At 37.0% G+C, this 115,343-nt stretch carries 100 protein-coding genes, 2 rRNA genes, 1 other RNA gene, 3 pseudogenes, 2 riboswitches and 1 other annotated feature (2 of these 109 only partly in view); of the genes and pseudogenes, 23 read left to right on the top strand and 83 right to left on the bottom strand.

Annotation, left to right across the window (positions count from 1 at the left end; genetic code table 11):
* The 4 genes from IGJ18_RS10905 to IGJ18_RS10920 form a co-directional block, all read right to left on the bottom strand.
* Window positions 1-520, bottom strand: a 23S ribosomal RNA gene (locus IGJ18_RS10905); it reaches 2,394 nt to the left of the window's first position.
* A gap of 232 nt (window positions 521-752) precedes the next feature.
* A 16S ribosomal RNA gene (locus IGJ18_RS10910) occupies window positions 753-2,312 on the bottom strand.
* Together the 16S and 23S rRNA genes form the textbook arrangement of a ribosomal RNA operon.
* A gap of 690 nt (window positions 2,313-3,002) precedes the next feature.
* Entirely contained in the window at window positions 3,003-3,365 is a 363-nt protein-coding gene (locus tag IGJ18_RS10915; RefSeq protein ID WP_010720718.1) for a hypothetical protein, read from the bottom strand.
* A 73-nt stretch (window positions 3,366-3,438) separates the two neighbouring features.
* Window positions 3,439-3,819, bottom strand: a complete 381-nt coding sequence (locus IGJ18_RS10920; protein WP_010720719.1) for a CvfD/Ygs/GSP13 family RNA-binding post-transcriptional regulator — start codon at window positions 3,817-3,819, stop codon at window positions 3,439-3,441.
* Between the two features lie 91 nt (window positions 3,820-3,910).
* On the opposite strand from IGJ18_RS10920, the gene IGJ18_RS10925 reads away from it, so the two are divergent.
* Complete coding sequence (locus IGJ18_RS10925) at window positions 3,911-5,077, top strand: MalY/PatB family protein (protein WP_010737204.1); 1,167 nt, start codon at window positions 3,911-3,913, stop codon at window positions 5,075-5,077.
* Between the two features lie 141 nt (window positions 5,078-5,218).
* Here IGJ18_RS10925 and IGJ18_RS10930 read toward each other — a convergent pair whose 3' ends face one another.
* On the bottom strand, window positions 5,219-5,803 hold the full coding sequence (locus IGJ18_RS10930; protein ID WP_010720721.1) for a peptidylprolyl isomerase: 585 nt from the start codon (window positions 5,801-5,803) through the stop codon (window positions 5,219-5,221).
* A gap of 327 nt (window positions 5,804-6,130) precedes the next feature.
* On the opposite strand from IGJ18_RS10930, the gene IGJ18_RS10935 reads away from it, so the two are divergent.
* Window positions 6,131-7,129, top strand: a complete 999-nt coding sequence (locus IGJ18_RS10935; RefSeq protein WP_034700569.1) for an NAD(P)/FAD-dependent oxidoreductase — start codon at window positions 6,131-6,133, stop codon at window positions 7,127-7,129.
* 120 nt (window positions 7,130-7,249) lie between these two features.
* Complete coding sequence (locus tag IGJ18_RS10940; RefSeq protein WP_010720723.1) at window positions 7,250-7,759, top strand: phosphatidylglycerophosphatase A family protein; 510 nt, start codon at window positions 7,250-7,252, stop codon at window positions 7,757-7,759.
* A 697-nt stretch (window positions 7,760-8,456) separates the two neighbouring features.
* Here IGJ18_RS10940 and IGJ18_RS10945 read toward each other — a convergent pair.
* The 10 genes and pseudogenes from IGJ18_RS10945 to tadA all read right to left on the bottom strand — a co-directional run bounded on the left by IGJ18_RS10945 (window position 8,457) and on the right by tadA (window position 16,961).
* Window positions 8,457-9,098, bottom strand: coding sequence for a TIGR01906 family membrane protein (locus IGJ18_RS10945; protein WP_034700571.1), 642 nt, complete (start codon window positions 9,096-9,098; stop codon window positions 8,457-8,459).
* Window position 9,099: 1 nt separating this feature from the next.
* The gene (locus tag IGJ18_RS10950; RefSeq protein WP_438843315.1) at window positions 9,100-9,864 is read right to left on the bottom strand and encodes a TIGR01457 family HAD-type hydrolase; all 765 of its coding nucleotides are present in this window, start codon (window positions 9,862-9,864) and stop codon (window positions 9,100-9,102) included.
* Between the two features lie 2 nt (window positions 9,865-9,866).
* Entirely contained in the window at window positions 9,867-10,526 is a 660-nt protein-coding gene (locus tag IGJ18_RS10955; RefSeq protein WP_311817312.1) for a YutD family protein, read from the bottom strand.
* Between the two features lie 36 nt (window positions 10,527-10,562).
* Window positions 10,563-11,948 carry a bifunctional metallophosphatase/5'-nucleotidase gene (locus tag IGJ18_RS10960; protein ID WP_240273616.1) on the bottom strand — a complete coding sequence of 462 codons (1,386 nt, stop codon included), beginning with the start codon at window positions 11,946-11,948 and terminating at the stop codon, window positions 10,563-10,565.
* A 960-nt stretch (window positions 11,949-12,908) separates the two neighbouring features.
* Window positions 12,909-13,877: pseudogene (locus tag IGJ18_RS10965) on the bottom strand (peptidoglycan amidohydrolase family protein); the annotation flags it as partial.
* A gap of 75 nt (window positions 13,878-13,952) precedes the next feature.
* Window positions 13,953-14,360, bottom strand: a pseudogene (locus IGJ18_RS10970) (phage tail tip lysozyme); the annotation flags it as partial.
* A 263-nt stretch (window positions 14,361-14,623) separates the two neighbouring features.
* A complete protein-coding gene (locus IGJ18_RS10975) occupies window positions 14,624-14,995 on the bottom strand; it encodes a phage holin family protein (protein ID WP_053766345.1) in 372 nt (123 codons plus the stop codon).
* Window positions 14,996-15,777: 782 nt separating this feature from the next.
* Window positions 15,778-16,098: a hypothetical protein gene (locus IGJ18_RS10980; protein WP_113821139.1), complete on the bottom strand. Its 321-nt coding sequence runs from the start codon at window positions 16,096-16,098 to the stop codon at window positions 15,778-15,780.
* A 246-nt stretch (window positions 16,099-16,344) separates the two neighbouring features.
* Window positions 16,345-16,429, bottom strand: an RNA gene (ffs, locus tag IGJ18_RS10985) — signal recognition particle sRNA small type.
* Window positions 16,430-16,469: 40 nt separating this feature from the next.
* Window positions 16,470-16,961, bottom strand: a complete 492-nt coding sequence (gene tadA, locus IGJ18_RS10990) for a tRNA adenosine(34) deaminase TadA (RefSeq protein ID WP_010720731.1) — start codon at window positions 16,959-16,961, stop codon at window positions 16,470-16,472.
* A gap of 108 nt (window positions 16,962-17,069) precedes the next feature.
* Here tadA and IGJ18_RS10995 point away from each other — a divergent pair, with 108 nt between their 5' ends.
* Window positions 17,070-17,930, top strand: coding sequence for a helix-turn-helix domain-containing protein (locus IGJ18_RS10995; RefSeq protein WP_094940107.1), 861 nt, complete (start codon window positions 17,070-17,072; stop codon window positions 17,928-17,930).
* Between the two features lie 106 nt (window positions 17,931-18,036).
* Here the strand turns inward: IGJ18_RS10995 and IGJ18_RS11000 are convergent, their stop codons facing one another.
* Window positions 18,037-18,372, bottom strand: coding sequence for a hypothetical protein (locus IGJ18_RS11000; RefSeq protein WP_010737193.1), 336 nt, complete (start codon window positions 18,370-18,372; stop codon window positions 18,037-18,039).
* Between the two features lie 159 nt (window positions 18,373-18,531).
* Complete coding sequence (locus IGJ18_RS11005) at window positions 18,532-19,074, bottom strand: hypothetical protein (protein WP_010720734.1); 543 nt, start codon at window positions 19,072-19,074, stop codon at window positions 18,532-18,534.
* A gap of 444 nt (window positions 19,075-19,518) precedes the next feature.
* On the opposite strand from IGJ18_RS11005, the gene IGJ18_RS11010 reads away from it, so the two are divergent.
* Window positions 19,519-20,982, top strand: a complete 1,464-nt coding sequence (locus tag IGJ18_RS11010; protein ID WP_010737192.1) for a helix-turn-helix domain-containing protein — start codon at window positions 19,519-19,521, stop codon at window positions 20,980-20,982.
* 201 nt (window positions 20,983-21,183) lie between these two features.
* On the opposite strand, the gene IGJ18_RS11015 is transcribed toward IGJ18_RS11010, so the two are convergent.
* The 15 genes and pseudogenes from IGJ18_RS11015 to IGJ18_RS11085 form a co-directional block, all read right to left on the bottom strand.
* On the bottom strand, window positions 21,184-21,891 hold the full coding sequence (locus tag IGJ18_RS11015; protein WP_010720736.1) for a zinc metallopeptidase: 708 nt from the start codon (window positions 21,889-21,891) through the stop codon (window positions 21,184-21,186).
* A gap of 77 nt (window positions 21,892-21,968) precedes the next feature.
* Window positions 21,969-22,301 (bottom strand): zinc ribbon domain-containing protein YjdM, encoded by a 333-nt coding sequence (locus tag IGJ18_RS11020; RefSeq protein WP_010720737.1) that lies wholly within the window; start codon window positions 22,299-22,301, stop codon window positions 21,969-21,971.
* Window positions 22,302-22,441: 140 nt separating this feature from the next.
* Window positions 22,442-23,392: a DHH family phosphoesterase gene (locus IGJ18_RS11025; RefSeq protein ID WP_438843316.1), complete on the bottom strand. Its 951-nt coding sequence runs from the start codon at window positions 23,390-23,392 to the stop codon at window positions 22,442-22,444.
* 14 nt (window positions 23,393-23,406) lie between these two features.
* Window positions 23,407-24,738: a DRTGG domain-containing protein gene (locus IGJ18_RS11030; RefSeq protein WP_438843317.1), complete on the bottom strand. Its 1,332-nt coding sequence runs from the start codon at window positions 24,736-24,738 to the stop codon at window positions 23,407-23,409.
* 9 nt (window positions 24,739-24,747) lie between these two features.
* Window positions 24,748-25,428 (bottom strand): metal-dependent hydrolase, encoded by a 681-nt coding sequence (locus tag IGJ18_RS11035; RefSeq protein WP_010720740.1) that lies wholly within the window; start codon window positions 25,426-25,428, stop codon window positions 24,748-24,750.
* A gap of 153 nt (window positions 25,429-25,581) precedes the next feature.
* Window positions 25,582-26,055, bottom strand: a pseudogene (locus tag IGJ18_RS11040) (YbaK/EbsC family protein).
* A 154-nt stretch (window positions 26,056-26,209) separates the two neighbouring features.
* The gene (locus IGJ18_RS11045; RefSeq protein ID WP_010720742.1) at window positions 26,210-27,889 is read right to left on the bottom strand and encodes a ribonuclease J; all 1,680 of its coding nucleotides are present in this window, start codon (window positions 27,887-27,889) and stop codon (window positions 26,210-26,212) included.
* Between the two features lie 758 nt (window positions 27,890-28,647).
* Complete coding sequence (locus IGJ18_RS11050; RefSeq protein ID WP_010720743.1) at window positions 28,648-28,872, bottom strand: CsbD family protein; 225 nt, start codon at window positions 28,870-28,872, stop codon at window positions 28,648-28,650.
* An 88-nt stretch (window positions 28,873-28,960) separates the two neighbouring features.
* Window positions 28,961-30,145: a beta-aspartyl-peptidase gene (gene iadA, locus IGJ18_RS11055; RefSeq protein ID WP_438843318.1), complete on the bottom strand. Its 1,185-nt coding sequence runs from the start codon at window positions 30,143-30,145 to the stop codon at window positions 28,961-28,963.
* 235 nt (window positions 30,146-30,380) lie between these two features.
* Window positions 30,381-32,120, bottom strand: a complete 1,740-nt coding sequence (gene yfcC / locus IGJ18_RS11060) for a putative basic amino acid antiporter YfcC (protein ID WP_010720745.1) — start codon at window positions 32,118-32,120, stop codon at window positions 30,381-30,383.
* 680 nt (window positions 32,121-32,800) lie between these two features.
* Entirely contained in the window at window positions 32,801-33,400 is a 600-nt protein-coding gene (locus IGJ18_RS11065) for an SIS domain-containing protein (protein WP_010737187.1), read from the bottom strand.
* A gap of 780 nt (window positions 33,401-34,180) precedes the next feature.
* Window positions 34,181-34,537, bottom strand: a complete 357-nt coding sequence (locus IGJ18_RS11070) for a hypothetical protein (protein ID WP_010720747.1) — start codon at window positions 34,535-34,537, stop codon at window positions 34,181-34,183.
* A gap of 169 nt (window positions 34,538-34,706) precedes the next feature.
* Window positions 34,707-35,576, bottom strand: a complete 870-nt coding sequence (galU, locus tag IGJ18_RS11075; protein WP_438843319.1) for a UTP--glucose-1-phosphate uridylyltransferase GalU — start codon at window positions 35,574-35,576, stop codon at window positions 34,707-34,709.
* A gap of 31 nt (window positions 35,577-35,607) precedes the next feature.
* A complete protein-coding gene (locus tag IGJ18_RS11080; protein WP_438843320.1) occupies window positions 35,608-36,627 on the bottom strand; it encodes an NAD(P)H-dependent glycerol-3-phosphate dehydrogenase in 1,020 nt (339 codons plus the stop codon).
* Between the two features lie 561 nt (window positions 36,628-37,188).
* Window positions 37,189-38,922: a fibronectin type III domain-containing protein gene (locus IGJ18_RS11085; RefSeq protein WP_438843321.1), complete on the bottom strand. Its 1,734-nt coding sequence runs from the start codon at window positions 38,920-38,922 to the stop codon at window positions 37,189-37,191.
* Between the two features lie 217 nt (window positions 38,923-39,139).
* On the opposite strand from IGJ18_RS11085, the gene IGJ18_RS11090 reads away from it, so the two are divergent.
* From IGJ18_RS11090 to IGJ18_RS11100, 3 genes are all read left to right on the top strand, one after another.
* Complete coding sequence (locus IGJ18_RS11090; RefSeq protein WP_311817318.1) at window positions 39,140-40,012, top strand: helix-turn-helix domain-containing protein; 873 nt, start codon at window positions 39,140-39,142, stop codon at window positions 40,010-40,012.
* Window positions 40,013-40,145: 133 nt separating this feature from the next.
* Window positions 40,146-40,793: a lytic polysaccharide monooxygenase auxiliary activity family 9 protein gene (locus IGJ18_RS11095; protein WP_438843322.1), complete on the top strand. Its 648-nt coding sequence runs from the start codon at window positions 40,146-40,148 to the stop codon at window positions 40,791-40,793.
* 343 nt (window positions 40,794-41,136) lie between these two features.
* The gene (locus tag IGJ18_RS11100) at window positions 41,137-41,781 is read left to right on the top strand and encodes a lytic polysaccharide monooxygenase (protein ID WP_010720753.1); all 645 of its coding nucleotides are present in this window, start codon (window positions 41,137-41,139) and stop codon (window positions 41,779-41,781) included.
* Between the two features lie 170 nt (window positions 41,782-41,951).
* Here IGJ18_RS11100 and IGJ18_RS11105 read toward each other — a convergent pair whose 3' ends face one another.
* The 7 genes from IGJ18_RS11105 to IGJ18_RS11135 all read right to left on the bottom strand — a co-directional run bounded on the left by IGJ18_RS11105 (window position 41,952) and on the right by IGJ18_RS11135 (window position 49,384).
* Entirely contained in the window at window positions 41,952-42,953 is a 1,002-nt protein-coding gene (locus IGJ18_RS11105) for an SIS domain-containing protein (protein WP_010737180.1), read from the bottom strand.
* Window positions 42,954-42,965: 12 nt separating this feature from the next.
* Entirely contained in the window at window positions 42,966-44,015 is a 1,050-nt protein-coding gene (locus IGJ18_RS11110; protein WP_438843323.1) for an SIS domain-containing protein, read from the bottom strand.
* Window positions 44,016-44,031: 16 nt separating this feature from the next.
* The gene (locus IGJ18_RS11115; RefSeq protein WP_010737178.1) at window positions 44,032-44,853 is read right to left on the bottom strand and encodes a PTS system mannose/fructose/sorbose family transporter subunit IID; all 822 of its coding nucleotides are present in this window, start codon (window positions 44,851-44,853) and stop codon (window positions 44,032-44,034) included.
* On the bottom strand, window positions 44,840-45,619 hold the full coding sequence (locus tag IGJ18_RS11120; protein WP_438843324.1) for a PTS mannose/fructose/sorbose/N-acetylgalactosamine transporter subunit IIC: 780 nt from the start codon (window positions 45,617-45,619) through the stop codon (window positions 44,840-44,842). The genes IGJ18_RS11115 and IGJ18_RS11120 overlap by 14 nt, the downstream gene beginning before the upstream one ends.
* Before the next feature lie 17 nt (window positions 45,620-45,636).
* Window positions 45,637-46,107, bottom strand: coding sequence for a PTS sugar transporter subunit IIB (locus IGJ18_RS11125; protein WP_010720758.1), 471 nt, complete (start codon window positions 46,105-46,107; stop codon window positions 45,637-45,639).
* A gap of 12 nt (window positions 46,108-46,119) precedes the next feature.
* Entirely contained in the window at window positions 46,120-46,539 is a 420-nt protein-coding gene (locus IGJ18_RS11130; protein ID WP_010720759.1) for a PTS sugar transporter subunit IIA, read from the bottom strand.
* 76 nt (window positions 46,540-46,615) lie between these two features.
* Complete coding sequence (locus IGJ18_RS11135) at window positions 46,616-49,384, bottom strand: sigma 54-interacting transcriptional regulator (protein WP_088745473.1); 2,769 nt, start codon at window positions 49,382-49,384, stop codon at window positions 46,616-46,618.
* 374 nt (window positions 49,385-49,758) lie between these two features.
* On the opposite strand from IGJ18_RS11135, the gene IGJ18_RS11140 reads away from it, so the two are divergent.
* Together IGJ18_RS11140 and IGJ18_RS11145 are read left to right on the top strand one after the other, a co-directional pair.
* Window positions 49,759-51,474, top strand: a complete 1,716-nt coding sequence (locus IGJ18_RS11140) for an ABC transporter ATP-binding protein (RefSeq protein ID WP_438843325.1) — start codon at window positions 49,759-49,761, stop codon at window positions 51,472-51,474.
* A 1-nt stretch (window position 51,475) separates the two neighbouring features.
* Window positions 51,476-53,239: an ABC transporter ATP-binding protein gene (locus tag IGJ18_RS11145; RefSeq protein ID WP_088745474.1), complete on the top strand. Its 1,764-nt coding sequence runs from the start codon at window positions 51,476-51,478 to the stop codon at window positions 53,237-53,239.
* A gap of 71 nt (window positions 53,240-53,310) precedes the next feature.
* Here the strand turns inward: IGJ18_RS11145 and IGJ18_RS11150 are convergent, their stop codons facing one another.
* Complete coding sequence (locus IGJ18_RS11150; protein ID WP_010720763.1) at window positions 53,311-53,847, bottom strand: folate family ECF transporter S component; 537 nt, start codon at window positions 53,845-53,847, stop codon at window positions 53,311-53,313.
* A gap of 37 nt (window positions 53,848-53,884) precedes the next feature.
* A riboswitch (THF riboswitch) is annotated at window positions 53,885-53,983 on the bottom strand.
* A gap of 155 nt (window positions 53,984-54,138) precedes the next feature.
* A complete protein-coding gene (gene mgsA, locus IGJ18_RS11155; protein WP_014834468.1) occupies window positions 54,139-54,564 on the bottom strand; it encodes a methylglyoxal synthase in 426 nt (141 codons plus the stop codon).
* A 173-nt stretch (window positions 54,565-54,737) separates the two neighbouring features.
* Here mgsA and IGJ18_RS11160 point away from each other — a divergent pair, with 173 nt between their 5' ends.
* Window positions 54,738-55,847, top strand: coding sequence for an ABC transporter ATP-binding protein (locus IGJ18_RS11160; RefSeq protein ID WP_438843326.1), 1,110 nt, complete (start codon window positions 54,738-54,740; stop codon window positions 55,845-55,847).
* Window positions 55,848-56,018: 171 nt separating this feature from the next.
* On the opposite strand, the gene IGJ18_RS11165 is transcribed toward IGJ18_RS11160, so the two are convergent.
* Both IGJ18_RS11165 and IGJ18_RS11170 read right to left on the bottom strand, forming a co-directional pair.
* Window positions 56,019-56,645, bottom strand: a complete 627-nt coding sequence (locus IGJ18_RS11165) for a hypothetical protein (protein ID WP_438843327.1) — start codon at window positions 56,643-56,645, stop codon at window positions 56,019-56,021.
* A gap of 704 nt (window positions 56,646-57,349) precedes the next feature.
* Window positions 57,350-57,814 (bottom strand): hypothetical protein, encoded by a 465-nt coding sequence (locus IGJ18_RS11170; protein ID WP_034700608.1) that lies wholly within the window; start codon window positions 57,812-57,814, stop codon window positions 57,350-57,352.
* 148 nt (window positions 57,815-57,962) lie between these two features.
* Here IGJ18_RS11170 and IGJ18_RS11175 point away from each other — a divergent pair, with 148 nt between their 5' ends.
* Window positions 57,963-58,085, top strand: coding sequence for a hypothetical protein (locus IGJ18_RS11175; protein WP_438843328.1), 123 nt, complete (start codon window positions 57,963-57,965; stop codon window positions 58,083-58,085).
* 57 nt (window positions 58,086-58,142) lie between these two features.
* On the opposite strand, the gene rsmA is transcribed toward IGJ18_RS11175, so the two are convergent.
* From rsmA to IGJ18_RS11195, 4 genes are all read right to left on the bottom strand, one after another.
* Entirely contained in the window at window positions 58,143-59,033 is an 891-nt protein-coding gene (rsmA, locus tag IGJ18_RS11180; RefSeq protein ID WP_438843329.1) for a 16S rRNA (adenine(1518)-N(6)/adenine(1519)-N(6))-dimethyltransferase RsmA, read from the bottom strand.
* Window positions 59,026-59,592 (bottom strand): ribonuclease M5, encoded by a 567-nt coding sequence (gene rnmV / locus IGJ18_RS11185; protein ID WP_010720769.1) that lies wholly within the window; start codon window positions 59,590-59,592, stop codon window positions 59,026-59,028. The genes rsmA and rnmV overlap by 8 nt, the downstream gene beginning before the upstream one ends.
* Window positions 59,585-60,361, bottom strand: coding sequence for a TatD family hydrolase (locus IGJ18_RS11190; RefSeq protein ID WP_010720770.1), 777 nt, complete (start codon window positions 60,359-60,361; stop codon window positions 59,585-59,587). The genes rnmV and IGJ18_RS11190 overlap by 8 nt, the downstream gene beginning before the upstream one ends.
* Before the next feature lie 162 nt (window positions 60,362-60,523).
* Window positions 60,524-61,843, bottom strand: a complete 1,320-nt coding sequence (locus tag IGJ18_RS11195) for an APC family permease (RefSeq protein WP_161651994.1) — start codon at window positions 61,841-61,843, stop codon at window positions 60,524-60,526.
* Window positions 61,844-62,015: 172 nt separating this feature from the next.
* On the opposite strand from IGJ18_RS11195, the gene IGJ18_RS11200 reads away from it, so the two are divergent.
* Window positions 62,016-62,603: a hypothetical protein gene (locus tag IGJ18_RS11200; RefSeq protein WP_096709994.1), complete on the top strand. Its 588-nt coding sequence runs from the start codon at window positions 62,016-62,018 to the stop codon at window positions 62,601-62,603.
* A 179-nt stretch (window positions 62,604-62,782) separates the two neighbouring features.
* On the opposite strand, the gene ribH is transcribed toward IGJ18_RS11200, so the two are convergent.
* Genes ribH through ribD form a run of 4 tightly spaced genes read right to left on the bottom strand, consistent with a single transcriptional unit; the run spans window position 62,783 to window position 66,113 of the window.
* Entirely contained in the window at window positions 62,783-63,244 is a 462-nt protein-coding gene (ribH, locus tag IGJ18_RS11205) for a 6,7-dimethyl-8-ribityllumazine synthase (protein ID WP_438843330.1), read from the bottom strand.
* Between the two features lie 18 nt (window positions 63,245-63,262).
* Window positions 63,263-64,438, bottom strand: coding sequence for a GTP cyclohydrolase II (gene ribA / locus IGJ18_RS11210; RefSeq protein ID WP_438843331.1), 1,176 nt, complete (start codon window positions 64,436-64,438; stop codon window positions 63,263-63,265).
* Window positions 64,435-65,055 (bottom strand): riboflavin synthase, encoded by a 621-nt coding sequence (gene ribE / locus IGJ18_RS11215; RefSeq protein WP_053766321.1) that lies wholly within the window; start codon window positions 65,053-65,055, stop codon window positions 64,435-64,437. Before ribE ends, ribA begins: the two co-directional genes overlap by 4 nt.
* Window positions 65,040-66,113, bottom strand: a complete 1,074-nt coding sequence (ribD, locus tag IGJ18_RS11220; protein WP_438843332.1) for a bifunctional diaminohydroxyphosphoribosylaminopyrimidine deaminase/5-amino-6-(5-phosphoribosylamino)uracil reductase RibD — start codon at window positions 66,111-66,113, stop codon at window positions 65,040-65,042. Before ribD ends, ribE begins: the two co-directional genes overlap by 16 nt.
* Window positions 66,114-66,222: 109 nt before the next feature.
* Window positions 66,223-66,356: riboswitch (FMN riboswitch) on the bottom strand.
* 344 nt (window positions 66,357-66,700) lie between these two features.
* Here ribD and IGJ18_RS11225 point away from each other — a divergent pair.
* Entirely contained in the window at window positions 66,701-67,327 is a 627-nt protein-coding gene (locus IGJ18_RS11225; protein ID WP_242690833.1) for a helix-turn-helix domain-containing protein, read from the top strand.
* A 548-nt stretch (window positions 67,328-67,875) separates the two neighbouring features.
* Here the strand turns inward: IGJ18_RS11225 and IGJ18_RS11230 are convergent.
* The 3 genes from IGJ18_RS11230 to metG form a co-directional block, all read right to left on the bottom strand.
* Window positions 67,876-68,718 (bottom strand): nucleotidyl transferase AbiEii/AbiGii toxin family protein, encoded by an 843-nt coding sequence (locus IGJ18_RS11230; RefSeq protein WP_438843333.1) that lies wholly within the window; start codon window positions 68,716-68,718, stop codon window positions 67,876-67,878.
* Between the two features lie 12 nt (window positions 68,719-68,730).
* Complete coding sequence (locus IGJ18_RS11235) at window positions 68,731-69,324, bottom strand: type IV toxin-antitoxin system AbiEi family antitoxin domain-containing protein (protein WP_010737159.1); 594 nt, start codon at window positions 69,322-69,324, stop codon at window positions 68,731-68,733.
* 572 nt (window positions 69,325-69,896) lie between these two features.
* A complete protein-coding gene (metG, locus tag IGJ18_RS11240; protein WP_438843334.1) occupies window positions 69,897-71,906 on the bottom strand; it encodes a methionine--tRNA ligase in 2,010 nt (669 codons plus the stop codon).
* A gap of 431 nt (window positions 71,907-72,337) precedes the next feature.
* Between metG and IGJ18_RS11245 the strand changes: the two genes are divergently transcribed.
* Window positions 72,338-72,616, top strand: a complete 279-nt coding sequence (locus IGJ18_RS11245) for a hypothetical protein (protein ID WP_081128502.1) — start codon at window positions 72,338-72,340, stop codon at window positions 72,614-72,616.
* A 102-nt stretch (window positions 72,617-72,718) separates the two neighbouring features.
* A complete protein-coding gene (locus tag IGJ18_RS11250; protein ID WP_010737158.1) occupies window positions 72,719-73,540 on the top strand; it encodes an NUDIX domain-containing protein in 822 nt (273 codons plus the stop codon).
* 310 nt (window positions 73,541-73,850) lie between these two features.
* Here the strand turns inward: IGJ18_RS11250 and IGJ18_RS11255 are convergent, their stop codons facing one another.
* From IGJ18_RS11255 to opp3b, 5 genes are read right to left on the bottom strand one after another with little or no spacing between them, the layout of a single operon-like run.
* Window positions 73,851-74,858, bottom strand: coding sequence for an RNA-guided endonuclease TnpB family protein (locus tag IGJ18_RS11255; RefSeq protein ID WP_034700625.1), 1,008 nt, complete (start codon window positions 74,856-74,858; stop codon window positions 73,851-73,853).
* Between the two features lie 13 nt (window positions 74,859-74,871).
* Entirely contained in the window at window positions 74,872-75,828 is a 957-nt protein-coding gene (locus IGJ18_RS11260; RefSeq protein WP_010720784.1) for an ABC transporter ATP-binding protein, read from the bottom strand.
* Complete coding sequence (locus IGJ18_RS11265) at window positions 75,803-76,879, bottom strand: ABC transporter ATP-binding protein (protein ID WP_010720785.1); 1,077 nt, start codon at window positions 76,877-76,879, stop codon at window positions 75,803-75,805. Before IGJ18_RS11265 ends, IGJ18_RS11260 begins: the two co-directional genes overlap by 26 nt.
* A gap of 5 nt (window positions 76,880-76,884) precedes the next feature.
* Window positions 76,885-77,928: an ABC transporter permease gene (locus IGJ18_RS11270; protein WP_010737155.1), complete on the bottom strand. Its 1,044-nt coding sequence runs from the start codon at window positions 77,926-77,928 to the stop codon at window positions 76,885-76,887.
* Window positions 77,929-78,870: an oligopeptide ABC transporter permease gene (opp3b, locus tag IGJ18_RS11275; protein ID WP_438843335.1), complete on the bottom strand. Its 942-nt coding sequence runs from the start codon at window positions 78,868-78,870 to the stop codon at window positions 77,929-77,931.
* An 83-nt stretch (window positions 78,871-78,953) separates the two neighbouring features.
* Between opp3b and IGJ18_RS11280 the strand changes: the two genes are divergently transcribed.
* Window positions 78,954-79,298, top strand: a complete 345-nt coding sequence (locus IGJ18_RS11280; protein WP_010720788.1) for a DUF3899 domain-containing protein — start codon at window positions 78,954-78,956, stop codon at window positions 79,296-79,298.
* Between the two features lie 79 nt (window positions 79,299-79,377).
* On the opposite strand, the gene IGJ18_RS11285 is transcribed toward IGJ18_RS11280, so the two are convergent.
* Both IGJ18_RS11285 and aac(6') read right to left on the bottom strand, forming a co-directional pair.
* Entirely contained in the window at window positions 79,378-81,042 is a 1,665-nt protein-coding gene (locus IGJ18_RS11285; protein WP_010737154.1) for a peptide ABC transporter substrate-binding protein, read from the bottom strand.
* 353 nt (window positions 81,043-81,395) lie between these two features.
* Window positions 81,396-81,944, bottom strand: coding sequence for an aminoglycoside N-acetyltransferase AAC(6')-Ii (gene aac(6'), locus IGJ18_RS11290; protein WP_438843336.1), 549 nt, complete (start codon window positions 81,942-81,944; stop codon window positions 81,396-81,398).
* A 367-nt stretch (window positions 81,945-82,311) separates the two neighbouring features.
* Here aac(6') and IGJ18_RS11295 point away from each other — a divergent pair, with 367 nt between their 5' ends.
* Window positions 82,312-82,470, top strand: coding sequence for a hypothetical protein (locus IGJ18_RS11295; protein ID WP_325821887.1), 159 nt, complete (start codon window positions 82,312-82,314; stop codon window positions 82,468-82,470).
* A 264-nt stretch (window positions 82,471-82,734) separates the two neighbouring features.
* Here IGJ18_RS11295 and rlmN read toward each other — a convergent pair whose 3' ends face one another.
* From rlmN to IGJ18_RS11325, 6 genes are all read right to left on the bottom strand, one after another.
* The gene (gene rlmN, locus IGJ18_RS11300) at window positions 82,735-83,808 is read right to left on the bottom strand and encodes a 23S rRNA (adenine(2503)-C(2))-methyltransferase RlmN (RefSeq protein ID WP_438843337.1); all 1,074 of its coding nucleotides are present in this window, start codon (window positions 83,806-83,808) and stop codon (window positions 82,735-82,737) included.
* Between the two features lie 250 nt (window positions 83,809-84,058).
* The gene (locus IGJ18_RS11305; protein WP_034700630.1) at window positions 84,059-86,500 is read right to left on the bottom strand and encodes a DNA translocase FtsK; all 2,442 of its coding nucleotides are present in this window, start codon (window positions 86,498-86,500) and stop codon (window positions 84,059-84,061) included.
* Between the two features lie 346 nt (window positions 86,501-86,846).
* On the bottom strand, window positions 86,847-88,283 hold the full coding sequence (locus IGJ18_RS11310; RefSeq protein WP_010720794.1) for a glycoside hydrolase family 1 protein: 1,437 nt from the start codon (window positions 88,281-88,283) through the stop codon (window positions 86,847-86,849).
* A 272-nt stretch (window positions 88,284-88,555) separates the two neighbouring features.
* Window positions 88,556-89,374, bottom strand: coding sequence for an amino acid ABC transporter substrate-binding protein (locus tag IGJ18_RS11315; protein WP_010720795.1), 819 nt, complete (start codon window positions 89,372-89,374; stop codon window positions 88,556-88,558).
* 16 nt (window positions 89,375-89,390) lie between these two features.
* The gene (locus IGJ18_RS11320; protein WP_010720796.1) at window positions 89,391-90,026 is read right to left on the bottom strand and encodes an amino acid ABC transporter ATP-binding protein; all 636 of its coding nucleotides are present in this window, start codon (window positions 90,024-90,026) and stop codon (window positions 89,391-89,393) included.
* An 11-nt stretch (window positions 90,027-90,037) separates the two neighbouring features.
* Window positions 90,038-90,679: an amino acid ABC transporter permease gene (locus IGJ18_RS11325; protein ID WP_010720797.1), complete on the bottom strand. Its 642-nt coding sequence runs from the start codon at window positions 90,677-90,679 to the stop codon at window positions 90,038-90,040.
* A 202-nt stretch (window positions 90,680-90,881) separates the two neighbouring features.
* Window positions 90,882-91,112 (bottom strand) — a binding site (T-box leader).
* 92 nt (window positions 91,113-91,204) lie between these two features.
* On the opposite strand from IGJ18_RS11325, the gene IGJ18_RS11330 reads away from it, so the two are divergent.
* A complete protein-coding gene (locus IGJ18_RS11330; RefSeq protein ID WP_438843338.1) occupies window positions 91,205-91,690 on the top strand; it encodes a prolyl-tRNA synthetase associated domain-containing protein in 486 nt (161 codons plus the stop codon).
* 231 nt (window positions 91,691-91,921) lie between these two features.
* On the opposite strand, the gene IGJ18_RS11335 is transcribed toward IGJ18_RS11330, so the two are convergent.
* The 3 genes from IGJ18_RS11335 to IGJ18_RS11345 form a co-directional block, all read right to left on the bottom strand.
* Window positions 91,922-93,994, bottom strand: coding sequence for a DNA topoisomerase III (locus tag IGJ18_RS11335; RefSeq protein ID WP_096708760.1), 2,073 nt, complete (start codon window positions 93,992-93,994; stop codon window positions 91,922-91,924).
* The gene (locus IGJ18_RS11340; RefSeq protein WP_010720800.1) at window positions 93,927-94,304 is read right to left on the bottom strand and encodes a DUF1033 family protein; all 378 of its coding nucleotides are present in this window, start codon (window positions 94,302-94,304) and stop codon (window positions 93,927-93,929) included. Before IGJ18_RS11340 ends, IGJ18_RS11335 begins: the two co-directional genes overlap by 68 nt.
* A 123-nt stretch (window positions 94,305-94,427) precedes the next feature.
* Entirely contained in the window at window positions 94,428-94,994 is a 567-nt protein-coding gene (locus IGJ18_RS11345; protein WP_010720801.1) for a TetR/AcrR family transcriptional regulator, read from the bottom strand.
* Window positions 94,995-95,143: 149 nt separating this feature from the next.
* Here IGJ18_RS11345 and IGJ18_RS11350 point away from each other — a divergent pair, with 149 nt between their 5' ends.
* Entirely contained in the window at window positions 95,144-96,445 is a 1,302-nt protein-coding gene (locus IGJ18_RS11350) for a multidrug efflux MFS transporter (RefSeq protein ID WP_081128488.1), read from the top strand.
* A 301-nt stretch (window positions 96,446-96,746) separates the two neighbouring features.
* Here the strand turns inward: IGJ18_RS11350 and IGJ18_RS11355 are convergent, their stop codons facing one another.
* From IGJ18_RS11355 to IGJ18_RS11405, 11 genes are all read right to left on the bottom strand, one after another.
* Entirely contained in the window at window positions 96,747-97,448 is a 702-nt protein-coding gene (locus IGJ18_RS11355; RefSeq protein WP_225792577.1) for a hypothetical protein, read from the bottom strand.
* Between the two features lie 380 nt (window positions 97,449-97,828).
* Window positions 97,829-98,956 (bottom strand): aminotransferase, encoded by a 1,128-nt coding sequence (locus IGJ18_RS11360; protein WP_034700652.1) that lies wholly within the window; start codon window positions 98,954-98,956, stop codon window positions 97,829-97,831.
* A gap of 432 nt (window positions 98,957-99,388) precedes the next feature.
* Window positions 99,389-100,510, bottom strand: coding sequence for a tRNA 2-thiouridine(34) synthase MnmA (gene mnmA / locus IGJ18_RS11365; protein ID WP_010720804.1), 1,122 nt, complete (start codon window positions 100,508-100,510; stop codon window positions 99,389-99,391).
* Window positions 100,511-102,118: 1,608 nt separating this feature from the next.
* Window positions 102,119-102,691, bottom strand: a complete 573-nt coding sequence (locus IGJ18_RS11370; protein WP_373169406.1) for a hypothetical protein — start codon at window positions 102,689-102,691, stop codon at window positions 102,119-102,121.
* A 148-nt stretch (window positions 102,692-102,839) separates the two neighbouring features.
* Window positions 102,840-103,118 carry a hypothetical protein gene (locus tag IGJ18_RS11375; protein WP_081128482.1) on the bottom strand — a complete coding sequence of 93 codons (279 nt, stop codon included), beginning with the start codon at window positions 103,116-103,118 and terminating at the stop codon, window positions 102,840-102,842.
* Between the two features lie 38 nt (window positions 103,119-103,156).
* Window positions 103,157-103,441, bottom strand: a complete 285-nt coding sequence (locus tag IGJ18_RS11380; protein ID WP_081128480.1) for a hypothetical protein — start codon at window positions 103,439-103,441, stop codon at window positions 103,157-103,159.
* A gap of 98 nt (window positions 103,442-103,539) precedes the next feature.
* A complete protein-coding gene (locus IGJ18_RS11385; protein ID WP_438843339.1) occupies window positions 103,540-104,319 on the bottom strand; it encodes a hypothetical protein in 780 nt (259 codons plus the stop codon).
* 229 nt (window positions 104,320-104,548) lie between these two features.
* The gene (locus IGJ18_RS11390; RefSeq protein ID WP_240144051.1) at window positions 104,549-105,100 is read right to left on the bottom strand and encodes a hypothetical protein; all 552 of its coding nucleotides are present in this window, start codon (window positions 105,098-105,100) and stop codon (window positions 104,549-104,551) included.
* A 471-nt stretch (window positions 105,101-105,571) separates the two neighbouring features.
* Window positions 105,572-106,126, bottom strand: coding sequence for a hypothetical protein (locus tag IGJ18_RS11395; RefSeq protein ID WP_438843340.1), 555 nt, complete (start codon window positions 106,124-106,126; stop codon window positions 105,572-105,574).
* Between the two features lie 417 nt (window positions 106,127-106,543).
* Window positions 106,544-106,924, bottom strand: coding sequence for a hypothetical protein (locus IGJ18_RS11400; protein ID WP_438843341.1), 381 nt, complete (start codon window positions 106,922-106,924; stop codon window positions 106,544-106,546).
* 431 nt (window positions 106,925-107,355) lie between these two features.
* Window positions 107,356-107,994 (bottom strand): hypothetical protein, encoded by a 639-nt coding sequence (locus tag IGJ18_RS11405; RefSeq protein ID WP_178287237.1) that lies wholly within the window; start codon window positions 107,992-107,994, stop codon window positions 107,356-107,358.
* Window positions 107,995-108,577: 583 nt separating this feature from the next.
* Here IGJ18_RS11405 and IGJ18_RS11410 point away from each other — a divergent pair.
* The gene (locus IGJ18_RS11410) at window positions 108,578-108,871 is read left to right on the top strand and encodes a hypothetical protein (RefSeq protein WP_207427199.1); all 294 of its coding nucleotides are present in this window, start codon (window positions 108,578-108,580) and stop codon (window positions 108,869-108,871) included.
* A 154-nt stretch (window positions 108,872-109,025) separates the two neighbouring features.
* Here the strand turns inward: IGJ18_RS11410 and IGJ18_RS11415 are convergent, their stop codons facing one another.
* Window positions 109,026-109,637: a metallophosphoesterase gene (locus IGJ18_RS11415; RefSeq protein ID WP_207427201.1), complete on the bottom strand. Its 612-nt coding sequence runs from the start codon at window positions 109,635-109,637 to the stop codon at window positions 109,026-109,028.
* 694 nt (window positions 109,638-110,331) lie between these two features.
* Between IGJ18_RS11415 and IGJ18_RS11420 the strand changes: the two genes are divergently transcribed.
* Both IGJ18_RS11420 and IGJ18_RS11425 read left to right on the top strand, forming a co-directional pair.
* Window positions 110,332-114,180, top strand: coding sequence for a bacterial Ig-like domain-containing protein (locus IGJ18_RS11420; RefSeq protein WP_438843342.1), 3,849 nt, complete (start codon window positions 110,332-110,334; stop codon window positions 114,178-114,180).
* Window positions 114,181-114,275: 95 nt separating this feature from the next.
* Complete coding sequence (locus IGJ18_RS11425) at window positions 114,276-115,052, top strand: hypothetical protein (protein ID WP_010720815.1); 777 nt, start codon at window positions 114,276-114,278, stop codon at window positions 115,050-115,052.
* A gap of 124 nt (window positions 115,053-115,176) precedes the next feature.
* On the opposite strand, the gene IGJ18_RS11430 is transcribed toward IGJ18_RS11425, so the two are convergent.
* Window positions 115,177-115,343: the final stretch of a DUF1831 domain-containing protein gene (locus IGJ18_RS11430; protein ID WP_010720816.1), read on the bottom strand. It continues 175 nt past the right edge of the window; only the last 167 of its 342 coding nucleotides appear in the window; its start codon lies beyond the right edge, outside the window; its stop codon occupies window positions 115,177-115,179.

Consider the following 115,343-nt stretch of genomic DNA (forward strand, 5'->3'; position numbering starts at 1 on the left):
CTTTTCACCTTTCCCTCACGGTACTGGTTCACTATCGGTCACTAGGGAGTATTTAGCCTTGGGAGATGGTCCTCCCGGATTCCGACGGAATTCCTCGTGTTCCGCCGTACTCAGGATCCTCCTAGGTGCCTTCCAAATTTCATCTACGGGGTTTTTACCCTCTTTGACTGACTTTTCCAAGTCATTCGACTATCTGAAAGAACTACCATATTGGAGTCCTACAACCCCAATGAGCAAGCTCATTGGTTTGGGCTTTTCCCGTTTCGCTCGCCGCTACTCAGGGAATCGAATTTTCTTTCTCTTCCTGCAGGTACTTAGATGTTTCAGTTCTCTGCGTCTACCTCGAATGCGCTATGTATTCACGCAAACGTAACATCCTATAAAAGATGCTGGGTTCCCCCATTCGGAAATCTCTGGATCATAGCTTACGTACAGCTCCCCAAAGCATATCGGTGTTAGTCCCGTCCTTCATCGGCTCCTAGTGCCAAGGCATCCACCGTGCGCCCTTATTCACTTAACCTTATCAACCTTGCGGTTGGGTTTTGATCTTTCTTCTAGCGATAGAAGTCCAATCAAGAAAATAAGCAATTGAACTTATTAAAAAACTCATTCAACGCGGTGTTCTCGGTTTGTATTACTAATTTACTTCAAATATCCAGTTTTCAATGAACAAAAATATATCTTTGAGAGTAAACCTCTCAAAACTGAACAAAGTGAAAAACAAACAGTGTAGTCTCCGTAATATTCCTTAGAAAGGAGGTGATCCAGCCGCACCTTCCGATACGGCTACCTTGTTACGACTTCACCCCAATCATCTATCCCACCTTAGGCGGCTGGCTCCAAAAGGTTACCTCACCGACTTCGGGTGTTACAAACTCTCGTGGTGTGACGGGCGGTGTGTACAAGGCCCGGGAACGTATTCACCGCGGCGTGCTGATCCGCGATTACTAGCGATTCCGGCTTCATGTAGGCGAGTTGCAGCCTACAATCCGAACTGAGAGAAGCTTTAAGAGATTAGCTTAGCCTCGCGACTTTGCGACTCGTTGTACTTCCCATTGTAGCACGTGTGTAGCCCAGGTCATAAGGGGCATGATGATTTGACGTCATCCCCACCTTCCTCCGGTTTGTCACCGGCAGTCTTGCTAGAGTGCCCAACTAAATGATGGCAACTAACAATAAGGGTTGCGCTCGTTGCGGGACTTAACCCAACATCTCACGACACGAGCTGACGACAACCATGCACCACCTGTCACTTTGCCCCCGAAGGGGAAGCTCTATCTCTAGAGTGGTCAAAGGATGTCAAGACCTGGTAAGGTTCTTCGCGTTGCTTCGAATTAAACCACATGCTCCACCGCTTGTGCGGGCCCCCGTCAATTCCTTTGAGTTTCAACCTTGCGGTCGTACTCCCCAGGCGGAGTGCTTAATGCGTTAGCTGCAGCACTGAAGGGCGGAAACCCTCCAACACTTAGCACTCATCGTTTACGGCGTGGACTACCAGGGTATCTAATCCTGTTTGCTCCCCACGCTTTCGAGCCTCAGCGTCAGTTACAGACCAGAGAGCCGCCTTCGCCACTGGTGTTCCTCCATATATCTACGCATTTCACCGCTACACATGGAATTCCACTCTCCTCTTCTGCACTCAAGTCTCCCAGTTTCCAATGACCCTCCCCGGTTGAGCCGGGGGCTTTCACATCAGACTTAAGAAACCGCCTGCGCTCGCTTTACGCCCAATAAATCCGGACAACGCTTGCCACCTACGTATTACCGCGGCTGCTGGCACGTAGTTAGCCGTGGCTTTCTGGTTAGATACCGTCAAGGGATGAACAGTTACTCTCATCCTTGTTCTTCTCTAACAACAGAGTTTTACGATCCGAAAACCTTCTTCACTCACGCGGCGTTGCTCGGTCAGACTTTCGTCCATTGCCGAAGATTCCCTACTGCTGCCTCCCGTAGGAGTTTGGGCCGTGTCTCAGTCCCAATGTGGCCGATCACCCTCTCAGGTCGGCTATGCATCGTCGCCTTGGTGAGCCGTTACCTCACCAACTAGCTAATGCACCGCGGGTCCATCCATCAGCGACACCCGAAAGCGCCTTTCAAATCAAAACCATGCGGTTTCGATTGTTATACGGTATTAGCACCTGTTTCCAAGTGTTATCCCCTTCTGATGGGCAGGTTACCCACGTGTTACTCACCCGTTCGCCACTCCTCTTTTTCCGGTGGAGCAAGCTCCGGTGGAAAAAGAAGCGTTCGACTTGCATGTATTAGGCACGCCGCCAGCGTTCGTCCTGAGCCAGGATCAAACTCTCATAAAAAGTTCGAACAATCTTGCGATTGTTAAGCTCAATTGTTTGCTAGCATATTGCTTGCTTGTTAAAAATGTTTGTTGTCTTGAATCAATCAAGACGCCCTACACATTTGGTTTGTCTTTGCTTTGTTCAGTTTTCAAAGGTCTACTTGATTAAAAGCTAATCATTTGAGATTGCCGTAGCAACTTTTATATCATATCAGAGCGACGTTTGTTTGTCAACTCTTTTTTTAAAAGTTTTTTTGACTTCGTTTTTCAGAAGTGTTTCAGCAACTCATTTATCATAACTCATCGTTTGTTATTTGTCAACAACTTTTTTGAAGTTTTTTTCGATAGAATCAAGCTTCGTAAGCTGTCGTTTTTTAACGACTTAGTTATCTTATCATGTGTTTTTAGAAACGTCAAGAACTTTTCTGCTATTTTTTTAGAAAGTTTCATTACGCTGTTTCTTAAATCAACGTTAATAAATTTATCACGTAAACCAAGGTACGTCAACAAGCATTTTCACTTAATTTTTCAAAAGAATATTCAAGCAAAAGATCATCATTCGCTTTTACTTCAAAAGAATCATAAAAAAGTTTGCATTATCGAATATAATCCATGATAAACTGAACGTTTCATCCTTTAAAGAGGACCGGTTACCATAAAAAAAGAAACTTGAATTTTTTTCAAGTTTCTTTTGGTGTCTAATTCTACATTAAAAGAAAGGAACTCCTTCCACTTCGTAAGTGCCAAGGACAGAGCGCATTTGATCTGGGTCTTCCCAAAGATAGCCTTTACCTAAGTCTTCACTTTGACTTTTTTGCTCAGTTTCAAAAACAAACAATGGAACATTTTCGTGATTAATATGTGTATTGGTCAACTCCATCAAATTAATTTTGCTAACATCAATATGAACGATTTCTTTTAAAAAGCTAAGTATGTTTGCTAACCCCGTCTTTTCTTCTGAAAGCTCTGCTAATGCAAACTCCAGCTTGTCATCAATTGAATGGACTAAAAATTTTTTTGATCCATCCTCCAAATGCAACATGATTGTACCAGCTACTTTTTTGCTTGCCAAAATTTCCACCTCGATCAACTTGTTCTGTGGTTTACATAAAAATTCTAGCACATTTTCAGAAAAAATACACTTTTTATTTCTTATTTTCTTTCTGTTCTAGTTCTTCTAGTGCTTCGTCCACCCATTTTGGTAGTTGTTCCGCAATCGTGGCAAACCCGATTTTTTTATTTTTATTCGTAAAGTATCTTTTCCTTCGATAAGGAATAACAGGGCTCTTCTTCTCCAACGTACGTAACGACAAACTAATTTTTTTTGAATATTCATCAATATCAATGATTTGAACAGTTACTGGTTGACCAACTTTTAACAATGTGTGAATACTTTTCGTGTAACCTGATTGTACTTCTGATACGTGAATCAAGCCTTGTGTTTCCTCGTCTAAAGACACAAATGCACCATAAGGCTGTATTCCAGTTATTTTTCCTTTAATTATTTGTCCAATTTTATATGTCATGTACTTCCCTCTCTTTGCATTTATCATTATACTGTAAATGATTTAAAAAAAGAAGTTTTGAAAATACTCAATAGAAAAAGGGGTCCTTTAGATGAGTGAATTTGACAAGAAAGTTTCAAGAAGACATACCGATAGCGTAAAATGGGATTCAATTAAAGAAACCTATCAAAGAGACGACTTATTGCCTTTATGGGTTGCAGACATGGATTTTTTATCACCTGTTGGAGTAAAAAAAGCTTTTGAAAATTATGTTTCTCAAGGTCTTTTTGGTTACTCTACCGTTTCAGAAAAATTATATCACGCAGTCATCAATTGGGAAAAACAACAGCATCAGGTATCTTTAACAAAAGAACACATTGTCTTTACTAGCGGTGTTTTATCTAGTTTAGCTGTTGCAATTCAAACTTTTACTGAACCAGGTGACAGTGTGTTGATCCATGACCCCGTTTACCCACCTTTTTCTGCAATCGTCGAGAGTAATCACCGTCAGCTTATACGGAGTCAATTAATTGAACAAAACAATAAATTCATGATGGACTTTCAAGATATGGAAAAAAAGATCGTTGAACAACAAGTAAAAGTGGTAATCCTTTGTAATCCCCACAATCCAGGGGGGCGTGTTTGGACTAAAGAAGAATTATCACAACTAAGCGAACTATGTTTGAAACACAAAGTGCTGCTTTTTAGTGATGAAATTCATCAAGACTTAGTTTTTTCAACGAACCATTTTAACTCGATGTTAACGATTGATGAAACACTAAGTCAGTCTTTAATCACGTTTACTTCGGCAACCAAGACCTTTAATTTAGCAGCGATTAAAAACTCAATGGTGTTTATAAAAAATCCTAAATTAAAAGAACAATTTGAACAGCGGTTACTAATGAATCAGCAACAAGATATAAATACTTTTGGTCTAATCGGTACACAAGCTGCTTACGAAACGGGTAGAGAATGGCTTAGTCAACTGCTTCCTTATATAGAAAAAAACGCGGCCACTGCCACTTCTTTTTTTGAAAAACATTTACCTCAACTAGGTGTGATGACGATTGAAGGAACGTATTTGATGTGGTTAGATTTTTCTGCTTATGAAGCGAATGACGAGTTGCTAGAACAAACATTGATTACCAAAGGAAAAGTTGTTTTAAATCCTGGCATCTCATTTGGTCCTGCCGGTCATGCTCATATGCGATTGAATTTAGCTTGTCCGGAAGAAACACTACTAGATGGATTGATGCGGATAAAAAAAGCCTTCACATAAAAAACAAAAGCATTTTTGACGACTTTTAAACGAGGTTCTATTCTAATTATAAATAAAATAAACCAACTGGGTCAATGATTGAAACCAGTTGGTTTATTTTGTGCTTAGTTAATAATTAAAATGTCTTACTATTGCGAGTGATTATTCTGATACTTCAACTTTCTCGATCACTACATCATGTACTGGACGATCTTGTGGACCACGTTGTACGTTAGCAATTTCATCTACGGTAGTCATGCCATCAATCACATGACCAAATACAGTATGACGGAAATCTAGCCAAGGTGTCCCACCACCTTTGTATGCTTCGATGATTTCAGCCGGGAAGCCTGCACCTTCTAATTGATCTAGCATATTCGCTGGTACATTTTCATTATTCACGATAAAGAACTGGCTACCGTTTGTATTTGGTCCAGAGTTAGCCATCGATAACGCCCCACGTAAGTTGAACAACTCACGACTAAATTCATCTTCAAAACTTTCACCATAGATGCTTTCGCCACCCATACCTGTACCAGTTGGATCGCCACCTTGAATCATAAAATCAGGGATGACACGGTGGAAAATTACTCCGTCGTAATATCCTTTTTTAGCAAGTTCAATAAAATTTTTAACTGTTTTAGGCGCTAATTCTGGGAATAATTGGACCGTAATGTCACCACGGTTTGTTTTTATTACTGCCTTTGGTCCTTTTTCATTTTCTAAGCTTAATTGTGGGAATACCATATCTTTTTCCTCCTAAAAATTATTCCTTCATTGGTAATAATAACATATTCTCTCTATTCGCTGTTACATGAAACTTAAGAAAACAAAAAGACTCATCCTTATGTAAAAATGATTATATACTTTTTATCAAATGATAGATACTTTTCTGCGTTTCTCTGACTTAAAAAATAATCCACGAGTATTTTTTAATATGTGAACCAGTAGATTTCACGAGAGATCGTTTTCGCTTCTGCCCCAACCTCCTTAAGAATTAGAAATAAATCATTTGTTTGAGAAGTATTCTCAATTAAATTCTGCTATAGTGTGGGTATGAGGAGGAAGTTTTCTATGGAAATCTATGATATTACAATTATCGGTGCAGGACCAGTAGGGATGTTTGCAGCGTTTTACGCAGGTATGCGTCAAGCAAAAACTAAGATCATTGACAGTTTACCTCAACTAGGTGGGCAATTAGCAACGCTTTACCCAGAAAAATACATTTATGATATTCCCGGCTATCCCGCCGTGAAAGCCAGTGACTTAGTAGCAAATCTGGAAAAACAGTTAACCACATTCAATCACTCTTTTCATTTGAATGAGGAAGTTCTTTCTATTACTAAAGAAGATGAAATAATTGAGATCACAACTACTAAAGGAATCCACTATTCAAAAGCAGTCATTTTGACTTTAGGAAGCGGTTCTTTTCAACCTAGAAAATTAAATGTACCAGAAGCAACAACTTATGAGCATCACGGTCTCGATTATTTTGTGAACGATTTAATGAAATATGCTGGTAAAAAAGTAGCAATTGCAGGTGGTGGTGATTCAGCAATTGATTGGGCGTTGATGCTAGAACCGATTGCGAGTGAAGTTTATCTTATCCATCGCCGGCCAGAATTTAGAGCTCATGAGCATAGTGTAAACTTATTGAAAGCTTCATCAGTCAATCTTTTAACTCCCTATCTCATTGATGAATTATCTGGAGAAAATGGGGAATTGACTGCTGTTCGCTTAAAACGGGTAAAAAGCGAGGAAACAATTGAGTTACTGATTGATTCATTGATTGTTAATTATGGGTTCACCTCAAATCTAGAACATCTTTCAACATGGGGACTTGAAAGTACCAGAAATGCAATTTCAGTAAACTCAGATATGTCAACCTCGATACCAGGCGTTTATGCTGCTGGAGATATCTGTTCTTACAAAGGAAAAGTAAAATTGATCGCTACTGGATTTGGCGAAGCACCTACAGCTGTCAATAATGCGTTACACTTTATTAACCCTAAAGAACGCACACAACCTGGACATAGTACCAGTTTATATGATAAAAAAGTTCCTCCGAAATAGGATAGCTTGTGTGATTTTTGACCATTTTGTCCAAAGCAGAGGAGACAACATTTGTTTCTTGCTTTTTTATTTGGTAGGCTAACAATATAGTTGATTCACAGAAGCAAAAGGAGGAAGAAAATGGTTATCAAAACTGAAACGCTAGAAGAAAAAGCACGTGAATTGCTCAATGAGCGTGGAGTAACCCTTGAAGACATTGCTGAGCTAGTGATGTTTTTACAAAAAGATTACATTACTGATCTTACTTTAGCAGATTGTATCCAAAGTGTTCACGCTGTCTTAACCAAACGTGAAGTCCATAACGCAATCATAACTGGGGTTCAATTAGATATTTTAGCAGAAGAAAATAAGTTGATGTCACCGCTCCAACATATCATTGAAGATGATGAAGGACTGTATGGGATCGATGAAATACTAGCCTTATCAATTGTAAATGTCTATGGGACAATCGGTTTCACTAATTATGGCTATATCGATAAAGTAAAGCCTGGTATTTTACAAAAATTAAATAGCCATGACGGAAAAAATGTGCATACTTTCTTGGATGACATCGTGGGTGCAATCGCTGCCTCTGCTGCCAGTCGTCTTGCTCACCAAGAGCCAGAAAAACGCAGTCGTTTGACTCAATAAGAGGTTGTGAAAGAAGCGATCAGCTCCGAGCGAATAAGAGAGGATTTTTTTAAATAGCTTCTCATATTTTAGAAAATCATCGCTTATTGCTGAGGAGTTGCTTCTTGAACACCGTGAATCAGAGGTTGTGAAAAGAGCGACTTGTCCTGAGTATTAAGGATGAAAATCTCGAAACAGCTTTTCATGTTTTGAGATTTTTTGACTTAATACCGAAGGACAGCTCTTTGAACACCGTGAACCAGAGGTTGTGAAAACATCGTATAGCTCCGATGACAATAAGAAAGAATTTTTTAAAATAGCTTCTCATATTTTGAAAAATTCAGGCTTATTTCAAGGAGCTGATGTTTGAACACCGTTTAGAGAAAGAGGTTGTGAAAAGAGCGTTTTGTCCTGAGTATTAAGGACGAAAATCTCGAAACAGCTTTTCATGTTTTGAGATTTTTTGACTTAATACCGAAGGACAGCTCTTTGAACACCGTGAATCAGAGGTTGTGAAAACATCGTATAGCTCCGATGACAATAAGAAAGAATTTTTTAAAATAGCTTCTCATATTTTGAAAAATTCAGGCTTATTTCAAGGAGCTGATGTTTGAACACCGTTTAAAGCAAAAACCCGAGACAATCTCCTTGTCTCGGGCTTTTTTTATTCTGTTGAAACAAAATAGGCATTATGATTTGTTCTATTCTATGTTTGATTTTAACTTCTTTTTAGCTCTCTTTTTCCAATGATAACAAAAAAAGCAAAAAAGAGTTCAATTAAAATAAAAAATAAAATAAAACTATGCATAAAAAATTGTTCTGGTAAGACGTTAATGATTGGATCGGTTGTCGGATCAAACAGCCAATCGTCGTTGTTAAAAAATGTTTCATGGAACAAGATAAAAAAGCGATCAAATCCTACCAACATAAAAAAGCCAAAAACAATCGGTACGAGCATTCCAATCTTAAACGGTTGAACTAAACGCCAAAAACGCTTATGACGTTTCAGATAAAAGAGATAGTAGATACTAGGTATCAACGTCAACAGCAGCACAAAATAGTTAAGTAAAAAAAGTTTTTTGACTTCATAAAAATGATGTGCTCCACTTGCAGAAATAGGAAAATTTTGCAGACTTAATTCCTTCTGAAAAGGATTATTTAAATAAGCCATTAATTGATCAAAATTTTTCAATAAAGTTTCTTGATCAAGCGTAGTATGATCCAATATGTTCAGATATTTGATGTCTAGTTCATAGAGAAAGCGAAAATTGATTGTTATCGCGATCGCCAGACTGATCAGCATGAAGAATAGACAAACCAAACCCGCATATTCTCCCCACACCCATTTTGTTTTTCTCATTCTAGAAACTCCACTCATCTAACGAACGGAGAACGTGTGTAGCAGGTACCGGTAATAAAGGTACATCCTCAGCTTTCGTAAATCCTGAGAGCACCAACAACGTATCAATCCCATTTCGAATCCCTGCTTGGATGTCTGTTTCATAGTTGTCTCCAACCATGATGACATCTGCTTTCGTTAAACCTAATTTTTCTACCGCCTTATCCATAATGATCGCTTCTGGTTTGCCAATATAAATCGGCGGCGTCTGCGTAGCTGTCTCCACAAACGAAATAACCGATCCTGCACCTGGCAACAACCCACGCTCAGTTGGAATATTTTTATCTGGATTTGTTCCAATAAATGTTGCCCCTTTTTGGATCGCAAGAGTCGCTTTGACTACTTTTTCATACGTCAGATAATTATCTAGACCGACCACTACATAATCGGGATTTTCTTCATCCCAGACAAACCCTGCTTCTAAAATCAAATCGATCAAACCAGCTTCACCTATGGCATAAAACGTGTTTCCTTTCCCGGCAGCGTGCATAAAATCGATCGTTGCTAAAGAAGCTGTATAAACAGTTTCTGGGCTGACGTGTATATCAAATTCATCTGCCAAGCGATTGGCTACTGCCTGTGGACTTTTTGTGGTGTTATTCGTAACAAACAGAAAAGGCTGTTTTTTTGCCTGAAGAGCCTCCACAAAACATTTCCCAGCAGGTATAGGTTCAGTCCCCCGATAAATCGTTCCATCTAAATCAATCAAATATCCTTTATAATCCATCTTTACTCTTCCCTTTGTCTTATCGTAAAATTAGTGTTGGCTTTTGGTTTAGTTAATGTTTTTTCAGTCTTTTTTTGTTCTGTTTTTCTTTTTTTGATGACCGGTTTTTTGTGATTTGAAGAAACGGGTCCTTTTTTCTCATCAATGTACGCACGATGTTGGTTTTGATTTTTCTTTTTTCTTCGGCGAGGAGTATTTTTTTCCTTCTTACCTCCGATTTGTTCAATCACAAAATAAGCGCAACCAAAATTACAATACTCATACAAATAATCTTCCAAAGCATCAATTCGTTGGTCGGGATGAGCACGTCTGTTATCTACTCGGAAAAATCCTTTTAATCTTAATTGTTCATAGCCCCAATCACCAACGATATAGTCATAACGCGACAAGACTTCACTATATCTTTCGCCAAGTTTTTCTGGATTGAACCCCTCTCGATGATCCTTTACTAGGCGATAGTGCTGTTCGCCAATCAAAAAATTCTTCTCATCGATGAAAGTAATGATTTCTCCCTTTACTTTCTCCGGTTTGGGTTCTTCGATAATTTCTTCTAACACGGCGGTGATTTCTTCTGTCACCGTATGGTCCTCGACATTTTTCGCTGTCTGTTTTTCTTTTGTTTTAGCTTCAACGGCGTGTTGCTCTTTTTGTTTTGCCGACATGCTTTCACCACCTATCGTTCCTATTATACCTTGTTTTTATTTTATTGGATAGTGAGCATTTAAGTATTCCCCTACTACGCTACGAATAAATTCCGGAAATAAAAATTCATTTTCACCAGCAATCTCAATCGTTGGAAAGAAAGGTACAAACATAAAATGATCCACTGTTGTAAATGTATATCGACGCTCGTTATCTATCGGCTGATTCAGCCAGTGAACTTGATGATTCACTGCATCATAAGAGATCCCACTATAAACCACTTGTCCAAAAATTTTTCCCCGAAATCCCATACCTCTGATTGGGTAATTGCGTAAAAAGGCACGATTTTTTTCGATTTCTAATACCAATCGAATCAAATCACTTCCTTTAAGTGTGACATTCAGTAAATGCATTGGATGAGGTAATGCCGTATGCAGTTGATCCTGATTGATCAGCCCTGCTGGTAATCCAGTTAAAAACAACCCACTATTTAGCATTGCGCCTTGTGTTTGCCCACGATACTTGACTGCTTCTAACGCCTCATAGATAAAAGAATGTTCCGCAAAAATATCTACTGATAAATCATAAGGCAACTTGGCTACTTTTTTTGCCGCTAATAGTTCGTGCCCTTTAGTTAAATAATCTTGGCTTTCCTGCTCATCTTCAATAAACGTCGTCATCGTCTCTGTTGGAATAGCCCGAGCTGATTTTTGGATGATGTTTTTATGCTCATCAACGGTGAGGTGAACCTCTCCAACGTATTGTCCATATTTTCCCGCTGCTGCAAGCTGAACACCATTAACGATTTGACCATCAATCAGCAAATGATGCGTATGTGAGCCTAAGATTACATCGATTGACGGAAGTTCTTGGGCAATCTGACGATCGTCTTGGATACCTAGATGGCTCATCAATACCAAGATGTCTACTTTTGGTCTTAGTTCTTCCACCAATTCAGGCAAAATATCATAAGGGTTTCTGATATCCCAACCATTTGGACTATAAGTTAAGGGAAAAGGAGCCGTCAAAGCCAGTAAGCCGATTTTAGTCTGTTGAGGAGTTTCAATGATCTTGTACTTTTTTGCCCATTTCGGCGGTTGCAACAGATGTTTATCAAACAAATTATCCAATAAAATATCAAAGTTTGCCTGATCATAAAGATGATTCAATTGATCCTTGGCATTTCCTACGCCTTCATTATTACCTATCGTCACAGCATCATAGCCTACGTTATTCATTAGTTCAACATTTGCTTGTCCATCGGTTGCTTCTGATAGCGGGTGCCAGCGATCAACAAAGTCACCTAAATCAACAGTGATGGTCGTGGTATTTTCTTTTTTTTCGTTTTCACGCTTTTTTTGCTCAATAAACCTTCTGATTTTAGGCCAGTTTTCTAGATGCGAGTGTAAATCATTCGTATGTAATAGAACTATTTTTTCCATCTTATTCTTTCGCCTCACTTTTCTTTATCATACCATAGGCTTTTTCTTTGTTCACTTTGAAAGATTTTAAAGAAAATCAAATTCCTCCGCTGTGAATAGACTCCATTCTAAACGTTAGCCTTGTGGATAATATCGGATCAAAGTAATAATCAGTCTATCTCTAGCTAGCGATTCGGGGTAGAAAAGTGATGAAAAAATACGTTACAGCAAAACATGATCAATAGACATAATTCTATTGGCATTGCCCATTCATTCGTCAGCTAACTTTCAATCAAATCGACAGAAATAAGCCGTAGAATTTCCAATATACGCAGGACGAATGTCGGAATTCTTCGGCTTATTTCTTAAAACTAACTCTTCTATCACTACTTCTTCAGTAATAATCAAGTAGTAATCAAGTAGCAATCAGTTTCTCATTTTTCTCTTTTCAGACAACTAATTGAAGTTTTTTTAATCAAAAAATTGATTAGATGCAGCTATGCTGATTTGTAGACGATCCAATGGTTCGCCAAACATTCCTGCCCAGCCATCATAGCCAGCGATAGAGGTGCCATCATCACAACATACTCCTAGCCAACCAGCTCGGGCGGTCGTTTGAGAACGGTAGTAGGCTTGCGATAATGTCTTACCTGTAGGTGTTGTATAGTAAAGTTGCACACCATCGATGGCTTCACCAGGATTTCCTGCACATCCATTGACCATATCATTTGGATCACCTTTGCTGACCCAATCTAACCAACCACTTTTTACCGTATGGACTCGATAACGAATCGTTCCCGCATCTACTTTGATATAAAGCATGTCATGTTGATTATTTGGCAATCCTGAAAAACCATTGGAATCGACATCATTGAAATTGGTAATTTCTCCTAACCAACTTCCGCCCAACACACGTAACCCATAGTGAACATTGGTAGAAAAACTTCCCCCATTATTTACCCCTGGTGAATAAGTAAATAAAGGATTGGATTTCGCAATCCCGATTTGCAGACGGTCTAGCGGTTCGCCAAACATCCCTGCCCAACCATCGTAACCGACGATCGATGTTCCATCATCGCAACAAGTTTGTAACCAGTCAGCACGAGCGGTCGTTTGTGAACGGTAATATGCTTGTGAATAAGTTTCTCCAGCAGGTGTTGTGTAATAGATTTGTACACCATCAATCGCTTCTCCAGGATTCCCTGCACATCCATTGACCATATCATTTGGATCACCTTTACTAACCCAATCTAACCAACCGCTTGTCATCGTGTGTACTCGATAACGTAATGTTCCTTTATCAACCTTGATATATAGCATATCGTGTTGATGATTCGGTAATCCTGAAAAACCATTAGAATCTGAATTGTTAAAGTTAGTGATTTCTCCTAACCAAGCTCCCCCCAACACTCGTAAACTATAATGAACATTTGTCGAAAATGAAGGTGGCGTTGGGTCATTAGTTATTCCTGTTGAACTTGATTGATTAAAACCGCCAGAAAAACGCCAAACTTCATAATAATGAAACCCATTTGCAACGATATAATTTTTATCAAAACGTAATTCTTGAATCGCAGTATTTTTTTCTCCTTGCGTATAGTAACAAGTTGAAGTGATGTTTTTACCACCACCAGTAATCACACCTGTATGTCCAATCGCACCACCTGAATCAGCCATCGAGGACCCACCAGAAAGTAAAACAATATCCTCATCTTTCAGCTGAGAGAGATTGGAAGCGTTTGAATTTCCGACTAAAACTAATACATAACCACATCTTTGGAGATAACCACCAAGGGTAACCGTATTATATAAATAGCTATAAGGAATTCCAGAGCTGTCTTTGACTGCTTGAGTAATACTTCCAGAACAATCTGCCGTTCCATCTGTACCGTTTCTTGAGCCAGTCATGGAATAGGTTATCTGTCCACGATGTTTATTGAACCAATCCACGACTTTTGTTCGGTTTAATTGTTGGTACCAGTATCTAGCTTGTTGCGCTCTTGCTGGTTGGTTTGCATTTGCCGGTCTTTCATAATATTGAATGAAAATATTCGCCAGTTCTTCTGGAGACTTGTTACTTGTCTTAAATTGTTGAAACGTCATAGATATATTATAAAATTGTTGATTGTTTGCTACCTCCCACTCAATACGTTTGCATTGAGAAATGACGTCTTTGTAATTTAATCCATTCGCATTTGCCCAATTGATATATTTAGATGCTGGTGTCCATTGCACTAGTCCGTATCCACCAGACATATTTCCGACAATGTCGCTCTCCCATCGGTCGGCAATAATGCCACTTTCTGATTGCATGTTCCCTAATAATCCAGCAACTGCGGTTTTTGACCAGCCTTGACTGACCAAGTAATCCCAAATTGTTTTTGCTGTTTCAAATTGCCCCATAATAGTTGTTCGCTCCTTACTTTCAATCATTTTTTCATATTAGTTGCGCCTTTAAATGTACACAGCTTATTACTTACTGTTATCTTTCATCCTCCTAAAAAATTATTTTGATCATTTGATTCGAATCACATAGATATGTGAGCTATTTTAGTGATTTGTGACAGAAAAAATAAAATCTTTTACTTTTTTCTAAAAAGCTGTGCCTAGGTTGCTTTGTTAGTAAATAAAAAAGTCATTATCACGTAGTATCTCGGTAAATTCACTTTGATCCTTCCTAATCGTTCTCTGTTTCGTTATTGTTTTGGTTTCATTTTGTCTTGAATTGATTTTAAAATCCCCTCAAAATAAGTCGTTACTTCTGACTCAGCAATATTGGTCAAAATGCTCCCAATCTCAGTGAAAATCAGGCAAGTCGTAAAAACCTTTACTAACGTAAATTCAAAATGAACGCCGTTTTGGATCAACACAAAATCAACGACTCCCGTCAGGATCAATAACACAAAATGACTGAGTTTTTTCCAAAGTCCTCGCCAACTTAGCGTTGAATACCAAACATGATTGACTTTTGCTTTAAGCCAACCTGTTATGAGATCTAATAGAACCACTAGAAAAAAACTGTGAATTAATGCTTGATCACTAGCAAAGACTTTCGTTAATGCCGTCATACTAACACCTCCTTTTAAACGTAATGACTGCGAAAGAAATGCCCTCCATAACAGACATTAGTTTGCAGTTTTGAGTCCCTTGCTCTTGGCTTTCATCATTTGTTTGATACACTATTCTTCTTTTTACATTGTCAGACCTTCCTTTCACTACTTTGCTAAAGATTTTTGTTTCCATTTAGATATGTTGGAAAATAATAAAATTTGTGACAAAAAAAAAGGGACTGGGACAAAAGTTGTCTCAGTCTCTTCTAGTATCTCTAAAAACGAATAAACGGCGTTCAAAGCGCTGACCTTCGGCGATAAGTCAAAAAATCTCAAAACATGGGAAGCTGTTTCGAGATTTCCATCCTTAATGCTCCTGCGATTACTCGTCGCAGTTTTTACTTGGTGAGCGCTCAGGTCAAAACACTCTTTTCACGACCTCTTGCTCACGGTGAGACAAAAGTAGCATCTTCGGAAAATTTGCCGAAATTTACCAAAAATTTGAGAATCACCAAGTAGGTAACAATCAACATCAAAAACTAGTTTTTGTGTTTCTTGTCAATTTTCGGAAATTCCTTCTTATTTCTTGATGCTGAACACTTTTGTCTCAACCTCTTTCAACTTTTCACTGTTCTTAAGCCAACTTATTCGTTCACTATTAAATTTAGAGCTGTCATTTTATCAAGTTCTCTGCTTATTCAAAAAAAGAATTTTACAAAATATTCGTTGTGAATATTTGTAAAATTCATATTTTGGACTAAAGTTAAATTTTATTCCAGGCTTTTTTCTTGTCATTTATTTTAATTATTTTTTACTTCTTCTGCTTTCTTTAAAATCGCATGTGTCAATGTTTCAGAAAAATTGATCTTCAATTCTTTGCCTAATTTATCTGCCCACTTAGGAATAGACACATTTTTACGTTCTCTCTTTTCCATGTCCAGATACTCTTTTATATTAACTGAAACAAGCGTGACAAATGAATCCTCTTTATTGTATGTATTCGTCTGCTCAAAAGGGAAATAGTTTTCTACATTAATATTGTTTACACTTGAGCTAGACGGCAATTTATTTTCTTCCTCAATATAATAAGACAATTGTAGCCCAAGATAGTCACTAGCCATCTGTATACCGTCGTTTATATCATTTGCTTGTGTTCCGTTCCCATCAATATGTACCTCTTTCGATTATTTATTTTTAGGTCATTGGTATGGAATGCTGTCTTTTCACCAATAACAATTATACTCTATCTATTTACTTCTCTATAAAATACAAATAAAGTACCTAAAAAACTAAAGAGACACTGGTTCATTATACAAAAAAAAACGTAACAAGTAGTAAAGTACTACCTATCACGCTTTTAAGATTCGTTTTAATCAGACACATGGCGGATCCTGCTTAGTGCTGCTTCCTTCCAGATCTGACACGCTTCACAAGCCCGCCATTGTCCTAGCCTTTCGGCAAATAATAGTATACCTGATTTTTTTTTATTTGGCTAGCCTTTTTTTAATTTCTTTTTTCTTAAGCGCAACTCTCTAAAAAAATCCGTTAAAAGTTGGCCACATTCCGTTTCCAAAACGCCTCCTACTACATGGGCTTGGTGGTTAAAGCGTTCATCTGTCAACAAATTCATTAATGTTCCCGCTGTTCCACCCTTTGGATCATACGCACCGAAGTATACTTCTTTGACTCGAGATAAAATCATCGCACCGCTACACATAGGACAAGGCTCGAGTGTCACATATAATTGGGCTTCTTCTAAACGCCAACTTCCAACATTTTGACAAGCTTCACGGATCGCAATCATTTCCGCATGCGTGGTTGCGTCTTGCGTGGTTTCTCTTAAATTGTAGCCTCTTCCAATGATTTCATCATTTAAAACAACAATCGCTCCAATTGGTACTTCCGCTAATTGTTGGGCTTTCTGAGCTTCTTCAATGGCTAAACGCATCCATTTTTCATGTTTTTCATTATCGATTTCCTTCATTTCCAATCGATCCCCTATTTTTCGTTTTCTTGCTTAACTTTAGCATAAGTCAAAAAGGTTGTAACTAGCTTTTTGTCTTATGGTAAAATAAAACATGAGGTGACTTTGATGGACTTGACAAAACTGATAACACTTTATCCTAATGCACAGAAAAAAAATTCCCCTGCTTCCGATAAAGGAATTCTCTCTTTAGCAATTGATGATTATTTTTTATGGATCGATCAATCGACGATTTCGACACAAGAAACAAATCTTTTGAAAGCGTTATTCCCTGTAGCTACTGTCGAAGATAATCATCCGTGGTATCATTATCTATTTGAAAATAAACCGCTAGTAGCAGAAGAAAGCTTTCGCATGATTCAATTTCACATTGATCCAAGAGGAGAATTTCTTAAGCGCCAATGGCAAGAAACAATCGGTGAAATGTTTTTCCACTTAGAAGATTTTTTCTTTTATACAGAAACCGATGCTGTACTGATTGAAAAAAAATATCCTAGTTATCTAGAACTTTCTGAGCTAAGAGGTATTTTTCTTTCATTAGATGCAGACTTTGAAATTACTACCCAAGTATTTATTGGCTCATTTCATTTGCCTTCTCCCAATTTTTCAGAACTGTTTTTTGAAGAGCGGAAAATATTTTTTGAAGAAAAAAAGCACTTTGCTTTACACGGTGGCGCAATCTCATTATCGGAGGTGGCTTTACATCATTATACAAAAGGAACAATGAACAACAATCAGTTAATTGCAAGTTATCAGGAGATGGTCAAACGGACAGAAATGGAAGAGATCATTTCAGTGTTATGGAAAAATTTAGGTAATATTAGTTCGACAGCTAAATCACTCTTTCTTCATCGAAATACATTGAAATACAAAATCGAAAAATTCCAAGAACAAACTGGGTTCAACTTAAAAGAAGCAAATGATTTACTGTTTTGTCATTTGCTCTTACTGCAAGAACAAACACATTGAACACAAAAAGCGAAAGTATTCGTTCATGAGACAAACCAATAATGTTTGTCCCATTTTTTAATACTTTCGCTCTTTTTGTACTTTTAACTTTACTTTTTTTGTTGCATCACATGATTTTATCAACGTAATGGAGTAAACGGTCTTTCACATCTTCCGTTGATCCTTTTAGAGAATCTCCGTAGACAGAAATTTTCTTTTTGCCTGACTTGATCTTCGCCAGGATTCCCATCAAAGAATCTAAATCACTATCCGATAAATGTTCAACGATATCTAGTAGCTTTTCGTTTCCATCAAATGTCTCATTAACGAACTTTTTTACTTTTGCCCGGTTCGTCAAATGATGGATTTTTTCAATGACTTTTCCCGAAACAACTACTGCTGTCGCTACGCTTGCTGCTGCTGCGACACCTAATCCAATTGTTACTTTTGTTGATGTTTTCATCATTATCAGCTCCTTTTATCTATATTAATCATAGCATAGATAAAAAGATAAACGAACTATTTACCCTTTTTCACTTTCAAAATCGCCGAAAGATAAAACGCTACCACCAATTTTTCTGATCATCTATATGAAAGGACGCTTCAGCATCGTTTCATCCATTTACTTAGGGGAATATTCAATATTTGTTAATACTTCAGGCAAGTTCTCTTCCAACTCAGCCAATTTATTCCAAATCAATGTCATTGTTTCAAAAAATTCATGAGAAGATCGATCTGAGTTCAAACTGCCTAATGCATTGAGCCAAAGTAATTCTAATAAGTAAGGCTCTTTGATCCCAGTATGTTCTTTGACATATTCTGAAAACGCACGTTTAAATAAGGAAGCCATATCTAACTCAGACTTAATCACTACTCCACGAATGCTTTCATGGATTGAAAAGAACTCTTTTAGTAGATGGACGATACTGAAGAAATCATCAATGACATATTCTGATAAATAGCGATCAAAACAGATCGTTATTTCTTCAAGTATTTTTTCTTTTAATATACGTATTGATTTAAAGTGGGCATAAATCGGATAAGTGGAACAGCCACAAAAAGAAGCTAAACTCCTAGCTGTTATCTTTGATAAGCCATTTTCTTCAGCATATACCATACTTTTAAAGAGTAAATACTCTTTGCTAAAATTTGTTACTCTACTCATACAATTCTTCCTTTCTCACTTTTGATCATTTTTTTTAAAAAGACATTATTTTTAGTCATCTCTAAATTAAAGGTATTATTATTTAGAGGACAGTAATAATCCCCCATTAAAAATAACAACATAACATCAAAAAAATATATTTAGGTACAATTTCAACAAGAAGCTTATTTTATTAATAACTTTCTTCAATACTCAAAACCCAACATAACAAAATCAGCTAAATAACAATGTTTTTGTTATATAAATTGATTATTTAATCTGTTATAACTTGACAAAATGAGCGAAAAAAACAACAATAGAATAAACGATTGTTATATACCATTTAAATAACAACATGTACATACAACAACTACTACTATGTGAGAATAACATACATTAAAAACTCTTTCCACTCACAGTTTATGTCCTCCCATGGACAAAAAATAAAAGGAAAAGGAGCAACTTATGTTAACGGACGCAAAAAAGAAAGAATTGTTAGTATTCTATACCATTGTTCAAACCAATAAATGTTCCTTACGTGAATTATCTCAGGTTCTATCAATCCCTAAGAGAACGATCAAAGAAATCATCCGCAAATTAAACGGGACTATTTTTCAACAACTAAGTATCCCTAGATTCATTTACTCAACTGCCAAAGGCGAATTGAAATTAGATTCACAACATAAAGATGAAAAAATGGCGATCTTTCATTATATAAAATTGTTTTTTCTACGCGAATCAAATCGTTTTAATTTTTTATTGTTACTTTTTGATTCGCCACACAGTCGTGTTTCAAAAAAAATATTATTGGAAAAGTTGTACATATCTCCTTCTTATTTAGAAAAACTAACTAATCAATTAAACAAATCACTTAAAAAGTTCCATCTGCAAATCATCTCTCGCCAAAATTGTTACATTTTGAAAGGCGATGAATTATCGATTAGAATTTATATGTATTTCTTTTTTTCTGATGCTTTTCAGGGGATTGATTGGCCTTTGACAAATATGAAACTTTCCCAAGTAAAGCATACTCATTTATCCAATGAGCTTTTGATGACCAAGAAAACATCAAAGATACAAGAAAAAGTTTACTTATTAGTGGCAATCTTTTTAATGCGATCTGCTCATCATCAATTACCAGATGCTAGCCTCTTAGAAAGCTATGAAACAATGAAAATTTTAACTTCTACAAAAGATTTTAGCGGCGAATTGAAAAAACAATTGTCCCAATCATTGCCTGAAAGTCTTGTTCAAAATGAAGTACTATACTTTAATTTTTTACTTTGCTATTTTTTTCCTAACCTCATTCCCGAACAACAAAAAACACTCTTTGGCTATGAGTTTTCTAAAAGTAATCATTCGCTTTGTCGACAAGTTTCTTTTCTGATCAAAAAAATAGCTGAATCATTCCCTTCGATATCTGCTGGTGAAAAGAAGTATTATTACCATTATTTGATTATGATGCTGACGACGTTTATTTTTTTATTCCAAGAAAAAATCGATTACTTCCATGCACTTTATTATCCTTCTGAAAATATGAAAATCGATGCCTCGGATCAACGATTAAAAAAAATACAAATGATCATCGCTGACACGTTTACTTCTCAACCAAGCCAAAATTTACTGCACGAACATCTTAGTCGCCTGATCTATACACTTTTAAAATCGGAAGAAAATAAAAAATTAGCGATACATCTACAGATAAGCAAGGTCTTTTCGGGAAACTACCACATCGAAAAATTATTAAAAAATATTTTTAATCATCAGTTTTTACAAATCACCGAAAATCCTGAAGAAGCTGATTTAATCGTCACTGATTGGTTCGATACCCAACAACAAACGGCAGATATCTTTTATCTTGACCCTGAACGTGAAGATGAACTTTGGCTCCATTTATTCCATCTGATACAAAGACTCCACCAAAAATAATCCTTTTGTTTCCTTAAGCTGGAAAATAACTGAAACAAGCCAAAAAAGTATAGGACAACCTGTTGTCCTATACTTAACTATTATCTTGATAGATAGCCCTATCTTATTCAACTCTTCGCGTTTGAACCAGGTCAAAGCGGTTTAACGATAATTACTTACGATTTTTCATTGCTAGTAAGGACCTTAATAATGTCCCATGTACTAGTCTCTACGATTACCACCGAATAATAAGATCAAACGAAGCAATTGTAAGAAAGTGGCAAGTGCTGCAGCTACGTATGTCAATGCTGCGGCAAAGAGTACGTGTCTAGCCATTGGTACTTCTTCTGCTGTCAGAAGACCACCTTCGCTTAGAATTTGAATGGCTCGTCTGGATGCATTAAATTCGACTGGTAATGTAACTAGCTGAAACAAAAGCGCAAGTGAAAAAGCAAAAATACCGATGTTGATTAATGTATCATTCCAGCTCAGTAAAACACCAATCAAAATCAATGGAAATGAAATCATCGAACCAAAATTAGCCACTGGAACCAGTGCGGCACGAATCTTTAGCGGCGCATAACCAACAGCATCTTGTACCGCATGCCCACATTCATGGGCTGCAACACCAATTGCAGCTACCGAAGTAGACTGTGCCGTTGCTTGTGATAAGCTCAACATTTTATTTCCTGAATTATAATTATCGGTCAAATCTCCTGCAATTTGTTGGACACCGACATCATTAATTTGTTGACTTTGTAAAATGTATTGCGCTGCTTGAGTACCCGTCACGTTATTCTTACTTCTGATTTTGTCATATTTACGAAAAGTACTGTTCACATAAGCTGAGGCAATACCGGAAATAACTAATCCGATGATCACTAACAAAAATGTAGGATCAAAAAAGCCATACATGCCATATCCATACATGATAAATCCACTCCTTTTTATTTTAACTTATTTTACCATGAGTGATCTAAAAAGAAGGTGAAAATACCTTGAGTGTATTAGAGTTTTTTAACAAATTCTGATTTTAATTTCATCGGTCCAAATCCATCGACTTTACAATCAATGTTATGGTCGCCTTCCACTAGACGAATATTTTTCACTTTTGTTCCTTGTTTGATGGCACCAGATGCACCTTTCACTTTTAAATCTTTGATCACTGTCACACTATCGCCTTCTGCCAAAGGATTACCATTAGCATCAAGAACGATCAAGCCATCTACTTGGTCCTGTTCTTCATTTGTCCATTCATTTGCACATTCAGGACAAATAAATAATCCTCGATCTTCGTAAGTGTATTCAGAGCCACATTGTGGGCAGTTTGGTAATGTCATCTTCTTTCTCCTTTAAAAATAGCGTTGAGCATTATTGTAACGGATAACGTGTCTTTTGAAAAGAGAGACTTGTGATTTTTAAAACAAAGTTTAGTAAAAATCATTTTTACAACGAACAACTCTCTCTTCTAAAATAGTTACTATCTTTGATACGCATGACAAATCTCTTTGATTTCGCCATAAATTTCTGCCACTTCCGCTAAATCTTTCGCACTTGCGCCACTTGCGAGCGGGTGGCCACCACCATGATGCTTTTTCGCTAATTCATTAATGATCGGGCCTTTCGAACGTAACCGTACACGGTAATATCCTTCAGGTTGTTGCACAAAGATTCCCCAAGCTAATACCTCATCAATGACACCAGGCAAGGAAACAACAGCTGCTGTTTCAGAATCATCAATTCCGTATTGCGAAAGGAGTTCTTGTGATAAAATCACTTTTCCTGCGCCATTTTCATCAACCTGGATATTTTGGTATAAATAACCTGAAAGTTTAGCAACTTTCATCGGCATTTGTTCAATTTCACGATTCAATGCACTGGCATCAAAAGGATAACGTCTTAAATCTGCTGCAATTTCCAACGTCCTGGCGGTTGTAGCTGGATATAGGAAGCGTCCTGTATCTCCTACAATCCCAGCATAAAGCAAACGCGCTGCACTGGTATTCAACGTTAACTCATTTGGAAACATGAGGGCAAACTCCGTAATCATCTCACTACAACTGCTGGCTTTCGTATCGACCCAGACCAGATCACCATACGGTTCATCATTTGGATGATGATCAATTTTTATCAATTTCTCACCTAACTTAAAACGATCGTCACTGATTCTAGGCGCATTTGCTGTATCAGTGACGATGACCAAAGCTCCTTCATACACTTGATCATCAACTATTTGCATTTCTGCTAAAAAGCGCAAGCCCTCCACAGTTTCCCCGACTTGGTAAATTTCTTTTTGAGGAAACGTTGCTCTTAAAATCTCTGCTAAACCTACTTGAGAACCTAAAGCATCTGGGTCAGGACGTTGATGTCGATGGATGATGATTCGATCATATTTTTTTATTTCTGCTAAAATTTCAGATTGGACAGTCATTATTTCCCTGCTTTCTATGAACGTTCCATTACTTGGCAAACAACGATTACCTTGGAAACGATCGTATTTTCGATATATACTTCAATGTCTAGTTTGGCTGATCTCCGACCAATTTCAAGCACTCTCGGACGAATATCCAATTCGCTTTCAAGTTGGATTAAACGTAGATAATGGAGACTCATCTGTTCGATCATGATATTTCTGCGTTGATTTAATACCATGGTTTTTTGTGCAACATCAGAAAGGATCTCACTTAATACACCAAATGAAATCGTACCGACCCCATTGACCATTTGAGGGGTAACCACAAATTTAAACTTTGGATTTGCCAAAAGATTCCCGTCTCGGTCTCGATCGATCGTTTGGATTCCTCCTGAGATTTGGTCAGAGATCGTATCTGCAATTTGCGGTTGTCGCTGAACTAACTGCATGGCTTTCATCACATCTTGCCGAGTAATCAGCCCTTCAAGTGTCAAATCATCCGAAACGACTGGCATGACTTCTAAACCATCCCAGATCATTTGATGGCTGACAGAAGCAACACTCATGGTTTTTTTCACACTGATCGGGTCTTTTGTCATGACCCGCTCAATTACTTGTGTATCTGCTTTACCAAGTACATCTTTAGCAGTAATAATTCCCATCAAGCGCATGTGACGGTTCACTACTGGAAATCGTGAATGGTGCGTTTCCTCTGATAGTTTTTGATAATCGGCGATCGTATCTGTTTGTAGCAGGTAGTGTGTCTTTTCTGCTGACATATAGATATCACTGACAAGCATAATGTCTTTTTTAATCAATTGATCACTCAAAGCACGGTTGATCATCGTCGCTACGGTAAAGGTATCATAAGTCGTACGAAGAATCGGCATCGCTAATTCATCTGCTAAGCGAGCAATCTCGGGGGTAGTGTCAAATCCACCAGTAATCAGCACGGCGGCTCCATCTTCTAAAGCTAATTTTTGAACTTCCGAGCGGTTACCGACGATCATCAGTGATCCTGGTGTGATATAGCGTTCCATCGCATGTTTCGTCATCGCACCGATCACAAATTTATTCAATACTTTGTCTAATCCTGTTGCGCCTCCCAATACATCTCCTTCAATGATCCTGACGACTTCCCCAAACGTCAGTCGTTCAATATGTTTTTTCAATTTCCGCTCAATCCGGATTGTTCCGACACGTTGGATCGTTGAAACTAATCCGATATTTTCAGCATCCTTGATGGCACGATAGGCCGTTCCTTCACTTACGTTTAATTCTTTTGCTATGCTTCTGACTGAAATACGATTTCCAACCGGTAAGCTTTCGATATATTCTAAAATCAAGTCATGTTTCGTCGCCATATCTTTAACCTACACTTCCAGCGTTTCAGAAACGCTCATTATTTTTCCTTCGTTCCCTGCCAACTTCTCAATAAATAGTTGAGGATCTTGTTGGATAACAGGAAATGTATTGTAATGGATAGGAACGACTAGCTTAGCGCCAATCCGTTTTGCTGCTCTCGCTGCATCTTCTGGTCCCATTGTAAAATTATCACCAATTGGTAAAAAGGCAACGTCAATGGTAAATTGTTCGGCAAGTAAAGCCAAATCACTAAAATCAGCGGTATCTCCTGCGTGATAGATCGTTTTTCCTTCTGCTTGGATCACAATCCCACTAGGTTCGCCCATATAAAGCGGTGTGCCAGCTACCTCATAACTTGAGCTGTGCTGGGCAGGAACAAATTTTACGATCCCAAATGGAAATTCATATTTTCCACCAATATTCATCCCATGTCCTTTGGCACCTAACTGTTCCGCATAATTTGTAATCTCAACAATGCTGATAATCGTTGCATCATTTTGTTTAGCAATCGGCACCATGTCTCCTACATGATCGTTGTGCCCATGAGTAACTAAAACCCAGTCTACTTCTACCTTATCCACTGTTAAATCTGTTAACGGATTGCCTGTAATAAACGGGTCGATAATCAAGCGTTCACCATTTTTCATTTCGATCGACACACATGAATGTCCGTGATAAGTAATTTTCACTTTTCTCACTCCTTTTACTTTCTTTCATACATTAAATAAACCGATTTCATTTAGAGAATAATCCTAAATAATAGTACAGTACATACGTAATCATTGTAACAGATAATACAGTTTGTACCAAGTGGCAAATCAGCTCAAACCACTCTAAGTACGCTACTCCACTAACTCTGCATACGTAAAAGGAACTATTTTTTCGAAGTCTGTTCTAGCGATCTTAATGCTTCTGCCAATTTCGCCACTTGACATGACCAACATTTGCTTTTCTTTGAAAGATGCATCAACTAAAAAAAGATAATCTGGGTGTTTACGATAAATGCCGATCGGTGTATTTGCACCATGTGGATAACCAGTAGATGCCATCACAAAATCCATTCCGGGAAAACCGACTTTGTGATCACCAGAAATTTTCCTGGTTTTTTTGTAATCTAAATGTTCCGACAATGGAACAACGGCAATGATTACACCTGTTTTATCCCCTTTCAAAACTAATGTTTTACAAACACTGTTTTGATCAATCTGTTTTTGCTTGAGTACTTTTTGAAAATCATTCAATTCTGTCTAATTAAATGTCAGAGCTTCGTAAGAAATTCTTTCTTTTTCTAAATATTCTTCTACTTTTGTTTTCATCTACTATCTTCCTTCCATTTCCTTCTCTTTTATTTTACAAAAAAATAGAAAAAAAAGAACGAGCAAGAACTTTGGTTCAACTGATACAAAAAATGGTATGGAAAAGTCGCCTCTTTAAAAGATTACGACCTTTTCCATACCATTATTGTTTCAATTATTTTTTGCCTCTACGTTGTGTTGCTTCCATGATCACTGGTAAAATCACTGGACGACGTTTTGTTTGTTCAAATAGGTAGCGTCCTAATTGATCTCGAATGTCTTGTTTTAATTTACTCCACTCAAAGTCGTTACTTTCCAAGTGTTTTTCCACGATTTCTTCGATCATCGTCCCACTTTCTTTCATCAAATCACGACTAGCTTTGACATAAACGAAACCGCGAGATGTGATTTGTGGTTTTGAGACGATTTTCTTTTCACGGCGACTAATAGTAACTACAGCTACAAAGATACCATCTTCTGACAAGATTTTACGGTCACGTAACACAATATTACCAATATCACCAATTCCTAAACCATCGATCATCACATTTTCAGCACTGATCGTTCCAGCGACACTCATCCGTTTATTTTTATATTCCAACACATCACCACGTCCTGTGATGTAAATGTTTTTGTAAGGGATCCCGACGGCATGAGCTAAATCAGCATGAGCAGCTAATTCACGATATTCACCTTGAACAGGAATAAAATAAGTTGGTCTCATCAAATTAAGCATCAACTGAAGATCATTAGGATTCGCATGTCCAGACACTCGCATGTTCTCAGAGATCAATTTGACCGTACCACCTGCACGATAAATGATATCCTCTGTTTTAGCTACCATCGTTTCCATCGCAATACTTGGAGTAGTTGTGATATAGACTAAGTCGCCTTCTTCGATTTTGATATTACGGTGGGTTTTATTGGCCATTTTTTGCAACGACTTAATTGGTTCACCCATCCGTCCAGTTTCTAAAATGATGATTTCTTCTGGTTTGTATTTCTTCATGTCCTTCAAGGTCACAAGCAAATCTTCACTCGGAAGTTGTAGTTTTTCCAGACGCATTGCTGTTCGGATGATCCGTTCAAAATCTTGCCCTGTCAATACTACTTTTCTTTGTGCCTTTTCGGCTGCATCCAAGACTTGTTGAACCCGCTGTAGATTACTTGCCACACAAGCAACGATGATTCTACCTTCCCAATACTTGATCGTATCGAAGACTTCATCCGCAATCTGCAGCTCTGATGCTACAGGAACTGAGTTTTCAGCGTTCGCTGATTCACTAAGTAATGCCAATACGCCTTCTTTACCGATTTCTGCCAAACGAGCATAATCAGTTTGATACATTGGAATAGCTGTCTGATCGAATTTAAAATCGCCTGTGTAAACGATACTGCCCTCTTTGGTTTTCAAGTTGATCCCGACTGAGTCTGGAATCGTGTGGGTGGTTCGGAAAAAGCTGACGATCGTCTCGCCAAAATCAATCTCCGTGTGTTCATCGACTACATGGAAATCTTTGAAACCTTTTGCTGCATCATTTCGTCCCACACTCAATTTAGCAAGCTCGATCGTTAACTCGGTTCCAAATACTGGTACAGAGAGCTTAGAAAGTAAATAAGGTAACGCTCCGATCGCATCTGCATGTCCATGTGTCAAAAAGACTCCCGCTACCCGATCAATGTTTTCTTCCAGATACGTAAAGTCAGGAATGACTACATCAATACCTAACAATTCGTTTTCAGGATATTTTAAACCACAGTCTAAAACAAAAATATCTTCTCCCACTTCAGCGATGTACATATTTTTTCCATTTTCACGTACGCCGCCTAAAGGGATAATTTTAATGGTACTCACAAATTTCACCTCTTCTTATGATGTCCAAGTTTAAAGACATCGATTCTCTTCTTTAACTAAATAGATGATTCATCTCAATGAGCAACTCACAAAATTTTAGCTGACTTCTTCTATTGCTTAGCAAGAAAAAGCAGCTGATTGACAGTCCTCTTGTTTATCTTCTGCCATTTTTGAATAAGTTTCATTAAAGCGATGAATCGATTATTTTTAACACAAAAGTCGAAAACAATGGATTCGACTACTCCCCATCATTATACAACAAATTAGATAAATCGCTAGCATCTGCTATTTTCAAGAAAAAAAGCCTGGTTTTATAAAGCACAACCAATCTTGCCTCAAGTCGTTGATTAAAACAGTCTCAATTTAACAAACTGTCTACTTTTATCCGTTCTTCTGTTACAAACATACTCCGTCTATTTTACCATATTTTTAGGAATAACTATAGTAGGATTTTCGATCTCAATAAAAGCTTTCTTACTACCAATCACTTCAAAGCTCTATTAAGTTCATTGACTTATAATTATACTTATCATAATTCGAGAGAGTACATCGATAGATTTGCTGGAACGCATACTAAAAAAAGACGGTAGAATTGGTATCGTGGCGCACCTCAAAAGTTCGTTTACTAACTATAAGAGGTGCAAAACACAATAAACCAAATCTATCGTCTTTTACAATCAATCTTCCTTAAGAACTCGCTTTGGATAAAACCAGAGGATCATTCTCAAAGTTTTAACCAAACTTCTCTTTTGGAGAAACTATTTTTTATCATCTTTTTTGGAGAATTTTTCTTTGACATCTTCAAAGCCTTCTTTGATATCATCGCCTAAATTACGAGCTTTTTCTTTGATATCAGCACCAAGTGATTGTGCTTTTCCTTCAGCTTCTTTGCTTTTATCATCTGTTGCTTTACCGTAAGCTTCTTTTCCTTTACCAACTACTTTGTCTTTTGCATCTTCAGAACGTCCTTTTAAATCTGCCATCTTAATTCCTCCCTTAAATTTCTCATTTCTAACTATCTAACTATTATCAGGGTATCATCAACTTGAAAAACAGACAAACAGTATGCTCTTAGATCGTTTTTTCAAAGGTTCCCCACACTTTAACTTCTTTGTTTTCAACCATTACTTGTCCTTTGGCGATCACTGTTTCGATGGCTAAGGTTTCTTTGTCAAGTATACATAGATCAGCATCGTTCCCTACTTTGATTGTTCCTTTTCGCTCCAGCTTTAACACACGAGCGGGATTGACTGTGATTGCTCGCAAGGCTACTTCAAGTGGAATCTCTTCTTTTTCTACCGCTTCTTTGATACCTACCAGTAGTGATTTTGCGCTTCCGACACCCATACCAAGAAAGTGATTTTTTTCATCAAAGTAAGGTAAACTTCCTTGTCCATCAGATGACATTGTAAAATGATCAAGGGAAACGCCAGCTTCGATCAACTGTTTTAAAGCTTTACTAGAGCGGACTTCCCCATCTGTTCGTTCCCAAAAATCAGGATCTTCGCTCGCTGTGAAATCAATTGTCCCACCTTTTTTCGCAAACTCGATACAAGCTGTTAAAAGTTCTGGCGTGCGGTTGGCATGGGTAGGTAAAAATTGCGTAATCGGAATCTCGGTTTCCTCAACTACCCTTGTTAATAACTCTAGTTTACGTTTTCCTCCACCTAAATGGACATTGACGATACCAGCTTTACCAGACAACATACCTCCTACTCGGGCATCAGCAGTTGCTCGAGAAAATTCTTCAAATGTAGGCTGAGATGATCGATGGTCAGAAACAGCAATTTCGCCAATTCCGATGATTTTATCAATTGTCAAAAAATCTTTGATGATTGAATCCGTAACCGTTTTGAGTGGTAACCGATAAGAACCTTCATAGACGTAAGTTGAGATTCCTTCTGCTTCTAAGCCTTTTGCCTTACTGATAAGTGCAGTCATGTCACGACCTTCACCATCTGTTCCCAAACACCCAACAACTGTTGTTACACCCGCTGTCGTCAATTGACTTAAAGTTACTTCTGGCGTACGATTTTGAAAACCGCCCTCTCCACCTCCACCTAAAAGGTGAAAATGGCAATCAATAAAGCCCGGTGTCAACACTTTCCCACTACCGGAAATTTCTTCCACTTCTAACTCAGCATAGCCACCGGTCAACGCTTCTTCAAGCGCAATAATTTTATCCCCGGCAATCAATACATCCATGACCCCTAAATAATCTGGTGCATAGACCTCAATTTGACGAATGATTTTCATTTGACTTCATCCTTTCTGATACCGATATTTTGATTTTCTTTGTTTCAAAAGTAACTATTTTTAGTATAAAAAAGCCGAAGAATAATGAAAATAAGACAAACTATTTTCAGTCTCTTCGGCTTGCTTTCTATAAGTCAACTTTTTGGCTAGTAAGTTTGAAAAAGCATCGAGTTCCTCTGTCATCAGAAAAAACACGATTCGTGGATTCTTCACTAGCCTTAACTTTATTGCTTCGCTATTGTAAGCCGATTGCTATCGCAATCATGATAAAGATAGTACCTAGGACAAAAAAGAAACCTTGCATTTTGATTTGGAATCTTGCCCATTTTGCCCACTCGATACGTGCAACACCTAAGACACCAATCAAACTAGCTGATACAGGGGTAAAGGCATCCATAAATCCAGCGCCTAATTGATAAGCTAATACAGCTACTTGACGAGAGACCCCTACTAAGTCAGCAAGTGGTGCCATGATTGGCATCGTTAACGCCGCTTGACCAGAATTGGATGTCACGACTAAATTAAACAGGCTTTGGAAAATATACATTGCCCACGCTCCGATAGCCGCTGGTACTCCTGCTAAAGCTGTACCGATACCATGTAGAATGGTGTTTAAAGCAGAAGGAACAGAAGCATCTGAGCCACCTAATACTAATAAGATCCCTTTTGCCATCCCTACAACGATTGCTGTTCCAGCTAGATCAGCAGCACCCGATTGGAAAGAAGAGGCAATATCATTGATCCGCATGCCATCCAATTTGAAGATTACTGCAATGATCCCTGCGACTAATCCCATAACAAAAAATTGTGAAGCAATTTCTGGGATATAATACCCTTCTTGCGTAACACCCCAAACGATCCAAACCAATACGATGAGCATTTCAAGTAAAATCAATTTGTGTCCCAACATAAACGCTTTTTTTTCGTCGGTTGTTTTTTTCAAATGACTTCTGAAATAATCATCTGATTTATACGTCAATGAGCTTTCAGGGTTTTTACGGATTTTCTCCCCATAAATCATCAAATAGCCAGCAGATAACGCTGTGATAACGACCCACATGATCAATCGGAACGTCGCACCCGATAACACTGGAATGCCAGCGATCCCTTGAGCAACTGCTACACTAAACGGACTCATCCAGGAAGTCGCATTTCCGACTTGAGAGGCGACATACGTGACTGTTACTGCAACGATCGAGTCATAACCAAGAGCTATCACAAATGGGACCATCACCATAGAAAAAGGAATGACTTCCTCTGCCATGCCGAATGTCGCGCCACCGAATGAAAAAGCAAAAAATAATAGCGGTAAGGCTAAACGCTCCAGTCCCCTTGTCTTACTGATGAAAGCATAGATCCCTGCATCAATTGCCCCGGTGCGCATGATAATTCCAAAAGCACCACCAACAACTAAAATAAGTGCAGCGATTCCGACAGCCGATCCATACTTGTCTCCTGAAACTAACCCTTCAAAGACAAAATTCAAAAATCCGAAACCACCAAAATCATCGGTCCCCCATACTCGAGCCGTTTTATGGAGTTTTTTTGAAGTATCATAAATGCGTTCGCCAAATTGGTCATAAAGTACATCATCTGTTAAAGAGATTTCATCTAACTTTTCTTGCGTTAATTTCTTTTCACCTTCAGAAATCACTTCTTCTAACCCTTTTTCAGGGACTTTTAATTTCTCTCTTTCCGTCGGATCATTTTGTAACTTCTCTAATTGATCAAATACATAGGAGCGATCCAAGGCATAAGCATAACGAAATGAATCTTGGCGTAATACAGTTCGCGTACTTGTTTCTCCATTTGCATCTTGGTATTCGATATCTTGTGTACTAAATTTTCCTGCTGGTACAATAAATGTCAGCAACCAAGCAAGGATGACCACTCCAAAAATGATGACATAAGTATGGGGTGTCGTCATTTTTGTGAGATCCCGTTTGGATTTCCCCGAAGACACTTGCTTCTTCACTATGAAGTCTTCCTTTCTATCTTTAAATTTTTATGAATAAAACAATCAATATCAGATTAGATTATACAGCAAAAAAACGCTAAACACATTAATTATCTATTAAAGCAATCTTTTTTATTTTTGTTAAAAGCAACCAAAAAAAGTTAAATAATTCTCTTGTATTTTGTGATGCAAGGATATAATCAATTAGTTTCATATGATATCTTTACTTGTTTTATTATTTATGAAGAAAAACAAATTATATTTTATCATTTTTAAAATATGTATATTTTTTCAACATTCGATATAAATAGAATTTTTTATTCATTATTTATCCGAAAAAAAACGAATAAAAAAACAGATAGTCTATGAGAAAAAATAGCTGCTTCAGACTTTTTTTAATCTATAAACAATCTTCATTGCAATAATCATAACTAATGTACTATAATTGCAATGTAAAGAGTTTTGGGGAAGACTCTTTCATCAACGTGTATTAAGAGACAAAAAAGAATTCAAGTGAATTCTTTTTTGTCTCTTCTTTGTGATATTTTGCTTGTTTTAACTATTGAAAAAAGAGGTTACCTTGCTCTACTTTTTACACTAACACTTAGAAATCGCCGAATGTTCCTAGTTTTATTCAAAGGTGTCCCTTTTTCATCTACTTCAAGGCAATGTTTCCATTCATTCTATTTTTACGTTCCCTAACGAATCAGCTGGCAGACTGTAAAATATAGGGTTTGCTGCAATAGTAATATGGTAGCGATAGAGGAACTATCACAAAGAGCAAGCTCAACTTCTGACAATGATAAAGCGGTATCATTCATTTGTGCATGGTTATCCAATACTAGGTCAGCAAATTCAAACAGTCGCAACCCATTACTGTGTTGTGATTTGATACTTCGCGAGAGATCAAATCCAGTAACAATAATCAGTAAATGACCATTTGACTTGATCCATTGAGCTAACTCCACAATACTTGGATCCCTGCCTTCATTGGAAAGAAGTAGAAAAATATCTGCTTGTTTGACAGAGAGCTGATCAATGATCGCTTTTCCTGTTCCTTCCAAAGTTTCATATATCCCATTTGCCGGATTTTCAATTAACTTGCCCGGTATCATTTCAGGTAAATGCTCCCAAAACTCAAATGCTATCCCGCTTAGTGTACGACTAGCAAAGATTTGTAAACGTCCACCTAATGAAACTTGACGAGCAATTAAAGAAGCAGCTTGAACCATCAAGGGTTCTTCGATTCTTAATTTCTTTTCTAGTTGCTGATAATAATCAAAATAGCGTAAACTCATTTATTTCTCCACCTTTAATTTCACAACAAAAACAGCAAGTGCGCTAAAACATAAAAAAAGAAATCAGTTAAGACGTATCAACCTTTTGCTTGAAAATGAAAGATAAAAAAAGGCATTGAGCATACTGCCCAATACCTTGACATAGTAAATAAACGAGCTACCGACCATCGAAAAACCGACACAAGGGTAGAAATCTCCCCAGAAATTAGGTACAATAAATACGGTCGATGCCTTGCATTGACTATGGCAAATGATCGGTCAGGGTGTATACGTGTGACTGGTCATTCCCTGATAGTTAGTTGCCGCTAACTATTAGGGAGCCTTTTTTTATTCTGCTGTTTCTATCTTCAATCATTTTAAGTAATCTATCAGACAAGTGCAAGTCCGAAAAAATAAAAAAACCATGGTCTGTTTTCTTGACATATAAATCAACTTTTTTAACTGAACAAGAATCCTATCACGATAGGATTCTTGTTTTTAGATTTATTTTTTAACAATGATAACAGCCAATATCTACTTAAATAAATAAATTTGCCGTCCACAATTAGACATGTCATGATCATTTTTTTGCTTAGCCTACCAGGATGACTCTCCCCTACTGATTTTTGCTAACTCCCATTCCTTAAATGGTATACTCAGACCCTAAAACCAGACAAAAAAGCAACCGCTCATCCAAATAAAATGGATTTAACCAGCGATTGCTTTGTTCTAACGAAAAACTCAAGCGAGCAATAACCGTAGTTGCAAGCTACATGGATCAACTTTCTTAACTCACTGCTTTTAGCGTTTATCTGATCGTTTTGTTCTGCGATGAGAAGCCGTGTGTCTGCCTTTTTTGCCGATATGAACGCCTCTAAAGAAATAAGGGATAAAGATGATGAAATAACCTATGATAAATATCAAAGCAAAAATCATAGCTTCCCACGCACCTAAAGCAAGTTCAAGCATAACACTTAAAATAGAAATTGTTGCTAAATACCAGATAAAAATCAATAATTTCTCTTTTTTTCTAGCCATTTGAATGAAAACATATCCACAAATTAGCACCAATGGAGTCAAAAACAACCAGTTATTTCCTTCCATCAGCCATTTCAATCCATCAAGAAGTGTTTGACCGATTGTAATCAATTTTCCCATACAAAGCTACACACCTTTTCTGTATTTAAAAGTCAATTTTGCCATAACTCTTTTATATTACTACATAATAAGAAAAATGACGTTTATTTTAATAGCTAACAAAAAGTATTTTACTAAAATTTAAGCAACGAACTAGATAAGACCAAGTAAAAGTACCTTAGTTTAGAAATTATAACTCTTTACTAAGTTGTATCAGATACTCTTTAAGGTCAGCGCCGATTTCTGGATGTTGTAACCCATAATCAATATTGGTTCGCATGTAACCATATTTATCACCAACATCATATCGTCTCCCTTTAAAATTTCTTGCATAGACTTTTTGATGGCGATTTAATGTATCAATCGCATCCGTTAATTGGATTTCATTGCCCGCACCTGGTGTTTGCGTTTCGAGTATTGGAAAAATGTCTGGTGTTAATAAATAGCGTCCAATAATGGCAAGGTTACTAGGCGCCTCTTGAGGAGTAGGTTTTTCTACCATTTTTCTTACTCGATATAACCCAGTTTTTTCTTCCTCTCCAGGATCAATGATTCCATATTTTCCTGTATCTTCTGGCAAAACTTCCATCACTGCAATCGTTGATGAATGAGTTTCCTCGAAGTCCATCATTAGCTGTTTTGTCAAAGGGACTTGATCCACCATCAAGTCGTCCCCTAACATGACAACAAATGGTTCATCTCCTACAAATGCTTTGGCCTGAAGAACTGCATGCCCTAATCCTTTAGGGTAAGATTGTCGGATAAAATGAAGATTAACAGCTTCCGTTTCCTTGATGGTACTTAATAAATCGAGTTTTCCCTTCTCACGCAGATTTAATTCCAATTCAAGGTTAGCATCAAAATGATCTTCGATAGGACGTTTTTCTTTCCCAGTAACAATTAAAATATCTTCAATCCCAGATTTTAACGCTTCTTCAACAATGAATTGGATCGTTGGTTTGTCAACAATAGGAAGCATTTCTTTAGCCATTGCTTTTGTCGCAGGTAAAAAACGCGTGCCTAAACCACCTGCAGGTATGATTGCTTTCTTAACTTTCATACACCCCGTCCTTTCATTTCAATATAAGCCCTTAGCTTAATGAAAATTCATTCTCTATTTTACCATCTCGCAACATGATTTCTTTGGCTGCTTGTTTGATGTCTTCTCCATTATATAATACATTGTAGATTGTCTGTGTGATCGGCATCTCTACCCCTAGTTGTTCCGCTAATTCAACCGCAGCTTTAGTAGTAGAGACTCCTTCAACAACCATTCCCATATTCTCAAGTACTTCTTCTAACTTATGTCCTTGACCAAGCAAATTTCCTGCTCGCCAGTTACGAGAATGAACACTTGTACAAGTCACGATCAAGTCACCTACACCACTCAAGCCAATAAATGTCAATGGATTGGCACCCATTGCCACTCCTAGACGGCTAATCTCCGCTAATCCTCGAGTCATGATCGCCGCTTTTGCATCATCACCAAAACCTAATCCATGGATGGCACCAGCACCGATAGCAATGATATTTTTTAAAGCCGCACCCGTTTCAACTCCGATGACATCATTATTCGTATAAATTCTAAAATAATCATTCATGAACAGATCTTGCACATACATTGCCGCTTGCTGATCAATGCTTGCAGCAGTAATGGTCGTAATATCATGAACAGCAACTTCTTCCGCGTGGCTTGGTCCAGAAAGCACGACGATTGCCTTTCTTTTTTCCTCTGGAATCTCTTCAGCAATAACTTCAGAAATGCGTTTATGTGTTCCTTGCTCTAACCCTTTACTTGCATGAATGATGATTGGTTTAGTATTCATTTTCTCAATCAATTCTTGAGCAACTGAACGAATGGCTTTCGTTGGTACAACGAATAAAACCGCATCGACATCCTTCACTGCTTCTGCTAATTCTTTATAACCGATAATCGTTTCGGAAATTTTTAGGTTAGGTAAAAATTGTTTATTTGTATGATACTGATTAATTTCATCGATTTGTTCAGGAACATTTCCCCAAATACGAACATCATGTCCGTTTTCTGCTAAGGTTTGCGCTAAAGCAGTCCCCCAAGAGCCTGGGCCTAAAACTGCAATTTTTTGTTTCATTGATATTCCTCCAAATAGTTGATAGTAACTATTATAGTATAGATACTCTAAATGTTGAAAACTATTTTTCCCGTTTTAACAGTTTGTTTAACACTTGACATTGTTGTATTAAGATACATTTTAATTTTATGTCATTCAAAGCGTTATAATTATCATATAAATAATCATTGAATCAACTAGAAAGGGGGGCTAGAATATGTGGTCTGTTACACCGCCATTTTAATTAATGTTTCAGTTATTTTTATTCCAGCGATATGGGTTGCATCGTTTGTCCCATCACTTTTGTACGATCGTTACTAAATGATAAAAGAAGAAAACACCAGAATTCAGATTGAACTGTGTGTTTTCTTCTTTTGTTTATTCTCTCATCCTGAACAACTGAAAATAACTATTTAGATCAGAGCATGTAAAATGGTTGCGTGGCTTATCTTATATTTTGATTCTGACAATTTTATGTAAAAAAATCAGAGTGCGCTTTATATGTGTATGTCCTCATTACATCCTCATTGTAATAGCCCTGACATACTGCACTCTGACTCTTTTTTTATTTTGTTAACTTTATTAACTGATCTTCAGCCATAATGCTAAAGCCACATCAGGTTCCCAACCGATTTGTCCCATGTGGATGTTACGACAACGGTAAAGATTTCCTTTATAGGTCACAATATCACCAATATTATATAATTTCCCAATTTTCCATTCTTCTGCTTGATTATCTGCTGTCGTTTTCGCTGTCACTTGTTGACTTTTCTTAGAAATACCAGAAGAATTGACTGCTGCGATTTGATAAGTGTATGTCGTATCAGACATTAATCCCTTGTCTATAAAATCTGGTGTCATCGTGGTTGTTAATAGAACGCCATTTCGATAGATTTCATAGCCGATGACCTCTTCTTTCGGATCATTTGCAGACCAACCGAGTGTCACAGAGTTTTGCGATACACCTTTTACTACTAGACCAGTTGGCATCGAAGGGGCTGGTAATTGTGAACCAGCTTGTGTTCTGATCGTTAATACATCAGACGATGTTGAGCGATTTCCTGATGTATCGACTGCTTCAACCGTAAATGAATAGGTTGTGTCAGGGGATAAATTGCTCACCGTATAATTGGTTGTGTTACTAGTGCCAATGAGTTGTTTGTTTTGATAAATATTATAATGAGAAACACGCACATTATCAGTAGAAGCTGACCAGCTTAATGAAATGCTTGATTGCGTTGCAGTTCCTTTTAAATTTTCTGGTTTAGAAGGTTTCTCAGTATCTGGTACTTGCTCTTTGAACAATCCTTGATAAGCATTCGCAAACGACTGATTATAGGCAATCCCAGCTTTATTTCTGCCCTCGTCCCAATTGACACTCCATGTCATGATTCCTTTTAATGGCGTTTGATCTTTTTTCATTTGTTCAAACACTTGATAGACCTTTGAAGGATCTTTAACATAGCCATTCGCTGCGGCATCTTCGTTAGCTGGGATCCCTAATGCTAGTTTACTTGCAGGAATTTGGATAAAGCCACCGCTTCCTTCATTAAATGATTTTGAAATCCCGTACAAAAATTCATACTTTTTATTGTCATTGTTTTGGGCAATCCATTCCGTCCCAACACTGATCCCATCGCCTGCTTGATTATACAATTGAGGGGCAATAAAGTCATATTCATTTTGTAAAGCTGTAATATATGGTACATATGCCCCATTTGTTCTTAAGTATGGAAATTCAGGCGCCATTGAGATAATAAAATGTTTGTTTTCTTTCTTGTAATGCTCACGAACGATTTTTAATGCCGCCGGAATGACTGTTTGATTATCCCCAGCAGCCACCGCAGTTTGTTCCAAATCAATATCTAATCCATCAAAGCCATATACTTCTACTAACCGAATGATTTCATTCGCAAAAGCTTGTTCCTGGCCACGATGTAATTCAATATGTGAATCTGCTCCTCCTAGAGAAATAATGACTGCTCGCCCTTGCGCATTCAATGTTGCTACTTTTTCACGAAAGGCCTGATCCGTCATATTATAAGGTTTAAAAGTAGGAATCCCTTCTCCTTTCATAAACGAAACCGTCACTACATTGTAAAAAGGATTTATTTTGGCCAAATCAATGTCGGCTGGACGACCTCCTTGATAGCCTGCGCCTTGTTCCGCTTGCCAGTTATGATAGTATCCGACTGCAATTTGTTTATTCGCGAGGTCAGGCATCGTGTCTGCTGCATCAGCTGCAAAAACCGTCGTACCTCCACTTACTATTGCACTAAACACGCCTACAGAAAATAATACTAGTTTTTTCTTCATCAAACCGCCTCCATTATTCTTTATTACATAACATATTACACCATCAATTAAAACGATTACAATTATTTGCATAGTATTGCAACACCCAAATAATCGATTACGCACTTCTTCTTTAAAATCGCGCAAAAATGACGCTTTATTTAAATTTTATTACATTTGTGATATATTTAAAAAAACATCTACAATATATATAAAAAAACACTAGGAGGATAAAGATATGACTAACCATTCGTCTCTGATTCGTAAGTTAAGAAAAGAACGTGGCTTAACACAAGAACAGTTGACACGAGGTATCTCACAACGAGGAACCCTTGCTGCGTTTGAATCAAGAGGAACAAAGATCAGTTTTGAACTATTAGTTAACTACCTTGAACGAATGAACATTACTTTAGAAGAGTATCAATTTCTTCTTAATAGCAATTCACTTACGAATAAACAAAAATTGACCAACTATCTCATCTCATCCAAAAAAATCACTCACGAACAAGAATTAGAACTACTAAACGAATACGAAAAAACAGGCAGCATCTACTATCGTTTGATTTATGCCCAACGAAAATTGATTATGAACTACCTCTACAACCATACTGATACCAATTTGAAAATAGAAGAAGAAATTTTTGTGATCAAAAATTATCTTGAAAAAATTGAAACCTGGGGACATTTTGAACTAACGATTTTTTCAAACTGTTTGTTTATTTTTGATGATCAATACATCATCCATCTCTTTCAAACCAGTGTATCAAAAATGAAAACGTACATAGACGCTACCTACTATTCAGAACTTTTCTCTAATTTTATTCTAAATGGTTTACGCCTCTCATTTAACCGTCATTCTGCGATTCTTAGAAAACTTTTTCTAAGCGAACTGAAAAGATTAACGCAAAACCACAAACAGTCAATTGATCTTGCCCAGTATAAATTATTTGCGGCTTTGGATCGATTAGCAGATGGCGATCATTCAGCCATCCCGGAAATCGAAAAGGGTCTTCGTTTTTTTGAGTGGTTAGATTTGACTAATGCTAAAGAATATTTTAATAATCTCAAAAATTTATTGATTGAAAGCAGTTTAAAAAACAAAGCTAATTAACAATAACGAACCGGAAGATGTTATTTTTGTTGTAATGCTAGACAAACAATCTAAGCTTACTGTTCTCCTCGTTATACTAAATTCATGAAAAGAAAACCTTTTCATAAAAATCATTTTGGAGGAAAGTTATAATATGAAAAAAAGTTCTTTATTAGGGTTAGGTTTGGTTTTAGCAACGACAGGATTGACAACATTATCTTCCGTCAATGTTTCAGCACATGGTTATGTTATCTCGCCAATTAGCCGTGCCTATCAAGGTCAATTGGATAAAGAAAACATTGGCTATGATTTCGCAGTTCAAAAATATGGTCCGATCATTAATGAACCACAATCACTAGAAGCTCCTCAGGGATTCCCTAAAGGTGGACCAGCAGATGGAAAAATCGCTTCTGCAAATGGTGCAAGAGGATTTGAATTAGATAAGCAAACTTCTAGTCTATGGACGAAACAAAATTTAACAGGGGGAGCGACAAAATTCACTTGGAAGTATACGCAATCACACTCAACTAGTAATTGGCATTACTATATCACTAAACCAGGTTGGAACCAGAATAAACCACTTTCTCGCAATGAACTTCAATTGATCGGCGAAGTCCAAGGAAAAGGTGCGCAAGCTAGCACGAGTCCAACTCACACCATTACGATCCCAAATGACCGGATAGGTTATCATGTGATTTTAGCAGTTTGGGATGTAAGTGATACATCAAATGCCTTCTACAATGTTATTGATGCGAATATCCAACCTCGTAGTATCTTAAATGATTTAAATGAATCCATGTGATTCTCTTTAACTGAACAATCAATCATTCTTCATTTTCTTTACTGTTTATTGAAAACATTTGCTCAATCTTTCCCACGATGGGTAGTTCTAGTATTGCTAGGCTCAACATCGTGGGATCTTTTTCGTTTCACTTTTACCACTCATCAATAATAAGAGCGTATCAGAAAGAAGTTATCTTTTATCGAACGCTTTTTCATGATAGCGAACTGAGCGAACTTTTTTAGGAACCATACTTTTTTTGTTGCAATAACAAACAATATTTAACCCTCTTCTCCTTTCGTTTTATACTATTTTTGTGAAAAAATTTATTTCACATAATAAGCAATTGATGGAGGGAATCAAGATGAAAAAAAGTTTAGTCGTAGGATTAGGTCTCGTTTTAGCAACAACTGGTTTAACTGCCTTATCGACAGTTAATGTGGATGCTCACGGTTATGTGGAGAAACCTATCAGTCGTGCCTATCAAGGAGAATTAGACAGTAAGAAGAATTGGCATGCAGCTCTTGAAAAATACGGTGAAATAATTACTGAGCCACAATCACTAGAAGCACCTAAAGGATTCCCAAATGGTGGACCTGCAGATGGAAAAATTGCTTCCGCAAATGGTGTCAAAGGATTTGAATTAGACAAACAAACTGCTACTATTTGGACAAAACAAAACCTTTCAACTGGTCCAACGAAATTCACTTGGTCTTATACTGCCGCGCATAAAACAGCTAAATGGCATTACTATATCACGAAAAATAATTGGAATCCAAACAAACCATTATCCCGCGATGAATTTCAATTTATAGGTGAGGTAGACGGTCACGGGAAAGATGCCGACACAAATCTAACACACACGATCACTATTCCAGGTGATCATCTCGGTTATCATGTCATCTTAGCCGTTTGGGATGTGAATGATACTTCAAATGCCTTTTACAATGTGATTGATGCGAATATCCAACCTCGTAATCTCTTAACTGACTTATCAAACAATTCATAAAAATTCTGCTATCAACATATCAACACACGGATCAAATCGCTCACTTGATCCATGTCATAACCAAAAAACATACCAGTATGAACCGCTTATCTCACTGACAGACGATTCATATTGGTATGTTTTATTTTATTATTTTACGAAATCGTTCCTCTTAGAACTGATTGTGTCGCTTAATACTCAAATTGACGGTAATATCTTCTGATTTCTAAGGGGTGACAATTTAATTGCTCGATATGTGCATCGATTCGTTGTGTCACCGCATGCATCAGCAAATAAGAAAGGACACGTCCACGATAACTTTCGTCAATTCCTTCAATTGGATAGTCTTTTGTATCAATCAATGTATAATTTGCACAGATTTTTGGTAATAGGTTTGCGACTCTTTCTGCAAGTACACGTTGTTCATCTTCTCCTAAGAACAACGTCACTGGTGTCGTTTCTTCAATCACTTCTAGCGTACCATGTAAAAATTCAGCAGCGTGGATCGATTTAGAAGGCAACCAACTTTGCTCTTCCCAATAACACATCGCATAAGAATAGACAGCGCCCCATTGGTTCCCAGCACCGATAAAATAGTGCATCGAATCATGACGATGTTTTTCAGCAAACGCTAATCCAAAAGCATCTGCTTGTTTTTCGGCTTCGACTAAGCCAACTGCTAAGTGCTCTTCTAATTGTTGATAATAGGTTTCGTAGTCTTCAAATTCGCCATGATTATACATCAAACGATCTGCGACCATAAAGAATTTGATTTGTTCGGTTCCAGGTGCAGGATACGTGATCGTATGGTCACAAAGTTCAGCGAGAATACTCTCTTTTGTATCAATAAACCCGATCAGTGTCGCACCCACTGTTTTGATTTCTTTGACCGCTTGCACGACTTCTTGCGTGGTACCAGTAACTGAAGACAAGACAACAATTGATTTTTCTGTTAGGCGTTTGTTGCCAGTTGTGTAATATTCTGCTGCATGTTGGACATAAACAGGTAGGTTACTTTTACCATTCATATAAGTCACAGCTTGCATCGCTGACGCGTAGGTTCCGCCGATTCCTAAATAATAAATTGCATCGAATCCCTCTCCCAATCCGTCAATGATTTGTTCCACTTGCGGACGTAAAGCTAGCGCCCCATTGATATCCTCGATTTGTTTTTGTTCATTGAATTTTAACATAGTCTCCACCTCTTAAATTTTACTTTTTAATACTTCATCAAAATCATCAAAAATTCTTTGACCTAAATCGATCCCTTTAGCAGTCGCAATTTTATAAGCCAAAACTTGGATCGGTACAACTAAAGCTAAAACAGAAAGTTCTTCTTCGCTAGTGATTCCCAGACTAAGCTGATTCTCAGTCGTTTCTCCTTCAGTCGTTACAACAATGACCTGTCCAACATATTGTTTCATGTATTGTGCTAATCGCTGGGAACGTTTTTGACTATCACTATCGGTTTCCAGGAAGAATAGGATGTGACCAGGATTGGATTCTAAATACGGACCGTGCATGTATGCCTCTAATTCAAAGCCTTGGGAAGGTTCCCGAACAGTTTCTGTAAACTTGGTTTCAAACTCTTTCGCTGTTCCCCAATTCGGTCCATACCCGATCGCAATAAATCGTTTTGCTACACGAAAGAGTGCTTCATTTTTTTCAAAAAATTGTTCTGTTTGCGAAATGATCTGAGGAATTTTCATCACGATTTCTCTTAGTTGAACTAGTTTTTCTTCTTTTTGCGCTGCTGTTATTCGATCTTTACTGGTTCCAATCGCTAGACCTAAGAGAATCAACTGAAGAACGGTTGCTGAATAGCCCTTGGTAACAAACCCCACTTTTTCCACGCCCATATTCAAGTCAATCACTTGATCCACTTCTTTGGTGATCGGACTTTGATCATCTCCAGTTAAAGCGATCGTCCGTCGTTTTGATGATCGGATCTTTCGAATGGCATCGACTGTCGAAGCACTTTTCCCACTTTGAGAAACAGCGATGACTGTATCAACTTCTTCTGACAATTTCCCATAATGATTAAAATGATAAGGTTCTTGGATATCCACAGTGATATCTCCATAGCTTTCTAGTGCCGGCTTTGCAGCAAGACAAGCATTATACGAAGAACCTGTCGCCAGAATCAGAACGTGTTGCATGTTTTGATAAGACACATGAAGTGACGAATCATTCTTTTCAAGAATCGCTGATAAAACTGTTTTTTCTTCATGAATATAATCAAGCATTGTGACCATCTTGTTCTCTCCTTTTCTAAAAGATACCGATCCATGAACCAGCAATCCCAAAAATAGCTAATCCAATCAAAATCATCAATGGTTTGACTTCTTTTTTCAATAAATAAAAGACTGCTCCAAAGGCACCTAAACTTAAAATATGAGGAACGATATCATCAAAAATACTTTGAACCGTGACAGCATTTTCACCTGTTCCGATTTTCAAAGGAATATTGATATCGATCATCGTCGCAGTCATCCCGCCAACTACCATCAATCCAATGATTGAAGCACCTAACGTCAAACTTTCCATCATTCCGTTTGCTTGGATTTTCTTTAAAAATCCAGTACCTAGTCGATAGCCCCAACTTGTTGCCAAGTAACGAAATAAAACATGAGGGATATTGAAAATCAAAAGGAATAAAATTGGTCCTAAAATATTTCCTTGTAGTGCTAGCGAAGTCCCAACACCCGTCGCGATCAAACGCAACGTTCCCCAAAAGAATGAATCGCCTAACCCTGCTAAAGGCCCCATCAGTGAGGTTTTGATACTATCAATAGCGGTTACATCAAACTCTGGGTCATTTTTATTTTCTTCTTCCATTGCTGCATTGATCCCTAAGATCAGGGTCACGATATGTGGTGTCGTGTTAAAAAATTCCAAGTGTCGTTTAAGCGCTGCTGACATTTCTTCTTTAGTATGATAGAGCTTTTTCAAGATGGGAATGATGGCAAAGACATAGGCCATATTCATCTGCCTTTCATAGTTCCATGAAAATTCCATTTGAAATGAGCGCCAAAAGACCTGATTCAATTCTTTTTTGGTCACTTTGTGTTCTTCTTGATTAGAAGTCTTCATCCTCTTCTACCTCCCCTGCTGAAGTTTGAACGGATACTTGACGTACGTTCATGATATTGACGACAATGACGGCTAAGATCGCCCCAAAGATGGCAATACCTGTTACTGGAATCTCTAAGTAAGCTGCTACAGCAAAGCCTAAAAAGAAATAAGGTGCTACTTTTTTATTGATCAATAAACGTGCCAGCATGGCAAATCCAAGCGCTGGAATCAACCCAGTTGCAACGGTCAAGCCGTTTTGCACAAAATCTGGTATTTTCGCTAAGAGATTCCCGATCGTTTGACTTCCGACTAAATAAGAAATCATGACTACCAGACCAAGCATCAATGACAAGCCGAAACCAGCTAATAAGTGCATGTGTTCGACCCCTTTATAATTTCCATCCTCCGCATAATGATCTGCTCTGTGGTTCATGATCGGAATCAATAGTCCTAAATAAACATTTTTTAAAATAAGGGTAAGTGTCGCAATTGGTAACCCTAATAGTAATGCTGTTTCTGTTCCTGCTCCTGCAGTAATGGCAAATGCAGTTCCTAAGATTCCACCGGTCACAACGTCTGGTGGAATCGATGCTCCAACTGAAAATGAACCAATAAAAGCTAATTCCAAAGTTGCTCCCATAATAATACCTGTTTTTACATCTCCCAAAACAATCCCTGTAAATAATCCCGTTACGATCGGACGAGAAAGCAGGGAAGTTCCTAACGCATACTCTGATTGCGCAATAAAGGCAACCAGACCTAAAAGAATTGCTTGTAGGATCATCTTTTATTCTTCCTTTCTCATAAGACTTCCTTTGCTGCTATTTTTTTATCTGCTGGTACTTGACGAATTTCTACTTCTATCCCATCAGCGATCATTTGTTCCAACAATTTTTCTTCTTCAGGTAATACGTTGACCGCTTTACCTAGACTCCGCGTTCCTTCCTTTGCTTTAATCCCACCTAAATTGATTTGCTTGATCTGTGGACAAGCTTTTGCTAATTGATACGCATCTTTCACAGACTCTACTACGATAAATAGTTTATATTTATCCGTTACGCCACTTTGTAATGCAGCGATCGAATCTTCAATCGATTTGATCACTAGTTTCACTCCTTGTGGCTTTGCCAGCTTAATGGTTGTTTTGCGTATTTCATTGTTTGGCACATCATCATTTGCGATCAAAATACAATCTGCGCCAATTGACTGTGTCCAAGAAAAAGCGACTTGACCATGCAATAAACGATGATCGACTCTTGTTAAAATAATCATTTCCAATCCCTCCTAAAATTCTTCTTCTTCCATTTTTTTTTCGATACTTTCATTACAAAATTGGATCATTTCTTTTGAATCATTCAATACCTGATGGATCAATTCAACGATTGAATCAGCTGTCTCAATTTTTGTGGCAATCTCGATCAACAATGGCAGATTCAAACCAGCAATCAAGTAGATATTCGGTCGGTTAATGTACTGCAAAAATTCATTGTTTACACTGCCACCAAATAAGTCAGTGATGATGATCAACTCTTGCCCTTGATGATCGTTAATCAATTGCTGCACTGATTTTGCTAAATCAAACGTTTCAGTTCCATAGCAATCTAACGCTAGGATCGAATGCGTTTTACCAAAAATAAGTTCCAAAGAATCTAAAATCCCTGAAGCAAAACGTCCATGGGAGGCTAGAATAATTGTTCTTTCCATGTTTCCACCTCTTTCTTACTCTCACTACAAATAAAGCAAGATACGTGCCAACATAGTGGCGGTATCTTGCTTACGATTAAAATTCTTCTTCTGAGCCTATTTTATCCTCTACATTTTCGAGAATATCATAAATATAAGCGACTTCTGATGGTGGGATTGTGACACTATAATGTTCTTCGATGACACTAAATGCTTCTTTGATTCGATCCAAGGTTTCTTTTTGACACTGTAACAACTGTTCTTGACCATGGTAACTTTCAATCGGGATCTGCCGGATCAATCGCTCGATCAAACAACTGACATGGACAAAAAGGGCGATCTTTTGTGGCGTCGTGATGTTCTTATCAAAACGCATCTCCAATTCACGCATAAACAGCTCGATTTCTGTCATCACTTTTTCTGTATCAAGGATCGTCACCGACTCCAGTACTTTTTCTAATGAAAAATTTCGGACAAATTGCTGATCAAAGTTAGCTTGTTCTTTCAATGAAAAAATAGGAGCCAGCCATTGAACAAGTTCATCCATTTTCTCTCCTGAAATCAATGACTCTAACGAAAGATATGGCATCGTGTCGATTTGAGGATTCGTTGTCCCAATGATGCCAATCACATCGTACATCGAAAAAACCGATTCCGTTAATTTTCTTTGTGTTAATACTTGGTATTCATAAGGGATGATTTTAAGTGCGCTGTTTGCTGGTAAACTTTTTTCAAGTAGTTCACTCATATGGACAGCCGTTCCGATCCCCGTCATGCAAGTGATCAGTAATGCTTTTTGTTTATTTTTTTGAGGGTAAATGATCGTCCACTCTGCTTCCAAGGAGGCCACCGCTTCCTTGACGATTTCTTCCAGATCAGTCATTTTTTGCATTTTTTCTCCAATACTGATAACTAATGGTGTTGTCACATTATTCAAAATAACGATTGGGGCAAAGACCTGATCTTTGAATAGTTGATGGATTTCTTTTAGCGAGCCCATATCAACTAAAATGATCAGTCCATTAGAGATATCATGACGATTACTGTAATCGATCATTTCATCCGCAATTTGTTGGGGTGTCACATCTAAGGGCATATCAAAGGATTCAAACAGATCATTTCCCAACAGTCGATTAGCGACGTTTGCCATACTACTAGCGGTAGCATAACCATGAGCAGCAATGATTGCTTTAGGCACACTTTGTTCTTTTGTCCATTTCGTCCGTCTCAAATAGATCGTTAATAAAATATGATCTAATAAAGTAACTTCTAAATCTAACTTAGCTTGTGTCAATTCCAAGATCCGATGGGCGTAGTGATAGTTTGCTGGATACATTAGTTCTAACTGGCGGTCTAGTTCCTTGATCAATTGTTCGATTTCCCCATCTTCTGGTAACCACTTTACTGTGCTTCTTTGATAGAGATAATAACTTAGCGCATAGACGCTGTTACCATCAAACTTGATCTGATAGGCACTTTCCATTTGTTTTAGCGTTTCTCGAATGGAGTGCAACCAGTAGACTAGTAGTTCATGTTTTTCTTGGCGACTCGTTTCAAAGAGTAAAAAATCAAATAAATAAACGACTTCTTCTTTTAATTTTTCCTCACAGTTACTTACTGTTGCGCCATTTTTCTTAAAGGTCAATAATAGTTGTTCAAAGCAGCGGATCATTCGCTCCTGTTCTGGTTGTCTTTTTTCAACCAAATGAGCTAATTCTTTTTTCTCAGTGATCCACACAGCTGATTGGGCTGGGCTGTCTTGATGGGGAACCTTCAAAAGATATCTTTGTAAATGTTGGAGTTTGATCGATAGGCTCTCTTCCTCTTTTTGTTCAGCGAATGCTTTGGCTACAGCTACTTTTACGCTATTTTTCAATTCGCCGATGTTTCCCGAAAAACTTTGGTTCGTCAATAATGACAGCACTTGACCACTCACTTTCATTGGTCGCTCGATTTTTCTTTGTTCATTTAAGAAAAAAGAATAAATCAGCTCCAATCGTTCTTCTTTTCCACGAGCACGTAAAGAAGGTAGATCAATCTTAAAAGGAATCCGACGCATAAAAGTGGGCAGAAAATGTTTGGTGACTTCTTCAGTCGTAGCAAAGAAGAGCCGAACATCGACTTTTTTCCCCTGATTCGTTTCTCCCATTCGATAAATAATCCCTTGATCCAGATACGTAAACAATTTTTCTTGTCCTTCAGGGCTAAGTCGATGAACTTCATCTAAAAATAATAATCCCCCATCGGCTGCCTCAAAAGCGCCAACCTTATCTTGTGTCGCACCGGTGTATGCTCCACTGACATGTCCAAATAAATTACTCGTCAACAATTCTGGATTGTCGGCATATTGGGCACAATTCAACGTCACGAAAGGCGCATTTTCTGGTAAGAGATCATGTTCTAAACAGTATTGATAAACGATATTGACTAAGAAGCTTTTCCCTGTACCACTTTCTCCAGTTAATAACACAGGTAGCCCACCATCTGGATAAAAAAGAGCTGTTTTGATTTGTTCAATGCTTTCTTTCAGGCTTGCTTCGTGACCGATCACTAAAGAAAAAAGATCTTTACTTCTTGAAAAAATAGGCTGTTCAGCCCTAATTTCTTCAGTTGAGGCATAATACGTTTTACTTAAAGCAAAAAATTGCTGTTCAAAAGCCATTTTATGAAAGTAATAGACCGGACGAGAATTGATCTTAACCAAAATGCCAGCTTCATTTAATTGATTAAGATAATGACTGACCGTATTACGTTTCACTTTAAAGTATGCTGCTAAATATTTCGCTGTAAAAACATCACTTAATTGTGCTAAATCGATAAATGCCGTTTGATTTTCTAAATAATCTTGGATTTCTTCTTTTAACATTCTCTCACCTCTTCTCCATCATAGGAAACGCATTCATTTTGTCAATAGCTATTTTTATCTAAAAAGAAGGAGAAACAAACGAGATTCGTCAATGACTTTTTTTGCTAATTCACTTCAAAGTTTCATTTATGAAAAGGCTTATTCACTTTTCATTCTAAATTTCATAAGATACAATGTGAGAGTACCTACTTATACATAGGAAAGTACTCGTTTAAGACAAAGGGTCATCAATGTAAAATAGACAGAAATTTCTTGCAACTGACTCCCCTTTCTCTTAAATCCGTGCCTACCGTTTAAGTAGCTAAGAAAGAAATTCGAGAAAATTTATTTGGCTTTTTCTTAGCTAATGGTAAATATATTTTAGGAGGAATCATATGATTCAGTTATTGCGTTATGCAAAAGATTACCGTAAACAAATCATTCTGGGTCCCGTTTTTAAATTCTTAGAAGCTGTCTTTGAATTGATTTTGCCATTATTGATGGCCTCATTGATTGATAACGGTCTAAAGATGAATGATCGTGGTGTGATCATCCAAATGGGGATCTGGATGGTCGTGATGTCAGTTGTTGGATTGATTTGTGCGATCATTTGTCAATATTATGCTTCAATAGCTTCACAAGGATTTGGTACTGAGCTTAGAAATCAACTAATCAAGAAAATCAATTCCTTTTCACATAGTGAATTAAATCATTTTGGTACAGATACATTGATCACTCGAATGACGAACGACATCAACCAACTCCAATTAGCATTAGCCATGGTAATCCGTTTATTGATCCGTGCGCCATTTCTAAGTATCGGTTCAGTCGTCATGGCCTTTGTGATTGACTGGGAAATCGGCTTGTTTTTCTTAGCTATCCTACCGATTTTTTCAATCATTTTATACTTTATCATCAAAAAAACAATTCCACTGTACCAAAAAGTCCAAGAAAAACTGGATCGTTTAAATGAAACGGTTAGTCAAAATCTAAGCGGTGTTCGTGTAATTCGGGCATTCTCCCGCACAAAAACAGAAATTGATACTTTTGATGAGGACACCGATGAATTAGCTAAAAACTATTTACGTGTTTCAAACATCTCAGCTCTCTTATCACCGGCTACCACATTGATCATGAATATCGGTATTATTTGTTTGTTGACTGTTGGTGGGATCAAAGTCAATATCGGACATTTGCAACAAGGTCAAGTCCTTGCGTTGATTAATTACATGAATCAAATGTTACTGGCATTGATCGTCGTATCTAACCTGGTCGTTATCTTTACCCGGGCCGAAGCTTCAGGTAATCGGGTCAAAGAAGTCCTAGAAACTGACACCACACTGACAGATGCAGAAGATGCCTTGACACCGAATTTCCAATCCGAAAACATCATTCAATTTGAACATGTCGACTTTCGTTATACTGAAAAATCAGGATTATCTTTACAAGACATTACTTTTGCTTTGAAACGAAACACGGTTTTGGGGATCATTGGACCAACCGGTAGCGGAAAAACAACTTTAACTCAATTGATTCCACGTTTCTATGACGTCAACGCAGGTTCCGTTGCTTTTGATGACGTGGATGTTCGCTCATGGAAACTTGATCCTTTAAGAAGCCAAATCTCACAAGTTCCTCAAACCGCTGTTTTATTCACTGGAACTATCCGTGAAAACCTTCAATGGGGAAAAGAAGATGCCACAGATGAAGAATGTTGGGAAGCTCTTAGAATTGCTCAAGCAGAAGATTTTGTTCGACAACTTCCTAAAGGATTAGAAACAAAAGTAATGGAAAACGGAAAAAACTTTTCTGGCGGTCAAAAACAACGGCTAACGATTGCACGTGCGTTAATTGCCAAACCTGAATTATTGATTTTAGATGATTCTTTAAGCGCGTTAGATTATCAAACCGATCTTAACTTAAGAAAAGCATTACAAACCTCACTAGATACGACAGTCATTATTATTTCTCAACGAATCCGCTCGATTCAAGAAGCACATAAGATCCTCGTGATGGATCAAGGAAAGATCGTTGCGCAAGGGAAACATGAAGATTTATTGAAGGATTCCGTTGAGTATCGCGAAATCGTCGCATCACAGGAGGAAGAATAAGATGAAAACAAAAAAATTATCCTGGAAAACCCTCAAACGATTCGTTCCTTACCTTACAGCCTATTCAAAAGATATCTGGTTTGCGATCCTTTTAGGGATCATCAACGGGATCGCTACTGTGGTAATGACTTTACAGATTGGTCAAAGTATTGACCAAATGATCGGCGCAGGTCAAGTCCGATTTGCTCAATTGTTCCACCTCTTATTATTATTTGGCGGGATCGTATTGATCAACGTGATCAGTCAATGGCTGATCCAAGTCTTAAGTAATCGCTTGGCTTATCTTTCCGTAGCAAAATTAAGAAAAGATGCCTTTGCACGTTTGAATAAATTACCGCTTCGTTACTATGATCAAAATTCACACGGGAATATCGTTAGTCGTTTTACCAACGATATGGATAATATTTCCATTGCGATCTCTGCGGCTTTTAACCAAATGTTTGCCGGCGTGGCTATCATCGTCTTGTCTTTTATATTTATGTTACGCCTTAGTCCTTTATTGACACTCGTCGTGATTTGCTCCACACCGATCATTTTTCTTGTGAGTTGGATCGTTGCCCGTGCATCACAAAACGACTTTGACAATCAACAAAAGATTATCGGGAATATCTCTGGTTTTGTCACCGAACGGATCGGGAATCAAAAAATTGTCAAAGCCTTTCAACAAGAAGAAATGAATCAGCGACAATTCCAAGCATTGAACACTGATCTTTATCAAAAAGGACAACGTGCCCAATTTTCTTCTTCTTTGACGAATCCGTCTTCTCGTTTTGTGGATCACTTGGCTTATCTTTCGATTGGATTAGTTGGTGGTTTACTAGCATTAAGAAGTGGCTCAGCCATTACAGTCGGTGTGATCTCTAGTTTCACGATCTATTCTAGTCAGTTTTCTAAACCGTTTATTGAACTTTCTGGAATCACGACACAGATCCAAACCGCTTTTTCTGGATTAGAACGTGCCTTTGAACTCATCGATCAACCCGAAGAAACGCCAGATGAACCTAATGCTTATGCGTTGAATCCAGCAACAATCAAAGGTGAAGTAGCGTTCAATCATGTATCCTTTTCTTATGAACCAAGTCAACGATTGATCGAAAATTTCAGTTTTGTTGCTAAACCAGGGCAAACGATTGCGATTGTAGGTAAGACTGGTGCTGGTAAATCCACGTTAGTTAACCTGTTGATGCGTTTTTATGATGCGACAGGTGGAACCATTACGATCGACGGGTATGATATTCGAGATATCCAAAGAGATAGCTTGCGAAAAAGCTTTGGAATGGTTTTACAAGATACTTGGCTCTTTGACAGTACGTTAAAAGAAAATCTACAGTATGGCAATCCAGATGCTAGTGATGAAGAAATCAATCAAGCACTCAAAGCTTCGTATATGTATGAATTTGTGGAACGCTTGCCTGAAAAGTTAGCAACAAAAATCGGCGGACAAGGACTGAAAATCTCTGACGGACAAAGACAATTGTTAACGATCGCCCGTACAATGATCAGCAACCCTCCTATGTTGATCCTAGATGAAGCAACTAGTTCAGTCGATACTTTGACGGAAAAGAAAATTCAAGATGCCTTTTTAACAATGATGGAAGGCAAAACGAGCTTTGTGATTGCCCACCGTTTATCGACAATCAAAAATGCCGATCAAATCTTAGTCATGGAGCAAGGCGCCATCGTTGAGATGGGTACCCACGATGAATTACTACAAAAAGACGGGTACTACCATCAACTATATCAAGCGCAGTTTACTAAACAGTAATCCTGTAATTAGACAAACAAAAGAAGCAACCTTCTGGGATGGGAAGGTTGCTTCTTTTGTTTCTGAGTTGACTATTTTGCGTGAAGAGTCATACTTCTTAAAATCTTTTTGTATGGAATACTACGTCCGACGTAATACATCGCAATGGTTTGAATAGGAATCCAAACGACTGTTTTTAATAACCTTGGTGCCCAGACGATCCAACTAAATAATGGAACATGATACATCATCGCTAGCCACAAAGGAGTCAATAGCAAATTAATGATCAGCGTGACCGAAAGGGTAGCTAATAGCGAATTTTTCCAAGTAATCTCTTTTCGGTAAAAAAAGAAACCATAAATTGCTCCTTCGATAAAGGCATTTAAAGTAAAGCCAATAAAGAAAGCTGTTTTTGAAAATAACGCCATTCCTACTAAGTCAGCTAATACACCCCCAATTCCAGACCAAAACGGGCCAAATAAAATCCCCATGATCATTTGTGGAATAAATGTGACACTGATCTTCACAAAAGGGGTTTCGATCGATACCAAACGGGATAAAGTGACCATCAAAGCAATCAACAATCCCATGATAGCGATCATGCGTGCGTCTAACCGATTTTTCTTCATTTCTTAGCATCTCCTTTAAGAGCTGCTACATCCTACATGCAGCGAATGCGAAAATAAAACCGCGAACAACTTGTCCTTCGTCAAAGAGGCAACATCCCATCCTCTCAGCACTTAACGCTTTATTTTCTACTCTGTTTATTTTTGGGAAGTCATTCCCAGCAAAACTATAGCATAGATCACACACGACTGTAAATAAAAAAACATACATTCCCGAATAAAAAGTAATTCATGTTCGTGAAAAATCACACATTCAACGAACATAAATGGACGATCAATAGCAAATAACGAATTTTATTCCAGAGACAACGGTCGATTTTCTAACTCATGAACTACAGTACGGAAATCCAGAAAGCCAGCTTCTAGTCCTCGCAACAATACTTCTGCTGTTCCAATATTAGTTGCTAAAGGAATTTCGTAAACATCCGATAAGCGGATCAGTGCAGTCACATCCGGTTCATGAGGCTGTGCAGCCAACGGATCTCGCAGAAAAATCACGAGGTCTAATTGATCTTCTGAGATCATTGCACCAATTTGTTGGTCACCACCTAAAGGACCGGATTTAAAGCGATGGACTTTTAAGCCAGTTGCTTCGGTGATTTTACCACCTGTTGTCCCAGTTGCGAATAATTCATGTTTTTCCAGGATTGCCTTATAGGCGGTTGTCAACTTGATCATCAAGGGCTTTTTGCGGTCATGAGCAATTAAAGCAATTTTCATATCGATCATCCTTTCCTCTCTCAACATCTTGTTCCTACTCTATTCTACCTCAAGGTGTAGCATATTGCCCAAAAAGACAATCAATTCTTGTTCAAGTTGCCATTGAGCATAGATAACGCTTTCATTTATACTTAATTCAACATTAAAACTAAACAGAAAGCGTGGAATGAATCATGGTAGAAATGGCACTGAAACATGTATACAAACAATATGACAACGCAGAAAATTATTCCGTAACGGATTTTAACTTAGCAATCGATGATCGTGAATTTATTGTCTTTGTTGGACCTTCTGGTTGTGGAAAATCAACTACATTAAGAATGATTGCTGGGCTAGAAGATATCTCGGAAGGAGAATTAAGCATCAGCGGTAAAGTGATGAACGATGTAGCACCAAAAGATCGTGATATCGCTATGGTATTCCAGAACTATGCGTTATACCCACACATGACTGTATTTGACAATATGGCTTTTGGGTTGAAGTTGAGAAAGTATGACAAAGCAGACATCAAAAAACGGGTAGAAAATGCTGCTGAGATTTTAGGGCTTACTGAATATTTGAAACGTAAACCTGCTGCTCTCTCAGGTGGCCAACGTCAACGGGTTGCTTTAGGACGTGCCATCGTTCGTGATGCAAAAGTTTTCTTGATGGATGAACCATTATCAAACTTAGATGCAAAATTACGGGTAGCGATGCGTGCTGAGATCGCCAAACTCCATCAACGTTTAGAAACAACAACCATCTATGTAACCCACGACCAAACAGAAGCAATGACGATGGCAGATCGTATCGTTATCATGAAAGATGGTTTTATCCAACAGATCGGTACGCCAAAAGAAGTGTATGACACACCAGTCAATATGTTCGTCGCAGGCTTTATCGGTTCACCCGCAATGAACTTCTTCAACGTTACTTTAAACAATGGAGTAATCAGTGACGGTCATGGCTTAAAATTAAAAATCCCTGAAGGAAAAAACAAAGTCTTAGTTGAAAAAGGCTATGAAGGGAAAGAAGTTGTTTTTGGTATTCGCCCTGAAGATATCCACAGTGAACAAGTGGTGTTAGAAGCACAACCCGAAGCAGTTGTTCATTCAGAAGTTGTTGTATCAGAATTGTTAGGTGCAGAAACCATGCTTTATACCCGAACAGGTACAACTGAATTTATTTCAAAAGTCGATGCACGTGACTTCCATAAACCAGGGGAAATGGTCGACTTAGCATTCAATATCAGCAAAGGACATTTCTTTGACAAATCAACTGAAGAAGTGATCGGATTGCCATAAAAATTAAAAAATCAGCTTTTGATGTAAATTTTGGCAGAAACTATGCCAAAAGCTAGAACTATAACAAATAAGCCGAAAGTGCTTTGTTCATACACAGCACTTTCGGCTTATTCATTTTAAAGGAGTTATCTCTAGTTAAAGAGGAAAAACTGATTGATAATGGTACTTTTTTCAAGCCATTTTCTTGATTGATTTCGTTGAAGGTGTCTTCTGACTTACTTGCTTAGCTTTAGTGAAAACTGGAATATCAAAGTATTTGCTCAATGTTCCGGCTACAAAATAAGCAATATTGTAATCGACTAAACTATGGATCAACCCACCAATCCCCATTAGGATAAAGACTGTATAAAAATAGCCTTCAGAATAATAAGTTTCTGGCATGTTCCCTACAAAGAAAAAGACACTAACCACTGACATTTCCGCAATCGAATGAATGATACCTATCACAAAATTGAAACTTTGGAAGCGCCAGTTGGCTAAAGTAAATTGGCCATTTTTTAAAACGATTTCTGGTTTCTTTTGCAAATACCAAGAACCAATCACTGCAAAAATCAAATGAGATAATGCACGCAGCGCAATAATTACTGGTGTGGTCAAAAAGAAGCCAAATGTTGTACCCAAAGCAACGGTAATCGCAATTCCTGGTGAAAAAAACATCGCAATAAATATGGGTACATGAGAAGCCAAAGTAAAAGAAGCAGGTGGAATCATGATTTTTGGCATAACCATTGGAATAATAACCCCCATAGCTATCAACAAGGCAGAAATAGTCAGGGATCGTACTGATTTTTTTTTCATTTTTTTCTCTCCTAATGTGTCTTGACACCTTTATGATGTCTTATTTTAACTTTAACAACAAAATGTGTCAAGACACATCAATCAGAAAAATGTTGAATGAGCCTTTTTCATGTATTCAATTATCCGACACCAGATAAAGTAAATTTTGAATGAAGCTTATACAAGAAATATGTTTTAAACTACAGTCTCTGCTAGCTACATCATCTCCTTTTATTTTTGTCTATATAGATGAAAGACAAATACAAAAAAGAAGTACGCTCTATGTACATGTCAACAACAATATTTCCTGGAACCCTATTTAGCCCCAGTATCATTCTAATTCCCTACCCTAAGGTATACACTAAAACAACGAGATACACTGGGCTCACCCTCTTGAAGTATAGTCCATTTTAATGGTTGCTGATTTTAATACAAAAATAAACCCGTCCACCCTCACTGAAGTTTATGACAGGTTTATATTTGGTTGTTTTACTTCAATCAAAAAAATTTTTTTCTTTTTTATAAGGATAGCTCCACCAAAACAACAGTATGAACACGATAAAAAAAATTACTTTTAGATAGGCAGGAACATCCCTGAAATAAACTCTTACTGTTTTTCCAAAATCATCATGAATGAATAATCTAATGAAATTAGATACACAAAAAAATAGTGTCAGTCCCCAAAAAATCAGTCTCTTTGTTCCTTTCATTTTCTTACACTCATCCTATAAGAAAATGAAGCTAGCAGTCTTAACAGTCCAATGAGCTGCGGTTCTATTCCACCCATGGTTCACTAACCAATTTTCTGCACCTTGTTCTAAATTATCTTGCCATTCGAATAAGTAATTAGTAACATCACTTACCGTTTTTTCACCTGTTTTAGCTACTAACCATTTGGCTATCTTTTTAATGACAGCAATTTTCCAGCGAGGAGTTGGTTGTCTATCGGACTCGTATTTTTCTTTTAATATTTGTAATTGCTCCACTTGGGATAAGTGAGCCCCGGATACTAATCGTTCAAATTCTGCTTTCTTTTCATTTGATAAATCGTTGTAGTATTTATCAAATTCGTTTGTGGCGGTAAAGTTCGTAGCTTTTTCTGAAGCAAATACATTGGTAACAGGGGCAATTGATCCGCCAACGGTAATCAATGTTAACCCCAAAACAATCGATTGGTTCATTTTGTTCATTAACTCACCCTTCTTTCTCCTTAGTAATCAAAATAAGTTCTAAAAATTCATCGTGTTCATTTATGATTATAGTATCGTTTTATTCTAAAAAAATTTATTTTCATAAGAAACTATTTTTCGGTCTAAACCGTTAGCCATTCTTAAATACATGAACGATTATGATCTTAAACTGAGATTACAGGAATCGGGTTACAGTAGTCATTTATTTATTTTTCAATTAGTGATGACCATCCAACTCATTTTATTGGACTTAGATAAACAAAACGCCTAAAAGCTAGCATGCTAGACTTTTAGGCGTTTTGCTTTCTTTATTGAATTAGATTAGAACTTAATTTTTCTCGCTCATCTCTTCCATTGCATTACTTAATGCAGCAAATTCGGCTAATGAGAGGGTTTCTCCACGACGTTTAGGATCGATGTTAGCTTTTTCTAAACTAGTCGTTAACCAAGCTTTCGTTGCTTCATCTTTGCCATATGAAGATTGTAAGTTATTCCATAATGTTTTTCTTCGTTGCTGAAACGCTGCTTTTGTCAATCGGAAAAATGCCTTTTCATCAGTAACCGCTACAGCTGGTTGCTTTCTTCTGGTTAGTTTCAAGATAGCTGAATCGACGTTCGGTTGCGGAACAAAAACAGTCTTAGGTACGATGAAAGCAACAGATGCTTCCATATAATACTGTACAGCGATTGATAATGAGCCATATGCTTTTGTACCAGGCTTAGCAGAAATACGGTCAGCGACTTCTTTTTGCATCATCACAACCATTTCTTCTACTTGCAGATCTGATTCTAAGAAATGCATCATGATCGGTGTCGTAATATAATAAGGTAAATTTGCAACAACTTTGATCGGTAAATCTTGTTCAAAATAGGTTGTTGCTGCCTGATCTAAATTAGTTTTTAAAATATCTTGATGAACAACAGTCACATTAGGATAAGGAGCTAACGTATCTTTTAACACAGGAATCAAGCGATCATCGATTTCAAAGGCAACGACTTGATTGGCATTACGTGCTAGTTGTTCCGTCAACGCTCCAATACCTGGACCAACTTCGATGACATTTGTTTGTTGATCGATTTCGCCAGTTTCCACGATTTTTCTTAAGATATTTGGCTCAGTCAAAAAATTTTGACCTAAACTTTTTTTAAATGAAAATCCATGTTTCAATAAGATTTCTTTTGTTCTAGAAGGTGTCGCAATATCACGCTGTTCACTCATGTTGTTCCTCCACTTTTTTCATTGCTTGGGCAAATTCCTCTGGTGTGATTCGAAACATTTTCAAACGCTTCTCCAGTTGTTTCCCATTGGTATAACCAATTCTTAATTCGTCCCCTAATTTTTCACGTTTTTCTTTTGCTTGCGCTCCCGCTATTAAACCATGAGAAATCAGCACTTGTCTAGTAATTTCCGTTTCGTCTTCCTCAAAAGATGGGGTGATTACTTTTTTTAATGCTTCTAATATGGCCTCATCACTAGCATGCTCAACGCCAAGACTTCCTTGTTTTTTAGGACGTGCTTGTTGACGGGGTAAAAAAGCATGTTTTGCCTGAGGAACGACTTCCATGATCGTCTTGCGGATTTTCTCGCCCGAAAAATCAGGATCAGTAAAGATGATTACACCACGTGTTTCCTGCGCATGTTCAATCTGCATGAGTATTTCATCATTGATCGCTGAACCAATCGTTTCGATCGTGTCGACGTCGACTACTTCTTGGAGTCTTCTAGTATCGTCTTTTCCCTCAACGACTACAATTTCTTGGATTTTTAATTTAGTCATTTTCAGCGATCCTAAATAGACGATGAGCATTTTTCCAAGTTTGGAGCGCCACTTCTTCTACCGGAAGATTACGTAATTCGGCAATTTTTTCAACTGTATAACGGGTATAACCTGGCTCGTTTCGTTTCCCACGATAAGGTACTGGAGCTAAGTAAGGCGCATCCGTTTCTACTAGCAATCGATCGAGTGGAACATGAGTGGCTGCTTCTTGAACATCTTGCGCTTTTTTGAAAGTCACGACCCCACTAAATGAAATGTGCATTCCTAAATCAAGAAATCGTTTGGCCCATTCAAAATCGCCACTAAAACTGTGCATGATTCCACCAATATCACGAATATCTTCTTCTTTTAAAATTTGATAAGTATCTGCTAACGCTTCCCTGGTATGGATACTGATCGGCAGATTCATTTCTTTCGCAATCGCAATTTGTCTACGAAAAACTTCAGCTTGCACTTCTTTCGGATCTTCCATCCAGTAATAATCTAAGCCGATTTCACCTAACGCTACCACTTTCGGCATCGTTAATTGCTCTTGTAATTTTTTCTCAACGTCTTTAGTATAACTTCCTGCTTCAGTAGGATGCCAACCAATAATACTATATATGTTTGAATAATCGTGACTAAGCTGTAATGATTTTTCGATCGTTGGGGTATCGAAACCTACTACCGCCATTTTTGTCACGCCCAACTCTTTGGCCCGTTCAATAGTTTCAGGAATATCATCATTAAATTGTTCCGCATTCAAATGGGTATGAGAATCAAATATCATTTTTTATCGCTCCTTTTCTTCATTACTTTAGCATATAAGTTGCTATGGCAGAAGTAGGAAAGACGAAAATCAGGTCAAATTTATTGAAATGCAAATTTCTAGTTGTAAATAAAAGGACTTAAGCAAGTTTCCTCTCTTAAGTCCTTTTACATGACTATTAAATTAACGCTCGACTTGTTTTTTCTTGTAATAATACACTGGGATACCTAGTAATGTGACAACGATCCCGATCATTGCCAAAGCTGTTTGAGTAAATAAAGTCATCCCTAAAATAAAGACAGCGCCAAAGATTGCAATCAATGGAATCACTGGATACAAAGGTACTTTGTATGGTCTTGGTAAGTCTGGTTGTTTTTTTCTTAAAACAAATACACCGATAAATATCAATAAGCTAAACAGCCACATAACAAAAATTAGCATATCAGTTAAAAAGTCGAATGAACCTAAACTCATCATAATGCACGCAATCACTAATTGAAAAAGTGCTGGAACATATGGCACTGTGAATTTTTTTGATAATTTCGTTAACTGTTTACTAAAAGGTAACTCACCTTCCAAAGCCATCGCATAAGGAATACGAATGCCGGTCAACGTGTACCCATTCAGTGCCCCATAAACAGAAATCAAGATACCGATCGTCACGATCTTTCCACCGATATTTCCAAAAATAACCGCTGATGCATCAGATGCTGCATTAAGGTTACCTGCAATCTGATCAATTGGCAGAGTTTTTAAGAAAACAAAGTTGATCAATAAGTAAACCACTGTTACAAAACTTAGCCCTAAAATAATTGCTTTAGGTAAATCTTTTTCGGGACGTTTCATTTCCCCCGCCATTGCGCCGACACCAAGCCAGCCATCATAAGCGAATAAAGTTGCTAGTAAAGCACTACTTAAGCCTTCTGCAAACGACACATCTTTCCCTGCTTCAAATGGGAATAGTTGGATCGTTCCACTACCTGGTGTCAACAGTCCCCAAATAACGATGACAGCTAATGGAATCAATTTGATAATCAGTGTCGCAGACTGGACAGTCGTACCCACTTTTGTTCCTAGTAAATTCAAACCAGTAACAGAAATAGCAGTAATAATCGCAATTAATAGAAGATAATCCGTAGATATTTGTAATAAGTTCGTCATTTGTGTCGCAAAAATAATCGAAAGCGCCGCAATATTCGCTGGAAAATAAATCAAGCTTTGGGACCAACCCAGTAAAAAGCTCGGTAATTTTCCATAAGCGGCTTCAATATATTTGACTGCACCACCCGTTTCTGGGATCGCAGTTGCTAACTCAGCTACCGTTAGACCAGCACAGATCGTTAAAAATCCTCCTAATAGCCATGCCAATAAGGTCAAACTAGTCGATTGTGTACTTGCCGTAACAGCCGCTGTTTTAAAGAAAACTCCTGCCCCAATTACAGTTCCCATAACAGTTGCTAATGCGCCAAATAAGTTGATCTCTCGTTTTAACTTGCCTTTCATTCACATTCCCCTTTTCCCCGCAGTTTTTAATATAATTTTCAGTATAACGGAGAATATTTTGTTTTACCATCATTTTTTTCAGTAAATTTATTGAAAGATACCACCTTAGACCTATGAATCCTCCATTCACCTCAATTATAATTAATGTAGGTTAGATAAAGGAGGACCAATTATGGAATTTAATCGTTCTTACCCAAAACTGGCATCTTTCCTAAAGGATCATTTTGCCATTTCCAGAAAATCACCACAACAATCACTTTGGCATTGGTTCACGCTGATTTTGTTCGGGACATTTATTCTTGCTACTTTCACTCAACAGTTGCTTTTGTTGTTTAGCTTGATTCTGCTAGTTGCACTGATCAAAGGTCCCGGAATGATTCTATGGGGAGCCATTTATGCTTTTTTAATCAGCCTTTTTCCTCCTCTAGGTATCATTTTATCTGCGCTTTTCTTTCTATTGAATCTCAGTACTTTCACCAAAAATTGGCGAGTCACTTTAGTTGCTGGTTTCTTTTATTTTTACCCTGCAATGATCATGTCGTTAAGGACGCTCTCACATCTCGATAATCCTTGGTTCCTTTATAGCAGTTTATTCGCTGGGTTAGTGCTACTCCATTTGATGTTGCAAAAACTTTACCAACGCTATGGGATTGGCCGAACGATTTTTTGGTACATTGTATCGATACCTTTTACTCTTTTAAGTTTCTTGTTACCAACTCGTTTAAAAGAGCGATTCAAAAAAATACCCTCAAAAAAATAGTGTCAATTTGTATAGCGACCACCTAAAGTTAGATTTTTTGCTCTAACTTTAGGTGGTCGCTTTAATGTATCTATTTCAAGCAAAACATACTAAGATTAATATTTACGTTTGTTACATTTAGTAAACTGAAGAATGCTATTTACACAGTAAACTCATCATACTCTAAAAAATAGGAATTCTTAAATTTGTTGTGAAAGAGAAATCATCTCAATTAACCCTTGCGCAGCTTCACTGCCTTTATTCCCTGCTTTCGTCCCTGATCGTTCAATTGCTTGTTCAATGGATTCCGTGGTTAATACCCCGAACATCACTGGAATATTGGACTCCAGGTTAATATGTGCGACTCCTTTGGCTACCTCATTGGAAACCAATTCATAATGAGTAGTTGCACCTCTGATAACTGTCCCCAACGTAATCAACCCATCGTAACTGTCCTTTTTGCTGAGCTTTTTGGTAATAAAAGGAATTTCAAAAGCTCCTGGTACCCAATAAATATCAATTTGTTCTTCTTTCACACCGTGCCTTTTTAAATTATCCAATGCTCCTTGTAATAATTTTTGATTGATAAATTCATTAAAACGCGCGACTACAATTCCGATTCGAAGATCCTTTGGAGAATAATTTCCTTCAAAAATTGTCATTTTCTTGCTCCTTTATTTTTATACTGATAAGTAATGGTGAAACTTATCTTTTTTTGTTTTTAAATAGGCTTGGTTTTCCTTTTTCGGAACAGTTTCAATTGGTACCCTATCGACAATCGTAATTCCATCTTGTTGTAACTCTATTACTTTATCGGGATTGTTTGTAAGTAAACGAATGGACGTTACACCAATTGATTTTAAAATTTCTGCTGCAAAGTGATAATCCCGTTCATCCGGAGCAAAGCCCAATTCAGTATTTGCTTCATAAGTATCCAATCCTTTTTCCTGCAATTGATACGCTTTTAACTTATTCCTCAATCCGATTCCGCGACCTTCTTGACGAAGATAAAGAATAGCTCCAGTCCCCTCTTCCTCGATCATTCTCATCGCTTCATGTAACTGTTCCCCACAATCGCAACGCTGAGACCCGAAGACATCACCAGTTAGACATTCCGAATGAACTCGGACTAATGTAGGAAACTGACTATTTTGAATATCTCCCTTTGTTAACAATAGATGCTCCCGTTTTTCTCCATCTTCATAAATAGTCAATTTGAAATCACCATAATCTGTCGGTAAATTTACGGTTATATGACTATTTTTTTCTAAATAATTTACCAACTCATCAATCGTAATTAAGGGTAATTGCCATTCTTCAGATAAACGGGTCAGATCTTTCATTCTTGCCATCGTTCCATCTTCTTTCAGAATCTCACAAATATAAGCAGCCTCTACACTATTAGCTAATTTGGCTAAATCAATTGCAGCTTCGGTGTGTCCTCGACGTATAAGCGTTCCGCCATCTACACTAATCAAAGGAAAAATATGTCCTGGTCTAAGAAAATCACTTGATTTCGAATGAGGATCAGCCAATGCTTTAATGGAAGTAGCTCGATCAAATACTGAAATACCAGTCTTCGTATGTTTATGGTCCACACTAATCGTAAAAGCTGTACCAAACGCATCAGTATTATGAGTTGTCATTTCTCCTAAAGATAAGCGTTGCGCAATGTCATTAGAAATCGGCACACAGATTAATCCTCGACCAAATTTGGTCATGAAATTTACTGCCTCAGGTGTCACATATTCGGCTAAACCAACCAAATCTCCTTCTGATTCTCTATCTTCATCATCAGCTACAATGATTAATCTGCCCTTTTTCAAGGTCTTTATTGCTTCAGTAATATTCCTCATAATAAGTCCTTCTCCTTGTACATCTCAAATTTATTTCTCTGTGCCTTTACATATTTCCCAACGATATCCGTTTCTATATTCACAAGATGTCCTACACCTAAATTCCCCAGATTTGTTAAGGATTTAGAATGTGGAATCAGGCTAACAGAAAAGCTTGCTGTTGTTGTTTCCGTAACCGTTAAACTTACTCCATTAATTGCAATTGATCCTTGCGGAATGATTTCACCTGCATATTTGGTTGGATAAGCAAATGTCAAAATTAATGCGTTTTGATTCTCTATTTTTTTGATCAATCTTGTAACAGTATCAATATGTCCCGAAACAAAATGTCCTTCAAAGCGTTGCGTCATCAAAACTGCTCGTTCTAGATTTACCCTCTCTCCAACTTTTACGGTGGAGAAAGTAGTCCGTTTAAAAGTTTCAGGCATTATTTCAGCTTTAAAAAATGTGCTTGAAACCTCAATAGCAGTTAAACACACGCCATTGACTGCCATGCTATCTCCAATTTTGTAATCACTTAGTATACTGTTTGAAGCTTGGAAAGTGAGTTGGATCATTTGTTGGTTTCGTCTAATTTCTTTGACTTTTCCTTGCTCGGCGATTAATCCTGTGAACATTGCTTTCGTTTCCCCCTAACTCGAATGTCTTTTCCAAGCTGTTCAACTTCCAAAAATACTAATTGTTGTTCTTTAGAAACTAAACGTTCACTATGAAAGGACATCGGACTTTTTCCACCAAAAAGTTTGGGCGCAATATAACTGATGACTTCATCCCAGAGATTTTCTGCTAAAAAAGCATCATGAATTTTCGCTCCACCTTCTACATACAGCGACTGAACACCTCTTTTTTTCATGGTCTCAATAAAGAAGGTAAAAGAAAACTTAGGCGTATAAAAAATAGTTACATGGGGAAATAGTTCCTTTAGCTTAGGGTTTTCCGTAAATATCCAGACTGGATTTGTTGTCGTTTGAAAAAGATTGAGTTTAGGATTTTTAAGAACCCGCCCTCTACGATCCAAAACAATGCGCACTGGTGGAAAGTTAGTTACGATATCAGGCAACAAAAGAGGGTTATCAACTAGAACGGTTTCGCTTCCCACTACGATTCCTTGATGTTCTCCTCGCTCTTTCCGTACTCTTGAGATTGCCTCTGTACCTGTTATTGAGTACCGCGAACCTTCCTTTAAAGAAATCTTTCCATCTAGTGTAATAGCTTGTTTTAATGTGATATAGGGACGATCCCTTTCAAAAAAATGGTTATAAAAAGGGTTCAGTGCTCTACATTTCTCTTCTTCCACACCTACAATTACTTTGATCCCATGATTTTGTAAAAATTCTTTCCCTTTTCCTGCTACTAAAGGATTTGGGTCAAGCTGACCTATGACTACCGTTGAGATACCAGACTGAATAATAGCTTGCGTACAAGGCGGCTGTTTCCCTTGGTGGTTACAAGGTTCTAAGGTAACATATAGAGTTGAATTAAACAGTTCTTCGGGGGAATCACAATTTTGAATAGCATTTACTTCAGCGTGGGACTCGCCATATTGTAAATGGGCACCTAGTGAGAGTAGCTTTCCTTCTTTTACAATCGCTGCTCCAACTAATGGATTGGTAAAGGTATTTCCCTTTCCTTTTTTTGCCTCTTCAATCGCAGCCATCATGAAAGACTGGTGCATATCAATTCCCCCTTTCAACAAAAAAAGCCCTGCGAAATTAATCACAGGGCATAACTAAATAAACCTAAAGATAATCGATTTTAATACAAATAAAACCGATCTTCAGTCGATTTTTCTTCTCCCATCCAGACTTTAACTGTCGGTGCCAGATTCTCACTGGCTCAACCACAAAAATGTGGGTCACGGACTTCGAGTAAACTCGTCACCGTCGGTCGGGAATTACACCCTGCCCCGAAGAAATATTCAATTCGTTTAGAGTATATTCTTAAAACTTAATTGTGTCAACCTAAAAAATAGAGAGAAAATGGCGTATGGACATCCTCGTTTATTTAATGCTAATCATATGATTAGAACAAGTATTACATATTTATAAAATAGTCTCCTAAAAATTGATTCATTTTACATAAATATCAGCTTTGTTATTTTCCGTCTTTTAAAATCGTTTACAAAAACTTAGTTATCTCGATTGTATGAAGTCACAATCTGTGACATCATGATAATGGTCATATTCCACAATTTCTGACTAATTGTACCTCTTTTTATGTTTAAATATAATTAAAAAGGAAAAAGAAATATAGGAGGTTTTTATGGAATTTGGAAAACTGTTAAAACAAGAAAGGAAGAAAATGAATTTGACCCAAGCGGATTTGGCTGAACAGTTAAATGTAAGTCGTTCAGCGATTTCAAATTGGGAAATTGGTAGAAATTATCCCGATATTCAAACAATTATTGATATATCTAATGTTTTAGGTGTATCTCTTGATTATCTTTTGAATGAAGATCAAAAAATAATGGAAGCCGTGGATAATGATTTAACAAAGAAAAAAAAGATAAAAAAGATCTCTGTTATTTTGGCTGGATTACTATTAGTGGCTATTGGGACTATCATTTTTCTTTTATATCCAAAAAAACCTACGATAAGTTTTGTTAAGGATGTTCTTCCAAAAAATTCTGAAATTTCCACCTTAAAGAAACATGAAATAAAGGAAGTTTTTCTTGAAGAACATCAATTAAAAATTATTTTACATATCACAGGAAATGAAGCTGGGTATTATGTAGAAAGTGGTGCTGACGAAATGACAGTTAGCCTCTATAAAACAAAAAATAAATCTTTGAAATCAAATAAACTTATCCCATACGATGGAGTGTTTACTATCGATTTAATCGAATACCCTCGCTTAAAAAATATTTATATCGCTTATTCTCCTAATTAATTTATTATTAATTTCGTCAGTTTAAAATCAAGTTAATAAGTCCTAATTTTGATAAATACTGTCAATAGTCATTCAAAAATGTCGGTGTGTCCAAAACGACATTCTTGAATGACTATCGACAATCTCATCTTTCAACTCCCACAATTTTAAAAATATAAAATTTTTTTCTTCTGCTTGATTGCTTACCCTATTTAAAAATTCAGTTTTTCCAGATTCCCAAGTTCCATTTAAAAAAAATGTCTATTTTTCTTTAATTAATTTTGAAAACATTTTTACTGCTTCTGTAGTATCAATTCTTTCTAACTCTATTTGCTTTATGACAATCCCCTCCTAAGAAATAAATTTCCCAAGTGTATCTTTTTTAATATATTTCAGTTCATTAGAATTATATATAGTAAAAATAGTTTGCGATTCACATAACTGCCAAATAAGAATTTAGCACAATTTGGTACTAATACTAACTAGCGATTTATTTCCTATTGCTCAACTTAGTTATGGTACTATACGTTCTAAAGTTACATTATTTATCAGCTTAATCTCTTCGTTTCTCAATTTTCAATTTTAATCATGCTTCTCATTAGGTGCTCAATTTCGTTGACTGTATCTGTAAATGAAATGGATTTCGCAAACGTGTTAACTGAACGATATTTTTCCCACTGTTCTTCCAAGTAGTCGTTTCCTCTGATCTTTTCCATTTCTCTTTCATAATAAAAAGACAAAGATTCGGTATCTCCACGTTTTGTGAATGTATTTCGAACACTTTTATATAACTCTTTCGTATCAATATTTTCTAATTTTGGTATGGTAAATAAGTCATAGTAATCTTTTACTCTCGAATTATCTGTACCAAAGCTGAACGTAGCACTTAGCTTTTCTGCAATAATTTGTTCTGTTGGATAAGCTGGAATCTCCACTTTTTTATCTTCAAACATTAATTGGTGATAGTGTGTATCTACTTCAGGATAAATAGAATCTCCTGTTGTCACGTCCATTTTAAACGGCACACGCACTTTCTCTAAATTAGCCACCAATTTAATTTGAAATCCAGGATAAAAATCGGCTTCTCTTGTTTCCTTCATTCCTTGAATAGAGAAAACAATACCTTCTTTCGTGGGCTTCCTAATCAAATCATTAAAAATATTATTCAATTTTTCTTCAGTTAATTTGCTATTTCTAAATGTCGTGTCGATATCAATTGTTGTCCTTCTATCGATTCCATATTTTGATCCTAATAAAAAGCCACCTTTCAAAATGAAGTCATTTTTGTACTTTGATTCAGAAATTTGTTCAATTAAACGATCCATCATAAAATGCCGTTGTACTAACTGTGCATTTAGCCCTGTACTCTTTGCTAAATTTCTGGTTTTTGATGCAAATTGTGTCGGTGTCATCTTTTCCCTCCATTAATATAAGCTTTGCATGTGGTATTTCATTTCTTTTTCTACATGTAGTTTTGTCATATAATCTCTTAATTTGCTCGGATCTCTCAATGGATCTTCCATGTACTCTTTTAATGCTGCTAATTTCATTTCGTATTCAATTTCATATCTCGGATTCCAAATATCACAAAGTGTACGCTCTTTATCATACATAGTAATAGGATTCCCTTGGAAGGAAGTTCCCTCTACTTTTCCTAGCTCATAAACTTCTTTCTTCACGAAATGAAATTGTAACTGCTGCTCTTTTGTAATTGAACGATCAACATTGTATCCATGGGGAAAAGTTAAATGAATGAATTTCGGCATATTCGTAGAAAGCTGGTAAATATCTAAAGTCGTTTCATGAGAAAAGATTCCCCTGGAAAATCGTTGCTGAAGCCAAAATAAATCATCTATTCCATGACCATCCTCTACATAATAACCACGATCAACTTTGATCAATTTTCCTTTATTCACCAATCTTTGTACAGTAGTTGCTGCGATTCCAAATTTTCTGGCTTCCTTCATAGATAAATTTCCATCGCGAATAGCCAACAATTCTTTCAATTTATCTTGCATTTACTTACCTCTTCTTTCGTTACAAATACACTACTTAAATTATATCATGGTAGTTTAATTGTAACAAGATGAACTTTGATGTCGATGAAATTCGCCAACATCTTTTTTATGATGTAAAAGGGTAAAAAAGACACCTGGAATCCTTTAGAATTAATTTGACGAATCAATTCATAGGAGGACTCAAAATGGCTTATACTCAGCTTATCGAAGGACTTTAAATATTCTAAACCTAATTATCTATTTTGAGGAAAATAATTTAACCCCAAAAAATATAATGGTAAATTTAATTGATTGGCAAAGATACTCTTCAATACACGCCCGAAGAATATCCACATTGTCATTTGTCGTCCCCTCTAGGATTATTTGTTAGAAGGACAATTATTGCGACGATTTATGATTCGTCAGGATAAAACTAACCAAATAAAAAAGACAGAAAGAAGTATTTCTTCTTTCTGTCCAAATTATTCTAAGATTATTCTTTACCAGCATCATTTGACTACATTACTTTTTATGATGATTGGCTCACCATTCACGCTTACTGATTATTGACCTAAATCATATAGATGTTCATCTTACCCAATTTCTGAACCATTTGGCATTGATTTTGGCGCTTCGACTACTTGTAACGTGCCATCTGGTGCTTCTGCAGAAAGAATCATCCCTTGACTGATTTGTCCACGCATCTTACGTGGTTTCAAATTCGCTACGATCACTAGTTTTTTGCCGATCAATTCACTTGGATCAGGATAAAATTCAGCGATACCTGATAAAATTTGGCGGTCTTGGTTATCTCCCGCATCTAAACGGAATTGCAATAGCTTATCTGCTCCTTCAACTTTTTGACAGTTGATGACTTCAGCTACTTTTAATTCCACTTTTTCAAATACATCAAATTTGATTTGTTTGTCTTTAGTTGAAACAAGCTCAGTTTCTTCGGGGTCCCATTTCACTGATTCTTCATTCGTTTGGGTTCCTTCAGACATTTTCGCTTGGATATAGCTGATTTCTTCTTCCATGTCCAACCGTGGGAAAATTGGTGTACCTTTAGCAACCACTTTTGTTCCAGAAGGAAATTCGCCAAAGTGCAAACCTTGAAGATTCATCGTTTCTGGGTCTAGTCCTAATTGATTAAAGATTTTAATTGGCGTTTCTGTCATGATCGGTTGCAATAAGATCGCAGTGATCCGTAATGATTCTGCTAGATGGATCATTACACTCGCTAATTCTTTTTTCTTGTCCTCGTCTTTGACTAAAACCCATGGCTCTGTTTCATCGATATATTTATTTGCACGAGAAATCAAGACCCAAATTTCAGCTAATGCCGTATTGAACTCCATTTTTTCCATCGCATCATGATATCGTCCGACGACATTTGCAGCTGTTGTTGATAATTCACTATCAAAAGGCGTCACTAAAAAAGCATAGTCAGGAACGATCCCATCACAATATTTATTGATCATTGCAACGGTACGATTCAATAGGTTTCCAAGATCGTTCGCCAAGTCATAGTTGACCCGAGAAACAAAATCTTCTGGTGTAAATACGCCATCTGAACCAAATGGAACAGCACGAAGTAAATAGTAACGCAGCGCATCGAGACCATAACGTTCAACTAGCATCTCTGGATAAACCACGTTTCCTTTTGACTTAGACATTTTTCCGTCTTTCATCAACAACCAACCGTGACCAAAGACTTTTTTCGGTAACGGTAAATCTAATGCCATCAACATGATCGGCCAATAGATCGTATGGAAACGGACAATTTCTTTTCCAACCATATGGACATCTGCCGGCCAATATTTTTGGAATAAGCTATCATCATCAGAACCGTAACCTAATGCAGTAATATAGTTGGATAACGCATCGATCCAAACATAAACGACGTGTTTAGGGTCGTCTTTCACAGGGATTCCCCAACTAAATGTCGTTCTGGAAACAGCAAGATCTTCTAACCCTGGTTTGATAAAGTTATTGATCATTTCTTTCTTACGAGATTCTGGTTGGATAAATTCAGGATGCTCTTGGTAATACTCTAAAAGACGATCAGCATATTTGCTCATACGGAAGAAATAAGATTCTTCTTTGACTAATTCGACTTCATGCCCACTTGGAGCTTTCCCACCGATTACATTTCCTTCTTCGTCTTTATAAACTTCTGCTAATTGTGTTTCAGTGAAAAATTCTTCATCCGAAACAGAATACCAGCCTTCATATTCGCCAAGATAAATATCGCCTTGTTCAACTAGACGATCAAAGATTTTTTGAACAGCCGCTTTATGATAATCATCCGTTGTTCGAATGAATTTGTCATAACTGATATCCAGCGTTTTCCAAAGTTTTTTCACATCCGCAGCCATCTTATCGACATAGGCTTGTGGTTCAACACCTAATTCTGCTGCTTTTTTTTCTATTTTTTGACCGTGTTCATCCACCCCAGTTAGATAAAACACATCAAAGCCCATCAATCGCTTATAACGTGCAACTGCATCACAGGCAATCGTTGTATACGAATTACCAATATGCAGTTTGCCACTTGGATAATAGATTGGCGTCGTAATATAAAAAGTTTCCTTTTCTGCCATGGGGCTCTTCCTCCTTTATCGCATGATGCGAATTCATTTCCTTGCTAGTATACCATAAATCAAAAAGACTGCGACGATTTTTTCGCTACCCTCTAACAAATGCCTTTCCTCTTTATTATTTTCCTAGTAAAACATGCTATAATAATTAATAGTGTGTGAGAAGAAACCTAGGAATCAGTAAGTTTCGTTTTTAGTAAGCAGCATGTTTACATGTAGGTTATCTCTCACAATGTCACGGAATCTTGTAGCAGTTCCGTTGTTTTATTTTGACGAAACATAGCTTCGACTTAATAGCTGCTTATAGGAAGAATACATCGTTCTCCCTTCTAAATAAACCTTTTTATAACAACCCAAAAGCAAGTGGATCTGAAATAGGTTGTTTATGTTTACGACTAATAGACAGTTCATTGTCCAAGAAAGGCTGAAATTTTATGCAAAAAAAACATCTTTATTTTACAATCAGTATTGCACTGCTTTCAGTGTTACACTGGCTGTTCAGCTATTTTTATATACGATTATATGGTTATTTTAACCTCCAAGGAAGCTTGAATCAGTTTCTTTTATTTACCCAAGTTTTTCGTTTTGTTCTCAATTTTTATATCATTTTTTGTGGGTATGTAACGCTTCGTGAAGAAAATAGAAAACTGTTACTAATCTATTTACTTTTCTTCTTCTTCAATTTACTCCTACCGTTTTTATTCCCTATCTAAGTATAGAAGTCTTTCTCCAAGGAAAACTTTGGTTTTTTTTTGGAGTCTGCTAAAATAAGATAAAAGTATATTTAAACAAGAACGTCATCAGGAGGTTAAAAGATGAAACAATTTGCTTCTAAAGAAGAGGAAAAGTTATATTATGAACATGAAGCAAGTGAAGCTGATTTTCTTGACTGGTATCAAAAGCAAGAACGCCCAGAATATGACAAACCTTCTTTGACTGTTGATATCGTGTTGATGTGTTACAACAAGGAAGAAGACCAGTTAAAAATTTTACTGATCCAAAGAAAAGGGCATCCCTACCGAAATTCATGGGCTTTACCAGGTGGTTTTGTCCAAAAGAATGAATCCACTGGTGAAAGTGTCTTACGTGAAACCAAAGAGGAAACGGGTGTCGTGATTTCTCAGGAAAATATTGAGCAGCTACACACCTTCAGCACACCGAACCGAGACCCTCGAGGCTGGGTCGTGACTGTCAGTTACTTGGCTTTTATTGGTGAAGAACCGTTGATTGCTGGTGACGATGCAGAAGAAGTCCGATGGTTTACCTTGACACGCCAAGGAAACAAAATCCATCTAACGAGTGATGAAGTTGCTATTTCTTTAGATTTACTGACAAGTGAATCTTCTGGCAAAGATACTTTAGCATTTGACCATAGTGAGATCATTACGAAAGCATTTAATCGAGTGACAAATAAAATGGAACATGAACCACAAGTCTTACAAGTATTAGGTAAAGATTTTACGATCACAGAAGCCCGAAAAGTATTTGCAAAGTTTTTAGGGATCGATTTTAAAATGATTGATCATTCAAATTTCAAAAAAGCGATGCTGCAATATTTTGATGAAATTGGTGAACGACCAGTAGGAATTGGTCGTCCATCCAAGATTTATCAGTTGAAGCCTGGAAACTATGAATAAGATGAAGATTTCAGAAAGCTGAAATACCAAAGATTTTTATTGGATTTTTCTGCAATCATTAATACCTGAGCAATCACCCATTAATGACCATCTGATGGATAAATACTTCTCATAAATAAGCCGAAGAATTACACAAAAGCAATGCTTTTGGTATTCTTCGGCTTATTTTAGAGGTTAGCCAGAAAGGTCATTACCTCCTTGTTTGGTTTATCATAATTAGTGAGCTTTTCTTGAGAAGAAAATTCCTAGAAACAAAAACAGCAAGTGTTTTTTATCAACAAGGCGATCCCTAGCGCTCCTACCAGTTCATTTATTCAAAAATCACTTGTTTCCCGATTTTTTCTAGTTCTAGACTTTTTTTAATCACTAAAGGATCGGTTTGTTCATTCATATTGATCAAAATCAACGTTTTGTTATACCAGTTTGCTTTATACCTCAACTTAGTCACTAATTTATACCAATCTTGAAGTGAGAAGTCTGACAAGAAAGTTTCATTAGGGACAGCTTCTACAAACAAATAGTCATAATAACGAATCAATTTGCCAGATAACTGTTCCAAATAATTTTCTTTTTGAAATTTTTGTTTTAAATAAAGATCCATTACTTTACGCTTTTGTTTTTGATAGTTCTTCGATCGTTCCAAACGAGCTTTTCGTTTCTGAGCTGCCCGTCCCTTAATCCCTAATTTTCTCTTAGCCAGCTGCATTTCTTTTTCAGTTTTTTTCAACAATGGTAATGGTACATCAACTGGAGAGGATGTCTCGATTAGTTTTTGCGGATCATAAGCCACACCGATCCAACGACGAGACTCTGTTATTTCTTTCGCTGAAACCTCACAGAGTAAAGAAACATAAAAAGCTTCATTATACCGTGAGGAGATCGTCGCTGAACGAATCTCTCCTTCGATTGGTCGATGGAGGTTTACCTGAATGAGTTCTTTCTGTTTTGGCAGTTTTAGATACTTATCTTTCAAATAAATTGTGCCTTTTTGATTATTTGTTGTATAAGACTGCCACATACTTTTTTTATTTTTCAATTTTGGAAAACTGGCACGTTTTTTAAAATAATTACGAAACGCACGATCTAGATTTAGTTGTGCATTCGCAAGCGCTAAGCTGTCTGCTTTTTTTAAAAAATCATATTGCTTTTTTAAAGAAGCAGGAGTCAGTGTATAATCGATGACACCTGTTTTAGCGTAGCTTTCCTGACGGGCTTTTAGTAAGTGGTTATACGTAAAACGAACACAGCCAAAATTTTGAACAAACCATTGCTTTTGTGAAGCCGTGGGATAAATTCGGAATTTAAAGGCTTTTAGCATCAGCACTTACCTCCTAAGACGTCACAAGTAAGCTCGCTTCTTTTTGCCGTTTCAATTTTTTTGCGTAATAAGCCACTTCTTGCTCTGTCGCATAGACAAAATGCTCTGGGGCAATTTCTCTTAATGTCCGTTTTTGCCCATCTTCTGGTTCTGGTTGATACTTGATTCTTTTCCGCTGTCTTTCATGATCGGGATCTGGTAGTGGAATTGCAGATAATAAACTTTCCGTATAAGGATGAACGCCATGATGGTAAATCTCATCACTTGTTCCCATTTCCAATAAACGACCGTTGTGCATGACACCGATCCGATCACTGATATGTTTGACCATAGATAAATCATGAGCAATGAATAAGTACGTTAGTTGTTGTTGTTTTTGCAGATCCTGTAATAAATTGACCACTTGCGCTTGAATCGATACGTCTAAAGCCGAAATCGGCTCATCACAAATAATAAAACGAGGATTAACTGCTAAGGCACGTGCAATACCGATCCGTTGTCGTTGTCCTCCTGAAAATTCATGAGGGTAACGTGTACCATGGCTCGGATTCAATCCTACCGTTCGAAGAAGCTCATCTACTTTTTCTGAACGTTCTTCAGGAGACTTGACCAATCCATTGACATCGATCCCTTCTGCAATGATGTCACGAACTTTCATTCGGGGATTCAATGATGCATAAGGGTCTTGGAAGATCATCTGAACCTCACGGCGAAACTTAGCCATTTCTTGTTTTCCTTTTAGCTTGGTGACATCTTTTCCATCAAAGAAAATCTCGCCATCGGTCGGTTCATTTAAGCGAATGACTGTCCGCCCAGTGGTTGATTTACCACTACCTGATTCACCAACTAAGCCAAAGGTTTCCCCTTCATAAATATGAAAGCTAATATCATTGACTGCGTGAACTTCATTTTTCTTCCCAATATTGAAATATTGTTTTAAACCATTAACCTCTAGCAGTTTTTTTGGCATTCGTCATCCCTCCATTCGCTTTTTGCTTTTCTTCAAAAATCGCCCAACGACGTTTGATTTCTTCAGGTGGCTCTACTTTTGGTGCTTGAGGTGCTAAAAGCCAAGTTGCTGCTTGATGTGTTTTTGATAATTCAAAAAATGGTGGTTCTTCTTCTGCATCAATCTGCAAGGCATATTCATTCCGTGGATAAAAGGCATCGCCTTTAGGTGGGTTCAATAAATCAGGTGGTGAACCCGGGATCGCATAAAGCCGTTCATTTGCACTATCTAAGGTCGGCATCGAACCTAACAAGCCCCAAGTGTAAGGATGTTGCGGATGATAAAAAATTTCTTCCGAGGTACCGACTTCAATGATCTTTCCGCCATACATCACCGCTACCCGATCCGCTACATTTGCTACTACACCTAAGTCATGTGTGATGAAGATAATCGAGGTATCGATTTTCGTTTGGATTTCTTTTAGCAGTTCTAAAATCTGGGCTTGAATCGTAACATCTAATGCAGTTGTTGGTTCATCAGCGATCAAGATCTCCGGGTAGCAGATCAACGCAATCGCAATAACGATCCGTTGCCGTTGTCCTCCTGAAAATTGGTGAGGATAACTGTTGATCCGTTTTTCAGCCTCAGGAATCCCGACTAAGTTTAGTAATTCCAATGCTGCTTTTTGTCCTTCTTTTTTCGAAACTTTATTGTGTTTTCGCAAGGATTCAGCCACTTGTTTCCCAATCGTCATCGTAGGATCGAGAGAAGTCATTGGATCTTGGAAAATCATTGCGATTTCTTTCCCACGAATTTTTTGCATGGCTTTTTCTGATTGATCGACAATATTTTTTCCTTTGAATAAAATCTCGCCCGAATCGATCGTAGCATTACTTGATAACAATCTCATGATACTTCTGGTAGTGACTGATTTCCCACTACCAGATTCTCCAACAATTGCTAGAGTCTCGCCTTTGTTTAAATGAAAATTGACACCACGGATCGCTCGGACTTTCCCAGCGTACGTATCAAATGAGATTTGCAAATTTTTAACTTCAAGAACTTTTGTCATATTCCTCACTCTTTCATTTTAGGGTCAAAGGCATCACGTAATCCGTCCGCTAGTAAATTGAAGCCGATCATGATAACAGATAACGTTGCCGCAGGGATCCATAATAGATATGGCAGGTACAAGAAAGTTTTATAGCCATCACTCAGCATTGTTCCCAATGAAGCAGATGGTGGCGTTAGCCCCAATCCAATGAAACTTAAAAAGGCTTCAAAGAAAATTGCCGATGGAATACTAAACATCATTTGAATGATGATTACACTGGAAATGTTCGGTAAAATATGTTTGAAGGCAATTTTCAATTTCGATTCACCTAATGTCATACCAGCTAACACATATTCTTGATCTTTCAGTTTCAGGGTTTGCGCTCGAACGATACGAGCCATCGGAATCCAGTTCGTGATCGCCATTGCTGCCACGATGGAAAAAATACCTGGTTCAAAAACAACCAACATTAAAATCATGACTACCAGATTAGGAATCCCAGATAAGATCTCTAAGAAACGTTGCATTCCGTTGTCGATTCGTCCGCCTAGCAGACCAGAAATCAGCCCATAAGCAACACCGATCGTCACATCTAATAATGCAGCAATAAAAGCGATCAGTAAGGAAATTCGTGTTCCCATGAATAGCCGACTTAATACATCACGTCCTAGACCATCCGTTCCTAAAAAGAAATTCACATTTGCTGGAACATTTGCTTGGGCATATTTATCGACTAACTCACCACCAACCATCGCTTTTCCATTCAATCCATCGATATTTAACCCTGGAATACGTGGGGGTAGATTGATGTAATCAATATTTTGTGCCGTTGGGTTGTGTGGCGAAACAAAGATCGTAACGATCGAGATCAAAATGATCACTGATAGTAAAATCATCGAAACGACTGCGGCTTTGTTTTTCTTTAAACGTCGCCAAGAATCTTGAATGAAATTTAGCGATGGAGCTGCAATTTGTTCTCGTTCTTCTTCAGTGTTTTTTTGTAGCGGAAGAAATTTATCTGCAGGAATATCTGCTATTGTTTCATAACGTTTTGGTATCAGTTCCATCTAGCTTCGACTCCCTTCTGAAACACGGATTCTTGGATCAACTAAACCATACAGCAGGTCAACGACTAAAATCACAAAGATCAACATAAATGAGTAAAGGATCGTTACTGCCATGATCGTTGGATAATCATTCGTCGTGATCGATTTAACGAATTGCTCACCAATACCGGGGATGGCAAAAATATTTTCGACTACTAACGAACCAGTCATCAAAGCAACTGCTAACGGTCCTAACAATGTCATTAACGGGATCAAACTATTACGAAGACCATGTTTAAAGGCGATCTCCCAACGGCTTAATCCTTTGGCTCTCGCTAATTCCACATAATCGCTGTGTAATACTTCGACCATTTCTGTTCGGATAAAACGAGCTGAATCGGCTAAAGGTGACATAGCTAATGCAATGGTTGGAAGGATCGTATAAATGAAGCCGTCCCACTTAGCAATCGGCAGTACATGCAAGCGGATCGCAAAAATATATTGTAATAAGACTGCAAAAACAAAGTTAGGGATCGAGCGACCCAAAATAGCAACCAACGTGGAAGAAGTGTCTGCCCAAGTGTTTTGCTTCATTGCTGAAATCGTTCCTAAGATTGTACCGATCACTGTTCCAAAAATAATCGCTTGTAGTCCTAGTTGTAATGAAGGACCTACTCTACCAGCTAATAAATGAGCAACAGGCTGATTTTTAAATTGGAAAGAGATACCGAAATCTCCTTGAAGTAAATTTGATAAGTCAATACCATATTGGACGATCACAGGTTTATCCAGTCCAACTTGTTGATTCAACATAGCGATCGTTTCAGGACTCAAACGCTCTTGGTTGGTATAAGGTGTGCCTGGTAATAATTGCATTAAGAAGAACGTGATTGTGGCAATCAACCAAAGCGTAATGGCCATAAAGAAGACACGTTTCAATACATATTTTAGATAACTATTCACTAATGTTTCCCCCTAGCTTTTGACTTCTGACAAATGTTTCGCTACATTATTAATGAATGAACCAAAGATAAAGGAGCAAACTGATGAAAAAGAAGTCTCTTCCCTACCTGATTGCTGGTGTCTTGATTCTCCTGATTATTGTAAAAAATAGTTTGAATCATCAACTAACACTCACTCAATTATCAAATGATTTATTTTTATGTGCGATGCCGTTTTTGATTATCGGCGGATTTTTATGGGTTTTTTCCTCGGGTTTCTTTGATCATTTTCAACGATCGATCTATTTAGCCCGAACAAGAAACCGCAAGAAAAAACCAGAATTTTCTTCACTCTCGTCTGCCAGCTATGGTATGTATACCTTTTGGCTGATCATTGCCGGAATCTTGCTTGCTCTTTCTATCGTGCTGGTGATTTTTTCGTTTCTATGATACGTAACCTTTAAAAAGTGGAGAGAGATTAAGACAACTGCCTTAATCTCTAGTCCGCTTTTTTTGTCTTAATGTTTGCCTATTCTTCTACATAAGTCCATTTGTAATCCCATGAAGCTCCTGCAGCGTGGTGGACAATTCCTTTGATTTTTTCATTGACTAAGTGTCCTTCTGCTTTTTGGTAAACTGGGATCACACCCATATCGTCTGCCATGATTTTAGTTGCTTCTTGTAGATCCGCCCAACGTGCTTGCTCATCGCCGGCATCTTTATTCCCTGAGTCATCTACTACTTTGTCGTAGTCCGCATTACTCCATTGCCCACGGTTATAAGAGTTACCTGCAACAAATAGGTCCGTAAAGCTGCTTGGATCAGCATAGTCTGCTGCCCAACCGCCTAATACAGTATCAAAATCACCTGAAGATGAACGGTCTAAACGAACAGAGAATGGGACTGGTGTTGGTTTAACTTTTACGCCATCTAAATTTTCTTGGATTGAGTTTTGGATATACTCGATCACTTTTTTCGATGCATCATCATCTGAAGCCATCAAATTGAATTCAAGGGAATCAATGCCAAGTTCTTTTTTCGCTTTTTCCCAATATTCTTTTGCTTTGTCTTTATCGTAAGAAACAAGTTTGCCTGCTTCTTTCGCAAAATCTTCATTTGTTTCTGGATTTTTAGACATGTCCGCTGGGATCAAGCCAGTCGATACAACCGAACCATCTCCTAGAACTTGTTTCACTAGCGCATCACGATTGATTGAGTATGAAATAGCTTTTCTTAAGTTGACATTTTTAAATGGTGAATCAGCTTCACGTTGGTTCAACTCAATATAGCTTGTACGTGCTTCTTTGACTGACGTATATGCTGGATCATTCGCATTTTGTTGAGCGAGTTCCCCTGAAAGGATGACGTCATCTGCTTGTCCGTCTTTAAAGAGATTCAACGCTGTAGAAGATTCTTTGACCACGCTAACTTTGATTTCAGATAACTTCACTGCATCTTTATCCCAATAATTATCATTTTTCTTGTATGACCATTCAGTATCTGTCCCTGGTCCGTCAAAATCTGTTAAGGTAAACGGTCCATTGTATACTGCTTTATCACTTGCTGAAGCGTAAGCATCACCGTTTTCTTCCACCACTGATTGTTTTTGCGGGAAGAATGATGGGAAAGCAAGTAAATATTGGAAGTATGGCGTTTGTTTCGTTAATGTGATTTCTAATTCATGATCGCCTACTGCTTTGATTCCTAATTCTGATTTATCTTTTTTGCCTGCTGTGATTTCTTCTGCATTCGCTACTGGAGCAAAAAGATACGCATATTCAGAAGCTGTGGCAGCATCCACTGTACGTTGCCAACCATAAACATAATCAGCCGCAACTACTGGATCACCATTGGACCATTTAGCGTCTTCACGCAATTTGATCTTGTAAGTCAACCCATCTTCACTAACTTCTGCCAGTTCACTCGCTCCTGCTGGTTGTGGTTTACTATCCTTATCTAAACGATAGATTCCCTCATACACATTATTTAATGCAGTGAAACTAATTGTATCCGTTGCTAACGATAAATCTGCTGTTGGCATTTCTTGAGGTACGACTAAATTGAATACTCCGCCTCCATCTGTAGAGTTGCCACTCGCTGAATTACTACTTTTTGTATTTGCACTTCCGCCATAACAGCCTGCAAGTACCAGCCCACTCAAGGCTACAACACTAAATGCCCATTTCTTTTTCATTTCCCGTACCCCTTTTGTCGAAATTTTCAGAATAATTAGTTTTTTCTGAGTTGTTTAAGATTTTAATGAATAATTATTAAAAAAGCAATACTTTTTTCTCGGTTTTTTTTAAAATAATGTCATTATAGTGAAATATTTATTGTTCTTTTCTGAAAATACACTTATTTTATAAGGTTTTATTTCTACTTGATAAAAAAATAAAATAATTTTCATCAAAAAAAAAGAAATCGTAAAAACAGCTATAATGTTCGGATTTAGCTCATAAAAAGATTATAATTTTTTATTCTAACAAAAAAACACTAATACTAGAGAACAAAATGGATCGTTCATTTCTCTAATATTAGTGTCTTAATTTATTCCGTTGGCTCCTTTTTGGCCACTCGTTTTGCTAACCAAATATCAGGCTGGTTCCACCCATTCGCATCTGGGATCACACCGATGATCTGATAGCCAAGTTTCTCATAAAATGTATAGGGATGATGATTGATATTTTTGATTTCTTGTAACTTTGCAAAGGTATCTTCAAATAAATCCGTTTCAACTAAATTTGTTTGTCCTTCAACATCATCTGTCCCTAGATAGATGACCAGGCCACCATATGAAGAGACTTCTTTTTCCAGGTAGGAAACCAATCGTGTCCCGATTTGTTGTTTGCGATGTGTGCTTGCTACTACCAAAGGATGTAACTCCCACCCTGTTTTGCCATATTGAGGGATCGCTCCAACAAAACCGACCAATTCCTCCCCTTCAATCGCCGATACAGCAATCCGTTCTGGAGCCATCAACTGTTCGACTTCTTTCATCGGCTCTGTCCCATACTCATCAGGCCAAGTCAATCTTAAAAGATCTGCAAGCTGATCTCGCAAGACAATATTCTCACGATCAAACTCACTGATAATCATCGCTATCCCTCCCTTTTCTGCCTATTTTAGCAGTACTAGAAAGAAAAAAGAAAAGTTTATGCTTAAGGTCGTGAAAAGAGCGGTTTACCCTGAGTATTAAGGATGAAAATCTCGAAACAGCTTTTCATGTTTTGAGATTTTTTGACTTAATACCGAAGGGCAGCTCTTTGAACGCCGTGAATCAGAGGTCGTAAAAACATCGGGTAGCTCCGATGACAATAAGAAAGAATTTTTTGAAACAGCTGTGCTAACTGACATTTCAAGAATAAATTGATGAACTATCATTTCTTATAAAAATTATTAATTTACTAATAGACTCCAATCGTTAACAAATAGCTTTTTCATCCATGGCTAAATAAATAGTATTATGATTAGGATCAATAACACCCCTTTACAAACAATCATGCAACGAATCACTAACGAATGGGACAGATTAGGAACATTAGTTTCCATTCAATCCCCTCACTTGCATAAAAAAGGATTCAATGATTATACGCATCAGAATGTATGCAGAATTACTAAATAATAGAGGAGTCTTATGAAGGATCGGAAACTGTTACTATTTTTATCATTATCAATCATCTCAAGTCTTGCTGTCTTGAACGTGACAAAAGATATTCTGTATGCATTATCCTGTTTTGTTCTCTCATGTATATTGTATGGCATTGGGATGAACCGCAAGAACAAACAGTAAATTGAGGTTCTAAGAAAACTCAGCAAAAGACGACAAAGCATAAGGCTTTGTCGTCTTTGTTGTTTCTTCTCCATGGATGTTGGATATTAGCTAATGCTATTTAGTCGTTGCTTTTTCTTTTTTCATTTGTTTACTCCGTAATTGACCACACGCAGCGTCGATATCTGTACCGTGTTCTTTACGGATCACGCAATTGATACCATTCTTTTTCAATACATCATAAAATTTCAGCACATCTGCTTTAGGACTTCGAGAGTATTGGTCATGTTCACTGACTGGATTATAAGGGATCAAATTCACATACGTTAATTTCTTTTTGTCTTTTAGTAGATCCGCTAATTGTTGTGCATGCTCCGGACGATCATTGACTTGATTCAACATGATGTATTCAAACGTGATTCGTCGATTGGTTTTTTCAAGATATTCATCTACTGCAGCCATCAATTTTTCAATTGGGAAACTCCGATTGATCCGCATGATGGAGGTCCGAATATCGTTATTTGGTGCATGTAATGAGATCGCTAAATTGACTTGCAACCCATTATCAGCAAATTCTTTGATCTTATTTGCCAAACCACTTGTTGAAACAGTAATGTGTCGTGCGCCAATTGCCAACCCTTTGGCATCATTGATGATGTGTAAGAAGTTCATGACATTATCATAATTGTCGAACGGTTCGCCAATGCCCATCACAACCACATGGGACACTCTTTCTCCTTCTTGTCGTTCATCAAAATAGTGTTGAACCATCATGATCTGTGCCACGATTTCTCCAGCTGTCAAATCTCGATTCTTTTTTAACAGACCACTTGCACAAAAAGTACAACCAATATTACAGCCGACTTGTGTCGTCACACATACAGATAATCCATATTCTTGTCTCATCAAGACTGTTTCGATCATATTTTTATCTGGTAATTCAAATAGATATTTGACTGTGCCATCCGTTGCTTCTTGAACCACTATTTGTTTTAACGGATTGATCACAAACTGATCCGTTAACTTTGTTATCAAGTTTTTTGACAAGTTGGTCATTTCGGAGAAGTCTTTGACACGCTTTTGATAAAGCCATTCCCACACTTGGGCGGCACGGAATTTTTTTTCGCCGTTTTCTAAAAACCAATTGGTTAATTCTTCGATTGTTAAACCATAAATGGATTGTTTTTCCAAAATCGTTTCCCTCTTTTTTTCAAAGTATCGCTACATACTATAACTGATTCTCACAACTAATGCAATAGTTCACAAAACAAAGATACCAAATCTTAGGCTGTTTATGAATGCTCCTCCTTTTTTAGCTATCGTTTTTTTGATTTTTATGAATAAGTGATCAATCTCATAAAAAAACCGAAGAACACCCAAAATTACATTTGGCGTTTCTTCGGTTTCATTGTTAGAACTGACAAGCACATACGCACTTTTTCTATGTTTCGTGATCCGTTGGCATCATATCCATTGGTTCTTCGACTTGCTCAATGAAGACTTTTCTTGGCTTACTTCCTTCTGAAGGTCCTACTACGCCATGTGCTTCTAATTCATCGACTAAGCGTGCTGCCCGATTATAACCAATTCTAAATCTTCTTTGCAATAATGAAATACTTGCTGTCTGCATTTCAATGACAAGTGCTTTAGCTTCTTCAAATAATTCATCTTGTGGTTGTTCTGCGGTACCGCCTGATTCTACTTCATCAGAAGGCATCATTTTTTCTTCATAATGTGCTTCTTGTTGATCTGTTACAAAGTTGACCACTCGTTCTACTTCGTGGTCAGAAATAAACGCACCTTGAACCCGTATCGGTTTGTTTTCACCCATTGGCAAGAAGAGCATATCCCCACGTCCGAGAAGCTTTTCCGCACCATTGGAGTCAATGATCGTACGTGAGTCCGTTCCACTAGAGACTGCAAATGCCATACGAGAAGGAACATTTGCTTTGATGATCCCTGTGATAACATCCACACTTGGACGTTGGGTCGCTAAAATCATATGGATTCCCGCTGCCCGTGCCATTTGTGCCAAACGAATAATAGCATCTTCGACTTCATTGCTGGCAACCATCATCAAGTCAGCTAATTCATCCACGATCACCACGATAAATGGCAAGGTAGGATGTTTCGTTCCATTTTCCAAGTTTTTTTGTTGGACAAATTCATTATAACCAGTAATATTTCTAACACCAGTAGCAGCGAATTTTTCATAACGTTCTTCCATTTCTTGAACGACTTTCTGCAACGCTTGAGCAGCTTTTCTCGGGTTAGTCACAACTGGCGTCAAAAGATGAGGAATCCCATTGTACATGTTCAATTCCACCATTTTGGGGTCGATCATCATCAATTTGACTTCATGGGGTTTTGCTCGCATCAAAATGCTGGTAATGATTCCATTGATAGCTACCGATTTCCCACTACCTGTCGATCCGGCTACTAATAAGTGAGGCATTTTAGAAAGGTCTGCGGTTTGGACTCGCCCAGAAACATCTCTTCCTAATGGCACTTCTAACAGTTTATCTGGATGATTGGGTTGCGCTTCGATGATTTCTCTAAATGACACCATGCTGATCTTGCTATTCGGTACTTCGATTCCGATCAATGATTTACCTGGGATCGGTGCTTCCATCCGAACATCTTTAGCCGCTAATGCTAATGCAATGTCATCCGTTAAACTGACGATTTTACTTACTTTGACACCCACTGCTGGTTGGACTTCAAATTTTGTCACAGAGGGTCCTAAACTTGCTTTAACAACTTTCGCATCTACGCCAAAACTTTGAAAAGTTTGTTCCAAGACTCCGATATTTTTCTCGATTTTTTTATACTCGTCACTTTGATCCGTCGTTTTTACTGAATCGAGTAAATCGATTGACGGTAATTCATAATCTTGATTTTCCTGCTCTGCTTCGATTTCAAATTCTAATGCTGTCCCATCATCTTCTAAGCTCTCTGCTTCTAACGGTTCAGATGCAGTAGGCGTTGTGACCGTTGGCTCTGCTTTTGGCATATCCATTGTCGCAGATGGGACAGTTCCTTGAAAACTATCGATCGGTACAAAACTGAGTTGTTCGGGTTCATCATCTGCTATTTTTTCATAAGAAGGCGCAGACTTTGCTTGTTGTTCAGCGGAACGACGTTTTTCCAGCTCAGCAATCTCAGCTTCTGCCGCTTCTTTTGCTGCTAATTTTTTCTCTTCTCGTGCTTTCGCTCGTTGCTTTTGCCGTTCTTCTTTCGCCGCTTGTTTCTTCGCTTGCTTTGCAGGATCTCCTTCCAGCAGTTCTTGCATTCGTTCTCCCATCACTTGCAAGCTATTGACTAATTGATAGCCTTCGATATTGCTAAATAAAATTGCACCACTTATTAATAATAAAATGGCAACAAAGTAACTACCAGGTTGAGCAATCAAGAAATACGTAAAATTATAGAGTGCTGCTCCAACCATCCCACCACCAACATTACTGCTGACTCGAGCATGCTGGATGTCACTTGCTAACAGATCCCAAGTGGTTCCTAGAATGTTTGGTTCGCCACTATGGAGTTTTCCGAATAGATGGGCATGTAAAAAGAGAAGAATTCCTAAGTAAAAAAGAATGCCTCCAAACCACCGACGGCTTTTTCCGATTTTAAAATCGGTATTTTTTACAACGACCCAAAAACCTAAAATAGCTAATAATATACAGAGAAGCTGATAAGTGTTCCCTGCAATGATCCGAAAACCATTTGCCACTAAAATACCTAAAAAACCTAGTTTTAAAAAGCCAAATACGGCAAATAAGATCAATGCAAATCCGATACTGATCGCAAGAAGTTGTTCCTGCTGCTGTTGTTGCTTTTTCGTCTTTTTCTTTTTCTTTGCAGGACGTTTTTTCTTTGCCATTTTTATCCCTCATTTCATCAAGTTCCATTATACAAAAAAAAGCGAGGGAACAAAAGTTTTGTTTCTAAGTTTAAAGTTTTTCTTTTCGAACCCTGTATTTATACCAAATACTTTAAGAAACTTTTTCAAATAACCAATGGCTAGATCCTGCACCCCTATCGAGAAACTATGATAAAAAAACCGAAATTCCACAAAAACCAAGAAAGTTTTTGGGAATTTCGGTTCATTCAATTCATTTGGTTCATTCTGTGAACTCAATGAAGCTGGAAAGTTTTATCCTCACTGCTTCTATTTTTAGAAAAAAACGATCACGCTTTATTTCCCTGAACGTTTACTATCAAAAAGGTCAGATCGTTGAGCCATTTTCTTTGATCACTTGTTGGTACCAATAGTAACTATCTTTCTTGTAGCGATCCAATGATCCTGCTTGAGTTTCATCTTGATCGACATAAACAAATCCATAGCGTTTTTGGTAGCCATTCAACCAACTTAACAGATCAGTGTAAGACCACGTACAATAGCCAAGGACTTCAGCACCATCTGAGATCGCTTCTTTAATCGCTTTGACATGACTTGAAAGGTAAGCGATACGATACTCATCGTGGATCTTTTTGTCCTCTGTCAATTCATCGTATTCCCCTAAACCATTTTCAGTAATCAATACAGGCATCCGGTAGCGACTCGTAATCCGTCTTAAAGCGATTCTCAATCCTTCTGGGTCGATCTCCCAATCCCAATTCGTACGTTCAACGAAAGGATTGTCGACTTTTTTGTACATCCCTGGGACGCCTGTTTCTTCAGAAGATCCTTTTTTCCCAGTGGTATTCATTTTGCCAGCTCCTACACCATCCAACGGATTAAAGGCATTAGTCGCTGTTTGATAATAGTTGATCCCCAAGAAGTCTGGTTTAGCCGATTCAAGCAGTTCTGCGTCTCCTTCAACCATCTCAGGTGCCCAGCCACGTTCTTCTAAAAATTTCATAGCGGCAATCGGGTACTTGCCCCACATGTAGACATCCATCCAGTAATGAGCCATCAAATCTTCCGCATTTTCTGCAGCTAAAATATTTTTAGGATCGCTGTTGATCGGATAATTAGGTGTGTAAGCAAAACTTGGACCGATTTTACCTGGCATTCCTAATTCATGAAACTTATTGATCACTGCTGCATTTGCTAAGTTAGCAATATGGTTCACTTGATACATCCGTTTCGGATCAGTAACACCTGGTGGATGAGCAGCTAATAAATAGCCTAGTGAAGTAAAAATATTTTGTTCATTCAAGCTGATCCAATAATGGACTTTTCCTCGAAAAGCATTAAATAATGTTTCAGCGTAATTAGTGAAATCTTCAATGATTTGGCGTGATTCCCAACCTGCATACTCATCTTGCAAGGCTTGTGGAAGATCCCAATGATACAATGTCAACATTGGTTCAATCCCGTTTTCAATCAACTCATCGATCAGCTCTTCATAAAAAGCTAACCCTGCTTGATTGATTTCCCCACGACCATTAGGAAAAATGCGAGTCCAAGCAACTGAAAAACGATACGCTTTCAATCCTTGTTCTTTCATTAAAGCAATATCTTCTTTAAAGCGATGATAGTGATCAACCGCTAGATCGCCGTTTGTTCCTTTAAAAGTTTTCCCTGGAATACGGACAAAACGATCCCAGACCGATTCTCCTTTGCCGTCTTCTTGCCAGGCTCCTTCAACTTGATAAGCCGCTGAGGCTGATCCCCAAAGAAAATCTTGGGGAAATTCAGTTAATTTTTGGTGTTCCATCAATCTCTTCCTTTCTTGCTTCAATCCTTACTAAAAAAGGATAACACGAAACCCCTTTCAATACAAAAGGAGAAATCAATCATTGAACAATTTTATGATCATTGGAATTTTTCAGACAAAAAATAAGCAAGAATTTTTTAAAATATGTGTTTCAAAAATTCTTGCTTATTCATTTGGCGCAGGTTAATTTCATAGGTTTTATCGTGTGAACTGAGAGACACTCAAATTACCACGCTTCTTTTTAAGACACTCAATGATGTTAGATTGCCTGTTTACTTCTGAACGGGTGTCACGTCTTCACCAAACCATTTGTCTGAGATTTGTTGGAATTCTCCTGTTTTTTCTAATTCCGCAATCCCTTCATTGATTTTCTTCACTAATTCCTTGTCTTTCTTTCGGGCACCCACGACAAAATCTTCGCTTTGATAATCCCCTTTGATCATATTGAACTGATCCAACTCATTTTTTTGCTTCAAGTAATAACCAGCATATACTTTATCCATCAATAACCCATCGATCCGTCCACTCTTCAAATCGATCAATGCTTCATTAAAGCTATCATATAAAACAGCATCCTGATTTTTTACAATATCTTTTAATATTTTTGGTTGTTTGATAAAGGCATCATAACCAGAAGAACCATTTTGAGCTCCTAGGATTTTGTCCTTCATTTGAGCAAAGCTGGTGATCCCTGATTTTTTCGTAGTGATCAGGACTTGTTCGTTTTGCATATAAGGTTTTGAAAATTGGACTTTTTTTGCTCTTTCAGCTGTTTTAGTATACCCATTCCAAATGAGATCAATCGTCCCATTATTCAATTCAAACTCTTTCATGGACCAGTCAATGGGTTGGAAAACGACTTTGATGTCATATTCTCTAAAAACTGCTCTAGCAAGGTCAATATCAAAACCTGTTAGTTTTCCTTCTTTATCACGAAACCCCATCGGTACAAAGGTGTCATCTAACCCGATGATGATCTTTTTTTCTGATTGAATCGTTGACCAATTGTCTTTATCTGTCTTTTCATTCCTACAACCAGAAAGAAAGACGATCCCTGCAACTATCGCAAGTAGCAAACTGATTTTTTTCATCAAGTGTCCCTCCTTCTTACTTGTTTGGGATGACCTTCACGAGTTGATCTCCCACATTTTCCGCAAACACCAAATCATGGGTTACGATGATTTGTGTCACACCTTCTGCCTTCAATGAGACGATCAAGTTTTCTACTTGTTGTCGCAGCTCAGGGTCTAAGGCACTTGTCGGTTCATCATAAGCAAGAACTCGAGGATTCATTGCCAAGGCACGTGCGATCGCTACCCGTTGTTTTTGACCGCCAGATAATTGATAAGGATAATTGTTAAGTAAATCACTGATGCCAAGTGAATCGGCTAATTCCTGTGCTTTTTTCGTATACGTTTCTTTCGATTGCTTTAACACCATTTTAGGCGCTAAAGTGATATTGTCAAAAATACTTAAGTGTGGAAACAGTTGAAAATCTTGGAAAACAACACCTACGACTTGCTCTTTCGTTTTCAATTCAAATGGGTCAAAGGCTACACCATCCAGATAAAATTCCCCACTGTCTGCTTTTTCCAATCCTGCTAAGATTCTCAAAAGTGTCGTTTTCCCTCCACCAGAAGGACCGACGATCGCCATGGTTTGACCATCTGGAATGACTAGATCTAACGCGTTGATTACTTTCTTTTCTCCAAATGCTTTACTTACTTTCTTTAATTCAATCATGTCCATTCCTCCTAGCGATAATAGTTTAATTTTCCTTCTACTTGTTTCATGATGATCGTTAAGATACCGGTTAGTGCCAGGTAGATGAAAGCCACACCTAGTAATGGTAGCAATGTTGCATCACGTTCCATCGCAATCTTCCCTGCTCGCATAACGTCTCCTAGTCCTAAGATATAGATCAATGAAGAGTCTTTCACTAAGTTAATCACTTCGTTCCCAACCGATGGTAAAACGATTTTTGTCACTTGTGGGATAATGATTTTTGTGACGGTTTGAAAAGGACTCAACTGTAACACTTGCGCAGCTTCATATTGTCCTTGGGGAATCGATTGAATCCCCCCACGAAAAATCTCAGCAAAATAAGCGGCATAATTTAAAACAAAAGCCAATAATGCTGCCTCAAAACGGTCAAAGACGATCCCGATCGTTGGCAATCCATAAAAAACAAAAATCAATTGTAGTAATAACGGTGTACCACGCATGACCCAGACATAGGTCTGCAAGATATAACGAATTGGTTTAAAATGTAAAGACAACCCTAATGCTAAAATGATCCCTAATGGCAATGAACCAATCAAGGTAAAAATAAATAATTTCAACGTTGTAAGAGCCCCTACTAATAGTTGTGGCATGACTTCCAGCAAATAATTCATTTCTTTCTTCCTCCTTTTAAATAAAAAAATCCCCTTGACTCTCGTCAAGAGGACGCATCACACGTGTTCCCACCTCTGTTTGTTTCTTTTTCACAAAAGAAACCTCACGCAGTCATTCCAGAAAATGAGGTAAAACAAAAGTAATTGTTGTTGGACATTTACTTCACACGAAAATAAAAAAAAACGTCCTTCGGTCAAATGACCAAAGGACGTAAATTACGTGGTTCCACCTTTTTTTGCTAGTCCCTCACGGAAACTAACCTTATCTGGTCATCAAGCAATGACCGCAGCTGTAACGGGCTTCCCGGATTTTCCTACTGTATTTCAGAAAATCGACTCCAAGATGTGTTTCACCATTAACTGCTATCTCTTTCCACCTGCCAGAGACTCTCTTCAAACATTTAATCGCTACTCTTCTTTTCGATGTCGTTGATTTTAACTTACGTGTAATTTACACGATTATTTTTCTTTTGTCAATTATTTTTTTATAATGAATGAAAGAAAAAGAAAGGAAGCGATCAATCGATGGTTTTGGCTACTGAAAAAGAAGCCTATCAATTACTTGATTTACTAGGCATTCCCTATCAAAAGGTGGATCATCCACCGATTACTTCTGTCAAAAATCTGCCATTTACACTACCAGGACCTCAAGTGAAGAATCTCGTATTAAAAGCAAAAAAAGGGAAACAAATTTATCTTGTTATCTTACCTGATGAAAAGCAGGCAAATTTGAAACAACTTGCAGAACAGCTGAATGAGAAGCGTTTGTCTTTTCTTTCAGAAGAACAGCTCCTTGATTTATTAGGGGTAGCTCCCGGTACTGTTACACCTTTTGCATTGATGCATGATCAAGAAAAAGCGATTCAAATAGTCATTGACTCAGCCATTGATCAAACCTCTACCGTAGGATTTCATCCAAATGTCAACACAACAACATTGATCTTATCGTTTTTAGATTTCATCAAGATTTTAGAATACCTTGAACATCCACCTATCTACGAAGATTTATAAGCACGGCTATTTGTGATAAAAAGCCCAACATACAAAAAATGAGGTTCCTCCTAAAAATTGTACGTAAAAACAACAATTTATAAGAGGAACCTCATGACTTATGTCTCAGACTAAGCTTCTTTCACACTCTAAACCATGTTACATAAACAGCAATCACTTGAAACCAATCACCATTTTTTAACATACAATAGTGGTCTCAAAAACCATTGCTGATTTTCAACAAACGACACGCTATTTCTTCATTGCTGCTTTTAAAGCTGCAGCAAGTGGGCTTTCTTCCGGTTCTTCTGCTTGCGTGTACTTTTTCAATAAACGACGTTCTTCGTGCTTCGTCATTTTTTTCTTTTGTTCTTTTTTATCTAACATTTTTTCGGTCGTCCCATCATATTTACAACGGAAATAACCGCCATTTTTGCCTTCGATGATCTCCATTTTCCGATGACATTGTGGACAACGATGGTTCGAGACTTTTGGATCTTTTCTTCTACGGTAATGACAATCTTGATTCGTGCAGACATAGATTTTGCCATCTCGAGTATTTTTTTCTCTAAGATTGGAACCGCAGTCTGGACATTTTTTCTGTGTGATCGAGAAATCTTGGTAAGATTGTTTACTTGTTTTGATTTCTTGTACCAATCGTTTTGTTTCTTTTTCAATGCCCCTTAAAAATTGGCTGGCTTGTTTTTGACCTGCTGCAATTGCTTCTAAGTCTTTCTCCCAGCTTTCTGTTAAATCAGGGGTCACTAAGGAAGGATTGACTAATTCCAATAATTGCTTTCCTTTTGGTGAGACTTGCAAGCCTTGCGGTGTTCGTTCCATCAATTCCGATTTGATCAACTTTTCAATGATTTCAGCACGAGTTGCCGGTGTTCCTAAACTATGTTTTTCCATAAGTCCTAGTAAACTCGCCTCTGTCAAAGGCTTAGGCGGTGCCGATAGTTCTTTCTTGATCGTAAATTCTGGTTGGATACGCATTCCCTCAACCCAGTCCACTTCATTGCTCTCCTTTTGACTGACATCTTTCCAGCCAGCTTGAAGGACTTGATTTTGATGGAATACAAATTGTTCTTTGCCAAATGTCACAGTCACTTTTGTTTGACTGATTTTGTGTGGCTCAGCGAATAAACCTAAGAATCGAGTAACAATCATTTGATAGATTTTTTGTTCTTCGTTGCTAAGTTTCTCATAGCGTGGACGATTTTCAGTTGGTAATAACGCATGGTGATCAGTGACTTTACTGTCTTGGAAGACTTTTGTTTGTCGAACAACTGCCCCATTTTTTAAATACTGTTTCACTTCTGGTGAAAAATCGCTGACTGCCTGTAAACGTTCTTTCATCGTACTTTTCATGTCACTCGTCAGATATTTGCTATCTGTACGAGGGTACGTCACGATTTTATGCGTTTCATATAAACTTTGGACCAGTCCCAAAGTTTTTTTAGCAGAGTAGCCATAACGCTGGTTTGCTTCTCGCTGGATCTCCGTTAGATCATAAGGTAATGGTGCCGGCTCCACTTTTACTTTTTCTTGGATGGCTGTCACAGTCCCTTTATTTTTAGCTAACTCTTTCACTAATGATTGAGCTTCTTCATGAGATTTCAATGCGAACTGATTTTTTTGAACCATCTTTGCTTGTTGTTTTTGCACATCTAATAAAATTGAAAAATAGGTTTGTGGTCTAAATGTTTCAATTTTCCGTTCTTGTGTTCTAACCAATGCGAGTGTTGGAGTTTGAACTCGACCAGCAGATAGATTATCTTGATACTTCACAGTCAGCGCCCGTGTTACGTTCAATCCTACTAACCAGTCAGCTTTTGCCCTAGCTAGCGCCGAATAATAAAGTGCATCATAGTCTTTTGCGGGCTTCAATTGTTTGAATCCTGTCTTGATTGCTTTATCTGTTTGGGAAGAAATCCAAAGACGTTTCACTGGTTTATTGAAGCGGACATATTCCAAGATCCACCGAGCAACCAATTCCCCTTCTCTTCCGGCATCCGTAGCGATCACAGCCTCTGACACATCTTTACGTTGCGCCAATTGCTTGATTGTTTTTAATTGGTGACCTGTTTTAGGCAGTGGTTTGATTCCTAAATTTTTAGGAATCATCGGCAACGTTTCCATTTGCCAACTTTGCCATTCTTTATTGAGGTCTTCAGGCATTTTCAGCCCTAACAAATGACCAAGGGCCCAAGTAACAATCACCTTGGGTCCTTCGTAATAATTTTTGTGTTTTTGATTAGCACCAAGCACCTTGCTTAGGTCTTTCGCAACGCTTGGTTTTTCCGCTAGAATTAGTTGTTTCATAAAATTCCTTTCTGCTTTCTAAAGTGATTGGCTGATGATTTTTCAATAAGGCTAACCCTTTATATTGTTGAAGATCATCATCACATTCTTCACACCAGCGCTCGTCTCCGTCATTCCAGAAGGCACTTAGAAAGTTGCTTTTTGCATGGATATATTCGTATTTATTTTTGATTGCAAGCCATTTTTGTTCATAATTAACCTGTGCTTCTTCAAAAGAATCAAATGTTTCTTCTACTTCGATATCCTCTTCCCAATTCTCAAAGAACCACCAAGGCTCATTATCTCCGAACATTGTCACTACTTGATACATACTCGTGCTCCTTCTCTACGATTTTACTAGACTCATCTTAGACACTTTTCAAGAAAGTTGCAAGAAATTTCTCTTATAAAAGGGACATTTTATGAATTTGTCTATTTTAAAGAAACGTACTACTTATTTACTTGGTAAAGTGGCAATAAAGTCATTGATCATCCAAGAATAACTCTCTTCAGGAGACACAGTTGCTTCCTTTGTGAAATAGCCTAAAAATCGTAAAGACAAATAGCCATGGATGATACTTCGCAATTCTCTGCTGCGATGCGTTTTTTCTTTTCGGGTCAAGTCAAAGGCATCAAATAATTGTAGAATGATCTGGTTCGTTTCATAGATTCCTTCTAACAAAATCTCCTCATTGGTGTGAGGGACACTGATCAGCAACTCGTAAACGGCCTGGTTCGCAAAAGCAAAAGACTGATAGACTTGTGCATAGACACGCAGCGCCTCTGCCCCACTTTTTCCAACCAAAGAACGACGCAACGCTTCGTTTAACTCTTGTAATAATTTTGCAGTCAATGCGGTCTTTACATCACGCATATTTTTAAAATGATTATAGAGGGAAGGAGACTTGACGTCTAGCGCCTTAGCCAGGTGTTGAAAAGTGACTTGTTGAACATCCATCTCTTCCGCTAGTCCACGAAAGCAAGCGATGATTTTTTCTTGAGATAGATTTCTTTTTTTCATTTCGTTGTTCCTCTCGTATGTTAACTACTTAACAACTTTAGTTTACCATGAAAAACGAACTTAAAAAAGAGGCTTCCATTGATAAACTACACATTGTAGTTTATAATAAGCGAATGTAAATGAAAATTTTCAGAAAGAAGGACATAACAGTGACCACACGCATCAAAGAAAAATTATTTAGGAAAAGAGAAACTTGGGAACAAAACTTATTTGTCTTATGGTTTGGGACTTTTATGGCAGGAATTGGGTTTAGCTTAGTCATGCCGTTTATGTCACTATACATAGATACGTTAGGTAACTATAGTACGTCGCAATTGAATTTTTGGAGTGGGTTGACCTTTTCTTCTACGTTCTTCGTCACCACATTGATTTCTCCTTGGTGGGGCAAATTAGCCGATCAGAAAGGCAGAAAATTGATGCTCTTGCGTGCTTCCTTAGGGATGGCTGTCGTTATTGCCTTGATGGGTTGTGTGACCAGTGTATATCAACTTGTTGCACTTCGGTTGTTACAAGGGATCTTTTCTGGTTACATCAGTAATGCCACTGCCCTTGTCGCTACTGGTACGCCGAAAGAAAAAAGTGGTCAAGTCCTAGGAACATTGGCTACTGGTTCCGTCACAGGAACATTGCTTGGTCCTTTACTTGGGGGGATTTCAGCCTCAGCATTTGGTTATCGTCCAACTTTCTTCATCACAGGAATCATTTTATTTCTCGTCTTTTTATTGAGTCTCTTCTTTGTTCATGAAACATTTGTACCTATTAAAAAAGAAAATATGGCTTCTGCCAAACAAATATTCAAAGAATTGAAGTATCCCCATGTCGTGATTGGTATGTTCGTCACAACAATGATTATTCAAGCTTCGAATAATTCTATTAGCCCAATCATTAGTTTATATATTCGTCAATTACTAAATGGACATGGCAGTGTCACACTGATTAGTGGGATCATTGCTTCGATCCCAGGAATTGCCACATTGATCGCCGCTCCTCGTTTTGGTCGCTTAGGCGATAAAATCGGGAGTGAACGTATTTTAGCTATTGGCTTAGGGTTTGCAATTTTAGTTTATATCCCAATGGCCTTTGTCACGAATGTCTGGGAACTGGCTGCGTTGCGTTTTTTGATCGGTATTTCAGATGCTTGTTTGCTTCCAGCTGTCCAAGCTTTGATCACCAAATATTCCCCACATCACGCCGCCGGTCGGATTTTTAGCTACAATCAATCCTTCCAAGCAACTGGGAATGTCGTTGGTCCAATGATTGGTTCGAGCGTTTCAAGCGTGTTTGGTTACCGAGGAGTCTTTCTTTCCACTTCTTTACTTGTTTTAGTGAACTTCTTACTAGTACGTCGTAACACACAAGAAATCCATGACAATGAGCTTGTTGACTCATCAGAAACATCCGATACACCTGTCCTTTCTTCAGACAAACACACACAACCTCATGGACATTGATCGCTTACTAATAGTCAATCTGGATAAACAAGAACTATCGTCATATTCCAGATTGAAGAGACCCCCAAAAGCTCAATTGGCGTTCCATTGCTTTTATTTACATTTGGAAACAAGGAGCAACGATTGATATCGATTTAGATTGATAAAATTTGGAAAATAAAGGACAAGGTGTCAATAATAGGAAAGATAAGTCTAATTTTGATGTTATAAATCAAAATTAGACTTATCTTCTTTTTGAGAAAGGATTATTGTTCCACACTCATAAATTTTATATTTTCTAAGTTATAAATGAATGATCATTTTACATATTACTGTCAATCCAAGCAGTATCATTACCTACTCGAAGATAAAGGTACATTGACTTAGTGAGCCCATTGCTAGACAAGGCACCTTTTACTCCACCATATGCTGAATAACCTGCTTGTTCTTTTTTTCTAAATATCCCACTAGAAATCGGAGACCAAGAGCCAAAACCAGCAAAGTTTACACCATAGATTCTATCAATTTGATCATATCCACCTTGCACACTTGTATAATCAGCTTTAAAAACTAATTCAAACCCAAATGAAAATCCATGAATAGCTGTCCCTTTACAAATAGAATACCCAGATCCGCTAGTCCAACTTCCACCTTCTCTCCAAGTACTACGTTTTTGATTTGTATTTTGAGAGTCTTCAATATCCTTTGCGATATTTTCTATTACACTATTTTTATTGACTATATTTCCCTCTTCATCATAAAATACTGCATCCGTAAAATCTACCTGAATCTTTTCAAATGTGCTTGTCGTTCTGTTATTAGTATAATTTTTTGTTTCAAACACATATTTGCTTATTCTTGAAGTTTTTTGTTCCAAATTATAAACATTATCAAGACTTAATTCTAATGGTTCATTGGCTTGTGATGAAATTATATCTGAAGCATGAACATTAGTAACACCATTAAAACATGTTAAAGCTGTAACACTTAATATTCCTAATCCAACCATCTTCCTAAAAAACATTTGCATTCCTCCTATAGTATATGATATTATTTTCCACAAGGTTATAATAACACTTATTAAAAAATATACAAAGAAAACGCTCTCTTGTAGTAAAATAAAGCTTTTTTATAAAAAGGAGAATAATTAAAATGGGGAATTTAATTATAAAACTCGTGTTATCTTTTAGACTTATTTTTACATTTTTAGTTATTATTTTAGTAGTCCTCTCTATCACTTATATTATAAAAAATTTGAAGAACAAAAAATAAAAAAGAGCGTGTTTGGCAACATCCAAAATAATTATTTTATTCCTAACAAAATTGATAAAAACACACCTTAAATTAAAGAGACCTCCAAAAGATAGACCAAAAAATCTAACGTTTGGAGATCTCTTCAATTTCTCAAGCTTTGTTATTTCCACGTTCTTTTAGATATTCTGAAAGTAAGGCTAACCCTTTTTCTAATGTTTCTTTCCTGCAACAATACCCTAAGCGCGCATGCTGAGGCACCCCATAGGCACTACCAGGGACCAGTAAGACACCAGTTTCTCTCAGAAGATCAATACAAAATTGCTCATCATCTTCTGTTATGTTCAAGCGAATGAATGACGTTGACACGTGATTCGGCAACACTAATTGGACATTTGGTTCATCAGCCAGCCATTTTTCAACGATGGCTAAATTCTCCGAAACGATTTTTTTATTTCGTGCAAGGATCTTTTCTTTATTCCTCAGTGCGTGAACCGCTAATGCATCTGACAAAACACCACCGCTAAGTACTAAATAGGTATGGTATTTTCTTAAACGCTCAATGATTTCTTGATTCGCTGCTACCCAGCCGATGCGTATACCAGGAACAGAATAAGTCTTTGACAATGAATTAGTCGTGATCCCCTTGTCATACAGATCCACGATTGAGACAAAATCTCCCCCTGCTAATGGGGCATACACCTCATCCATCAAAATATACGCATCGACTTTTTCGGCAATTTCGATAATTTCTTCCAATGTTTGGCGATCCAACAATGTACCTGTTGGATTATTGGCACTGTTTAAACAAATCATTTTAGTATTTGGTTGGATCACATCAACTAATTTCACACTATCAAAACGCCATTCCTCTTCTTCTGTGAGTGGTACGAAATCAACAGTTGCACCTAAAGATTTGGGTAAGTCATACAATTGCTGATAGGTTGGCAACATGGAGACCACATGATCTCCTGGTTCAATCAATCCATACAGCGCCAAAAGGTTCGCCCCAGTCGCCCCATTGGTTTGAATAATGTTTTCTGAAGAAAGCGATTGATACAAAGAAGCGACTTCTTTTTTGAAAGTTGCCGTCCCCTCGCTCCACCCATAATCCAACGACGTTTTACTCAAAGATTGAAAAAAATCAGTAACTGTCGTTCCGTCTAACCCAATCAGTTCTTCTAACGTCAGTGCTTCGATGGAACTTTGTGCAAGGTCATATACTGCTTCTTTTTCCCACTTATTCAACCATTCTTCCAGTCCAAAATGTGTGATTTCCATCTTTTTCGCTCCTTTTGCTTTCTTCAATATTTTTGATTCACTACTTTCTATTCATCGATACTCAAACAAACCAAGAAACACTCGTCGCTCCTAGATGCCATGTAAATGAGATAAACGATCGGTTTCCGATTTTATTATACTCTCTTTTTAAAAATAACGCTTTCAAATAGATAGAACCGCCTGTTGAAAAAGTCGCCTGACACTGTTTTCTTCAGAAAAAATTATTAGACAAAAATCTGAAAACTCTTTGCTTCAAAAACCCCTTACTGATATTTCAGAAGACACTCTAGCAAAAAAAACCGAGGAATACCAAAAATAGGCGAAACTATTTTCGGATTCTTCGGCTTATTTCTCAGAACTAAACTTGTCTTAACTCTTTTCTTGTTCTTCTAACAAAAGAAAGTTGTTCAAAGAGCTGTTCGCAAGCAAGATTTACACATATTGCAAGACTTTTTCTTTATTGTAGGCATGATCAATCAAGCCACCACCAAGACACTCCATTCCATCATAAAAGACGACAGCTTGACCTGGTGTGATCGCCCGTACAGGTTCATCAAAAATCACTTCGGCACGATCGCCTTCTAATAACCGAACCGTTACCGGCACATCTTGTTGGCGGTAGCGGAATTTAGCTGTACATTTAAATTCCTTTGGCATTGGTTCATTCGTTGTAAAATGGATTTCGCTCGCATCAAGGCTTGTTGCATATAAGGCAGGATGATGAAATCCTTGTCCTACATATAACGTATTCGTTGCAAGATCTTTTCCGACTACAAACCAAGGTTCTTGTGATGCACCGCCACCACCAATCCCTAGGCCTTGTCTTTGACCGATCGTGTAATACATCAATCCAGCATGTTGACCTTTGACTTCACCATCAAGTGTCACCATATTTCCTTTTTTAGCTGGTAAATAATTACTTAAAAATTGTTTAAAATTCTTTTCGCCTATAAAACAAATCCCAGTGGAATCTTTCTTTTTAGCAGTTGCTAAACCTGCACGTTCCGCAATTTCACGTACTTGTGTTTTTTCCATGCCACCTAGTGGGAACATTGTTTTCGCTAATTGTTCTTGTGACAATTGGCTTAAGAAATAAGTTTGATCTTTGTTGTTATCTACACCGCGAAGCATATGTGCTACGCCATTTTCGTCACGCACTACTTGCGCATAATGCCCAGTCGCTACGTATTCAGCACCTAGATCCATCGCATAATCTAAAAATGCTTTAAATTTGATTTCTTTATTACACATCACATCTGGATTAGGTGTCCGTCCTGCTCGGTATTCAGCTAAGAAATATTCAAATACACGATCCCAATATTCTTTTTCAAAATTGACAGAATAATAAGGAATCCCGATTTGTGAAGCAACTTTCGCTACATCCTTATAATCTTCCGTAGCTGTACATACACCATTTTCATCCGTGTCATCCCAGTTTTTCATAAAGATCCCAATGACGTCGTAGCCTTGTTCCTTTAGTAAAAGTGCTGTTACAGATGAGTCGACACCGCCACTCATCCCAACGACAACGCGTGTCTTGCTGTTGTCTTTCATGGTATCACCATCATTTCAATTAGATTTTCTGAAATCATCTACGAGTTGAAGGTCGCAACTTTTCAGTGCTTTACATTATACGATATATTTTTGAAAATTTCATCCCTTATTTATCAAAGTATCAGTATAGCCATTTAATCACTTTTAAAAAAAAGAAAATTGGAATCGTCTTTCTATCATTTGCTTTTGTTCAGTCGATTGCTCATAGTTAAAGACTATCCACATGAAGAAAATAAGCGTAAGGAAAGAATATAAGTAGCAAACAAATAATTGAGGATTAATAGCACCATCTTTGTTAAAAGATATACCTGATACATTAAATAAAATGATTTTTCTTCTTTTCAATTTGTATCATTTTTTTCACCCCCCAAAAAAAAGCCAGCCCAAAATACAGATTAGGTTAAGGAAAATAATGATTCTTTTTAAGAATTTGGATTCAATTTTTGTGGATAAAAACAAGTTAACCCCTCCGATGATCCAACAACTCATCATCACGAATATAAAAAAGACGTAATGATAGTTGTTGATACGTGGAATGAAGTACAAACTAGTCAAAACAATCGGACTAAGTAACAAAAACGATGTTAGCATTGTAGCTTTTTTTAATTTTAATGACGGCATCTTTTTTCTCCTTTGAAATAAAAGTGATGTTTTTTGTTTATTTGTTTTGTAAAAAGTTAAGTAAATAACCTATAATTTCCATAAGTTGCATAAAATTGAAATATGTAAAAAATAGATAGTTGGTAAAAAGTAAGATCCCTCTTATTTTTTGATGGCTAACCTTGGTGGAGCAGTAGAGCCCAATTATTCCAGGTATAATCATACTCATGATTAAAAACAGTCCTTGGGGGCTATTTACTCCATAATAAAAATGCACACATACTAAGCTACTAATTGACCAAAACATAGACAAACCTAGACATATTAAATAAAATTTTTTATTCACTTTTTCCCTCCTTTCATCCGCTATGACAATAAAGCCAAATCCAACCATAGATACAAATAAGATTAAGTATAATCACTAATCTTTTTAATCCTTGAGAAGCAATACTTTCAAAAAAAGCAAGCTCCCTCTACTGCATCTCCAACAAGAAACAATCGATCGCATAAGAAAATCAACGTTGTATCTTGTACAATAAGCATAATAAAACCAAGGGATATTCCTAAAAAATATAGCCTTCTATTAATAAATAAATTGCTTAAAGTAGGTGGTGAAAAACTAATTACTACCTGTTAGCCAATTAATTTTTTGCTTTTCCCCCACTCTTAACTTATTCTTTATAGCCAAGAAATTTCGTTAATCAAAAGAACCACGTGAAAATAAGTAGCAAAGAAGTAACTAATGCCTACTAATGCACACTTGATTTTTCCATCCTCGAGTTGTGCAACAAGAATAAGACCAACCATATTGCTTGTTCTTTTATAACGACGGGCATAGCAATTAAAATAATACAAATGCTTAATAAACTTAACGAAACAATCATACAGGTTTTACTTTTTCTAGAAACATTCATACATCTCCTTTTTTATCGTCTAGACTTTTTTCGTTTACATTTATTTTTCTCACTTTTTATACAATTTCAACCGTTCTCATTCGTCAATTTATCCTTATAAATCAAAAATTATGTAGAGCAGAAAGACCACGTGAAAATAAGTAGCAAAGAAGTAATTGATCCCTAGTAATACCCACTTAATTTTTCCATCCTCGAGTTGTGCGGAAAGAATAAGTCCAATCAAGCCAAAGTAAGTCAGTAAAATCAACGCCCCAATTATCTCCCAAGAAAAATGTCCAGCTAATAAGTAATTCCCCCAAATAAAACAGGCAAGTGAAAATAGTAATGGTAAACTAACTATAACCATTTTTCCCCATTTTTTTTGTGAACTAAAAAATAGCATCGTTGATACAAATAAATAGCACAATCCTACCATAATTATTAACCAACCAGAGGGTTCAAAAATAAAAAGTCCTAAAACGATAAAAATGGCAAGTCCATGGACACAAAGAAAATGGACAATCACGACGAATCCTCTTAAGAACTTAGACCGGCTACCTCTCGAAAAAATCAAGCTGACTCCACTCAACACGCAACAAGAATAATAGGATAAGAGCAACCACGCTGCTTGTTCCTTTATAACGAATGGCACAACACCTAAAGCGATACAACTACCTAACAACCCCAACGAAACAATCGTACAGGTTTACTATTTTTTGAAATCATCCACACAGCTCCTTTTTTATAGACTGGATCTAATTTCAATAGAAACATTTCTCTCACCGTTCATTGCTTGGTTCTTACTCATTTAAGTTCGTTTGCTCTTATTTTTACGCTCATTGCCAAAAAAATTTCACAAAGGTATTGAAAACGACAAGTATTTGCAAGTGGGTAGCCAAAAAATAATTGATCCCTAATAAGAACCATCGCCAACGTGTCTGTCGGATCTTCATTGATAAGTAAATTCCTGTAATACCAAGAATAATCATCAATAATTCTAAAAATAACCCTTCGATATCTAAGTAAAAATCATAAATATAGTACAGCGTTAGGAAACAACTAATCGATAGAATCATAGCAAGACATAGCCCTTTATGGTCAACTATTTTTTTCATCTTTTCTCCTTCAATAATTTTAAAAATGCCAAACCGATTCAATTAAATCTTCGCCAAATATCAAACCAATTATCAAGCCAGCTATACAGCCAATTATAGAGACTGATAAAATTTAGAAGGATCACTACTATTTTTAGATAATTAGATTTGATCTTGGTAGCAAAGAAAAGGCTAACGCCACCTAATAACCAACACGTAATCCTCACTAACAATAGAAACTTAAGCTCATCTGTTTGGATATAGCCAACGTAAGCAACACTAAAAGATAACGCTAACAAAACAAATGAAATGATGGTACAGGTTTTACTTTTTAATGGGATCATTTTCTTCTCTCCTTTTCATTCTTCAAACACATTTTTTAGTATTTTTAATAAGAATACTCATCTCTCCTAAACACTTGCCTTTGTCAAATACCTGATAGTTATAGACCAAAAATCCAAACGACGATATGGAAATAGGTTGCAAAAAAATAATTGATCCCTAAGAGAACCCACTTGACTTTTCTATTCTCGTTCTTGAGGTTCGCCGCAAGAATAAGACCAACCAACCCAGACAAACTTAGTAAAATCAAAAATCCAAGCGTACGCAAACAATCCCCAGAGGTAAGGTAACTGTAGTGGACCCTGATAAAAAAGCCAGCTGACAAGATCATTGGTAATCCTAAACAAATGATCGCTACTCGTTTCTGATCTTTTGTTTTCAGTAACCAGATAGATAGTAGCAAATAAGCAATTAGCGCAATAAACCAATCAAATCTTGCAATACTAACAAAGCCGATAAAAATAAATACGACTCCAAAAACACAAGCAAAATGAATGAAAGCTGCCCATCTTTTTAAAAGTTTTGAATGCACACCAGTAGAAAAAAGCAAACTTAGTCCACTGAGTAAACAACAAAGATAATAGATGAACACTAGATTGATCTCTATAAAAAGTCCGACTGACAAAGCCATTGGCAATCCCAAACAAATGATCGCCTCGCGTTTCTGATCCTTTTTTTTCAGTAGCCAAATTGTTAGTAGCAAATAGGCAATTAAATCATTTCTTTGAATGCCAATAAAACCGGTAAAAATATATAAAACCCAATAAAGACAGCCAAAATGAACGATAGCTGTCCATTTTTTTAAAGGGGTGGCATACACTCCGGTAGAAAACAACAAACTAAGTCCACTGAGTAAAAAGCAAAGACAATAGATTAACACTAAACTTACTTCTGAAAGGTTGTGAAAAGATTTCACAATTATCCCAACAGAGCCCCTCATTACCAATAATGTACCTAGAAAAATGCTACAGACGAAGAAAATCATGGAATACTTCGTACAGGTCTTACTTGTTAGCGACAACATCCACACTACTCCTTTCTAAAAAAAACCTTTTTATATTCTAACAAGCTACTTTCCTTTCCAGTAATCGATATGTATGTAAGACGTCTCAATGAAGAAAGATGTAGATATGGTAATAAGTTGCAAATAAATAATTAATACCCAAAAGTATCCACTTGGCTTTTCCCTTATCGAGCTGCGCTGAAAGAATCAGACCACTTAAACCTGATAAATGAAGAATGACTATGTATCCAATGGTGTCCCATGACCATCGTCCCCCATAAAGGATTAGTTCGTAATTGAGCTTGATAAAAAAGCCAGTTGAAATAATCATCGGTATCCCGAAGAAAGTGATCGCTAGCCATTTCTGCTTGCTTGCTGTCAGTAAAACGATAGCTAGGAACAAATAAAGAACGATTAAAAAAAGTACATGGAAAAGAAAAGCAAAAATAAAGAGAGAAAACCAATAAACACTACTAAAATGAATAATCGCCGCTGTCCGTTTTAAAATTTTTGAATGCGTACCTGTAGAAAAAATCAAACTGAGCCCACTGAGCAAACAGCTAAGATAATAGAAAATCATCAGACTTCCTTCTGGAAGATCACTTAACGGAATAAATCCATAAACTTTACCAAGCAAACCAACAATCATCAACATCATTAAGAAAAAACTACCGATTAAGAAATTTCTTGAAACCTTTATACACGTTTTACTGTCTAGCGATAGCATTTGTACCACTCCTTTTTTATTTTCCTAACTAATTTTTTAAAAATGTAGCAAAAAATAAACCAACCAATCCTGACACCATAATAAGAAAGAACGGAACCAACATTCTAAAACCAAGATAATACAGAACAAATTAAGGAATATAATGATTCCTTTCAGTTCTTCATATTTTGGTGGAATAATCAAATTGATCCCACCACTAATCTAATGCCCATATATGTAAACGAAAAAAATGCTGGGTTTGCCTTCATGTCAGGAATAAAATAACTCCCCTTTCTTAGGTGCCCACTGATTATCTAAAAACAAACATTTTATCTTTCCATCTCGTTGTTTCCCTTTGGTATTTTTTCAATAAGAACGGTTCCCTCTTTCAATCACTTGCCTTTATCGACTATCTGATTATAGTTATAAACCAATAATCAAAAAGACGATATGGAAATACATTGCAAAAATATAATTCAACCCTAAGAGTATCCATTTGACTTTTCTGTTCTCGTTATTGATGTTTACTGAGAGAATGAGTCCAATTAATCCAGACAAACTCAGTAGAATCACATAACCAGTCCATTCCCAGCTAGCTCCAGAAGTTAGTAGATCGTAATTGATTTTGAGAAAGAGCCCTATTGAAAACAACATCGGTATCCCCAAGCAAACGATTGCTACTCGTTTCTGACTTTTTGTTTTCAATAACCGGATGGACACGAATAAATAGGCCATTATCGCAAGGATAAAAATGAAACCTTGAATGATCATTAAACCAATCCAAAATAGACCAATGAAATAAACACAACTAAAATGACTAATTCTAATCAACCATTTTAACTCTTTTGAACGTACACCGGTCGAAAAAATCAAACTGATGCCACTAAATAAACAGCAAAGATAATAGAAAAAAAAGCCACTTATTTCTTGATAATGACTAAATGGAGCAAATCCATGCTCCCCTGCTATCCTACTCACTACTAGTAAAAAAATGGAGGAAATACTACAGATTAAGAAAATCACTGTAAACTTGGTACATACCTTACTTGATAACGGCAACATTTACACTACTCCTTTCTAACAAAAAACCTTTTTATATTCTAGCAAGCCACTTCCCTTTCCAGTACTCGATATGTATGTAAGACGTCTCACTGAAGAAAGATGTAGATATGGTAATAAATTGCAAATAAATAATTAATACCCAAAAGTATCCACTTGGCTTTTCCCTTATCGAGTTGCGTTGAAAGAATCAGACCACTTAAACCTGATAAATGAAGAATGACTATGTATACAATGGCGTCCCATGACCATTCCCCCCATAAAGGATTAGTTCGTAATTGAGCTTGATAAAAAAGCCAATTGAAATAATCATCGGTATCCCGAAGAAAGTGATCGCTAGCCATTTCTGCTTGCTGTCAGTAAAACGATAGCTAGGAACAAATAAAGAACGATAAAAAAAAGTACATGGAATACTTCAACAAAAAGAAAACCGAAAATAAAGAGAGAAAACCAATAAACACTACTAAAATGGACAATCGCCGCTGTCCGTTTTAAAATTTTTGAATGCGCACCTGTAGAAAAAATCAAACTGAGACCACTGAGTAAACAGCTAAGATAATAGAAAATCATCAGACTTCCTTCTGAAAGATCACTTAACGGAATAAATCCATAAACTTTACCAAACAAACCAACAATCATCAACATCATTAAGAAAAAACTACCGATTAAGAAATTTCTTGAAACTTTCGTACACGCCTTATTATTTAGCGATAACATTTGCACCACTCCTTTTTTATTTTCCTAACTAATTTTTTAAAAATGTAGCAAAAAATAGACCGATCAATCCTGATACCATGATAAGAAAGAACGGAACCAACATTTAAAACCAAAATAATACAGATCAAATTAAGAAAAATAATGATTCCTTTCAGTTCTTCATATTTTGGTGGAATAATCAAATTGATCCCACCACTAATCTAATACCCCTATATGTAAACGAAAAAAATGCTGGATTTGCCTTCTTGTCAGGAATAAAATAAAAACTTATGAAAACAATCGAAATAGTTAATAAAATTAATGGGACTTTCGTATAATCCTTACTTTTTAGTGAAAAAATACAATAACTCCCCTTTTTTAGGTGCCAACTGATTATCTAAAAAAACATTTCATCTTTCAATCACTTGCCTTTATCGACTATCTGATTGTAGTTATAGACCAATAATCAAAATGACGATATGGAAATAAGCAGCAAATATATAATTCAACCCTAAGAGCATCCATTTGACTTTTCTGTTCTCGTTATTGATGTTTAATGAGAGAATAAGTCCAATTAACCCAGACCAACTCAGTAGAATCACATAACCAATCAATTCCCAGCTAGTCCCCGAAGTTAGTAGCTCGTAATTGATTTTGAGAAAGAATCCTGTTGAAAATAACATCGGTATTCCCAAGCAAACGATTGCTATCTTTTTCTGATTGTTTGTGTTTTTTTTCAATAATCGGATAGATAGCAGTAAATAAGCAATTAGTACAATGAAAAAATCATATCTTTTGATACCTACAAAACCGATAAAAACGAGAACAATACAGTAAACATAGCTAAAATGAATGAAAGTAGCACTTCTTTTTAACGTTTTTGAATAGGATCTTGTAGAAAAAAACAAACTAAGCCCACTTAGTAAACAACCAGGATAATATATGTATGCTACATTTTTGATACCTACGAATAATTGATTAAACATGCCGTTGCCGTAAAAAGCCATTACTAGTAAAACCAACGGCAAAATACTACAAGCCAAGAAAATCTTCGAAAGCTTCGTACATGTCTTACTTGTTAATGGTAACATTGCCTCACTCCTTAAAAGTTCATCTGTTTATGTATTTTTGATTGACTGTTCTAAACACCTCTATCCCAAACCATATAGACCCTGACATGGATAGCACCAAACCAACTAGATAAGCCTTCATTCTCATCTTCTCCTTTTATATTAATGAACAAAGTAAAATAGAATTATCATAATCTGTAAAAAAAACATTTATAAAAAAAACTACCCTTTTACCATTTTTTCTAGAAATAATCGATTACAAAATCTAGATTCAGCAAAAAAGTTATTTTTAAAAAACGTTATTTTAAATTAAATAAAAACTAAAATTTAATAACAAATAATCATTATACACATTAACTAGGTTACACTTTTTTTATTACCCCTTCTATAAAACCCTAAATAAAAGCTAAAAAAACAATAAAAATGCTCTGTATTTATCATAAAAACAAAATAACAACGCTTACAATCTTATTTTAATTTATTTCATTCTAGCTGTTATGTCTCGTATTTCACGTCAATAAAAAACATAATCAACAAGCGTTTATAGATGCTGCATTATTTTTTATATGTTATTATTTTATCATGAAACTTAGGAGGAATACCCGTGAAATTTAAATTCTTTTTTATTGTCACCTTTTTATGGACACTTTTGTTTGCTGTTCCTGTCACAGATACCCATGTAGATACCACAACTAATGATCAGCTGACTGAATACGATGATTTTCCCAAAAATAAATATGCTCCCTTTAGTCAAACCTTTGAACAAAAGCCAAATTACGATATCTATGATTTATTGAATACCGCTCAGCCCAGAAATATTATTTTTGGGAGAGAACGAGCGTTTTTTTCCAGATATAGTTTCTCTACATTATGTCATGATCGTGAAATAAATTTATGAAGAGATTCATCTGATTAACGACAAAGAAAAACCTTTCGTTACATTCAAACAATCAAAGTAATATACAAAGGAATTAAAAAAGGCTCTTAAGTTCGCCTTATCAGACGAACTTAAGAGGCCTATTTTTATAGACTAGCAGAAGTATTTCATGCCCTTATTTTTGTTTCAGACGTGCTAATTCTTGTTGTTTAGCTTCGTAAATTTCTTCAATGTCATCTTCTGATAATGGGGTGCCAAAGAGTTGTTGCACTTTCAATAGTTCTCTTTCTGGCGCATCTACACCGACATTCACATCATTACCGATCGGTACACTATAATGATGGATATGTCCGTGAAGATTACGGATACTATCGTTTGGTCCCAGCAACATTGGATAATGAGTCAAATAGTATTGCTGATGATTGAATTTGATGATGGTTCCGACATCATAAAAATAAAATTTTTTTGAACCAACCTTGTTTCCTGGATCATGTTTTTCTAAATATCTGAAAAAAGCACGACTGTCATGATTTCCCTTGATCAAATGGATTGTCCCGTTGAGTTGTTGCACCAACTCCAGTATGTCTTGGCTACCTTTTTCATATTGTGGGTGCATCGCCAGATCGCCTAAGTGATACACATGATCGGTTTCTTTGACAACTTTATTCCAGCTATTGATTAGTTGCTGATTCATTTCTTCCACACTAGCAAATAAACGAGGGGCAAAATCATTTTTGCCTAATAAGTTTTTATGAAAAAAGTGCATATCACTAATAAAAAAATTCATATTGACCCCTTCTTACTTCCTTTTCTTTTAGGGTAAACAATCTAAGACAAAGTTACAACTGTTTAGATTCCCACAGTCTCTCTCAAATCATACCAAACTAAACGATGTCTCTTACCGTATTTCCACTTCTCCCTCCACATTTTTTCAAAACGAATATTATTTCACCATCAAAACCTAATTATACAAAAGTTATTTTTAAATATTTATAAAATAACAAATAAATATAATAATCACTCTATATAAAAGCCATTGTTAATTATTGTCAAAAAAACAATGTCACAATCACAATATATTCAAAAACGCCTTTTCAAAACCTTAAATTTTGATATAACTATGTTCGATCTAACTATTTATTCTTGTTATGCATAACAACCGACAGAATAAAAAACATTTGTAACTATAAAATATAAGTAATTAAATCATTTTTATATGTTATTATATTGTTGAAATACCAAAGGAGGGGTGCTCTTGAATGTTTAGTGCGATAACCTTATAAAATCTTTCCCTATTGTCCTTGCAAGTTTAGTATTAAACGCTTATTTCTTTTTTAGACAACACCATTTTTCAACCAAAATCCAAGCGAAGGTACCATGTTTACTTTCTGTTTTTAGAACTAGAGTATGTTTTTTATAAGGTATCAATGATCAAAGAATAAAAATAAATAATACTTAATTGAGTATAAGGAGGAAAATTCATGAAAAAGTTACTCTTATCTTTACTGCCGCTTACGATGCTATTGAATCCTGCCAGCTCCGTCATTACACACGAGATGAATGAAGTCACTCTACCGCTTATTTCATATACCCAAAACAACAAACAGACACTTCAAGAAGTCAAAGACTCGAACAATCTAGAAACCAAAGTAGATGCGTTAAATTTAGCTAATGATTCTAAAGCAGCATTAGCTTGGAGCAATCGTCATTTTCCAACAGTTTTTAATGAAGACATTAAATTTATAACCGGTATCAACAAAAAATTACGAATAAAATACCTGAACAGATCTGAGTACTACCAACCACAGCAAAATATAAAACTTCTTGACGATCTGTTTCTCACACAAGCATCAGAAGATATTAATTTATACGCAAACTTTACACCGGATGATTTCGGAATCAATTCAGAGTATTTTATTAGCAATCCCGATAAAATCTATCAATCCATGTTAAAAAATAGCCGTTATGGTATTGACCATGGTTACCTTCTGGGCAGTTTGACTAAAAATAAACTGAATCTTGAAAATAATGAGTATATCCAGATGAAAATTACTGTACCTAAAGGAACGAAGATGATGAGGGTTGGAACGCTCTTAGACTCAAAATACGTATTACCAAGAGAAAGCACTTTGCATTATACCCTGTCCAATTTTAATCAAAAAGATAAGACTATCACCATCAATGCACTGTTGGTCGATCGAAGTGAACTTGAACATGAGACAACCGAGTTAGAAAATAAGTTGAACCACGAAATGAAATCGCTTTACAATACTCCTTCTAACCTTGTTAAGTTGACTCCACTAGGCTTAAATGCCGGACTCGTCCTTACAAACAGCATTCGCGTCATTTCACACACCTTGGATTCTTTAAGCTCGAATCATATTCTTACTGAGAATTTACTAGAAAAGGAAAAACTTCATTTTACAAATGGTTTATTCGTTCATACAGAAGCATTAGAGAAGTTAAACCAGTACTATCCAGCGGAACAATGGCAACAAGTTTTTGAACAGAACTATGACCTAAAACATTTGGGACTTACACAATCATGGGACGACGATAAAGGTTATTTTAGTGACAGTGACAGCGTGATTACTTTTTCTCATTACGAACCAACCGATAACTTACCTCAACTAGATGTAAATAAAACCTTATCATCTACAGTCATACACGAAATTTTTCATTACCTTATTGATTTAAAAGATAGATTTCTTTTCAAAGATGATCCCATTGCTTTTGAGACTAAAATAAAACAGCTGAAAGAAGCTGAAATAAATGAATTAGTAGCATTGTTAAATAGTTCTTATGCAAAAAGTAATTGGGAAGAATTTATTTGTGAAGCTTTCGCAGCAAAGTTCAATCCTGACAAGGAAATAAGTAATCGTTTTAAACAGGAAGTTCCGAAAACAAATCGAATGTTAGATATTTTATTTGATGAAGCACCACCATCAGCGCCTAATCATTTAAAAACAATCGAAGTCGGTGGTAATTCTGCCACTTTAACCTTTGATCATTCTACAGATAATACTGGTGTTGAAAAGTATCAGATCTATAAAAATGGAGAACTTACTAAAACTGTACTTGCTCCAAAAGATGCAAATGATCTTTCCTATCCTGATCCTGGAAAACACTCGCAAAATTTAAAAGTAACATTTGATGATCTTGAACAAGCAAAAGAATATGAGTTTTATGTTGTCGCAGTTGATGATGCGTGGAATGAATCTGAAAAAAGTTCTATACTAAAAGTAACAACACGTGACGTTGAACCACCAAAACTAACTGGACCTTTAACAGGGCAACCTTTAGTAAGCAGTGCCGCAAGGTTTAGCTGGCCTCCTCCAACAGATAATCAAAAAGTAAAAGAAGTACGGTTATACCGAAGACACTCCTCTTCATTACTAGTCGAATATACTCCGTCTTTCTTAACAACAAATGAAACATTTTTTATTGTTCCCGAAGGCACCAATTACTATACAGATTTCACCGTTGAAAAAGGGCAATCTTACACCTACTATATGACTGCTATTGATGAAGCTGGAAATGAGTCAGAACAAAGTAATCAAGTTATCATTCGAACAGAGGATAAGCATGATGAAAAGCAAAATGAAGATAGAGCAGAAAATATCACATCTTCTCAAGCAACACTTAATTGGTCTGGCCTTTTCGGCGGACTCAACGTATCAGGTTTTAATATCTTTGGTTGGTTTTCTGGTGGCGGAGGTTGGCTATTCGGTGGCATGACATCTGTCGCTGGGTCAGTAACGTCTTCTCTAGTCAATTTAACTTTAGGCATGTCGCATCACTTTGTTATCGTTCCTATAGATAGTCAAGGTAATCCGATCCATGCGGGAATACAGATCAGTGTAGACTCAGTTGATCGTTCCTCTATCCAAACCAAAAACAGTATCTTATATCAGGGGCAAGAATGGCGTAAAGAAGATAATTTCGTTCACGCAACAGATGAAGATGGTAAAGATATCCCATTCAAAGATGGGCGTATCACAACAAATGGAGCTCGTATTGATACCAGCAAGCCTGGAGTTTATGAGTTAACTTATACGTTTAAAGGAATTGCCAAAAGAACGGATTCCACTTTTACAGTTACGGTCAAAGAAGACAACTCCTCTATCCAAACTAAAAATAGTATCTTATATCAGGGACAAAAATGGCACCAAGAAGATAATTTCGTTCACGCAACGGATGAAGATGGAAATGAGATTTCCTTTGAAGACGAGCGGATTGTAACGAACAATGCTAGTGTTGATACAAATAAGCCAGGTATTTATGACTTAACCTACACATTTAAAGGAATTGCCAAAAATACGGATTCTCCTTTTTCAGTTACGGTCAAAGAAAATAAAACTTCCATCCATACGAAAGATACTGTCTTATACGTTGGGGAAGCTTGGACTAAAAAAGTCAATTTCCTTTCTGCTACTGATGCGGATGGAAAAACTGTTTCTTTCGATGACCCTAGGATTTCAGTAAACGGCACAGTCGATACTCACAAACCGGGTGACTACACCATTGTCTATCAATTTACTGATAAAGGTAAAACTGTAACTTCTACCACAAATGTTACAGTCAAGGAAGACTTGACTTCGATTAAAACAAAAGACAGTCGTATCTACACTTTACAACAATGGACTAAAGCAGATAATCTTCTATACGCTACCGATGCTGACGGAAATGAAATTCCTGCAGATGATGAAAGAATTTTCATAAGCAGAGCCGCTAACACTGCTAAACCAGGCGTTTATGAAGTCATCTATTCGTTGCAAGGAAAATCAAAAACGTTCAAAGATACAGCGATAATCACAGTAGTAGAAGACCAAACGACCTTGGACTTAAAAGATGTGACACTATACACAGGTCAAACATTCGATCCAAATTCTCCATTTAAAAACGTGACAGATAAAGATGGACAAAAGCTTGAAGCAAAAGATGTGGAAGAATACTATATTGATGAAATCAAAACAAAGGAGCTTGATACGTCTAAACCTGGGACACACACGATTAGAATCGCTTATTATGATGCAACAAATAATTGGAAATACAGTACCCGACAGCAAATCACGATTAAAGAAGACTTGTCTTCTATCGTTACAAAAGATAATGTCGTATTTGTAGGCGAAAAATGGAATAAACAAGATGCTTTTGTGAGTGCGACAGATGAAGACGGGAAATCAGTTCCTTACTCAAATGGACGCATCACAACGAATGGTGCTAAAATCGATACAAGCAAACCAGGTGTCTATCAATTGACTTACACCTTTAAAGGGCTCGTCAAAAGAACGGATTCTACTTTTACAGTTACTGTGAAAGAAAAGTGAACAAGCAAAGGAATCCAAACTTCATTATTAGTTAGTCAAAACCGACAGCACGTGTGAATCATGGTAAACTTAAGGAAAAACAGGAGGTATTGATTATGCCTATCAGCTTTCATACTACTCTGACTCCTTCAGCAATCGAGATTACGTTACCAAATGAACATGGGAAGATGACTATCACAAAAGAAAAACCAGCTCTACCTGATCATTCACTTTATCTATTTTTCAAAAACAAACAATGTATCGCAATCGGTCAAACCGTGGTACCTAAAAGTTGGGATCACATCGTATTGGTTCAACTTCCTTGGGATCTTGAAGCCAGTCATCTAAGCTACCTACTTCAAGAACAGGCAGAATCAACGGGATTGACAGTAGAAATCGATGATTCCGCAAAAGAAACGATCCCTCAAGTACAAGTCAAAAAGTTAGCGGAACCAGTCGAAGAAATCACAAAAATCTTGGCAGTATTTGGTTACTCTTTAGAAAAAAGCAGTCCTCAAAAGAAAAAGCCGGCAAAAGCAAGACATCGTTGGACGAAAGAAGTTAGTGAGATCCCTTTTACCGTTAATTTTAGAAACAGTCAGGCAACACTTTATTGGATCAGTAGAAATGAACTGTTGATCAAAAAGGGGGCTATACTATTAGCGGAAGCCCCTTTAAATAAAGACGGTTCCGTCAGTTATGCGGCAAAATATGGGGATAAATTACGTGATGATTATAAAGATAGCATTGTAGGAAATAAAACGAGCAAAGATATTATCGTCAAAAGCGTCAATGAAGCAAGTCTGTTACTCTACTTCGGTGGAACAAACAGCTGGTTAGAAATCATTGATGAAAATGGTAAATCCTTAGATGAGTGGACAAAAGTAGAATAGAGGAATGGTTATTCTCTAGCGATTGTCCCGTTTCAATAGATAGTAAAAAAGCAAAGAAATCAGCTTTACTAGCTGTTCTCTTTGCTTTTTTTACTGGAAACAATGATAGCCACGTTTGACTTCCTTAGACTTTTTCAAATAATCCTCGACTGATCATACCATCCATCAAAAAATAAAATTTATCTTGACTCATTTTTTGTCGGTCGTCTTTAAAAATATTGACTGCTTTCAATCCGTTAGCTGTCGTAATAGACATTTTTAGTGTTTGGATATCCTTTGAAACAGTGATTT

It is taken from the genome of Enterococcus sp. AZ078 (assembly GCF_051714985.1).
GTDB lineage: Bacteria > Bacillota > Bacilli > Lactobacillales > Enterococcaceae > Enterococcus_B > Enterococcus_B hirae.

Bases quoted from the DNA above. Each gene is read 5' to 3' on its own strand.
- IGJ18_RS10920 (WP_010720719.1), bottom strand. From the start codon at position 3,819: ATGACATATAAAATTGGACAAATAATTAAAGGAAAAATAACTGGAATA.
- IGJ18_RS10925 (WP_010737204.1), top strand. From the start codon at position 3,911: ATGAGTGAATTTGACAAGAAAGTTTCAAGAAGACATACCGATAGCGTA.
- IGJ18_RS10930 (WP_010720721.1), bottom strand. From the start codon at position 5,803: ATGGTATTCCCACAATTAAGCTTAGAAAATGAAAAAGGACCAAAGGCA.
- IGJ18_RS10935 (WP_034700569.1), top strand. From the start codon at position 6,131: ATGGAAATCTATGATATTACAATTATCGGTGCAGGACCAGTAGGGATG.
- IGJ18_RS10940 (WP_010720723.1), top strand. From the start codon at position 7,250: ATGGTTATCAAAACTGAAACGCTAGAAGAAAAAGCACGTGAATTGCTC.
- IGJ18_RS10945 (WP_034700571.1), bottom strand. From the start codon at position 9,098: ATGAGAAAAACAAAATGGGTGTGGGGAGAATATGCGGGTTTGGTTTGT.
- IGJ18_RS10950 (WP_438843315.1), bottom strand. From the start codon at position 9,864: ATGGATTATAAAGGATATTTGATTGATTTAGATGGAACGATTTATCGG.
- IGJ18_RS10955 (WP_311817312.1), bottom strand. From the start codon at position 10,526: ATGTCGGCAAAACAAAAAGAGCAACACGCCGTTGAAGCTAAAACAAAA.
- IGJ18_RS10960 (WP_240273616.1), bottom strand. From the start codon at position 11,948: ATGGAAAAAATAGTTCTATTACATACGAATGATTTACACTCGCATCTA.
- IGJ18_RS10975 (WP_053766345.1), bottom strand. From the start codon at position 14,995: ATGACGGCATTAACGAAAGTCTTTGCTAGTGATCAAGCATTAATTCAC.
- IGJ18_RS10980 (WP_113821139.1), bottom strand. From the start codon at position 16,098: ATGGCTAGTGACTATCTTGGGCTACAATTGTCTTATTATATTGAGGAA.
- tadA (WP_010720731.1), bottom strand. From the start codon at position 16,961: ATGAAGGAAATCGATAATGAAAAACATGAAAAATGGATGCGTTTAGCC.
- IGJ18_RS10995 (WP_094940107.1), top strand. From the start codon at position 17,070: ATGGACTTGACAAAACTGATAACACTTTATCCTAATGCACAGAAAAAA.
- IGJ18_RS11000 (WP_010737193.1), bottom strand. From the start codon at position 18,372: ATGAAAACATCAACAAAAGTAACAATTGGATTAGGTGTCGCAGCAGCA.
- IGJ18_RS11005 (WP_010720734.1), bottom strand. From the start codon at position 19,074: ATGAGTAGAGTAACAAATTTTAGCAAAGAGTATTTACTCTTTAAAAGT.
- IGJ18_RS11010 (WP_010737192.1), top strand. From the start codon at position 19,519: ATGTTAACGGACGCAAAAAAGAAAGAATTGTTAGTATTCTATACCATT.
- IGJ18_RS11015 (WP_010720736.1), bottom strand. From the start codon at position 21,891: ATGTATGGATATGGCATGTATGGCTTTTTTGATCCTACATTTTTGTTA.
- IGJ18_RS11020 (WP_010720737.1), bottom strand. From the start codon at position 22,301: ATGACATTACCAAACTGCCCACAATGTGGCTCTGAATACACTTACGAA.
- IGJ18_RS11025 (WP_438843316.1), bottom strand. From the start codon at position 23,392: ATGACTGTCCAATCTGAAATTTTAGCAGAAATAAAAAAATATGATCGA.
- IGJ18_RS11030 (WP_438843317.1), bottom strand. From the start codon at position 24,738: ATGGCGACGAAACATGACTTGATTTTAGAATATATCGAAAGCTTACCG.
- IGJ18_RS11050 (WP_010720743.1), bottom strand. From the start codon at position 28,872: ATGGCAGATTTAAAAGGACGTTCTGAAGATGCAAAAGACAAAGTAGTT.
- iadA (WP_438843318.1), bottom strand. From the start codon at position 30,145: ATGAAAATCATTCGTCAAATTGAGGTCTATGCACCAGATTATTTAGGG.
- IGJ18_RS11065 (WP_010737187.1), bottom strand. From the start codon at position 33,400: ATGAGTTTACGCTATTTTGATTATTATCAGCAACTAGAAAAGAAATTA.
- IGJ18_RS11070 (WP_010720747.1), bottom strand. From the start codon at position 34,537: ATGGGAAAATTGATTACAATCGGTCAAACACTTCTTGATGGATTGAAA.
- galU (WP_438843319.1), bottom strand. From the start codon at position 35,576: ATGAAAGTTAAGAAAGCAATCATACCTGCAGGTGGTTTAGGCACGCGT.
- IGJ18_RS11080 (WP_438843320.1), bottom strand. From the start codon at position 36,627: ATGAAACAAAAAATTGCAGTTTTAGGCCCAGGCTCTTGGGGGACTGCT.
- IGJ18_RS11085 (WP_438843321.1), bottom strand. From the start codon at position 38,922: ATGAAGAAAAAACTAGTATTATTTTCTGTAGGCGTGTTTAGTGCAATA.
- IGJ18_RS11090 (WP_311817318.1), top strand. From the start codon at position 39,140: ATGACTAACCATTCGTCTCTGATTCGTAAGTTAAGAAAAGAACGTGGC.
- IGJ18_RS11095 (WP_438843322.1), top strand. From the start codon at position 40,146: ATGAAAAAAAGTTCTTTATTAGGGTTAGGTTTGGTTTTAGCAACGACA.
- IGJ18_RS11100 (WP_010720753.1), top strand. From the start codon at position 41,137: ATGAAAAAAAGTTTAGTCGTAGGATTAGGTCTCGTTTTAGCAACAACT.
- IGJ18_RS11105 (WP_010737180.1), bottom strand. From the start codon at position 42,953: ATGTTAAAATTCAATGAACAAAAACAAATCGAGGATATCAATGGGGCG.
- IGJ18_RS11110 (WP_438843323.1), bottom strand. From the start codon at position 44,015: ATGGTCACAATGCTTGATTATATTCATGAAGAAAAAACAGTTTTATCA.
- IGJ18_RS11115 (WP_010737178.1), bottom strand. From the start codon at position 44,853: ATGAAGACTTCTAATCAAGAAGAACACAAAGTGACCAAAAAAGAATTG.
- IGJ18_RS11120 (WP_438843324.1), bottom strand. From the start codon at position 45,619: ATGATCCTACAAGCAATTCTTTTAGGTCTGGTTGCCTTTATTGCGCAA.
- IGJ18_RS11125 (WP_010720758.1), bottom strand. From the start codon at position 46,107: ATGATTATTTTAACAAGAGTCGATCATCGTTTATTGCATGGTCAAGTC.
- IGJ18_RS11130 (WP_010720759.1), bottom strand. From the start codon at position 46,539: ATGGAAAGAACAATTATTCTAGCCTCCCATGGACGTTTTGCTTCAGGG.
- IGJ18_RS11135 (WP_088745473.1), bottom strand. From the start codon at position 49,384: ATGTTAAAAGAAGAAATCCAAGATTATTTAGAAAATCAAACGGCATTT.
- IGJ18_RS11140 (WP_438843325.1), top strand. From the start codon at position 49,759: ATGATTCAGTTATTGCGTTATGCAAAAGATTACCGTAAACAAATCATT.
- IGJ18_RS11145 (WP_088745474.1), top strand. From the start codon at position 51,476: ATGAAAACAAAAAAATTATCCTGGAAAACCCTCAAACGATTCGTTCCT.
- IGJ18_RS11150 (WP_010720763.1), bottom strand. From the start codon at position 53,847: ATGAAGAAAAATCGGTTAGACGCACGCATGATCGCTATCATGGGATTG.
- mgsA (WP_014834468.1), bottom strand. From the start codon at position 54,564: ATGAAAATTGCTTTAATTGCTCATGACCGCAAAAAGCCCTTGATGATC.
- IGJ18_RS11160 (WP_438843326.1), top strand. From the start codon at position 54,738: ATGGTAGAAATGGCACTGAAACATGTATACAAACAATATGACAACGCA.
- IGJ18_RS11165 (WP_438843327.1), bottom strand. From the start codon at position 56,645: ATGAAAAAAAAATCAGTACGATCCCTGACTATTTCTGCCTTGTTGATA.
- IGJ18_RS11170 (WP_034700608.1), bottom strand. From the start codon at position 57,814: ATGAACAAAATGAACCAATCGATTGTTTTGGGGTTAACATTGATTACC.
- IGJ18_RS11175 (WP_438843328.1), top strand. From the start codon at position 57,963: ATGAACGATTATGATCTTAAACTGAGATTACAGGAATCGGGTTACAGT.
- rsmA (WP_438843329.1), bottom strand. From the start codon at position 59,033: ATGAGTGAACAGCGTGATATTGCGACACCTTCTAGAACAAAAGAAATC.
- rnmV (WP_010720769.1), bottom strand. From the start codon at position 59,592: ATGACTAAATTAAAAATCCAAGAAATTGTAGTCGTTGAGGGAAAAGAC.
- IGJ18_RS11190 (WP_010720770.1), bottom strand. From the start codon at position 60,361: ATGATATTTGATTCTCATACCCATTTGAATGCGGAACAATTTAATGAT.
- IGJ18_RS11195 (WP_161651994.1), bottom strand. From the start codon at position 61,843: ATGAAAGGCAAGTTAAAACGAGAGATCAACTTATTTGGCGCATTAGCA.
- IGJ18_RS11200 (WP_096709994.1), top strand. From the start codon at position 62,016: ATGGAATTTAATCGTTCTTACCCAAAACTGGCATCTTTCCTAAAGGAT.
- ribH (WP_438843330.1), bottom strand. From the start codon at position 63,244: ATGACAATTTTTGAAGGAAATTATTCTCCAAAGGATCTTCGAATCGGA.
- ribA (WP_438843331.1), bottom strand. From the start codon at position 64,438: ATGAGGAATATTACTGAAGCAATAAAGACCTTGAAAAAGGGCAGATTA.
- ribE (WP_053766321.1), bottom strand. From the start codon at position 65,055: ATGTTCACAGGATTAATCGCCGAGCAAGGAAAAGTCAAAGAAATTAGA.
- ribD (WP_438843332.1), bottom strand. From the start codon at position 66,113: ATGCACCAGTCTTTCATGATGGCTGCGATTGAAGAGGCAAAAAAAGGA.
- IGJ18_RS11225 (WP_242690833.1), top strand. From the start codon at position 66,701: ATGGAATTTGGAAAACTGTTAAAACAAGAAAGGAAGAAAATGAATTTG.
- IGJ18_RS11230 (WP_438843333.1), bottom strand. From the start codon at position 68,718: ATGACACCGACACAATTTGCATCAAAAACCAGAAATTTAGCAAAGAGT.
- IGJ18_RS11235 (WP_010737159.1), bottom strand. From the start codon at position 69,324: ATGCAAGATAAATTGAAAGAATTGTTGGCTATTCGCGATGGAAATTTA.
- metG (WP_438843334.1), bottom strand. From the start codon at position 71,906: ATGGCAGAAAAGGAAACTTTTTATATTACGACGCCAATCTATTATCCA.
- IGJ18_RS11245 (WP_081128502.1), top strand. From the start codon at position 72,338: ATGCAAAAAAAACATCTTTATTTTACAATCAGTATTGCACTGCTTTCA.
- IGJ18_RS11250 (WP_010737158.1), top strand. From the start codon at position 72,719: ATGAAACAATTTGCTTCTAAAGAAGAGGAAAAGTTATATTATGAACAT.
- IGJ18_RS11255 (WP_034700625.1), bottom strand. From the start codon at position 74,858: ATGCTAAAAGCCTTTAAATTCCGAATTTATCCCACGGCTTCACAAAAG.
- IGJ18_RS11260 (WP_010720784.1), bottom strand. From the start codon at position 75,828: ATGCCAAAAAAACTGCTAGAGGTTAATGGTTTAAAACAATATTTCAAT.
- IGJ18_RS11265 (WP_010720785.1), bottom strand. From the start codon at position 76,879: ATGACAAAAGTTCTTGAAGTTAAAAATTTGCAAATCTCATTTGATACG.
- IGJ18_RS11270 (WP_010737155.1), bottom strand. From the start codon at position 77,928: ATGGAACTGATACCAAAACGTTATGAAACAATAGCAGATATTCCTGCA.
- IGJ18_RS11280 (WP_010720788.1), top strand. From the start codon at position 78,954: ATGAAAAAGAAGTCTCTTCCCTACCTGATTGCTGGTGTCTTGATTCTC.
- IGJ18_RS11285 (WP_010737154.1), bottom strand. From the start codon at position 81,042: ATGAAAAAGAAATGGGCATTTAGTGTTGTAGCCTTGAGTGGGCTGGTA.
- IGJ18_RS11295 (WP_325821887.1), top strand. From the start codon at position 82,312: ATGATTAGGATCAATAACACCCCTTTACAAACAATCATGCAACGAATC.
- IGJ18_RS11305 (WP_034700630.1), bottom strand. From the start codon at position 86,500: ATGGCAAAGAAAAAACGTCCTGCAAAGAAAAAGAAAAAGACGAAAAAG.
- IGJ18_RS11310 (WP_010720794.1), bottom strand. From the start codon at position 88,283: ATGGAACACCAAAAATTAACTGAATTTCCCCAAGATTTTCTTTGGGGA.
- IGJ18_RS11315 (WP_010720795.1), bottom strand. From the start codon at position 89,374: ATGAAAAAAATCAGTTTGCTACTTGCGATAGTTGCAGGGATCGTCTTT.
- IGJ18_RS11320 (WP_010720796.1), bottom strand. From the start codon at position 90,026: ATGATTGAATTAAAGAAAGTAAGTAAAGCATTTGGAGAAAAGAAAGTA.
- IGJ18_RS11325 (WP_010720797.1), bottom strand. From the start codon at position 90,679: ATGAATTATTTGCTGGAAGTCATGCCACAACTATTAGTAGGGGCTCTT.
- IGJ18_RS11330 (WP_438843338.1), top strand. From the start codon at position 91,205: ATGGTTTTGGCTACTGAAAAAGAAGCCTATCAATTACTTGATTTACTA.
- IGJ18_RS11335 (WP_096708760.1), bottom strand. From the start codon at position 93,994: ATGAAACAACTAATTCTAGCGGAAAAACCAAGCGTTGCGAAAGACCTA.
- IGJ18_RS11340 (WP_010720800.1), bottom strand. From the start codon at position 94,304: ATGTATCAAGTAGTGACAATGTTCGGAGATAATGAGCCTTGGTGGTTC.
- IGJ18_RS11345 (WP_010720801.1), bottom strand. From the start codon at position 94,994: ATGAAAAAAAGAAATCTATCTCAAGAAAAAATCATCGCTTGCTTTCGT.
- IGJ18_RS11355 (WP_225792577.1), bottom strand. From the start codon at position 97,448: ATGTTTTTTAGGAAGATGGTTGGATTAGGAATATTAAGTGTTACAGCT.
- IGJ18_RS11360 (WP_034700652.1), bottom strand. From the start codon at position 98,956: ATGGAAATCACACATTTTGGACTGGAAGAATGGTTGAATAAGTGGGAA.
- mnmA (WP_010720804.1), bottom strand. From the start codon at position 100,510: ATGAAAGACAACAGCAAGACACGCGTTGTCGTTGGGATGAGTGGCGGT.
- IGJ18_RS11375 (WP_081128482.1), bottom strand. From the start codon at position 103,118: ATGAAAAAAATAGTTGACCATAAAGGGCTATGTCTTGCTATGATTCTA.
- IGJ18_RS11380 (WP_081128480.1), bottom strand. From the start codon at position 103,441: ATGATCCCATTAAAAAGTAAAACCTGTACCATCATTTCATTTGTTTTG.
- IGJ18_RS11390 (WP_240144051.1), bottom strand. From the start codon at position 105,100: ATGATGTTGATGATTGTTGGTTTGCTTGGTAAAGTTTATGGATTTATT.
- IGJ18_RS11400 (WP_438843341.1), bottom strand. From the start codon at position 106,924: ATGTTATCGCTAAATAATAAGGCGTGTACGAAAGTTTCAAGAAATTTC.
- IGJ18_RS11405 (WP_178287237.1), bottom strand. From the start codon at position 107,994: ATGTTACCATTAACAAGTAAGACATGTACGAAGCTTTCGAAGATTTTC.
- IGJ18_RS11415 (WP_207427201.1), bottom strand. From the start codon at position 109,637: ATGAATTTTTTTATTAGTGATATGCACTTTTTTCATAAAAACTTATTA.
- IGJ18_RS11420 (WP_438843342.1), top strand. From the start codon at position 110,332: ATGAAAAAGTTACTCTTATCTTTACTGCCGCTTACGATGCTATTGAAT.
- IGJ18_RS11425 (WP_010720815.1), top strand. From the start codon at position 114,276: ATGCCTATCAGCTTTCATACTACTCTGACTCCTTCAGCAATCGAGATT.